This window comes from Roseospira navarrensis (assembly GCF_009601025.1).
GTDB lineage: Bacteria > Pseudomonadota > Alphaproteobacteria > Rhodospirillales > Rhodospirillaceae > Rhodospira > Rhodospira navarrensis.
This window is the reverse complement of the sequence record NZ_WIVE01000004.1, coordinates 1-109,996: the sequence shown is the minus strand read 5'-3', so window position 1 is coordinate 109,996 and position 109,996 is coordinate 1. Positions and strand designations below refer to the sequence as shown.

General features: G+C 70.2%; 96 protein-coding genes, 1 tRNA gene and 1 pseudogene. 64 read left to right on the top strand and 34 right to left on the bottom strand.

From position 1 onward, the window contains the following. Positions 1-153 (top strand): annotated as a pseudogene (locus GHC57_RS03085) (IS1595 family transposase); the annotation flags it as partial. Positions 154-295: 142 nt separating this feature from the next. Then, on the top strand, positions 296-1,345 hold the full coding sequence (locus GHC57_RS03080) for a diguanylate cyclase domain-containing protein (protein WP_153341035.1): 1,050 nt from the start codon (positions 296-298) through the stop codon (positions 1,343-1,345). 105 nt (positions 1,346-1,450) lie between these two features. On the opposite strand, the gene GHC57_RS03075 is transcribed toward GHC57_RS03080, so the two are convergent. Then, a tRNA-Leu gene (locus tag GHC57_RS03075) sits at positions 1,451-1,537 on the bottom strand. A 108-nt stretch (positions 1,538-1,645) separates the two neighbouring features. Next, positions 1,646-2,290 (bottom strand): DUF938 domain-containing protein, encoded by a 645-nt coding sequence (locus GHC57_RS03070; protein ID WP_170294650.1) that lies wholly within the window; start codon positions 2,288-2,290, stop codon positions 1,646-1,648. Between the two features lie 158 nt (positions 2,291-2,448). On the opposite strand from GHC57_RS03070, the gene GHC57_RS03065 reads away from it, so the two are divergent. From GHC57_RS03065 to GHC57_RS03050, 4 genes are all read left to right on the top strand, one after another. Then, the gene (locus GHC57_RS03065) at positions 2,449-2,907 is read left to right on the top strand and encodes a tellurite resistance TerB family protein (protein WP_153341033.1); all 459 of its coding nucleotides are present in this window, start codon (positions 2,449-2,451) and stop codon (positions 2,905-2,907) included. Positions 2,908-3,005: 98 nt separating this feature from the next. Then, a complete protein-coding gene (gene fdxA / locus GHC57_RS03060; protein ID WP_153341031.1) occupies positions 3,006-3,344 on the top strand; it encodes a ferredoxin FdxA in 339 nt (112 codons plus the stop codon). Positions 3,345-3,977: 633 nt separating this feature from the next. Next, positions 3,978-4,475, top strand: coding sequence for a CarD family transcriptional regulator (locus GHC57_RS03055; protein ID WP_153341029.1), 498 nt, complete (start codon positions 3,978-3,980; stop codon positions 4,473-4,475). Positions 4,476-4,629: 154 nt separating this feature from the next. After that, positions 4,630-6,291: a lysine--tRNA ligase gene (locus GHC57_RS03050; protein WP_153341027.1), complete on the top strand. Its 1,662-nt coding sequence runs from the start codon at positions 4,630-4,632 to the stop codon at positions 6,289-6,291. A 46-nt stretch (positions 6,292-6,337) separates the two neighbouring features. Here the strand turns inward: GHC57_RS03050 and rpoH are convergent, their stop codons facing one another. Continuing rightward, on the bottom strand, positions 6,338-7,276 hold the full coding sequence (gene rpoH, locus GHC57_RS03045) for an RNA polymerase sigma factor RpoH (RefSeq protein WP_153341025.1): 939 nt from the start codon (positions 7,274-7,276) through the stop codon (positions 6,338-6,340). A gap of 665 nt (positions 7,277-7,941) precedes the next feature. Between rpoH and GHC57_RS03040 the strand changes: the two genes are divergently transcribed. Continuing rightward, complete coding sequence (locus GHC57_RS03040; protein WP_170294649.1) at positions 7,942-8,520, top strand: YqaA family protein; 579 nt, start codon at positions 7,942-7,944, stop codon at positions 8,518-8,520. Between the two features lie 49 nt (positions 8,521-8,569). On the opposite strand, the gene GHC57_RS03035 is transcribed toward GHC57_RS03040, so the two are convergent. Together GHC57_RS03035 and GHC57_RS03030 are read right to left on the bottom strand one after the other, a co-directional pair. After that, the gene (locus tag GHC57_RS03035) at positions 8,570-9,445 is read right to left on the bottom strand and encodes a pirin family protein (RefSeq protein WP_153341023.1); all 876 of its coding nucleotides are present in this window, start codon (positions 9,443-9,445) and stop codon (positions 8,570-8,572) included. A 26-nt stretch (positions 9,446-9,471) separates the two neighbouring features. Next, positions 9,472-10,101 carry an FMN-dependent NADH-azoreductase gene (locus GHC57_RS03030; protein WP_153341020.1) on the bottom strand — a complete coding sequence of 210 codons (630 nt, stop codon included), beginning with the start codon at positions 10,099-10,101 and terminating at the stop codon, positions 9,472-9,474. A gap of 128 nt (positions 10,102-10,229) precedes the next feature. Here GHC57_RS03030 and GHC57_RS03025 point away from each other — a divergent pair, with 128 nt between their 5' ends. The 24 genes from GHC57_RS03025 (at position 10,230) to GHC57_RS02910 (ending at position 34,595) form a co-directional block, all read left to right on the top strand. Further along, entirely contained in the window at positions 10,230-11,162 is a 933-nt protein-coding gene (locus GHC57_RS03025) for a LysR family transcriptional regulator (protein ID WP_153341018.1), read from the top strand. Between the two features lie 49 nt (positions 11,163-11,211). Further along, the gene (locus tag GHC57_RS03020; RefSeq protein ID WP_153341016.1) at positions 11,212-11,766 is read left to right on the top strand and encodes a peptide deformylase; all 555 of its coding nucleotides are present in this window, start codon (positions 11,212-11,214) and stop codon (positions 11,764-11,766) included. Positions 11,767-11,830: 64 nt separating this feature from the next. Next, a complete protein-coding gene (locus tag GHC57_RS03015) occupies positions 11,831-12,601 on the top strand; it encodes a COQ9 family protein (protein ID WP_246152097.1) in 771 nt (256 codons plus the stop codon). A 404-nt stretch (positions 12,602-13,005) separates the two neighbouring features. Continuing rightward, positions 13,006-13,614 (top strand): 50S ribosomal protein L25/general stress protein Ctc, encoded by a 609-nt coding sequence (locus GHC57_RS03010; RefSeq protein WP_153341014.1) that lies wholly within the window; start codon positions 13,006-13,008, stop codon positions 13,612-13,614. A gap of 85 nt (positions 13,615-13,699) precedes the next feature. Then, positions 13,700-14,443, top strand: coding sequence for an aminoacyl-tRNA hydrolase (gene pth, locus GHC57_RS03005; RefSeq protein WP_153341012.1), 744 nt, complete (start codon positions 13,700-13,702; stop codon positions 14,441-14,443). Between the two features lie 468 nt (positions 14,444-14,911). Continuing rightward, positions 14,912-16,090, top strand: coding sequence for a methionine adenosyltransferase (metK, locus tag GHC57_RS03000; protein ID WP_170294648.1), 1,179 nt, complete (start codon positions 14,912-14,914; stop codon positions 16,088-16,090). 520 nt (positions 16,091-16,610) lie between these two features. Then, entirely contained in the window at positions 16,611-16,904 is a 294-nt protein-coding gene (locus GHC57_RS02995; protein ID WP_170294638.1) for a hypothetical protein, read from the top strand. A 4-nt stretch (positions 16,905-16,908) separates the two neighbouring features. After that, positions 16,909-18,609, top strand: coding sequence for a portal protein (locus tag GHC57_RS02990; protein ID WP_153341008.1), 1,701 nt, complete (start codon positions 16,909-16,911; stop codon positions 18,607-18,609). Next, positions 18,599-18,877, top strand: coding sequence for a Bbp19 family protein (locus GHC57_RS02985; protein ID WP_153341006.1), 279 nt, complete (start codon positions 18,599-18,601; stop codon positions 18,875-18,877). Before GHC57_RS02990 ends, GHC57_RS02985 begins: the two co-directional genes overlap by 11 nt. Before the next feature lie 100 nt (positions 18,878-18,977). Continuing rightward, on the top strand, positions 18,978-19,763 hold the full coding sequence (locus GHC57_RS02980) for a capsid assembly protein (protein WP_246152096.1): 786 nt from the start codon (positions 18,978-18,980) through the stop codon (positions 19,761-19,763). 152 nt (positions 19,764-19,915) lie between these two features. Beyond that, positions 19,916-20,734 (top strand): phage capsid protein, encoded by an 819-nt coding sequence (locus GHC57_RS02975; RefSeq protein WP_153341004.1) that lies wholly within the window; start codon positions 19,916-19,918, stop codon positions 20,732-20,734. 180 nt (positions 20,735-20,914) lie between these two features. Beyond that, positions 20,915-21,157 carry a hypothetical protein gene (locus tag GHC57_RS02970; RefSeq protein WP_153341002.1) on the top strand — a complete coding sequence of 81 codons (243 nt, stop codon included), beginning with the start codon at positions 20,915-20,917 and terminating at the stop codon, positions 21,155-21,157. Positions 21,158-21,242: 85 nt separating this feature from the next. Next, positions 21,243-21,815, top strand: a complete 573-nt coding sequence (locus GHC57_RS02965) for a phage connector family protein (protein ID WP_153341000.1) — start codon at positions 21,243-21,245, stop codon at positions 21,813-21,815. Then, positions 21,812-23,716 carry a phage tail protein gene (locus tag GHC57_RS02960; RefSeq protein WP_153340998.1) on the top strand — a complete coding sequence of 635 codons (1,905 nt, stop codon included), beginning with the start codon at positions 21,812-21,814 and terminating at the stop codon, positions 23,714-23,716. Before GHC57_RS02965 ends, GHC57_RS02960 begins: the two co-directional genes overlap by 4 nt. Further along, positions 23,716-24,450: a hypothetical protein gene (locus GHC57_RS02955; protein WP_153340996.1), complete on the top strand. Its 735-nt coding sequence runs from the start codon at positions 23,716-23,718 to the stop codon at positions 24,448-24,450. The genes GHC57_RS02960 and GHC57_RS02955 overlap by 1 nt, the downstream gene beginning before the upstream one ends. A 78-nt stretch (positions 24,451-24,528) precedes the next feature. After that, complete coding sequence (locus GHC57_RS02950; protein WP_153340994.1) at positions 24,529-26,991, top strand: hypothetical protein; 2,463 nt, start codon at positions 24,529-24,531, stop codon at positions 26,989-26,991. Continuing rightward, the gene (locus GHC57_RS02945; RefSeq protein ID WP_153340992.1) at positions 26,991-27,662 is read left to right on the top strand and encodes a hypothetical protein; all 672 of its coding nucleotides are present in this window, start codon (positions 26,991-26,993) and stop codon (positions 27,660-27,662) included. The genes GHC57_RS02950 and GHC57_RS02945 overlap by 1 nt, the downstream gene beginning before the upstream one ends. A gap of 121 nt (positions 27,663-27,783) precedes the next feature. Next, positions 27,784-29,001 carry a phage head spike fiber domain-containing protein gene (locus GHC57_RS02940; RefSeq protein ID WP_153340990.1) on the top strand — a complete coding sequence of 406 codons (1,218 nt, stop codon included), beginning with the start codon at positions 27,784-27,786 and terminating at the stop codon, positions 28,999-29,001. Between the two features lie 23 nt (positions 29,002-29,024). Further along, on the top strand, positions 29,025-29,363 hold the full coding sequence (locus GHC57_RS02935; protein WP_153340988.1) for a hypothetical protein: 339 nt from the start codon (positions 29,025-29,027) through the stop codon (positions 29,361-29,363). Next, positions 29,356-30,846 (top strand): phage terminase large subunit, encoded by a 1,491-nt coding sequence (terL, locus tag GHC57_RS02930; RefSeq protein WP_153340986.1) that lies wholly within the window; start codon positions 29,356-29,358, stop codon positions 30,844-30,846. Before GHC57_RS02935 ends, terL begins: the two co-directional genes overlap by 8 nt. 650 nt (positions 30,847-31,496) lie before the next feature. Beyond that, positions 31,497-31,898 carry a hypothetical protein gene (locus GHC57_RS02925; RefSeq protein WP_153340983.1) on the top strand — a complete coding sequence of 134 codons (402 nt, stop codon included), beginning with the start codon at positions 31,497-31,499 and terminating at the stop codon, positions 31,896-31,898. A gap of 1,166 nt (positions 31,899-33,064) precedes the next feature. After that, entirely contained in the window at positions 33,065-33,397 is a 333-nt protein-coding gene (locus GHC57_RS02920) for a hypothetical protein (protein WP_153340980.1), read from the top strand. Between the two features lie 24 nt (positions 33,398-33,421). Further along, a complete protein-coding gene (locus GHC57_RS02915; RefSeq protein ID WP_153340978.1) occupies positions 33,422-33,730 on the top strand; it encodes a hypothetical protein in 309 nt (102 codons plus the stop codon). A gap of 100 nt (positions 33,731-33,830) precedes the next feature. Next, positions 33,831-34,595 carry an N-acetylmuramoyl-L-alanine amidase gene (locus tag GHC57_RS02910; RefSeq protein ID WP_170294647.1) on the top strand — a complete coding sequence of 255 codons (765 nt, stop codon included), beginning with the start codon at positions 33,831-33,833 and terminating at the stop codon, positions 34,593-34,595. Positions 34,596-34,606: 11 nt separating this feature from the next. Here GHC57_RS02910 and GHC57_RS02905 read toward each other — a convergent pair whose 3' ends face one another. The 3 genes from GHC57_RS02905 to GHC57_RS02895 form a co-directional block, all read right to left on the bottom strand. After that, positions 34,607-35,845: a Coenzyme F420 hydrogenase/dehydrogenase, beta subunit C-terminal domain gene (locus tag GHC57_RS02905; protein ID WP_153340974.1), complete on the bottom strand. Its 1,239-nt coding sequence runs from the start codon at positions 35,843-35,845 to the stop codon at positions 34,607-34,609. Beyond that, positions 35,842-37,020: a polysaccharide pyruvyl transferase family protein gene (locus GHC57_RS02900; RefSeq protein ID WP_153340972.1), complete on the bottom strand. Its 1,179-nt coding sequence runs from the start codon at positions 37,018-37,020 to the stop codon at positions 35,842-35,844. The genes GHC57_RS02905 and GHC57_RS02900 overlap by 4 nt, the downstream gene beginning before the upstream one ends. Before the next feature lie 106 nt (positions 37,021-37,126). Beyond that, entirely contained in the window at positions 37,127-37,738 is a 612-nt protein-coding gene (locus GHC57_RS02895) for a CDP-alcohol phosphatidyltransferase family protein (protein ID WP_153340970.1), read from the bottom strand. Positions 37,739-38,046: 308 nt separating this feature from the next. On the opposite strand from GHC57_RS02895, the gene GHC57_RS19790 reads away from it, so the two are divergent. The 5 genes from GHC57_RS19790 (at position 38,047) to GHC57_RS02870 (ending at position 43,646) form a co-directional block, all read left to right on the top strand. After that, entirely contained in the window at positions 38,047-38,382 is a 336-nt protein-coding gene (locus GHC57_RS19790; RefSeq protein WP_153340967.1) for an exodeoxyribonuclease VII small subunit, read from the top strand. 102 nt (positions 38,383-38,484) lie between these two features. After that, positions 38,485-39,426, top strand: coding sequence for a polyprenyl synthetase family protein (locus GHC57_RS02885; protein ID WP_425500634.1), 942 nt, complete (start codon positions 38,485-38,487; stop codon positions 39,424-39,426). A gap of 90 nt (positions 39,427-39,516) precedes the next feature. Beyond that, a complete protein-coding gene (gene dxs, locus GHC57_RS02880) occupies positions 39,517-41,448 on the top strand; it encodes a 1-deoxy-D-xylulose-5-phosphate synthase (RefSeq protein WP_153340965.1) in 1,932 nt (643 codons plus the stop codon). A gap of 346 nt (positions 41,449-41,794) precedes the next feature. Continuing rightward, the gene (locus GHC57_RS02875) at positions 41,795-42,670 is read left to right on the top strand and encodes a substrate-binding periplasmic protein (RefSeq protein ID WP_246152103.1); all 876 of its coding nucleotides are present in this window, start codon (positions 41,795-41,797) and stop codon (positions 42,668-42,670) included. 130 nt (positions 42,671-42,800) lie between these two features. Further along, positions 42,801-43,646, top strand: coding sequence for an AAA family ATPase (locus GHC57_RS02870; protein WP_153340961.1), 846 nt, complete (start codon positions 42,801-42,803; stop codon positions 43,644-43,646). 189 nt (positions 43,647-43,835) lie between these two features. On the opposite strand, the gene zapE is transcribed toward GHC57_RS02870, so the two are convergent. The 3 genes from zapE to GHC57_RS02855 all read right to left on the bottom strand — a co-directional run bounded on the left by zapE (position 43,836) and on the right by GHC57_RS02855 (position 46,491). Further along, complete coding sequence (gene zapE / locus GHC57_RS02865; protein WP_343031086.1) at positions 43,836-45,026, bottom strand: cell division protein ZapE; 1,191 nt, start codon at positions 45,024-45,026, stop codon at positions 43,836-43,838. Beyond that, positions 45,023-45,754 (bottom strand): LuxR C-terminal-related transcriptional regulator, encoded by a 732-nt coding sequence (locus tag GHC57_RS02860; protein ID WP_170294646.1) that lies wholly within the window; start codon positions 45,752-45,754, stop codon positions 45,023-45,025. Before GHC57_RS02860 ends, zapE begins: the two co-directional genes overlap by 4 nt. Positions 45,755-46,017: 263 nt before the next feature. Continuing rightward, complete coding sequence (locus GHC57_RS02855) at positions 46,018-46,491, bottom strand: hypothetical protein (protein ID WP_153340959.1); 474 nt, start codon at positions 46,489-46,491, stop codon at positions 46,018-46,020. Between the two features lie 233 nt (positions 46,492-46,724). Here GHC57_RS02855 and GHC57_RS02850 point away from each other — a divergent pair, with 233 nt between their 5' ends. From GHC57_RS02850 to GHC57_RS02820, 7 genes are all read left to right on the top strand, one after another. Further along, positions 46,725-47,654, top strand: a complete 930-nt coding sequence (locus GHC57_RS02850; protein WP_153340957.1) for an exopolyphosphatase — start codon at positions 46,725-46,727, stop codon at positions 47,652-47,654. 680 nt (positions 47,655-48,334) lie between these two features. Continuing rightward, complete coding sequence (locus tag GHC57_RS02845; RefSeq protein ID WP_246152095.1) at positions 48,335-49,165, top strand: transketolase; 831 nt, start codon at positions 48,335-48,337, stop codon at positions 49,163-49,165. Then, entirely contained in the window at positions 49,162-50,160 is a 999-nt protein-coding gene (locus tag GHC57_RS02840; protein ID WP_153340955.1) for a transketolase family protein, read from the top strand. The genes GHC57_RS02845 and GHC57_RS02840 overlap by 4 nt, the downstream gene beginning before the upstream one ends. 62 nt (positions 50,161-50,222) lie before the next feature. Beyond that, positions 50,223-50,975: an SDR family NAD(P)-dependent oxidoreductase gene (locus GHC57_RS02835; RefSeq protein ID WP_153340953.1), complete on the top strand. Its 753-nt coding sequence runs from the start codon at positions 50,223-50,225 to the stop codon at positions 50,973-50,975. A 110-nt stretch (positions 50,976-51,085) separates the two neighbouring features. Next, positions 51,086-52,069 carry a TRAP transporter substrate-binding protein gene (locus tag GHC57_RS02830; RefSeq protein WP_153340951.1) on the top strand — a complete coding sequence of 328 codons (984 nt, stop codon included), beginning with the start codon at positions 51,086-51,088 and terminating at the stop codon, positions 52,067-52,069. Positions 52,070-52,235: 166 nt separating this feature from the next. Continuing rightward, on the top strand, positions 52,236-52,802 hold the full coding sequence (locus GHC57_RS02825; RefSeq protein WP_153340949.1) for a TRAP transporter small permease: 567 nt from the start codon (positions 52,236-52,238) through the stop codon (positions 52,800-52,802). 16 nt (positions 52,803-52,818) lie between these two features. Beyond that, complete coding sequence (locus GHC57_RS02820) at positions 52,819-54,075, top strand: TRAP transporter large permease (RefSeq protein WP_153340946.1); 1,257 nt, start codon at positions 52,819-52,821, stop codon at positions 54,073-54,075. On the opposite strand, the gene GHC57_RS02815 is transcribed toward GHC57_RS02820, so the two are convergent. Beyond that, positions 54,062-55,069 carry a LysR family transcriptional regulator gene (locus GHC57_RS02815; RefSeq protein WP_153340944.1) on the bottom strand — a complete coding sequence of 336 codons (1,008 nt, stop codon included), beginning with the start codon at positions 55,067-55,069 and terminating at the stop codon, positions 54,062-54,064. The genes GHC57_RS02820 and GHC57_RS02815 overlap by 14 nt on opposite strands. A gap of 122 nt (positions 55,070-55,191) precedes the next feature. Here GHC57_RS02815 and otnK point away from each other — a divergent pair, with 122 nt between their 5' ends. Genes otnK through tkt form a run of 4 tightly spaced genes read left to right on the top strand, consistent with a single transcriptional unit; the run spans position 55,192 to position 60,187 of the window. Beyond that, a complete protein-coding gene (otnK, locus tag GHC57_RS02810; protein WP_170294645.1) occupies positions 55,192-56,496 on the top strand; it encodes a 3-oxo-tetronate kinase in 1,305 nt (434 codons plus the stop codon). Further along, positions 56,493-57,137, top strand: coding sequence for a 3-oxo-tetronate 4-phosphate decarboxylase (otnC, locus tag GHC57_RS02805; RefSeq protein ID WP_153340940.1), 645 nt, complete (start codon positions 56,493-56,495; stop codon positions 57,135-57,137). The genes otnK and otnC overlap by 4 nt, the downstream gene beginning before the upstream one ends. A 45-nt stretch (positions 57,138-57,182) precedes the next feature. Continuing rightward, positions 57,183-58,199: a D-erythronate dehydrogenase gene (denD, locus tag GHC57_RS02800; protein ID WP_153340938.1), complete on the top strand. Its 1,017-nt coding sequence runs from the start codon at positions 57,183-57,185 to the stop codon at positions 58,197-58,199. Further along, positions 58,196-60,187, top strand: coding sequence for a transketolase (tkt, locus tag GHC57_RS02795; protein ID WP_153340936.1), 1,992 nt, complete (start codon positions 58,196-58,198; stop codon positions 60,185-60,187). Before denD ends, tkt begins: the two co-directional genes overlap by 4 nt. Positions 60,188-60,208: 21 nt before the next feature. Here tkt and GHC57_RS02790 read toward each other — a convergent pair whose 3' ends face one another. Both GHC57_RS02790 and ald read right to left on the bottom strand, forming a co-directional pair. Then, positions 60,209-60,907 (bottom strand): hypothetical protein, encoded by a 699-nt coding sequence (locus GHC57_RS02790; protein WP_153340934.1) that lies wholly within the window; start codon positions 60,905-60,907, stop codon positions 60,209-60,211. A 393-nt stretch (positions 60,908-61,300) separates the two neighbouring features. Continuing rightward, complete coding sequence (gene ald, locus GHC57_RS02785) at positions 61,301-62,419, bottom strand: alanine dehydrogenase (protein WP_153340932.1); 1,119 nt, start codon at positions 62,417-62,419, stop codon at positions 61,301-61,303. 210 nt (positions 62,420-62,629) lie between these two features. On the opposite strand from ald, the gene GHC57_RS02780 reads away from it, so the two are divergent. The 3 genes from GHC57_RS02780 to GHC57_RS02770 all read left to right on the top strand — a co-directional run bounded on the left by GHC57_RS02780 (position 62,630) and on the right by GHC57_RS02770 (position 65,934). Then, positions 62,630-63,121, top strand: coding sequence for an Lrp/AsnC family transcriptional regulator (locus GHC57_RS02780; protein ID WP_153340930.1), 492 nt, complete (start codon positions 62,630-62,632; stop codon positions 63,119-63,121). A 387-nt stretch (positions 63,122-63,508) separates the two neighbouring features. Beyond that, the gene (locus GHC57_RS02775; protein ID WP_153340927.1) at positions 63,509-63,799 is read left to right on the top strand and encodes a hypothetical protein; all 291 of its coding nucleotides are present in this window, start codon (positions 63,509-63,511) and stop codon (positions 63,797-63,799) included. 566 nt (positions 63,800-64,365) lie between these two features. After that, on the top strand, positions 64,366-65,934 hold the full coding sequence (locus GHC57_RS02770; protein ID WP_246152094.1) for a bifunctional aminoglycoside phosphotransferase/ATP-binding protein: 1,569 nt from the start codon (positions 64,366-64,368) through the stop codon (positions 65,932-65,934). 13 nt (positions 65,935-65,947) lie between these two features. On the opposite strand, the gene GHC57_RS02765 is transcribed toward GHC57_RS02770, so the two are convergent. The 4 genes from GHC57_RS02765 to GHC57_RS19275 form a co-directional block, all read right to left on the bottom strand. Further along, positions 65,948-66,307 carry a carboxymuconolactone decarboxylase family protein gene (locus tag GHC57_RS02765; RefSeq protein WP_153340925.1) on the bottom strand — a complete coding sequence of 120 codons (360 nt, stop codon included), beginning with the start codon at positions 66,305-66,307 and terminating at the stop codon, positions 65,948-65,950. A gap of 176 nt (positions 66,308-66,483) precedes the next feature. Further along, positions 66,484-67,218, bottom strand: a complete 735-nt coding sequence (gene mtgA / locus GHC57_RS19785; protein WP_343031085.1) for a monofunctional biosynthetic peptidoglycan transglycosylase — start codon at positions 67,216-67,218, stop codon at positions 66,484-66,486. A 1-nt stretch (position 67,219) separates the two neighbouring features. Continuing rightward, the gene (locus GHC57_RS19780; protein ID WP_246152093.1) at positions 67,220-68,617 is read right to left on the bottom strand and encodes a hypothetical protein; all 1,398 of its coding nucleotides are present in this window, start codon (positions 68,615-68,617) and stop codon (positions 67,220-67,222) included. An 82-nt stretch (positions 68,618-68,699) separates the two neighbouring features. Next, positions 68,700-69,209, bottom strand: coding sequence for a hypothetical protein (locus tag GHC57_RS19275; RefSeq protein WP_170294644.1), 510 nt, complete (start codon positions 69,207-69,209; stop codon positions 68,700-68,702). Positions 69,210-69,602: 393 nt separating this feature from the next. Between GHC57_RS19275 and GHC57_RS02755 the strand changes: the two genes are divergently transcribed. The 5 genes from GHC57_RS02755 to GHC57_RS02735 all read left to right on the top strand — a co-directional run bounded on the left by GHC57_RS02755 (position 69,603) and on the right by GHC57_RS02735 (position 78,613). After that, positions 69,603-73,532 (top strand): chemotaxis protein CheB, encoded by a 3,930-nt coding sequence (locus GHC57_RS02755; RefSeq protein WP_170294643.1) that lies wholly within the window; start codon positions 69,603-69,605, stop codon positions 73,530-73,532. 199 nt (positions 73,533-73,731) lie between these two features. Next, positions 73,732-74,181 (top strand): PAS domain-containing protein, encoded by a 450-nt coding sequence (locus GHC57_RS02750; RefSeq protein ID WP_153340919.1) that lies wholly within the window; start codon positions 73,732-73,734, stop codon positions 74,179-74,181. 298 nt (positions 74,182-74,479) lie between these two features. Continuing rightward, on the top strand, positions 74,480-76,918 hold the full coding sequence (locus GHC57_RS02745) for a DNA translocase FtsK (protein WP_153340916.1): 2,439 nt from the start codon (positions 74,480-74,482) through the stop codon (positions 76,916-76,918). Continuing rightward, on the top strand, positions 76,905-78,020 hold the full coding sequence (locus GHC57_RS02740; RefSeq protein WP_153340914.1) for a DUF1835 domain-containing protein: 1,116 nt from the start codon (positions 76,905-76,907) through the stop codon (positions 78,018-78,020). Before GHC57_RS02745 ends, GHC57_RS02740 begins: the two co-directional genes overlap by 14 nt. Before the next feature lie 113 nt (positions 78,021-78,133). After that, positions 78,134-78,613 (top strand): MmcB family DNA repair protein, encoded by a 480-nt coding sequence (locus GHC57_RS02735; RefSeq protein ID WP_343031084.1) that lies wholly within the window; start codon positions 78,134-78,136, stop codon positions 78,611-78,613. A gap of 539 nt (positions 78,614-79,152) precedes the next feature. On the opposite strand, the gene GHC57_RS02730 is transcribed toward GHC57_RS02735, so the two are convergent. From GHC57_RS02730 to GHC57_RS02700, 7 genes are all read right to left on the bottom strand, one after another. After that, positions 79,153-79,845 carry a glutathione binding-like protein gene (locus GHC57_RS02730; protein ID WP_153340912.1) on the bottom strand — a complete coding sequence of 231 codons (693 nt, stop codon included), beginning with the start codon at positions 79,843-79,845 and terminating at the stop codon, positions 79,153-79,155. A gap of 82 nt (positions 79,846-79,927) precedes the next feature. Further along, entirely contained in the window at positions 79,928-83,470 is a 3,543-nt protein-coding gene (locus tag GHC57_RS02725; RefSeq protein WP_153340910.1) for an AAA family ATPase, read from the bottom strand. Continuing rightward, positions 83,467-84,762, bottom strand: a complete 1,296-nt coding sequence (locus GHC57_RS02720; protein WP_153340908.1) for a metallophosphoesterase family protein — start codon at positions 84,760-84,762, stop codon at positions 83,467-83,469. The genes GHC57_RS02725 and GHC57_RS02720 overlap by 4 nt, the downstream gene beginning before the upstream one ends. 46 nt (positions 84,763-84,808) lie before the next feature. Beyond that, a complete protein-coding gene (locus tag GHC57_RS02715; RefSeq protein WP_153340906.1) occupies positions 84,809-85,537 on the bottom strand; it encodes a protein phosphatase CheZ in 729 nt (242 codons plus the stop codon). 126 nt (positions 85,538-85,663) lie between these two features. Continuing rightward, a complete protein-coding gene (locus GHC57_RS02710; RefSeq protein WP_153340904.1) occupies positions 85,664-86,110 on the bottom strand; it encodes a hypothetical protein in 447 nt (148 codons plus the stop codon). Continuing rightward, the gene (locus tag GHC57_RS02705; RefSeq protein ID WP_153340902.1) at positions 86,103-87,122 is read right to left on the bottom strand and encodes a hypothetical protein; all 1,020 of its coding nucleotides are present in this window, start codon (positions 87,120-87,122) and stop codon (positions 86,103-86,105) included. The genes GHC57_RS02710 and GHC57_RS02705 overlap by 8 nt, the downstream gene beginning before the upstream one ends. Before the next feature lie 112 nt (positions 87,123-87,234). Further along, entirely contained in the window at positions 87,235-88,002 is a 768-nt protein-coding gene (locus tag GHC57_RS02700; RefSeq protein ID WP_153340900.1) for a hypothetical protein, read from the bottom strand. 164 nt (positions 88,003-88,166) lie between these two features. Here GHC57_RS02700 and GHC57_RS02695 point away from each other — a divergent pair, with 164 nt between their 5' ends. Further along, on the top strand, positions 88,167-89,051 hold the full coding sequence (locus GHC57_RS02695; protein ID WP_153340898.1) for an NUDIX hydrolase: 885 nt from the start codon (positions 88,167-88,169) through the stop codon (positions 89,049-89,051). Here the strand turns inward: GHC57_RS02695 and GHC57_RS02690 are convergent. The 6 genes from GHC57_RS02690 to GHC57_RS02665 form a co-directional block, all read right to left on the bottom strand. Further along, positions 88,999-90,198, bottom strand: a complete 1,200-nt coding sequence (locus tag GHC57_RS02690) for an O-antigen ligase family protein (RefSeq protein ID WP_170294642.1) — start codon at positions 90,196-90,198, stop codon at positions 88,999-89,001. The genes GHC57_RS02695 and GHC57_RS02690 overlap by 53 nt on opposite strands. A 67-nt stretch (positions 90,199-90,265) precedes the next feature. Then, positions 90,266-92,830: an SDR family NAD(P)-dependent oxidoreductase gene (locus tag GHC57_RS02685; protein ID WP_153340894.1), complete on the bottom strand. Its 2,565-nt coding sequence runs from the start codon at positions 92,828-92,830 to the stop codon at positions 90,266-90,268. Between the two features lie 353 nt (positions 92,831-93,183). Next, positions 93,184-94,164 (bottom strand): 2-dehydropantoate 2-reductase, encoded by a 981-nt coding sequence (locus tag GHC57_RS02680; RefSeq protein WP_170294641.1) that lies wholly within the window; start codon positions 94,162-94,164, stop codon positions 93,184-93,186. After that, a complete protein-coding gene (locus GHC57_RS02675) occupies positions 94,161-95,702 on the bottom strand; it encodes an acyl--CoA ligase (RefSeq protein WP_153340892.1) in 1,542 nt (513 codons plus the stop codon). Before GHC57_RS02675 ends, GHC57_RS02680 begins: the two co-directional genes overlap by 4 nt. Before the next feature lie 102 nt (positions 95,703-95,804). Further along, positions 95,805-97,250, bottom strand: a complete 1,446-nt coding sequence (locus GHC57_RS02670; RefSeq protein ID WP_153340890.1) for a dihydrolipoyl dehydrogenase family protein — start codon at positions 97,248-97,250, stop codon at positions 95,805-95,807. After that, the gene (locus GHC57_RS02665; protein ID WP_170294640.1) at positions 97,247-97,981 is read right to left on the bottom strand and encodes a VTT domain-containing protein; all 735 of its coding nucleotides are present in this window, start codon (positions 97,979-97,981) and stop codon (positions 97,247-97,249) included. Before GHC57_RS02665 ends, GHC57_RS02670 begins: the two co-directional genes overlap by 4 nt. Before the next feature lie 274 nt (positions 97,982-98,255). Here GHC57_RS02665 and rpmH point away from each other — a divergent pair, with 274 nt between their 5' ends. From rpmH to GHC57_RS02630, 7 genes are all read left to right on the top strand, one after another. Next, the gene (gene rpmH, locus GHC57_RS02660) at positions 98,256-98,390 is read left to right on the top strand and encodes a 50S ribosomal protein L34 (protein ID WP_170294639.1); all 135 of its coding nucleotides are present in this window, start codon (positions 98,256-98,258) and stop codon (positions 98,388-98,390) included. 71 nt (positions 98,391-98,461) lie between these two features. Continuing rightward, positions 98,462-98,980, top strand: coding sequence for a ribonuclease P protein component (rnpA, locus tag GHC57_RS02655; RefSeq protein WP_153340888.1), 519 nt, complete (start codon positions 98,462-98,464; stop codon positions 98,978-98,980). A gap of 32 nt (positions 98,981-99,012) precedes the next feature. Beyond that, a complete protein-coding gene (yidD, locus tag GHC57_RS02650) occupies positions 99,013-99,345 on the top strand; it encodes a membrane protein insertion efficiency factor YidD (RefSeq protein ID WP_153341038.1) in 333 nt (110 codons plus the stop codon). 98 nt (positions 99,346-99,443) lie between these two features. Further along, positions 99,444-101,240, top strand: a complete 1,797-nt coding sequence (yidC, locus tag GHC57_RS02645; protein WP_153340886.1) for a membrane protein insertase YidC — start codon at positions 99,444-99,446, stop codon at positions 101,238-101,240. After that, a complete protein-coding gene (gene yihA / locus GHC57_RS02640; RefSeq protein ID WP_153340884.1) occupies positions 101,233-101,913 on the top strand; it encodes a ribosome biogenesis GTP-binding protein YihA/YsxC in 681 nt (226 codons plus the stop codon). The genes yidC and yihA overlap by 8 nt, the downstream gene beginning before the upstream one ends. Positions 101,914-101,974: 61 nt before the next feature. Further along, positions 101,975-102,925, top strand: coding sequence for an acetylglutamate kinase (gene argB, locus GHC57_RS02635; RefSeq protein ID WP_153340882.1), 951 nt, complete (start codon positions 101,975-101,977; stop codon positions 102,923-102,925). Between the two features lie 237 nt (positions 102,926-103,162). Then, positions 103,163-104,266, top strand: coding sequence for an ABC transporter ATP-binding protein (locus GHC57_RS02630; protein WP_153340880.1), 1,104 nt, complete (start codon positions 103,163-103,165; stop codon positions 104,264-104,266). Here GHC57_RS02630 and trhA read toward each other — a convergent pair. Beyond that, positions 104,263-104,907 carry a PAQR family membrane homeostasis protein TrhA gene (trhA, locus tag GHC57_RS02625; protein WP_153340878.1) on the bottom strand — a complete coding sequence of 215 codons (645 nt, stop codon included), beginning with the start codon at positions 104,905-104,907 and terminating at the stop codon, positions 104,263-104,265. The genes GHC57_RS02630 and trhA overlap by 4 nt on opposite strands. Positions 104,908-105,359: 452 nt before the next feature. On the opposite strand from trhA, the gene GHC57_RS02620 reads away from it, so the two are divergent. Then, a complete protein-coding gene (locus tag GHC57_RS02620) occupies positions 105,360-106,019 on the top strand; it encodes an NUDIX domain-containing protein (protein WP_153340876.1) in 660 nt (219 codons plus the stop codon). A 13-nt stretch (positions 106,020-106,032) separates the two neighbouring features. Here GHC57_RS02620 and GHC57_RS02615 read toward each other — a convergent pair whose 3' ends face one another. Both GHC57_RS02615 and GHC57_RS02610 read right to left on the bottom strand, forming a co-directional pair. Next, positions 106,033-109,173, bottom strand: a complete 3,141-nt coding sequence (locus tag GHC57_RS02615; RefSeq protein ID WP_153340874.1) for a methyl-accepting chemotaxis protein — start codon at positions 109,171-109,173, stop codon at positions 106,033-106,035. Positions 109,174-109,273: 100 nt separating this feature from the next. After that, positions 109,274-109,858, bottom strand: a complete 585-nt coding sequence (locus GHC57_RS02610) for a hypothetical protein (RefSeq protein ID WP_153340872.1) — start codon at positions 109,856-109,858, stop codon at positions 109,274-109,276. Positions 109,859-109,996: the final 138 nt, after the last annotated feature.

The following is a 109,996-nucleotide window of genomic DNA, read 5'->3' as shown; positions in this document are numbered from 1 at the left end:
CGCAAGCATCTGCAAGCCTACCTCGATGAGTTCGTCTTCCGCTTCAACCGCCGCCGCACCCGGCACGCAGCCTTTCGGTCCCTACTGGGCATCGTCACCACCAAAGGGCCCATCACCTACGATATGTTGATCGCGCCGGAAGCAAAGGGATAAGCCTTTTTGTTGTTACAATATTTTCAACGTTAGTGTCCGCATTATTTTTTTGCATTGTTTTTTTTATTATAATACGATTTCCAGAGAAGAGTTTCTATTCATTTTGTTGTCATTTTGGGCCGGAGATGCGGCGGGCGTCATAATGACCCTTCCCTTAATGTATCGGTTGCTTGAATACATTCGGAAATATGATTCCTTCGCGTTATTATTAATAATAAAAAGAAAGCCGCTTTCGTTCTATGGTTTTACCGCATTGGCGCCAGTCATTGGAGCAGCGTTGGGGTTTGGTGCAGCCCTTCTGGGTGGAACTGGTGGGAGCTACGGCTATGTCATCATCCTGCCAGTTATCTGGCTTGCCGCCCAGGAGGGCGTTTATGGGGGCCTCTTCGCGGCCATCGTCGCCAATGTCAGCTCTGTCCTGATCTACAGCCTCATCGGCAGTGGGTCCTATCCCGCCCTGGACCTTCAAGTCTTGTTTGCCGTCACGACGTTCATCGGCCTGACTGTCGGAGCCGCGTTCGACGAACTCCGCAGAACCGGAGAGGAGCGCAGAAAGGCCGAAATCGAACTGGTCAAACGGCGGATGCAGGAAGAAGAACTGCGTCACATGGCTTTCTTCGACTACGTGACTGGCCTGCCGAGCCGCCGACTGGTGATGGATCGGCTCGGGACGGCCGTGTCGGCGGCGCGGCGCAACGACACAATGATCGCCATCCTGTTCATTGACCTGGATGGTTTCAAGGCGGTCAACGATCACCTCGGCCATGACGCTGGCGACCACCTTTTGTGGCGCACAGGCACTCGGCTTCTCAGTTGCGTCCGGGAAACGGATACGGTTGGCAGGCTCGGTGGGGATGAGTTCATTGTGATCCTGACAGATCTTCACCACCGAGACGATGCCCTTCCTATGGCGCATAAGATCGTTGACGTGCTGGCCGACCAGATTGATGCCGATGGGACCATGCTGTCTGTCGGCGCCAGTGTCGGCATTTCTTTCTATCCGGAGTGCGGCCAGGACCCGGAATGCCTCGTCAAACGAGCAGACGCAGCAATGTACCGTGCCAAACATGGCGGCAAAGGCCGGTTCGCGCTCTGCGATGCCACCGATGGGGAGGCAGGCTGTTCTTCCCTTGGAGACCACCAACCGACCACCAGTCCGGTCGGGGACAGTGAGGCGAACCCCTGCCGCTGATCCGACGGCCCCTTTTGGAACCGCGCCGTTGCAAACTCCGAGGGACGGCGCCTGCCCGGCCCCCCGGACCTGCAAATCAATGAACACAGAACGAGATTTGGAAAATGGTGCCCGGGGCGAGACTCGAACTCGCATGGTGTTGCCACCGCCGGATTTTGAGTCCGGTGCGTCTACCAATTCCGCCACCCGGGCACGGGCGCGGGTGGGACGCCCTGCGCGTCCCAGACTGGTTATTGCAGGGGCGCGCGCGGGCGTCAATGCCGGGCGCGGGACTTGAACGGTTTCCTGCGGCGGGCGGCCTCACCCTTTGCGGAACACGACCGACAGGTTGTTGGCCGGCATGTCCACGGTCTCGGCCAGGGCGAGGCCATGGCGGGCGGCTTCGGCCGTCACCGCCTCCAGGTCGCGCACGCCCCAGGACGGGTCGCGGGCGCGCAGATCGGCGTCAAAGGCCGCGTTGCTGGGGGCGGTGTGGCGTCCCTCCCGCCGATACGGACCGTACAGATAGAGCACGCCGCCCGGCGGCAGCGCCGCGCCGGCGCCCGCCATCAGGGCCTCCGTCACCGCCCAGGGCGAAATGTGGATCAGGTTGACGGCCAGGATCGCCGAGACCCCGTCCGTCAGGGCCTCGGGCCAGGGGCGGGTGCGCACATCGAACAGCCGCACCGGCTCGACCGTGTCCGGTCCTTCGGCGGTCAGCAGGGCGGCGGCGTGACCGGCCATGGTGCGGTCGGCCTCGGTCGGGAGCCAGCGCCAGCCGGGCAGGGCGCCCGCCAGGAAGGCGGCGTGCTCGCCCGTGCCGCAGGCCACTTCCAGCATCGTGCCCGAGGGCGGCAGCGCGCGCGTCAGCACGTCCCGGATGGGGGCACGGTTGCGGGCCACGGCGGGCGAGCGGGGCGGCGGATCCTCAAGGCTGACGGCGACTTCGGGCGAGGCGGACGACACGACGGCGGCTCCTGGCTGAAACACGGGTGACACCCCGGTGACAAACGGCGGCGAGCGCCCGACCGGGGCGAACGGGACTTGCGGGGCCCGCACATGGATGCTTAAGTGACGCCGCGGGCGGACCCGGACAACCCTGCCGATGGAAAGCGTTTTTGCTCATGCTGGAAAATCTCCGCAAACTCCTGTTCGGCGATGACACGGCGGACCAGGCGAAACTCAAGCACGACGAAGTCCAGTACGCGGCGGCTCTGCTGTTGCTGGAGGCCGCCTCGATGGACGGTTCCGTCGATGCCCAGGAACACACCCGGATCCGCGAGCTGCTGGGCAAGCGGTTCGCGCTGTCGCGGGTGGATGCAGAACTGTTGATGGCCGATGCGTCCGCCGATCTGGACCGCCGGGTCGAGATCTACGGGCCGTCGCGCGTGCTCAAGGACGCCTTCGACTACGATCAGCGGATCGAGCTGCTTGAAATGCTCTGGGATGTCGTCTACGCCGACGGGGTCATGCATGACTACGAGGCCAACGTCATGCGCCGCCTGAGCGGTCTGCTGTATGTGGACGACCAGGACAGCGGCGCCGCGCGCAAACGCGTGATGCAGCGGCTGGGCCTGGACTAGCATGACCGGGCCCCGTCCGGCGGGGTCAGAGGGTCAGACAGGGCGGCCGGCGGACGGTTGGAGCCGCGGCCGCCGGATGGAAGTGGAGTTGGGGTCGCATGACATACGTCGTTACCGAAAATTGTATCAAGTGCAAATACCAGGACTGCGTGGAAGTGTGTCCGGTGGACTGCTTCTACGAGGGCGAGAACTTCCTCGTCATCAATCCTGACGAATGCATCGACTGCGGCGTTTGCGAGCCCGAATGCCCCGCCGAGGCCATCGTGCCGGACTCGGATGATCGGGCCGATGAGTGGCTTGAGGTCAACCGGGCCTTCTCGGAAAAGTGGCCGAACATCACCCGCAAGGGCGATCAACTGCCGGACTCCGACGAGTGGAAGGACAAGCCCGGCAAGAAGGAACTGCTGAGCGACAAGCCCGGCGTCGGCAATACCTGACGGGGCGGCTGCGGGACCCGGCGCGAGTCCACCCCGAGTCGGGGCTCGGCATCGGCGACGCGCGGGATCCCGCACCTGGACCCCGGATCCAGGTTATAAAGTTGACAGCCATGGCGAGTGTCAACGGGCCTGCTATTGCAAAGGCGGCGCGTGCCTGCCGATTTTTCGGGCAGACACGCGCCTCTGTCATTTATTGAACTTTTGTGTTATCCCATCTGCAACGTAAACCTCGGATGTTGTCAGAGGGTGCCATCGGGCATCCATGGGCAGTCCGGATCGGGGTCGTGTGAGGCGACGTCCGGCCTGCCGGACTCTCTTATTGTCCCGGGCCAGGCCGGCTTCGGGCAGGCGGGCTCCGGACGGGCGGTCATCGGCCGCACGCGGCCGGAACCGGACGGGAGGCCAACCGACCGGAGAGGCGACAGCACAGGCAGAAGCTTCGTGACAGGGAGTGGAACGGGGAGTTCGGTCGCGACCGTGGCCGGGCGGCGCAACGGATCGCGCCAGACAACGGGCCGTCGCCCACGCGGGGTCGGGACGGCGTGTTGTGCGCCAGGGCTGCCGGGGGGGCGGTTTTCCGCGGGCCGGGGTCCCTCACAGGGTATGATTTTCAAAAAGCGAGACAGTGAGACCATGACGAAAAAGGCGGCATTCTCCGTTGGCGATCATGTTGTGTATCCGACGCACGGGGTCGGACTGATCGAGGCCACCGAAACCCAGACGATCGGCGGCATGGAACTGGACCTTTATGTGATTTCGTTCGAGCGGGACCGCATGACCCTGCGGGTTCCGGTGGCCAAGGCGACCAAGTCGGGCCTGCGCAAGCTGTCGAGCAAGCAGGAAATGCAGACCGCGCTGAGCACCCTGAAGGGTCGGGCGCGCGTCAAGCGGACCATGTGGAGCCGGCGCGCGCAGGAATACGAACAGAAGATCAACTCCGGCGACCCGGTGTCCATCGCCGAAGTGGTGCGCGACCTGTTCCGGGGCGCGACCCAGCCGGAGCAGTCGTACTCCGAGCGTCAGATCTACGAACAGGCGCTGGAGCGTCTGGTCGGGGAGCTGGCGGCGATCGAGTCCATCGACGCCGACGCCGCGACCCAGAAGGTCGAGAAACTGCTGTCCGCGGCCTGATCCGGCGGCGCCCCGCGCCGTCCGTCAGAGCCGTGTCCCTCGCATCGCCGCGCCGTCTTCCCACGGCGCGGCGTGCCTGTCTGTGGAAGGGGCCCCGCGCGCCGGGCCGCGCCGCGCCTCCGTTTGCTCCTCGCCCGATCCGGAAGACCGACCGATGACCGCACCGTCCGTATCCCTCCCGCACCCGGGTCCCGGCGCCGATGCCGGCGACGATGCCGCTGCCGAAGCCCTGCGCGCCGCCGCCCGGGACAGCACGGCCTGGCCGTTCCAGGAAGCCCGCGCGCTGCTGGATGACCGCCTGAAAGGGGCCGTGCCGGACAAGGGATACGTGCTGTTCGAAACCGGCTACGGGCCGTCCGGCTTGCCGCACATCGGCACCTTCGGCGAGGTGGTCCGCACCACCATGGTGCGCCGCGCGTTTCAACTGCTGGCGCCGCACATCCCCACACGGCTGTTCGCGTTCTCCGACGACATGGACGGCCTGCGCAAGGTGCCGGACAACATCCCGAACCGGGAGATGGTGGCCGAGCACCTGGGCAAGCCGCTGACCCGCATCCCCGATCCTTTCGGCACGCACGAGAGCTTCGGGCACCACAACAACGCCCGCCTGCGGTCGTTCCTGGACTCGTTCGGCTTCGAGTATGAGTTCCAGTCGGCGACCGAGTGCTACACCTCGGGCCGGTTCGACACGGCCCTGCTGGCCGTGCTGCGGCACTACGACGCCGTCCGGAATGTGGTTCTGCCCACGCTGGGTGACGAGCGCCGCGCGACCTATTCCCCCTTCCTGCCGGTCTGCCGGAAGACGGGGCAGGTGCTGCAGGTGCCGGTCCTGGAAACCGATCCGGACGCCGGCACCCTGGTTTACGAAGACGCGGACGGCACCAAGGTGGAAACGCCGGTCACCGGCGGCCGCTGCAAGCTGCAATGGAAGGCCGACTGGGGCACGCGCTGGTACGCCCTCGGTGTGGACTACGAGATGTCGGGCAAGGACCTGATCGACAGCGTGCGGCTGTCCAGCCGGATCTGCACGGTGCTGGGCGGCACGCCGCCGGTCAACCTGACGTACGAACTGTTCCTGGACGACAAGGGGCAGAAGATCTCCAAGTCCAAGGGCAATGGCCTCGCTGTCGAGGACTGGTTGAAGTACGCCAACGCGGAAAGCCTAGCCCTGTTCATGTTCCAGAAGCCCCGGGCGGCCAAGAAGCTGCACTTCGACGTCATTCCGCGCAACGTGGATGACTACCTGACGTTCCTGGGCAAGTTTCCGGAGCAGCAGGGCAAGGATCGCCTCAACAACCCGGTCTGGCACATCCACGACGGCCAGCCCCCGCAGGAGGTGGCCCACCTGTCCTTCGGCATCCTGCTGAACCTGGCGAGCGTGTGCCACTCCGAGGACCCGGCGGTGCTGTGGCACTACATCGGCCGCTATGCGCCCGGGGCGACACCGGAGACGGCGCCGATCCTGGACGGGCTGGTTCGCCACGCCATCGCGTACTATCGGGATTTCGTGCTGCCGGCCAAGCAGTACCGGCCGGCGACCGCGGCCGAGGCGCGGGCGCTGGAAGCCCTGCGCGCCGCGTTGGCGGAGGCGCCGCCGGATGCGGAGCCGGAGGCGCTGCAGGCCATCGTCTATGAGGTCGGCAAGGCCCACGGCGAAACGTTCGGGGACCTGAAGGCGTGGTTCAAGGCGCTCTATCAGATCCTGCTGGGTCAGGATCAGGGGCCGCGCATGGGCTCGTTCATCGCCCTGTTCGGCCGCGCGGAGACCCTGGCGCTGCTGGACCGCGCCATCGCCGGCGAGGACTTGTCGGCTTGAGACTGGGGCTGTTCGGCGGGTGAGTTCGACTCACCCGCCGTTCGTGTCACGCCAGGGCGCCGACGGCGGCGTGCTGGTCGCGGGCGTCCATGGCGCGGCGGTTGTTGTCGGCGGCGTTGCGCAGCACGGCCTTGCGCACCTTCTCGAAGGCGCGGTTCTCGATCTGGCGCACCCGCTCGCGCGAGACGCCGTACTCGCGGCCCAGGTCTTCCAGAGTCTCCGGCTCGGCGGCCAGACGGCGGCGGCGGAACACGTCGCGCTCGCGGTCGTTCAGACCGTCCATCGCACCGTCCAGCAGGGCCATGCGGTAGCCGGACTCGGACTGCTCCATGATGATGGCTTCCTGGTTGGGGCGCTCATCCTCCAGCAGGTCCATCATCTCGATGTCGCCGTCTTCGCCCACGACGCGGTTCAGCGAGCCGTCCCGCGCCGCCATGCGCCGGCTCATGTTGGTGAGGTCCTTTTCGGACACGCCCAGTTCACCGGCGATCAGGGTGGTTTCTTCGGGCGACAGATCCTTGTTGTCCAGCAGGCCCAGCCGCGCCTTGATCTTGCGGAGGTTGTAGAACACCTTTTTGTGGGCCGAGAGGGTGCCGATCTTGACCAGCGACCAGCTATTCAGGATGTATTCGTGGATCGAGGCCTTGATCCACCACATGGCGTAGGTGGCCAGCCGGAAGCCCCTCTCCGGATCGAACTTCTTGACCGCCTGCATCATGCCCAGCGTGCCTTCCGACACGAGGTCGGCGACCGGCAGGCCGTAATGGCGGTAGCCCAGGGCGATCTTGGCCACAAGGCGCAGGTGGCTGGTCACCAGGGCGTGGGCGGCCTCCACGTCGTCATGGTCGTGGAACCGGCGGGCCAGCATGTATTCCTCTTCCGGGGACAGGATCGGAAACTGGCGGATCGTGCGCAGGTAGCGGTCCAGGCCACCGTCTTCGGAGACGGCGGGCAGGGACGGCATGGTGGCAAGGGCGTTGGACATTGGGGGTCCTCCTGGCATCTGGGCATCGTGTCGCCCGACTCGGCGCGCGGCCCGCTGGGGCGGCGGCGTGGCGGGGGACGGGGATGCCATGGGCTGTCTGGCAGAGTGTCCGGACCGGCCCCAGTGCGGGTGGTTGCGGGCGGTCCTGCATCGCACCGGCTGTGGCCCGTTACCGGAACGGGATGCACGCCCACGGGGTCCGTGGAGCGCGGCGCACGTCAGCGATGGTGCGGCAACGATGCCGGGGGACAGGGGGTGCGGCGGTCTTTCGCTCGGCACCCGGGCGGACTCCAGGGTCCGCGACACGGGACTTCATCAGCATCGGTCATCCTCCCACGAAGCGATGACGAGGCCACGGCTCCGGTCGGCCGCCGTGGCATCAGAAACGGTCGGACCCGCGAGTCGGCATCCGTCCAAATCAGAGTATAAGACTCCGGTGCTCCCCGTTCAAGGTGATCTCGCGGGTGCGGGATCGCGGTCCCGAACCGGACCCGTTCCCTGTATGCACGCGGCCTGTGGCGATCGCGGGGCAATCCCGAGGTGATGCGGGGGCGGCCCGCAGCGGCCCGAGGCGGGCGGCGTTGCCGGTGCCCGGACCGCCTGCTAGAACCCCGACACGATGGGATGCGCCCGCGGGTGGGCGCGGGCGGGGGAGGACACCAGCGGTGTTGCGCAAACTGTATGACTGGTCGATGGAGTTGGCGGAGACCCGGCACGCCTTGTGGGCGTTGGCGCTGATCTCCTTCCTGGAAAGCTCCATATTCCCGATTCCGCCGGACCTGCTGCTGATCCCGATGGTGCTGGCGCGGCCTGATCGGGCCTGGCTGATCGCCGGGGTGTGCACGGTGTCGAGCGTGCTGGGTGGATTCGCCGGCTACGCGGTCGGGTCCTTCCTCTATGAAGGCATCGGCGAACCCGTTCTGGCGTTTTACGGCTACCTGGACCGCTTCAACGACTTCCAGGGCATGTACAACGAATGGGGGGCCTGGATCGTGGCCGGCGCCGGCGTCACGCCCTTCCCCTACAAGGTCATCACCATCGCCAGCGGGGTCACGCAACTGGATCTGGGCGTGTTCGGCATCGCCTCGGTGCTGTCGCGCGGGCTGCGCTTCTTCGTCGTGGCGGCGCTGCTGTGGAAGTGGGGCACGCCCATGCGCGGCTTCATCGAACGCCGGCTGGGCCTGCTGGCCACGCTGGCCTTCGCCCTGCTGCTGGGCGGGTTCCTGCTGCTGAAGGTGCTGTAAACCCCGCCGCGGACAGGGCGCTGTCATCCGCGGCGGGGCTGTCTTCGGCTCAGAACCGTCCGGCCTGATAGTCCCGGATGGCCTGGTGGATCTCCGCCTCCGTGGTCATGACGAAGGGACCGCCCCGCGCCACGGGCTCGTCCAGGCGGCGGGCGTGCACCACCAGCGCCCGTGCGCCGTCCGGGCCGGCGTGCAGTGCCAGGTCCGTGCCGTTCGGCCCCAGCACACCCAGCCGGCCTGCCGCCAGAGAATCGCCGCCGATGGTGGCGGTCCCCTCCAGCATCAGCACGAAGGCCGCATGACCATCCGGGATCGGCTCGCGCAGCACGCCGCCCGCCGGCACCGTCACATCCAGGAACAGCGGGTCGGTCACCACGCCCTGCACGGGGCCGGCCGTCCCCTCGGATGTGGTCCCCGCCACCACCCGCAGGCGGGTGCCGTCGGCCCGGGTCTCCTCCGGGATGCTGGCGGCCGGAAACTCCCGATAGCCCGGGTCCTGCATCTTCAGATGGGCCGGCAGGTTCACCCAGAGCTGGATGCCCCACAGCAGCCCGTTTTCCTGCACCGGCATTTCGGAATGCACGATGCCCCGGCCGGCGGTCATCCACTGCACGCCGCCGGTCTCGATCACGCCGGCGTTGCCCAGGGTGTCGCGGTGCTCCACCCGGCCGGCCATCAGGTAGGTGACGGTCTCGAAGCCCCGGTGCGGGTGCGGCGGGAAGCCGGCGATGTAGTCGTGCGGGTTGTCCGAATGCAGCACGTCCAGCATCAGGAACGGGTCCAGCATGTCGAGCGCGCGGGTCCCGATCATGCGGGTCAGCTTGACGCCGGCGCCGTCCGAGGCGGCGACGCCGGGGACCACCCGCGCGAGGCGGCGCTCTGCGGGGGGCGCGGTCGGGGCGCGGGCGAGGGGATCCAGGGTCATCGATCTGTCCTCCGGGGGTGGGGCGATCAGGCGGCGTCGTCCAGGCGCAGCGAGGCCAGCGCGTCGCCCACGGTGGCGCGGGCGGCGGCGATGCGGTCGTCCTGCGCCGTCATGTGGCGATCGGCGGCGACCACCGAGACGTCGGTGATGCCCATGAAGCCCAGGATGTGCCGCAGATAGGGACTGGCGAAGTCGATGGCCGAGCCGGTCTCGGTGCCGCCGCTGGCCATGGCCAGAATGGCGCGCTTGCCCGTGAGCAGACCCTCCGGCCCCTCCGCCGTGTAGCGGAAGGTCTCGCGGGCGCGGGCCACCATGTCCACCCAGGCCTTCAGCACGGCCGGGGGCGCGAAGTTGTAGACCGGCAGACCGATCACGATCACGTCGGCGGCCTTCAGTTCCGCCACCAGCGTATCGGACACAGCCAGCGCGGCCCGCGCCTCCGCCGAGCGCTCGGCCGGGTCGGTGAAGTTGGCATGGATCCAGGCCTCGTCGAGCAGCGGCGGCGGGGTCGCGGCCAGATCGCGAACCGTGATGTCCAGGGGACCCGTCTCGCCGAGCGCCTGCATCACATGATCGGTCAGGTCCCGGGTGACGGAGCCGGTGGTGCGGGCGCTGGCGTCGATGCGCAGAACGGACAGGGGCGTGGCGCGGGTCATGGCGGCTCTCCTTGACGGTAGGGGGTGCGGCGGCGCCGCGTCTGCCCTCAATATGGCCGTTGCCGTCCTGAGGAAAAACCATCAGCCTGGAAACAGACTGTTCGCCCTGGCGCAACAAAGGAGGGGGCATGAGCCGCTTCGAAGAGATGGCGACGTTCGTCCGCGTCGTCGAGGCCGGGGGCATCACCGGGGCGGCCGCGCGCCTGAACATCGCCAAGTCCGCCGTCAGCCGCCGGTTGAGCGACCTGGAAGCGCGGCTGGGTGTCCAGCTTGTCGTGCGGACCACCCGCCGCCTGTCCCTGACGGAGACCGGCCGGGCCTTCCACGAGCGCTGCGTGCGGCTGCTGGCCGATCTGGAGGAGGCGGAGCAGGCGGTCTCGGCGGCCGAGGCGACCCTGGCGGGGACGCTGCGCATCGCGGCCCCGTTGACGTTCGGACTGCGCCACCTCAGTCCCGCCCTGTCCGCGTTCATGGCGGCGCATCCGGACATTGCCGTGGACCTGGACCTGAACGACCGCCCGGTCCATCTGGTGGAAGAGGGTTTCGATCTGGCGGTGCGGATCGGGCGCCTGTCGGATTCCAGCCTGATCGCGCGCCGGCTGGCCTCGGTCCGGCGGGTGGTGGTGGCCAGTCCGGCCTACTGGGATGCGCAGGGGCGCCCGGCGCGGCCGGCCAACCTGGCCGGGTACCGTCTGATGAGCTACGCAAACGTCCAGGACACCGAGACCTGGGGGTTCGTGCGGGCGGACGGGGGCGGCCTGGGGCGGCCCGAGACGCGGTTCCGGGTGAACAACGGCGACATGCTGGCGGATATGGCGGCGGCCGGGCTGGGCGTGGCGGTGCTGCCCACGTTCATCGTCAACGATGCCATTCTGTCGGGGGCGTTGGAGGTCGTGCTGCCCGAGGCGGTGCCCCAGCACCTCGACGCCTGGGTGGTCTATCCGCCGACCCGGCACCTGTCGCGGCGGGTGCGGGCCTTCATCGACTTCATCGCGGCCCGCTTCGGCGATCCGCCGTACTGGGACGACTGCCTGCGTGGTCTTCCGGTGCCGGCATCGTGACGCGCGGGCGGCCTTTACCGGCCGGGGCCGTCGCCCCATATCCCCCATTATGTCCATCCTGAAGATCGCCCGCATGGGGCACCCCGTCCTGGCCGCGCCGGCCGCGCCCGTCGCCGACCCCACCGCGCCGGCGGTGCGTCGGCTGCTGGCCGACATGGTGGAGACCCTGCGCGACATCGGCGGTGTCGGCCTCGCCGCGCCTCAGGTTCACGAGCCCTGGCGGGTGGTGATCTACGAGGTCCCGGCGGCCCGCAATGACGGCGAGGGTCTGCCGTTGCGCGCGCTCATCAACCCGGTGCTGGAGCCGCTGGACCCGGACGGCGCGGCCCTGGTGGAGGATTGGGAGGCCTGCCTCTCCCTGCCGGGCCTGACCGGGCGCGTGCCGCGTCACGCCGCCGTGCGCTTCCGGGGGCTGGACGCCGCGGGCCGCGCGGTGGACGGCGAGGCGCGCGGCTTCCATGCCCGCGTGCTCCAGCACGAGTGCGATCACCTGGACGGCGTTCTGTATCCGATGCGGATGCGGGACCTGTCCGCCTTCGGGTTCGTCGAGGCGATGCGCGCCCGTCCGGCATCCACCGGCGACGCCGCCGCGCGGGCCGGTTGACTCATCCGCCTCCGCCGGGGATTCGTAGCCTCACCAGTTTCCTGCCGCGATGCGAGGACCCACTATGACTGACCATGCCGAGCCTCATCCCGAAGACCATCCCGAAACGCCGGACGCGGCGGCGGGGGGCTTCGACACCATGACGGCGATCCGCGATGCCATCGTGGAACACGCCCTGATCCATGTGGCCTTCGACGGCTGGAGCCCCAAGACCCTGCGGGCCGCCGCCGTGGATGCGGGCTTCGAGGCGTCCCAGGGCGATCGAGCCTTCCTGGGCGGATCCATCGAGGCGGTGGCGCACTGGTGCGATCTGGCCGACCGGCGCATGGAACAGGCGCTGCACGAGGCCGATACCACCGGCCTGCGGCTGCACGAGCGCGTCGGGCTGGCCATCAAGCTGCGCCTGCAGATGTGGGACATGGACCGCGAGGCCGTGCGCCGCGCCGTCGCGCTGATGTCGCTGCCGGGCAACGCGCGCACGTCGCTGCGCTGCACCTACCGGACGGTGGACACCATCTGGTGGGCCGTGGGCGATACCTCCACGGACTTCAACTTCTACACCAAGCGCCTGCAACTGTCCGGGGTCTATTCGGCGACCCTGCTCTATTGGCTGGACGACTCTTCGGAGGAGTCCGAGGAGACCTGGTCCTTCCTGGGGCGCCGACTGAACGACATCGTGCGCCTGCACAAGGCGCGGGGCCGGGTGAAAAAGGGCCTGTCCAAGCTGCCCAACCCGCTGCGCGCGGCCCGCTCGGCGAGTGAGAAGGCGCAGCGTCTGGCCCGCAAGGCGCCCATGCCCCGCATGCGCACGCAGCGGCGGCCCCACCGCGCCTGATCCCGGGGGCTACGTCCGGCAGGGCAACGGGTTCATGTTGACATGACGGCATGGTCCGCGCTGTCGGAGCGGGCCTCTCGAGATCCCTCGTCTCGCTTCGCTCACTCGGGATGACACATAAAAATTATAGGGTGTCATCCTGAAGCCGCGAAGCGGCTGAAGGACCTTGAGCGCAGGTCTCCAACCCGCTGCAAGGACCTGGAAGAGCGATCCCGTTAACCTGAGCCTGTCGCCCTGCTACGTCCGGCGATGCCCTTGCCAGACGCGGCCGCCCCGCCTATAAGGCTCCCTCGCGCGCCGCCCGGCCGGGCTGGCGCGCGTTGGTCGTTGGCACCCCTGGAGGCCGGCGGCCGTCCGTGTATCAATCGGGGCGCCCAAGGGGCGCCGATCTGGAGTGATGAACAATGTCCGATATCAGCACGCTGCCGGTGCAGGGGCGCGAGCGGGCCGGTAAGGGCGCTGCCCGCGCGGTTCGCCGCGAGGGTCTGGTGCCCGGCGTCATTTATGGCGACAAGAAAGAGCCGGTCCTGGTCAAGATGGATCCGCGCCCGCTGTGGGCCGAACTGTACAAGGGCGGCTTCTACGCCCGTCAGTACAACCTGGAGATGGACGGCGAGACCCATCGCGTCATGGCCCAGGATGTCCAGTTCCACCCGGTGTCCGACGCCATCGTGCACGTGGATTTCCTGCGCATCAGCGCCACCTCGCGCGTGACCGCCGAAGTGCCCGTGCGCTTCCTGAACGACGAGCGCTGCCCGGGCCTGAAGAAGGGCGGCGTGCTGAACGTCGTGCGCCATGATATCGAGCTGGTCGGCACCCCGGACGCCATGCCGAACGTCCTGGAAATCGATCTGTCCGGCTTCGATGTGGGCGATTCGATCCACTTCAGCGCCATCCGGCTGCCCGCGGGCGTCTCGCCCACCATCACGGACCGCGACTTCACCATCGCGACCGTGACCGCGCCGTCCGGCATGCGGTCCGAGGCGGCCGAGAGCGAAACCGAGGAGGAGTGATCCTCCGGCCCGGCGGCGGGGCGCACCCCGCACCGTCGCCGGGGCCCGATCTTCCGCACCCCACCGCCGCCGGGAGAGCCGCGCCATGCTGCTGCTTGTCGGCCTGGGCAATCCGGGCGCCGAGTACGCGGGCCACCGCCACAACATCGGCTTCATGGCCGTGGACGCCATCGCGGCGCGCCACGGCTTCAGCCCGTTCCGCTCCAAGTTCCAGGGCCTGCTGTCCGACGGGCGTCTGGGCGGCGAGAAGGCCCTGATCCTTAAGCCCCAGACCTTCATGAACCTGTCCGGCCAGGCGGCCGGGCAGGCGGCGCGCTTCCACAAGCTGGAGCCGACCAACGTGGTCGTGTTCCACGACGAACTGGACCTGGCGCCCGGCAAGGTGAAGGTGAAGACCGGCGGCGGCGCGGCCGGTCACAACGGGTTGCGCTCGCTCGACAGCCACCTGGGCAACGCCTACCGCCGGGTGCGCCTGGGCATCGGCCATCCCGGCGACAAGGCCCGGGTGCACGGCTGGGTGCTCTCCAACTTCGCCAAGGCCGACCGCGACTGGCTGGATCCGCTGCTGGATGCCATCGCGGCCCGCGCCGACCTGCTCGCCGACGGGCGGGACTCCGATTTCATGAGCAAGGTCGCCCAGGACACCCGCCCGCCGAAGCCGGAGAAACCGGCAAAGCCGGAGCCGGCCAAAGGCGCGCCGGAGGCCAAGGACGACCCGCCGCCGAATGCGGATGGGGGCACGCCACCGGCGGGCAAACCGGACGCCCCGGCCGACCGTCGCCTCTCTCTGGCCGACGCCCTGCGGCACGCCATGGGCCGCGACCGCTGAGCGGCGCGCGCCGGGGCGCCGACCCGTGCCGCGGCAACGCGGTCATGTTTACACGACGGCGCCTTCCGCGCCGTCAGAGCGTGCCGCTCGAGATCCCGCGTCTCGCTTTGCTCGCTCGGGATGACAAAATAAAATTAATGGATGTCATCCTGAAGCCGCGAAGCGGCTGAAGGATCTCGGGCATGGGTCTCCAATCTGTTGCAAAGACCTGCAGGAACGGTCCCGTTACCCTGACCCCGTTGTCCTCCACCCGTACCGTAACACCTTGCCAGCCAGGGCCATTTCGTGCCAAGAACCGCCGCTTGATGGCGGACCCGGGGGGCGGGCCGCGGGACCAGGACGGGGTTCCGGGGTCGTCCATGCCGACGCGGACGCCGTCGTCGGATGCCGCGCAGGGTCGGGCGCGCCGGTCTCGCCGCGCCCCGTCATTCTGCCAAACCCCGCCGCTCGCCGAGAAGGAGCCCGGCCGTGTCATTGAAAGATTACCTGTTCACCTCCGAGTCCGTGTCCGAAGGTCACCCCGACAAGGTGTGCGACCGCATCTCCGACGCCGTCGTTGATGCGTTTCTCGCCGCCGATCCCCTGGCCCGCGTGGCCTGTGAGACGCTGACCACGACCAACCTGATCGTCCTCGCCGGCGAGGTGCGCGGGCCGGCCGAAGTGGCCGAGAACCGGGACCTGCTGGAGAAGGTGGCGCGGGAGGCCGTGCGGGACATCGGCTACGAGCAGGACGGCTTCCACTGGCAGACGGCCGACGTCAAGATCCACCTGCACAGCCAGTCCGTGGACATCGCCCAGGGTGTGGACGCCGCCGGCAACAAGGACGAGGGGGCGGGCGACCAGGGCATCATGTTCGGCTACGCCTGCGACGAGACCGACGAGCTGATGCCCGCTCCCATCGCGTTCTCGCACCGGATTCTGCGTTCGCTCGCGGCGGCCCGCAAGTCCGGCACCACCGGCATTCTGGGTCCGGACTCCAAGAGCCAGGTGACGCTGAAGTACGTGAACGGCAAGCCGGTCGGCGCCACCAGCGTGGTGGTCTCCACCCAGCACACCGACGCCGCGACCTCCGAGGAGGTCCGTGAACTGGTCCGCCAGCATGTGACGGGGGTTCTGCCCGAGGGCTGGATGTGCCCCGAGGACGAATTCTACGTGAACCCGACCGGGCGCTTCGTGATCGGGGGCCCGGACGGCGACTGCGGCCTGACCGGGCGCAAGATCATCGTGGACACCTACGGCGGTGCGGCCCCGCACGGCGGCGGCGCGTTCTCGGGCAAGGATCCGACCAAGGTGGACCGCTCGGCGGCTTATGCCGCGCGCTATCTGGCGAAGAACGTGGTCGGCGCCGGTCTGGCCACCAAGTGCACCATCCAGCTCTCCTACGCCATCGGCGTGTCCAAGCCGCTGTCGGTCTACGTGGACACCCACGGCACCGGGCAGGTGGACGAGAACAAGCTGGGCCTGGCCCTGCGCGAGGTCATGGACCTGTCGCCGCGCGGCATCCGCGAGCATCTGGGCCTGAGCCGTCCGATCTACGCGCGCACGGCCGCCTATGGCCACTTCGGCCGCACCCCGGAGGCCGACGGCGGCTTCTCGTGGGAGCGCGTCGATCTGGGGGACCGCCTGAAGACCGCGCTGGGGATGTAGTCCCGGTTCGCCGACCTTCAGGATCGACTGCCGAAAGGGCGGGAGGGGCAACTCTCCCGCCTTTTTTTGCGCGTCATCCCGAGCCGCCGGAGGCGGTGAGGGATCTCGGGAGGAGAAGGAACACGGCCCGGACCGTGCGCCTCTGCGCGAGATCCTTCGGTTGCTTCGCGCCCTCAGGATGACGGTGCTGTGGTCTTTGGATCCTGCGCAGCCCTGCGTTTCCGGGATGAGTTCCTCATCCTGCTCAACGAAAAGCCTGGCTCGGACGCTTCCGGAGTCCCGCCGATCCGGATGAAAAAAGTCCTTGGCGGCGCACGCCGTGACTGGCATCGGAACAAACATCGAACGGGGACACGTGTGTCCAGACCCCGCCGGCCCAACGGTCGGCGGGGTTTTTTCATGGGCACACGGGCCCGGCCGATCCCGGCCCGACCGGGCCGGCGCCGCGCAGCGGCGGAGGCCCCAAAACGGACACGTCCGTTTTGGGGCCGATCAATCCAGCAGTTCAAGGAGCACTGCCATGGGAGGCCTGTTCTCGCCGCCGTCCGTTCCGTCGCCCGCGCCCCCTCCGCCGCCGCCGCCACCGCCGCCGCCGCCGACGCCCGAACCGCCCCCGGCCCCGGAGCCGCCGCCGCCCGCGCCCGAACCGGACCCGGAGGCCGATGCGGCCGCCGCCGCCAAGGAAGAGGCCCGCGCCCGCCGGGAGCGCAGCGCGCGCGGCTGGCGGTCCACCGTGAACACCTCGTATCGGGGGGTGCTGGCCCCGGCCCGCTTCGCCGGCACGACCGGCACCAAGACCCTGCTGGGAGACTGACGGCATGACCGATCCGACCCATCCCGACCCCGGCGCGGGGCCGGAGGCGGACGGCGCGGGCGTCGCGGTGCTGCTGCGGCGCTATCGCCGGGCGCGGGCGCGCCGCCAGCGCTGGGAGGGCGCGTGGCGCGACTGCTACGACTTCGCCTTGCCCAGCCGGGAGTCCGCACTCGGCGGCGCGACCCCGGGCGGGGCCCGGGGTGACCGCCTGTTCGACGGCACCGCGCCGGATGCCGTGGACCAGCTCGCCGCCAGCATGCTGGCCCAGCTCACGCCGCCCTGGTCGCGCTGGTTCGACCTGTCGGCCGGCCCGGACCTGAGCCCCGAGGAGCGCGACCGCATGGCCCCGACCCTGGACCGGGCGTCGGAGGTGCTGCGGGCCCACTTCGCGGCCTCAAACTTCGCGGTCGAGATTCACCAGTGCTATCTGGATCTCGTGACCCTGGGCACGGCCTGTCTGGCGTTCGAGGAGGCCCCGCCCGGTGAGCCGGGCGCGTTCCGGTTCGCCGCCGTACCCATGGGCGACGTGGCCCTGGACGAAGGGCCGACCGGGCGGCTGGACACGGTGTTCCGCACCATCCGGCTGCCGGTCTCGGCGGTGCGGGCGCGCTGGCCGGCGGCCATCCTGCCGCCGGACCTGGAGACCCGGGCCGCGCGCGAGCCGGACCTTGAGGTGGCGGTTCTGGAATGCGTCGTCCCAGACGCGCGGGGGTACGGCTACACCGCCCTTCTCGCCGGCACGGGCGAGGCCGCCACCGCCTTGGGGGAGGGCACCGCGCCGGTCGGCGGCGATCCGCTGGTGCTGGCGACCGGGCATTTCGCCGTCTCGCCGTTCATCTGTTTCCGCTGGCTGAAGGCGCCCGGCGAGGCCTATGGCCGCTCGCCGGTCATGAAGGCGCTGCCGGACATCAAGACCGCCAACAAGGTGGTGGAACTGGTGCTCAAGAACGCCTCCATCGCCGTCACCGGCATCTGGCAGGCGGACGACGACGGTGTGCTGAACCCGGCCACCGTGCGGCTGGTGCCCGGCACCATCATCCCGAAGGCGGTGGGCTCGGCGGGTCTGACGCCGCTGCGCGCGGCCGGGGACTTCGATGTGTCGCAACTGGTGCTGGACGGCCTGCGCCAGCGCATTCGCGCGGCCCTGCTGGCGGACAAGCTGGGACAGCCGGACAGCCCGGCCATGACCGCGACCGAGGTGGTCCACCGCGCCGCCGACATGGCGCGGGTGCTGGGCGCCTCTTACGGTCGGTTGCAGTCGGAGCTGCTGGCGCCGCTGGTCCGGCGCGGGCTGGCGATCCTGCGCCGGCGGGGCGAGGTGCCGCCGATCCGCCTGGATGGGCGGCTGGTGGATCTGACCCATGCGTCGCCGCTGGCCCAGCAGCAGCGCATGAGCGATGCCCAGACGACGCTGACCTGGATCAACGCCGTCCGGGGGCTGGGCGAGGGCGGGGCGCGGGTGATCGACGACGAGGGTGCTGCGCGCTGGCTGGCCCGGACTCTCGGCGTGCCCGAGGCGGCCGTCCGGCCCGAGGGGGCGGCGGGGCCGCCGGGGCCTGCCGCGCCGATGCCCGGGCGGCCGCCCGCGCCCTCCGTCCCGGCCCCGGGGTCCGGGGCCCCCGACTGGGCGTCTCTCGCCCGCGCGCTGGGCGGGGTGCTGAGCGGGCCGCCTGCCGGCGGGGGAGGGACGCGCCATGACCCCTGATGCCGACCGCTGGCCGTTCGCCGGGGGTGGGGAGGCGGAGGCGGACCCGTCCCGCGAGGACCGGGCCGTGCTGGCCCGCGCCTGTGCCCGGCTGTTCGCGCATGACGACGGCCGACGCCTGCTTGCGCATCTGCACGCCCTGACCCTGGGGCGTCACCTGGGGCCGGAGTCCTCGGATGCGGCCCTGCGCCACCTGGAGGGACAACGGGCGCTGGTGGCCCACCTGACCCGCCTGATCGCCGAAGGCGGAGGCACGCCGGGTCCTTAGGCTGCATCTCCCCGGCCCGACCGGGCCGGCGCCGCGCAGCGGCGGAGCCTGACGGTCCGTCAGGACCGACAGGCGATCTTCCCAACAAGGAGACATCATCATGACCTTTGCTTTTCCGCCCGGCGTCGCCGGGCCGGCACCCGTTGGCCTGTCCGCGCCGATGCCCGCGCGCGCGCCCGCGACCGACCCCGGCGCCGCCAGTCCGGTGGCCCGCTTCGTCGATCCCGCCACCGGGGCGCTGGACGTGGCGGGGCTGATCGCCGCCTACGAGGACCTGTCCCGCCGGGTCTCCGGCATGGTCCCGCTGCCGGACCGCGATGCCGACGACGAGACCCGGGTGCGCTTCCGCCGCGCCATCGGCGTGCCGGACAGTCCCGACGCCTACCGCATCACGGTCAACCATCCGCGCCTCGCCGTCGATCCCGAGGTCAACCAGCGCCTGCACGAGGCCGCCTTCACCCCCGCGCAGGCGCAGCTTGTCTATGACCTCGCGGTCGAGCGGGTCATGCCGGTGATCGAGGCCATGGACGCCAGCCAACGCGCCGAAAGCGATCTGGCCGAACTGGTGCGCCATTTCGGCGGCGAGGAGCGCTGGGCCGAGATCAGCCGCCAGCTTTCCGCCTGGGGCAAGGCCCACCTGCCGGACGACATCTATCGCGCCCTCGCCTCGACCCGCGAAGGGGTGCTGGCGCTGTTCCGCATGATGGCCGAGGGCGAGCCGGGTCTGGTGCCGGGGGCCGAGGCCGGCGGGGCCGGCGGCGGCGCGCCCGGCGAGGAGGACGTGAAGGCCCTGATGCGCGACCCGCGCTACTGGAAGCACCGCGACCCCGCCGTGGTCCGGCGCGTCGCCGAGGGCTTCCGCCGCCTGTACCCGACCGGCGGGTAGGGCGCGGGACTCTCCCTTTTCCCGTCATCCTGAACCGCCGGAGGCGGCGAAGGATCTCGTGAGGGCGCGTGACCGGAGCCCGAGATTCTTCGGTCGCGTCGCTCCCTCAGAATGACGGTCCGATTTCTCCCTCAGCATAAGGACTTCCGCCGATGTCGATCACCATCGACCAGTCGTTCATCAAGCATTTCCAGGCCGATGTGCATCTGGCCTATCAGCAGATGGGCTCCAAGCTGCGCAATACCGTGCGCGTCAAGGACAACATCCAGGGGGCCACGACCGTCTTCCAGAAGGTGGGCAAGGGCACGGCCTCGACCAAGGCGCGCCACGGCATGGTGCCGGTCATGAACCTGGACCACACCCCGGTCGAATGCGACCTGCAGGACTTCTACGCCGGTGACTGGGTGGACCGCCTGGACGAGCTGAAGACCAACATCGACGAGCGCCAGGTTCTGGTGAACGCCGGCGCCTATGCCCTCGGCCGCAAGACCGACGGGCTCATCATCACCCAGCTCGACACCTCCACGAACCACGCGCTCGACGGCACCACGGCGCTGACCCTGACCAAGATCATGGAGGCGTTCGAGATGCTGGGCGCGGCCGACGTGCCCGACGACGGCGACCGCTACGCCGTGGTCGGCTGGAAGCAGTGGTCCGAGCTGATGCAGATCGACGAGTTCTCCAACGCCGACTACGTGGGCGCCGAGGACCTGCCGTGGCGCGGCACCCAGGCCAAGACGTGGCTGGGGACGCTGTGGTTTCCGCACTCCGGCCTGACCCTCGATGGCGGGGTGCGCCGCTGCTTCTGGTACCACAAGACCGCCATCGGCCATGCCATCGGCGCCGAGGTGCAGTCCGACATCACCTGGCACGGCGACCGGGCGGCGCACTTCGTGAACAACATGATGAGCCAGGGCGCCAAGCTGATCGACGGCTCCGGCGTGGTTTCGCTGCGCTGCCTGGAGAGCTAGAGGGCGCGCGGTCGCTGGTTTCCTAGGGGGCGTTCGCGCCGAAGGCGCAACGCACCCTACGGCCTACGACAAGCCCCAACAGACCCCATCCGGCGCGACCGCGCCGACGCCGCGAGGCGACGAAGCCGTCCGGCCCGCGCGCGGGTCGGCTGGCGATCATTTCCGAGAGGAGCCCAGATCATGGCCTTCGTTCCCCAGGACCTGTCGGTCCTCTGCTACGCCAACGGCTTCACGCTGTGGCACTACACCACCGTGGACACCGGCACGGCGATGGCCGCCGCCAACTACTTCGACCCCGCCGGGCCCTATGTGCGCGTGGGCGACGTAATGGTCTGCAACACCGACACCGACGGCACCCCGGCGGCCGCGTTCTACCGCGTCTCCGCCAACACCGGCGGCGCGGTCAGCGTGGCCGCGATGTAGGGCGCACCGGTCCCCGTCCTGAACCCCCGCCCCTCACCGGGCGGGGGTTTTTCGTTTTCGAGCCCCATCCGGAGGATGCCCGACCATGCCTCTCTCCGCCGTCGCGCTGTGTTCGCGCGCGCTCATCAAGCTGGGCGCCAGCCCCATCGCCAGCCTGGACGAAGGCACGGCGGAGGCCGAGGTCGCCCGCACCCTCTATGCGCCGGTGCGCGATGCCCTGCTGTCCGGCCACCCGTGGACCTTCGCCACCGCCCAGGCGACCCTGGCCCGGCTGTCCGGGCCGCCGGTGGCCGATTTCAGCTTCGCCTATCAGCTTCCCGCCGACCACCTGCGCACCCTTTCGGCGGGCGGGCCGGACGGGCGCGGCCACGGCGTCGCCTACCGTCAGGCCGAGGACCGCCTGTGGACCGACGCCGGCGCGGTCACCCTGACCTACATCTTCCGCCCGGACGAAAGCGCCTTCCCCCCGCACTTCGTGGAGGCGCTGTCGGCCCGCCTGGCCGCGGATTTCTGCCTGCCGCTGACGGAGAGCACCAGCCGGGGCCAGCTTCTGCACGGGCTGGCCGAGGAGGCGTTCCGCGCCGCGCGGCGGATCGACAGCCAGCAGGACACCCCGCCGGCCTTCACCGACTTCCCGCTGGTGGAGGTGCGCGGATGACCCGGGTTTCCGTCACCCAGACCAACTTCACGGCCGGGGAGCTGTCGCCGGACCTGTACGGCCGCTCGGACCTGCGGGCCTATGTCAACGGCGCGGCCCGGCTGCGCAACGTGTTCCTGCAACCCACCGGCGGCGTGTCGCGGCGCGACGGGCTGCGGCACCTGGACACCCTGACCGGGCGGGCCCGCCTCATCGCGTTCGAGTTCAACACGGACCAGAGCTATCTGATCGTGCTGACCGATCAGCGGATGGACGTCTATCTGGACGGTGCGGCCGCCTTCTCGACCGCCGCGCCCTGGACCGAGGCCCAACTGGCTGATCTGGCCTGGACCCAGATGGCCGACACCCTTTTGGTGGTGCATCCGGACGTGGCGCCCCGGCGCATCACCCGGGCCTCGCACACCAGTTGGACGATCGGCCTGTGGGAGCACCCCAGCGATGGCGACCGCTCCTACGAGCCCACGTATCGGTTCGCCCATCCGCTCATCAGCCTCACGCCGTCCGGGACCGTCGGGGCGGTCACCCTGACGGCCTCGTCGGCCGTGTTCGTGCCGGAGCACGTGGACACCCGCCTGCTTCTGCGGGGCAAGCCGGTCACCATCACCGGCTACACGGCCGCCGACTCGGTCTCGGCCACGATCCACGAGGCGATCGAGAACGCCTTCGCGACGCGCGACTGGACCGAACAGGCGCTCTCCCCGGCGCACGGCTACGCCCGCAGTGTCACGTTCCACAACAACCGGCTGGTCATCGGCGGATCGCGGGAGGTGCCGCATCACATCTGGATGTCGAAGGTCGGCGACCTGTTCAACTTCGACACCGGCGAGGGCCTGGACGACGAGGCGATCTCGTTCGATCTGCTGTCGGACCAGCTCAACGCGATCCGCGCCGTGTTCTCGGCCAACGACCTGCAGGTGTTCACGTCGGGCGCCGAATGGACGGTCAGCGGCGATCCGCTGACCCCCGCCACGGTGACGGCGCGCCGTCAGACCCGCATCGGCACCCTGGGGCCGCACAGCGTGCCGCCCCGGCGCGTGGACGGGGCGACGCTGTTCGTGGGCGCCACGGGCCGAGACCTGCGCGAGTACCTGTTCACGGACCTGGAGCAGGCCTATCAGGCCGCGGACCTGGCCCTGCTCGCCCGGCACCTGATCCACGATCCGGTGGACATGGACTACGACCCCACGCGCCGCCTGCTGCACCTGGTGCTGGCGGACGGCACTCTTGCGACCATGACCAACTACCGGGCGGAGAAGGTCACCGCCTGGACCCTGCACGAGACGGACGGAACCATTCATGCCGTGGCCGAGGCCGGCGGTCAGGTCTACGTCGCCGTGGACCGGGCGGGCGTGGTCAGCCTGGAGCGGTTCGACCCGGACCTGTCGCTGGACGCGGCCCTGACCGGGACGGCGGAGACGCCGAAGACCACCTGGAGCGGTCTCGACCACCTGGACGGGCGCACCGTGCGCGTGCTGGCGGACGGCACCGACGCCGGTGCGGCCCAGGTCTCCGGCGGCGCGGTCACGCTGGCCCATGCCGCCACCGCCGTCGTCGTTGGGCTGCCGTTCACACATGAGATTGCGCCGCTGCCGCCCGCCGTCTCGGGCGGGCGGGGCGGTGGTCCCGGCACCATGATCCGGCTGATCCGGGCCACCCTGCGTCTGCGGGACACCGCCGCGCTGTGGGTGGACACGGGCCGAGGCCCCTCGGCGCAGCCGTTCCAGACCTTCGGCGGCGGCGCCGTCCTCGACCAGCCGCCGACCCCGCGCACCGGCGATCTGTCGGTGCGCGCCCTGGGCTGGCAGCGCGACCCGATGGTGCCCCTGTGGCGGGTCGTCCAGGACGCGCCGCTGCCCTGCACCGTTCTCAGCGCCACCATGGAAGTAAAGGTCACCGACTGATGGCCCAGCTCGCCCCCGTTCTCATCCCCCTGGCCCTTCAGGCCGCCACCACCGCCTTGCAGCAGTACCAGCAGCAGGAGGCCGCCCAGCGCCAGCAGGCCGCGCAGGCCCAGGCGAACCGCGCCCAGGCGGAGGCCGCCCGCCAGCAGGCCGAGGCCCAGGCCCGGCAGGTGGCGGACGGCGCCACGCTCGCCAATCAGGCGGCGTGGCAGGATTACGACATCTGGGCGGCGCGGCGGCGCGCCGACAGCGACGCCGCGATCAGCGCGCTCAACACCGGCTTCGCCCGCACCGAGATGGAACGCGCCGAGGCCCTGCGCCGCGACAACGCCGCCCGCCGGGCCCGGTTCGCGAGCCAGGGGCTTGACGGCGCGGCGGGCTCGGCGGCCGCCCTGCTGATGGGCCTGAACCAGGCGGCGGCGGATCAGACCCGGCGGGACCACGACGACCTCGGCCGTCGCACGGCGGAGCTGTACGACACCGCCAACGCCGACATCGCCGGCCAATGGGAGGTCACCGCCTCGGAGACGGCCGCCCGCAGCCACCAGACCGACCTGGATCTGTGGCAACGGCAGGTGGCGCTGGACTCCCGGCTGCATCAGCTCGGGGTCCAGCAGGCGGCCCGGCGGCAGCAGGACCTGCTCGACCTGACCGTCAGTCACCAACGCGCGGCCCTCGGCCTCGCCGGGTCCGGCGGGCGCGCCGTCGGTCAGGCCCTGTCCGGCGGGCGGTAGACCGGCCGGCCCGATCCGGTCCCATCCGGTCCCTTCACCCAGACGGCCCCACCCCTCCACGACGGGGAGCCCTTTCGCATGACCGCGCATATCCAGATCGGCGACACGCGCCCCCGCGTCGAGTACGTGGGGAATGGTGTCCAGACGCAGTTTCCCTATCCCTTTCCCGTGTTCACCGCCGACGACCTTCAGGTCTATCGGGACGGCGCACAGGTCACCGCCGGCTTTGCCGTGTCGGGGGCCGGGCTGTCCGAGGGCGGCACCGTCACCTTCACGACCGCGCCGGCGGAGGGCGCGCGGATCGTCCTGATCCGGCACCTGGACATCCGCCGCGTGACGGACTTCCAGGCCGGCGGTCCGCTGCGGGCGGAGACCCTGAACGACGAGCTGGACCACCTGACCGCCGTGGATCAGCAGCTTGACGATGCCCTGCGGCGCGCCGTCCGCCTGGATCCGGGCGCGGCCGAAGCGGTCTCGTTGATCCTGCCGCCGCCGCAGGGCGGGGCGGTGCTCGGCTGGAGCCAGGACGGCACCGCGTTGGTCAACGATCCGCTGAACGCGGCCGATCTGGTGGTGGCGGAGGCGAACGCGGCCGTTCTGCGCGCCGAGCGCTGGGCCGACGACGCCGCCCTGTCGGCGTGGCGCGCCACCCTCGGCGGTGCGTCGGGAGGCGGGGGCGGCGAGATCGGGCCGGGCGACAGCCTTGTGGTGGCGAGCGTGACCACCTCGGGCAATGTCAGCGTGGGCGGAGGCCTGACCGTGGCCGGGCAGACGATGACGGCCTGGGGCCGCGCCGTGGCAGCGGCGGTCGATGCGGCGGCGGGGCGGAGCCTGCTCGGGCTGGGCTCTGTGGCCACCACGGCCGCGACCGAGTATGCGACGGCGGCCCAGGGCGTCCGCGCGGACAGCGCGCTGCAGCCGGGCGATGTGGGCTCGCTGGCGGCGCAGGATGCGGGCAGTGTCGCCATCTCCGGCGGCACCATCGCCGGGACCACGGTCAACGGCCTGTCGCTGCCGTCCACCCCGGGCAGCGACGGCGACGTGCTCACCGCCGACGGCCTGGGCGGCGTGGCCTGGGAAGCGCCGCCCGCTGGTGGCGGCACCGTCCAGGCCGCCGACATCACCGACAGCACCGCCACGGGCCGGTCCGTCCTGACCGGAGACGCGGCGGCCGGGCGGACCGCGCTCGGTTTGGGCACAGCCGCGACCACCGACGCCACGGCCTATGAGGCGGCCGGCGCGGTCACGTCGCACGAGACCACCTACGACCACGGCCATCTGCCATCGGCCGCCGAGATCGCGGCCATCCAGGGGGCCAATGCGCCCGACGCCGGCAACGTGTTCGCCACCATGGCGGACGTGGGCGCGGCCGGTGGCGGCACGGTCACCAGCGTGAGTGTGAGCGGCTCCGACGGGCTCCAGGTGGACAGCGGTTCGCCCGTCACCACGTCCGGCACCATCGCGCTTGGCATCGATGCGGCGGCGTTGCGGGCGCACCTGGGCATCGAGGCCGGGGCCACGGCCGATCAGACCGCGCAGGAGATCGCCGCCGCCATCGACGCCGATGCCACGGCCGAGGCCACCCTGAAGACCGCGCTGGGCCTGGGCAGCGCGGCCTACACCCTGTCCACGGCCTATGCGACCGCCGCCCAGGGCGCGCTGGCGGACAGCGCGGTGCAGGCGGCGGACCTGGCCATTGTGGCGACCTCCGGCGCGTACCCGGATCTGACCGGCCGACCCACGCTGGGTACGGCGGCGGCGGCCGACACGGGGGACTTCGCCACGGCGGCGCAAGGGGTGCTGGCCGAGAGCGCCCTGCAACCCGGCGAGGTGGGCTCGCTGGCGGCGCAGGACGCGGGCAGTGTGGCCATCACCGGCGGCACCATCGCCGGGACGACGGTCAACGGGCTGACCCTGCCGTCCACCGCCGGCACCGGCGGGGACGTGCTGACGGCCGACGGACTGGGCGGGGTGACGTGGGCGGCGCCGGTTTCGGGCGGGGCCATCGTTTCGACCGACATCACCGACAGCACCGCCACCGGCCGGTCGATCCTGACCGGGGACGCGGCGGCGGGTCTGACGGCGCTGGGCCTGGGCGCGGCGGCGCTCTCCGATCCCGGGGACTTCGCCACCGCGCTGCAGGGCCAGACGGCCGAGACCGCGATCCAGCCCGGCGACAATGCCGCTCTGGCGCTGATCGATTACACCCTGGCCCGGTTCGCGGTGACGGCCGCAAATGTGGACGCCGCACACACGGTCGCCCTGTCGGACGGCGAATGGCAGGCCCTGACCCTGACCGCCGACCCCGCCCTGACCCTGCCCGACCCGCCGGCCGGACGGGGATACTCGATCACCCTGCGCCTGATCCAGGACGCCACGGGCGGCCGCGCCCCGACCCTGCAACAGGCCGACGCCACTCCGGTGAAATGGGTGGGCGGCACCGTCCCCACCTGGCAGACGGCCGCCGGCGCGGGCGATCTGGTTGCGGTCACGCATGACGGCGTGGACCTGATCGCCACCCATATCGGGAGTGTGTCGTAATGCTCGGCAACGCGACCCTGAGAGCCGCCCCGGTGGCCGCCGCGCCGCCCGTCGGCGGGACGGCGCCCGCCTACCATCCGGCCGACATCGCCGCCGGGTACACCTACAACCCGAACCCGGCGCCGATCCCCCTGCCGGGCAACATCCAGGTCGGCGACCGCCTCTTCATCTGGCTCCAGAGCGACCAGAGCGGCGGGGCCGTTTCCACCCTCCCGGCCGGCTGGTCCTCCCTGGTGAGCGGCACCATCGACGGACACGGTTGCGCCCTGCTGACCCGCGTGGCCGACGGCACCGAGGGGCCGACCGTCATGGTCGATCTGTTCGCGGCGAAAGGCACCGCGTATGTGGTCTGGCGCACCTCTGGGGGCGGCACCCCGACCGTGGCCGTGGTGGAGAGCGAGACGCGGGTGACGTCCATCACCGCGCCGGGGGTCACCGGCCCCACGGGCCCCGCGCTGGCCATCGCGCTGGCCGCCATCGGGCAGTATTCGCCCGATGTGCTGACCGCGCCGTCCGGATATGGCGACCTGCACCAGGGCGTGCAGTCCTTCACCGGCTTGGCCGCCGCGTGTTTCCGCGAAGTGTCGGACGGCGCCGCCGGCGGCGGGTCCTGGACCTGGACGACCGAGAACCCGGTCTATGCCGTCACCCTCCTGGTGCCGGGGGTGTGACCTCGGTCCCTCGCGTTCGTTCAGCGGACAACACCCCGCCGCTCCTCATCACGATCCCGGCGTTGCGCTGTGCGGCCGGGGCCGTCCGCCTGCATGTTCACGTTTCCGATGGAGATCATCCATGCCCCTCATCCATCCCACCGTCCACCTGCTGGCCTGGCCCGATCTTGTGCCGTCGGCCCTGTCCGTGACGCGGGCCGCCGCGGCGACCCGTGTGACTGCGTTCGGTCGCATCGAGACCGTGGCGGCCGGAACGTTGCGCCACGACTTCGATCCCGCCACCGGCGTCTATCGGGGCTGGCTGCTGGAGGCCGCGCGGACCAACCACGTGCTGTTTTCCAGCGCCATGACGGATGCCCTGTGGCAGACCGCCGCCGCGACCGTGGCCGCCGGGTCCGCCACCGCGCCCGACGGGGCCGGCGCGGCGGACCGTGTGACCGAGGACTCCGCGACGGCCATCCATACCCTGTACCAGGAGGACCTCGCCTTCTCGGCGGGGCAGTCCTATACGCTGTCGATCTTCGCCCGGTCCGCCGGGCGGGAGCGGCTGCAACTGGTCCTGCCCTCGACCGCCTTCGGCGCGGTGCAGTCGGCGGTGTTCGACCTGACGACGGGGACCGTCGGCTTTGTCGAGGGGACGGCGAGTCCGGCCATCGAGGCTCTGCCCGATGGTTGGTACCGCTGCGCCATCACCGCCACCGCCACCACGACCGTCGCGCTGGCGCCGATCCACTTTCGTCTGCGCGACACGGGCGGCAGTTCCACCTACGCCGGTGATGGGACCAGCGGGGTGCATGTCTGGGGCGCACAGGTGGAGGACGGGGCCGGCGCGACCAGTTTCATCGCCACCGGGGCGACGGCGGTGACGCGCCCGGCCGATCAGGTGAGCCTCGCCCTGGGGGCGGACGCCGTCAATCCGCGGGAGGGTTCGCTGCTGGTCTGCGGCACCGTTCCGGACGGGCAGAGCGCCGTCCTGGCCGAGGTGAGCGACGGCAGCACGGCCAACCGGATCGCCGTGGCGTTCGACACCTCCGGCGGCGGCGGCGCGGATGCCTCGGTCGTGACGGTCGGGGCGACCGTGGCGGCGCTCACCCAGGCCGGGGTGAGCGGTGGCCTGGAAAGCCGATGCGCCGTGGCCTATGCCGCGGATGACTTCGCCCAGTCGGTCAACGGGCTCGCCCCGGCCACCGATACGGCCGGCGCGGTCCCGTCCGGGCTGTCCACGCTCACCCTGGGCGGGGGCGTCGGGGGCGCCGTCGGGCCCCGCTGCTGGGTGCGGCAGGTGGGCCTGTTCCCGCGCCGCCTGCCGGATGCCGACCTGCAGACCGTGACGCTTTGAGTCCCAATACCCGGAGACCTCCCATGATCGCCGCCGACTCACACGGGGCCGACCTGTCGGCCGCGCGCGACCGCCTGCGCGCTTCCCTGCCCGAGACCCTGCACCGGGCGCTGGACGCCTACGACACCTTCGCCGCCCGTCCGGTGCCGGAGGATGCGAAAGAGTTCGCCGCCTGGCAGGGCGGCTGCAAGGCGGCGCTGGCCCATGTGGAACTGCTGCTCAAGCTGGCCGGGCGGGTCGGGCTGGACCTGTCCGATCCCGGTGCGGGGGAGGGGGATGCCCTGGCCGGCCTGCTGGCCCAGGCCCGCGCCGCCGTGGGCGAGGGGGGCGACGACGACCGGGAGGACGACGCGGATGACTGAGCCCCGGCTGTCGTTCCCGGAGTTCCTGTGGATCTGGAACCATGTGCAGGGGCGCGGCACGCCGGAGCACCATCTCGTCATGGCGCGCTGGCTGGCCGCCCGCTGGGCCGACCGGGAGCGCGGCTGCCTGCTGATGGCGTTCCGGGGCTCGGGCAAGTCCACCGTGGTCGGGCTGTTCTGCGCCTGGCTGCTGGCCAACTGGCCGGACACGCGGATCATGGTATTGGCCGCCGAGCACGGCCTTGCCACCCGCATGGCACGCAACGTCAAGCGCATCCTGGAGCGTCACCCGGCGACCCCGGGCCTGAAGCCGCCGCGCCCGGACCAGTGGGCGGCGGACCAGTTCACCGTCGTCCGGCCGACCGAGAGCCGGGATCCCTCCATGGTCGCGCGCGGCGTGACCGGCAACATCACCGGCACGCGCGCCGACGTCATCATCTGCGACGATGTCGAGGTGCCCAACACCAGCGACACGGTGGTCAAGCGTGCCCATCTGCGCGCCCGGCTGTCGGAACTGGACTACGTGCTGACCCCGGGCGGGGTGCAGGTCTACGTGGGCACCCCGCACGCCTACCAGTCCATCTACGCCGGGACGGCGCGACCGGAGGCGGGCGAGACCACCCCGTTCCTGGACGGCTTCCCGCGCCTGGAAATCCCGTTGCTGGACCCGGCCGGCCGCAGCGCCTGGCCGGACCGCTTTCCGCTGGCCACCGTCGAGACCATCCGGCGCCGCCAGGGCCCGAACAAGTTCGCCAGCCAGATGCAGTTGCGGCCGATGAACATCGCCGACAGCCGCCTGGATCCGGACCGGATGCGCGTCTACGACGACGATCTGGCTTACGGCGAGGCGCGGGGTCGGCCCGTGCTGCGCCTGGGCGCGCGGCGGCTGGTCTCGGCGTCGTGCTGGTGGGACCCGGCGCTTGGCGATCCCGCGCGCGGCGGGGATGGGTCGGTGCTGGCCGCCCTGTTCACCGCCGAGGACGGGACGTACTGGCTGCACCGGGTCGCCTATCTGACCGCGAACGCGGGCGACGACGCGGCCTCTGACCTGTGCCGCCAGGTGGCGGCGATCCTGGAGGCACTGCACCTGCCGGCCGTGACGGTGGAGACCAACGGCATCGGGCGCTTCCTGCCCGGGTTGCTGCGCAAGGCCCTGCGCGAGGCCGGGGTGGCGGCGGCGGTGGTCGAGCATGTCTCCACCCGCGCCAAGGCCCAGCGCATCGTGGATGCCTTCGATCCCGTGCTGGCCGAACGGGCTTTGTACGCGCACCGCTCGGTCTGGGAGAGCCCCTTTGTCGCGGAAATGCGGGAGTGGCGCCCCAACGGCGGCGGCCACGACGACGGTCTGGACGCGGTGGCGGGCTGCCTCGCCAGCGAGCCCGTGCGGCTGGGGCGCGGGGCCGCCGCCCGGTCTGCGCCGTCGGACGACTGGCGCCCCGGGGCCGGGTCCATCGACGCCGCCGAGACGGACTGGAGCCCGTGAAAGCGGGCGACCGTGCGCCGTTCCCCTTCAGCCTTCAGGAGACGAACCCATGGACTGCCGGCGCGTCGGACGCGTCCTGGCCGAAGACATCCATCGTCACCGACGCGGGGGCCGGAAACTCGGCGAGGCGGCTGAAGCCGTGGTCGAAACGTTTCCGAAAACCGCAGGCGAGGCGCCGCAACCCACGCGGGGCCTTGGCAACATTGGCCCTGAAAACTTGTTGGACTCGTTCCCGCGTGTTAGGAAGCGGGGATCGGCGGATCAGTGACCGCCCCGTCCGTCCCATCGAGGCGGATTATCCGAAGGGAGTGCCGGTGGATGACACAGGACGACTCATCGAAACCATCGACGGGGATCCCCTCGTCGCGCCCCATGTCGCCGGAAGACGAAGAGGCGGAGGAGGCGACGAAGCATTGCGACTCAAAGACGTGTTCGCGGTCGGAGAAGGCGTTACGGAGAGACCGCTTGAAGCAGTTAGCAGAAGCCGCCTCCCGGGGGGAAGTGTTGGTGCGTACTACCCGCGTGGGTATGATGCGGATGCCCAAGCGCCGACCCTAGGATCCGGGATCCAATATGATCGCCGGCTCAGAGGTACTCAGCGCGGGACTGTTGTTGCGCACGAAGTTGGGCACGCCATCGACGATGCCGCCATGGGACTGGACGGCATTCCGCTGACTGGGGCCGAGGCGGAGTTCGGTTTGCTGTTCCACATGCAGAACAGTCGTGTCAGGCCCCGACGGTCTGACCCGCCTGAGTTGTGGACGACCCCGGAAGACTTGGGATACAGCCCGGATGAGGCTGGCTTCGAAAAGATGGCGGAGGGTCTTCGGCTCTACATGCAGAACCCGGCTTACATGAAGGAGCACTTCCCGAACGCCGCGCGCCGCATCCGGCATGCCGTCAACAGGGATCCCGGACTGAACCGGATCATCCAGTTCAACGAACTTGGCGCCCCCCTCGGCGTGGCCGGCGGACTCGGGGCGTCCGGCCTTGCCCTGCGCGACCGCAACCGCGAGGACGCCAAAGGACCTCGACGCAAGGACCGGCGATAGGGAACGCAAGGGCCGCAGAGCGATCAGGCCATGCACGACGGCTGACCCCCAAGTCTCAATGAACGGGACGCCGCCCCGGCCGCCCCGGCCGGGGCGCGTGGCCATTATTGGGCCTCGGAGCCACAGGCTTGCGGGACAAAGATGACACCCGTTAATGTCGGCGCCTCAGTGGTTGGGCCGTAACGGTCATCGCGTCAGGAGTCCGCCTGCACGATGCAGTCAGGACGAGTCGTTTCCCGTGTCATCGGAGCGTCGAGAACGGTCAGGGAGCCCTTCCTTCAGTGCACGATCATACTCGTCAAGAGTTAGCGGCTCAATTGGAAGCGGTTTTCCCGGCGAAAAATGCGGGCTTGTTTTTCCGGATCTAGGGAACAGTGTCAGGGGTTCCGGTTTTCGTTTCGGTGTTTCGTCGGTCATCTTTCTCGCTCCGGACAAAGAGAGATGGGGGCGGACCAAAAGACCCCCGACACCGGGCCGGATGTTGAGGGGTGCGGCGGGTATCAGATGCGATCCGCATCCTATCCGGTTTCTTGATCCGCATCGATAGAATACGCCGAAATCCCAGGGCTCCGAACCCGGATTACCGTTCTGTGACGCCGTTGGGGTCGAACCTACCTCCCGAGATCCTTCGGTCGCTTCGCTCTCTCAGGATGACACACTTTTAATAGATATTGTCATCCCGAGCGCCCTAAAGGCGCGAAGGATCTCGTGATGGGACACGGACCATGACACCCCTGTCATCTGGGTTCGGAGCCCTGGCCGAAATCCGGCGCCTGTCCGCGTCCGTCCAAGGCCGTGTCGCGCTTTTTTTGGGTGTTCGTGTTGGTTGATGTATCCCTTTGCGGGTTTTAAATTGGGCGGGTCAAGTCTCGCCTGATCGAAGCGGGCGACTCGAAGGGAGGGCCGGTGGATGACACAGGACGACTCATCGAAACCATCGACGGGGATCCCCTCGTCGCGCCCCCTGTCGCCGGAAGACGAAGAGATCGAGGCGGCGACGAAGCATTGCGATCCAAGGACGTGGTCGCAGGCGGAGAGGGAAGAATTGGCCGACCTCTTGCGGCGGCACGAGCAAGCCGCCTCCCGCGGGGACGTGTTGGTGCGGACGACCCGCGTGGGTATGATGCGGATGCCCAAGCGCCGACCCTAGGATCAAGGATCCAAATATGATCGCCGGCTCGGATGACGGTGGCGGGCTCCGCGACGATCGGGCCGCGCCCCTCTACAAGAACCCCAGCCGATGCGACCTGAAGGCCATCCTGCGCGACCCCGCCGGGGGTGGGGCCATTGCGCTGCTGGAGGATGGCGACGGCAACTGGTGGGCCTGGCGTCGCGAAAATTCGGACACCCATTTCGGGACGTCGATTGACCTGGAGGAGTCCGGTCGCGCCGCATTCCCTTATGGCAAGCCGTTGAACCGTCGGGTCGCCCGCAGCATCGACGACGCCATCCGGATCATGCGCGACCTGCGCGTGTACGGGCCGCGCGGGTCAGCCTGACCCATTCTCACATGGAGACCCAACATGTTCGAAGCCGAGTCCCACCTGCTGTGGGTCACGGCGGTCGAGGTGCCCGTGCTGGGCGCCCTGTTCTGGCTGGTCTGGCGCAACCGCCGGGACACCGACTGCCGCCTGGACGAGACCCAGCGCCGCGCCGACATCGCCGTGACCCAGACCAAGGAGGCGCTGTCCGCCTTCAAGCTGGAGGTGGCGCGCTCCTATGCCTCCATCAGCACGCTGAAGGACGTGGAAGCACGCCTGACCGCCCACCTGCTGCGCATCGAAACCAAGCTGGACGAGACCCGCCGCCGCGCCCTTGAGGTGAATGAGTAACGGTGACTCCATCGCAGCAGAGCGACTATGCCCGAGCAGATTGTTCGGGTATCCTGTGTCTTTATCGGGGGTCTTGGAGACGACGGCAGGGGGGACAAACATGAAGAAGCTGGCCATTGTCGTGGGGCACACCGGCGCGCGCCCCGGCGCCTTCGCCGTCGATCCCATCGCCCAGAGCGAGAACGCCTGGAATGCGGATCTGGCCGGTCGCATGAAGGCCTTCGCCGACTCTCACCTGACGGACAGTCTGTCGGTGGAGATCTTCACCCGCGATGACGGCGGCGTGAGCGGCGCCTATCGGCGGGTCCGGGAGTGGGGGGCGGATGCGGCCATCGAACTGCATTTCAACGCCGCCACGCCCGCGGCGACGGGCACGGAGACGCTCTACCACACGGCGGCATCCCGGGGGCTCGCCGAGGTGGTGCAGGCCGCCACCCTGGAAACCCTCGGCCTGCGCGATCGGGGCGTGAAGACGCCGCACGAGGCCAGCGGTGGGCGCGGCACGGCCAACCTGTCGCAGATGGGCGTCCGCCCGTCGATCCTGACCGAGCCGTTCTTCGGCTCCAACCCCGGCGACTGCGCCATTGCGCAGAGCCGCAAGCAGCACCTCGCCGAGGCCCAGGTTGGCGCGGCGGCGCGGTACCTGAGCGCCCTCTATGATGACGACCCCGACGCGGTCATGGTGATCCCGGAGGCGCTGAACGTGCGCGGCGGCCCCGGCACGGATTTCGGCACGCTGTCCTGGGGGCCGCTGACGGCTGGGACCGTGCTCACGGTGCTCGACCGGGGGCGGGTCTGGTGGAAGGTCTGCCTGCCCGAGACACCCAGCCGCATCGGCTTCGTCCACAGCGATTATGTGGCGTGACAGGCGCCGGATCAGCCCGCCGTCCGGGGTCGCAGGGCCCGCCGCACCATCCCCAGGAAGTTGCGCGCCAGCGCGGCGGACCGGGCCCGGCGGGCCGCCCGCAGGATGTGGAAGCCACGCATCCGGGGCACCGGCCGCCCGCACAGGCGCAGCGCGGCCAGCCGGGCGGCCAGCACGGTCTTGCGCCCGGACTGCCCGGGCTGGATCGGCGCCAGGGTTTCCAGGTCGAACGGGCCGGTGACCAGATGCCCGGACTGCTCGGCCGCCCGCATGAGGTCCGCGCCCGTTTCGGTGCGGGCCATCACCAGCGACACGCCCGGCTTTTCCTCGAACAGCGGATACCCCTTGGCGTCGGTTTCCCAGGCATCGGCGCACACCAGATCCGCGGCCCCGCCGGTCCCATCCGGGCAGATCTTGCAGCGGTGCTGCACGTGGCGCGACAGGATGCCGCCCCAGCTCTCGGCGTAGGTCATGGATCGGTCCGATCCGTCGGCCAGGGTGGCGGTGGCCCGGCCCGGCCAGCCGTTGCCCCGGTAGCGGAAGGCCGTCACCGCCCCCCTGTCGGCGCCCAGGGCGGCCAGCACCGCTTCGCCGCCGCGCAGACTGGGCACCCCGGCGCAGAAGAACGAGATCACGACGGGGAACCGGGCGCCGACGCGGGTATCCTCGCGCGCCAGCGCCCGCAGTGCGGCGCAGTCGCAGGGTTTGCCGACGAAGGCGAACCGCTCGGCCGAGTCCAGCAGCGCCGGCAGGTTCGCCAGCGGCGCCGAGGGCGCGTAGCGCGACCCGGCGGCGGCCAGCACCTCGGCCGCCGTGCGCGAGATCACCGCGCGGGTGCCCACCGGGTTGGTGTCGGACGCGGTTGTCTGCACCACGGCATCCACCGCCCCCGTCTCCAGCAGATGCACCAGCACCGCCGAAAGCGCCCCGCCGGACGAGGCGGCATGGCGTAGGGCCGGGTCCGTGGCGTGCCCCAGGCGCGCATCCAGGACCGGACCCCAGAGCACATGGTTCGGCCGGTCGCCGGCGCGCTGGTCCAGGGTCAGGCCCGGGCAGACCCGGGCGATGCGGGCGTCGGTGGCGGCGTCCAGGGGGCCGGTCTGGTCGGGCCGCAGGTATCCGTCCTGTTCCACCATCCGGACCGCCGTCGGGGCCAGCGCCGCACACGCCCCGCACCCGGCGCACAGGTGACCCTGATCGACCCGCCGAAGCGCGGGCGACGGGCGGGGGCGGGTCCCGGACGCGGTCATCGCTGCGCGGCCTCCTCCAGGATGGGGGTCAGTGCATCCTCGTAGGCGCGCAGGCGCGCGAGGCCCCGCTCGGCCCCGGCGCGCACCTGCGCGGCCAGCGCCGCGCGGTCGGCGAAGGCATCGAACAGCGCGGCCTCGATGGTCTCGGCGCTGTCGGCGCGGCAGTCCACCACCCGGTCATAGCCCAGCGAGCCGAACAGCCCCTTGAACTTGCGGCTGTAGGCCATGGGCACCACCGGCACGCCGGCCGAGAAGGCGGCGATGCAGGCGTGCATCCGCGCGCCGGCGAAGAAATCCAGGCCCGCGATGTACGACTTGGCGGCCACCGGGTCGGGGAAGGGGGGCACGCAGACCGTTCCCGGGACCTCGGACGCCAGCGCCCGGCAGGCGGTGTGATCGTCCTCGACCCCGATGTGGTCGCCGGCGACATGGGAGACGAGGTGGACCTCCACCCCCTCCATGGCGGCGAAGCGGGCCACGATCCGGCGCATCATGGCGGCGTAGTCCGCGGCCAGCCCGAACTGGTTCTTGCCCGTGTAGCCGCCGCCGAACAGCAATCCCGAGACGTTCAGGCCGACCTTGACCGGATCGCCCGGCGTGCGCTCGGGCGCGGTGAAGGGCAGGCGCAGGGCCACGTCCGTCGCCTCCACGGCCGGCGCGCGCACCCCCAGCGTCCGGAGGTAGGCGGTGGAAAGATCGTCGCGCGTGGTGACCAGCCGGCAGCGGTTCATGACCGCCACCGCGATGCGGCGCGACCAGCCCGCCTCGAACGGCCCGATGGTCTGGGGGGACAGGACGAGCGGCCGCCCGAGCAGAAGGGCCATGACCTTGGTCCAGGTCATGCGGCGGAAGCGCACGGCGCCGTAGATGTCGGTGAAGCTGTCGCCGCCGCCGATGTCCAGGAGCACGTCGCAGGCCCGCACCGCCCCGGCGAGTCCGCCGACGGGGTTCACCAGGTCCTTGGTCCGCAGGCCCTTGGTGGTCAGGTCCGCGCGGTTGATGTAGGTCGGCGAGCGGTCCCCGACCCCGATGACCCGATACCGGGGCTGCAGGCCCAGGCGCGCGGTCAGGTCGTCCAGGATCGCCAGGTGGCCGACCGTCAGGGCGCCCAGGCCCAGGTTCGGTGACTGTGTCGAGTGCCACACAAGCCCGATGGTCAGGCTTCGACGGGTCATGAGCCCCCTTTCCGGCCGGCATTGCCCTGGCGCTTGGCGGGATATCGCAGTCGATTGATGCGCGGCTGTTGGTTTGGCCCCTCGCGCGGGGGAAGTCAAGGTGGGCTCAGGGCGTGCCAAAGGTGCGCAGGGTCAGCAGCACCCGCCCCAGGGCCGAGACCGCGCACAGCCCGGCCATGGTCCAGGCCAGCACCGGAAACCACGCCGGCCACAGGCAGAACGCGACGAAGAACGCCACGGTCTCGCTGCCCTCCATCAGGCCGCTCATGTAGAACAGGCTCTTGCGGCCCTGGGCGGCGGAACTCAGGCCGTGGCGCTCGGCCAGGATGGCATGGGCCAGGAAGGTGGAGCCCGTGCCGACGAAGCTGGCGATCAGCACGGCCGCGGGCAGGGCGTTGGCGCTCGGGTCGGCGAGAGCGAAGCCCACCGGCACGACCGCGTAGAACACGAAGTCGCAGACGATATCCAGATAGCCGCCCGCATCCGTCGGCCGCGTCGCCCGCGCCACGGCCCCGTCGAGCCCATCCAGCAGGCGGTTGGCCGCGATCAGGGCCAGGGCGGTCCCCCACCACTGCAGCGCCAGCGCGGGCACCGCCAGCACACCCAGTGCGAAGGCGGCCAGAGTCAACCCGTTGGCCGTCACGCCCGCCCGGGCCAGGGCGCGGCCCAGACCGTTCAGGGGCGGATCGATCAACGGGCGCAGACGGGAATCCAGCATGGCGCGCGACTCCGAGGGGTCGGGGCGTTGACAACGGGCGGGGCGACCCCGCCGGATCGGCGGCCCATCATAGATCAACTCATAGATCAGCGGCATTTGACGAGAACCGTTGAAGGCCGTGGCCGGCCCACGCCCCCTGTTGCGATTCGGTGACGGGCGGGGAAGATCGGCGCCCGCGACGGTTCCCGCCGTTGCCGTTTGCTGGTAGATGAGAAAGCCGAGGCGCCGCCCGTCGTGGGGCGGGCGCGCCGCGCCGTCCCGTCCGGGGTGATCCCGGACGTCCCGATTCCCAGGACACACCGGATTCCATGGCGTCCAAAAAAGACTCGTCCGCATCCGCCAGCCCCGCGCAGGCCCAGGCCGGGACCGCCCCCGGTTCCGAGGGCGCGGGCGCCGGTTCCATCCCGCCCGACATCGCGGCGCTCTCGTTCGAGGACGCCCTGAAGGCCCTGGAGGAGATCGTCCGGCACCTGGAGGCCGGCCGCGTGGATCTGGATGCCGCCGTGTCCGCCTACGAACGCGGCGTCTGGCTGCGCCAGCACTGCGAAGCCCGCCTCGCCGAGGCCCGCACCCGGGTCGAGCGCATCGGCGCCGGGGCGGACGGCACCGTCTCCGCGACCCCCCTGGACGTGGAGGCGTCCTGACGGCGGCCATGCCGGCCCGGCCGATGCCTGTTGCATCCGCCGCGTTCAGCCCTTACAGCACCTGTCAAACCACGACACCGACACCACCCGAGGACCTTTCCGATGCCCGACTCCGGGACCGCCTCCGAGCCCCAGACCACGCCGGCGACCGATCTGGTCGCCGCCATGGCCGAAACCAGCGCGGCCGTCGGTGAGCGCCTGTCCGAGCTGCTGCCCGCCCCGGACACCGCCGAGCGGCGCGTCATCGAGGCCATGCGATATTCCGCCCTGGCCGGCGGCAAGCGGCTGCGCCCGTTCCTGCTGACGCGCTCGGCGGCCCTGTTCCATGTCTCGCCCCGGGCCGCGCTGACCGTGGCCGCGGCGCTGGAGATGATCCACACCTACTCGCTGGTTCATGACGACCTGCCGGCCATGGACGACGACGATTTGCGCCGAGGCCGGCCCACCTGCCACCGCCAGTTCGACGAGGCGACCGCGATCCTGGCCGGCGACGGCCTGCTGACCCGCGCCTTCGAGGTCGTGGCCGACCCGGCCAGCCATACTGATCCCTCGGTGCGCTGCGAACTCGTGCGCGAACTGGCCGAGGCCGCCGGCGCGCGCGGCATGGTCGGCGGCCAGATGATCGACCTGATGGTGGAGCGGGGCATTGGCGCGCAGCCCCAGGACGTGGCCGCCATCACCCGCATGCACCAGCTCAAGACCGGCCGCCTGATCCTGTTCGCCTGCATCGCCGGGCCGATCATGGGCAAGGCGTCGCCCAAGATGCGCGCCTCTCTGCATGCCTACGGCCGCGACCTGGGCCTTGCCTTCCAGATCGCCGACGATGTGCTGGACGAGACCGGCAGCGCCCAGGACCTGGGCAAGACCCCGGGCAAGGACGCCGCGCACGGCAAGACGACCTTCGTGACCCTGCTCGGCCTGGACGGCGCGCGCGACCGCGCCCGCCTGCTGTCCGATCAGGCCGTGGGACACCTGGAGGTGTTCGGCCCCGAGGCCGACATGCTGCGCGCGGTGGCGCGCTACGTGGTGGAACGAGACCGCTGACGCCGGACCATGCGCGCCGCCGCCCGCCGGTCAAAGGATGCGGCGGCGGTGCGGGTCCTGCCGCCATGCCGCAGAAGAAGGATGATCGCGTTGCCCGGACGCCCTGAAACCCCGGTACTTGACACCGTCACCGTTCCCGAGGACATCCGCCATCTGTCCCTGGATGACCTGAACCGTCTCGCCGAGGACGTGCGCAAGGAGGTGATCGACGCCGTCTCCTGCACCGGCGGTCATCTGGGCGCGGGCCTGGGTGTGGTCGAACTGACCGTGGCCCTGCATCACGTGTTCGAGACCCCGCGTGATCGGCTGATCTGGGACGTGGGCCACCAGTGCTACCCGCACAAGATCCTGACCGGGCGGCGGGATCGCATCCGCACCCTGCGCCAGCCGGGCGGCCTGTCGGGCTTCACCCGCCGGGCGGAAAGCGAATACGATCCTTTCGGGGCCGGGCACAGCTCCACCTCGATCTCGGCCGGGCTGGGCATGGCGGTGGCCCGTGATCTGGCCGGGGCCGACAACTGCGTGGTCTCGATCATCGGCGACGGCTCGATGAGCGCCGGCATGGCCTTCGAGGCCATGAACAACGCCGGCGACACCAACAGCCGCCTGATCGTCATCCTGAACGACAACGACATGTCGATCGCGCCGCCCGTGGGGGCCATGAGCGGCTATTTCTCGCGTCTGCTGTCGTCCAAGCCGTGGTTGTCGGTGCGCAACATGGCGAAGGATCTGGTCTCGCACCTGCCCGGGCCCATGAACCGGGCGGCCGCCCAGATCGACGAGTTCGCGCGCGGCTTCGTGACCGGCGGCACGCTGTTCGAGGAGCTGGGATTCTATTACGTCGGCCCCATCGACGGGCACCGGCTGGACCATCTGGTGCCGGTGCTGCGCAACGTGCGCGAGACCAAGCAGGACGGCCCGGTGCTGATCCACGTGGTCACCAAGAAGGGCCACGGCTACGAGCCGGCCGAGACCGCGCCCGACAAGTATCACGGCGTCGGCCGCTTCAACGTGGTCACCGGGGCGCTGGACAAGCCGCCCGCCCAGGCGCCGAGCTACACGGGCGTGTTCGCCAAGGGCCTGATCGCCGAGGCGGAGCACGATGACCGCATCGTCGGCATCACCGCCGCCATGCCGGGCGGCACCGGCATCGACAAGTTCGGCGTGAAGTTCCCCGAACGCACCTTCGATGTGGGCATCGCCGAACAGCACGCCGTGACCTTCGCCGCCGGTCTGGCCTGCGAGGGCTACAAGCCGTTCGTGGCGATCTATTCCACCTTCATGCAGCGCGCCTACGATCAGGTGGTGCACGACGTCGCCCTTCAGGGCCTGCCGGTGCGCCTGTGCCTGGACCGCGCCGGCTATGTGGGGGCCGACGGCGGCACCCACCACGGGGCGTTCGACCTCGCCTATCTGCTCTGCCTGCCGGACATCGTGGTCATGTCCCCGTCCGACGAGGGCGAGATGATGCACATGATCGCCACCATGGCCGCCTATGACGACGGGCCGAGCGTGCTGCGCTACCCGCGCGGCGAGGGCGAGGGTGTCGAACTGCCCGAGCGCGGCACCCCGATCCCCATCGGCAAGGGCCGCATCGTGCGCGAGGGCAAGGGCATCGCGCTGCTGTCCATCGGCACGCGGCTGTATCCCTGCCTGCAGGCGGCCGAGGACCTGGCCCAGCGCGGCCTGTCGCCGACCGTGGCCGACGCCCGCTTCGCCAAGCCGCTGGACATGGACCTGCTGCGTCGGCTGGCGCTCGACCACGAGGTGCTCGTGGTTGTCGAGGAAGGCTCGCGCGGCGGCTTCGGGGCTCACGTGCTGCAGACCCTGGCCATCGAGGGGCTGCTGGATCACGGTCTGAAGGTCCGGACCCTGTGCATGCCGGATCGCTTCGTCGAGCAGGGCAAGCCGGAACAGCAGGCCATTGACGCGGGCTTCGACACCGGCGGCATCGCGGCCACGGTGCTGGCGCTGCTGGAGGGCACCGCATCGGCGGAGGCCGAGGCGCCCGCCCGCGCCTGAGTCCGAGGAGAACGACTCGGGCTCCCGGCTGGCCGGGCGTACTGGGTGCGCCCCGAGTCGTGCTCCAGGCGCCCACAGGTCTGGCGAACACGGGGTGACCGATCACATTCCATCCGGGTGATCGGGACGCGGTGTTTGCGTGTGGCGGGTGATCCTCACCGGCGGACATTGCGAGTCCGGTGCGACGGCCGCGACTCGGGTCGCCGTCTGTATCATTTTTTTTTTGGCAGCGATCAGGGGGATGGGGGCAAACTAGGCACGATGTCGTGGCGTGGGCCGCGACGTGCCAGCGCATCCGTTCGGACAAGGAGGTCCCCCGTTGCCGCGAGTCCGTCTCTTGCTGGCCATGGCGCTGACTCTCACCCTGCTGGCCCCGGGGGCCATCCGGGCGGATCACGTGTCGTTGCGGCTGGGCACCGACGTGTGGGCGCCGTACGAGTTCGTGGACGGGGATCAGGTGTCCGGTCTCGCGACCGAGATCGTGACCCAGGTGCTCAACGACATGGACACGGGGGTGACGAGCATTTTCGTCTACCCGTGGGCGCGCGCGGTGCGGCTGGCCGAAGCGGGCGACATCGATGTCCTGTACAGCGGTCAGTTCATCGCCGACCGGCAACGGTTCCTGTGGTATCCCGACACGCCGCTGGTGGAGTCGCGCTGGGTCGTGGCGGTGCGCGCGGCGGATCGTGAGCGTTTTCCGTTTCGGACCTGGGAAGACCTCAAGCGGGGTCGGGTCGGGGTGGTGCGCGGCTACCGATACGGCGACGGCTTCGATCGGTTCCTGAAAAACAATATCGCGCCGCAGGTCGCCAACGAGAATCAGCAGAATCTGGTGATGCTGAAGAACCATCGGGTGGATTATGTGGTCTGTGATCTGCTGAACTGTCGGTATTTACTGGACGCTCTGGGTCTGTCGGACAAGATCCACATTTATGCTGAAACTCCCATCGCCCTCACCCAATATTACGCCATGTTTTCCCGCAAGACGGTGAGCGAGGACTTCGTTCGACGATTTGACGACCACCTGGGGGCGTTTCGCGAAACACCGGCCTATGACGATCTCATCGCGCGCTTCGTGGATGCGCAGGTGGCGTCACTGGGGGGTTCCGGTGGCGGGGCGCTGGAGCCGGAGATGAACGCCCGCGGACGGCTCGCCGCCCCGGCTTATGGCCGTTTGCGCTCTCCCAACCCGTCGCCCTATCCGCCGGGGCATGGCCCCTGACCGTCGTTCGTTGCCCACGGCGGGGGCGCCCGTGGGCCGCCGGAGCCCGGCTGTCGCCCGTTGAACCCGGACGCATCGGTGGCTACGTTCTGCTCACGTCATCTGGTCATGCACGGAGCCCGTTCGCCCCATGAAATTCACCGGCACGCAAAGCTACATCGCCACGGAGGATCTGGCGGTCGCCGTCAACGCCGCCGTCACCCTGCAACGCCCGTTGCTGGTGAAGGGCGAGCCCGGCACCGGCAAGACCGTGCTGGCGCAGGAGGTGGCGGGCGCGCTTGGCCTGCCGCTGATCCCCTGGCACATCAAGTCCACCACCAAGGCCCAGCACGGGCTGTACGAATACGACGCGGTCTCGCGGCTGCGGGATTCCCAGCTCGGCGACGACCGGGTGCACGACATCGGGAATTACATCAAGCGCGGTCGCATGTGGGATGCCTTCACGACCGAGGGCGGCGCCGTCCTGCTGATCGACGAGATCGACAAGGCGGATATCGAGTTCCCCAACGACCTGCTGCTGGAACTGGACCGCATGGAGTTCCACGTTCACGAGACGGGGGAGACCGTGCGCGCGGTCACCCGTCCCGTGGTCATCATCACATCCAACAACGAGAAGGAACTGCCGGACGCCTTCCTGCGCCGCTGCTTCTTCCACTACATCAAGTTTCCCGACCCGGAAACGATGCAGGACATCATTGCCGTCCACTTCCCGGACATCAAGGCGAACCTCGTCCGCGAGGCGCTGGCCATGTTCTACGAGGTGCGCGAGGTGCCGGGGCTGAAGAAGAAGCCCTCCACCAGCGAGCTGCTGGACTGGATCAAGCTTCTGATGGCCGATGATATCCCGCCGGAGGCGCTGCGCTCGGGCGACGTCAAGCATGTGCTGCCGCCGCTGCACGGGGCGCTGCTGAAGAACGAGCAGGACGTGCACATGCTCCAGCGCCTGGCCTTCCTGTCCAAGCGCGAGCGGCGCTGAGGGGGGGGGTGAACTTGATCGGCGATGAAGCGTCATGCCGGGCGGGAGTTGCACGCCCGCCCGGAGCGTTTTCATCCCCAGGCATCGGCCAAAACGGTCCGGACGGGGCTTCAAGCCCCGTCCGGCATGAGGACGAAAAGGATGACCCTTTCCGTCGGGCGGTCTCACGCGCCAGGATCGTCCCGGGCCTTACCGATCCGGCGTCACCCCCGCCCGGTCCAGCACGTGGGGGCGACCGAGGTAGTCCTCCGCCTGCATCTCGATCAGGCGCGAGACGGTGCGGTCGAACTCGAACCGGCCTTCGCCTTCCGGATAGAGATCGGTCGGCGGCGCGGCGGCCGAGCAGATCAGGGCCGTGCGGTGCTCGTACAGGGCATCGACCAACAGCACGAGCCGCCGCGCGCGGTCGCGGTCGGCCGGCCCCAATTGCGGGATGCCCGACAGAATCACCGTGTCGAACAGGCTGGCGATCTCCAGGTAGTCGTTGGCCCCCAGCGCCCGGCCGCACAGGTCGTCGAACGCGAACCAGGCCACGCCGTTGCCGGCGCGCGGGACCGGCACCGCGCGGCCCTGCACCGTCACCGTGTCGGCGGTTTCCGGCGCGCCGTCCAGCAGCAGGCGGAAGGTCTCCTCCAGCGCCGCATCGGCGGCGGGTCCCAGCGGGGTGTGATAGACGGTGCGGCCCGCCAGCCGGCCCAGGCGATAGTCCTGGTCCGCGTCCAGCTCCAGGATCTCCAGCCGCTCTTCCAGAAGATCGATGAAGGGCAGGAACTTCTCGCGCTGCAGGCCGTCCTTGTACAGATCGGATGGATGCCGGTTGGAGGTGGTGACCACCACCACGCCCCGGTCGAGCAGGCGGCCGAACAGCCGTGCGACGATCATGGCGTCGGCAATGTCCCGCACCTCCATTTCGTCCAGGCAGAGCAGGGTGACGCGGTCGGCGATCCCGTCCGCAAGGTGAACCAGCGGGTCCCGGCCCTCGCGGCCCTCGCGGCGCCACGCGTGCAGGGTTTCGTGGATTTCGCGCATCAGGGCGTGGAAGTGGACGCGGCGCTTGCGATCCACGGGCGCGCTGCCGTGCAGCAGGTCCATCAGCATGGACTTGCCGCGCCCCACCGCGCCGTGGATGTACAGACCGCGCGGCGCGACGGGGCCGCCTCCGTCCGCGGCCCGACGACTCGCCCCCCGGCGGAGGCGCGACAGCAGACCACCCGGTCCGCCGGCCGAAGCCCCCGCCGGCCGTGCGCGGTCGTGCGCGGGCAGGGCGGCCGCCAGGACATCCAGGCAACGCACCACATGTTCCTGGGCGCTGTCGGGATGCAACGCGCCGGCCTCAAGTTGGGCCCGGTAGCGGGCCAGCGGACCGTCGGGCAGGCTCACGAGTGATGACTGTCTTCGTTGGGGACCCGGACGCCGCCGGTCGGGAAGCCGAGACGGGCGGCGGCCACGACCGCGCCGGTGCGGTTGTGCACCTTCAGCGCCTTCAGGATGGCGGTCACGTGCAGCTTCACCGTGCCTTCGGACAGATCGAGGGCGCGGGCGATTTCCTTGTTGGACTTGCCCTGGCCCAGCAGGCCCAGAACCTCCCGCTGACGCGGTGTCAGGCTGGCGGTGGTCTGGGAGTTCATCGCGGCCGCGCCCGGGTCGGCCATCGCCTCCACGGTGTTGCTGCCCAGCGGCAGGGCGGCCTTCAGGCTGGCGACCTCGCCGTCCTCCAGCAGGGCGGGCGGCAGATACACGCCGCCGGAGAGCACGAGCCGCAGGGCCCCGATCATGACCTTGCTGCTGGAGGTCTTGGGGATGAAGCCGGCGGCGCCCAGACGCACGGCGTCGGCCACCAGCCGCCGGTCCTCGGCCGCCGTCAGCACCACCAGCGGGGTCTCGCCGATGCGCTGCTTGAGGGCCGTCAGGCCCTCGTTCCAGGACATGCCGGGCATCACCAGATCGAGCAGCACGAGATCCACGCGGCTCGCATCGTCCGTGGCGCGCGCGATCGCCTCGTCGAACGTGCTGGCTTCGATAATCTCAAGGGCGGGGTCCAGTTCAGACAGCACAAGGCGCAAACCGTCCCGAAACAGTTCGTGATCGTCTGCGATCAGAATTCTCACGGGACCCTCGTGTCTCTCGGCAATGCGTCAGAACGAACCGACGGCCAACCATGCCCGGCGCGCCGCCCGGAGCGTACCCGATCCGAGCCTTCCGCGTCAGACACCCGCACCAAACCCATGCTTGTCCAGGTAAAACGTCTGGTCAGGGCGCTACGATCTGGCCATTGGTCATAGGCCGAAGTGTAGGCACATTTGGTGCGTGTGGCAAAGTTTTCCTGAAAACCCGGGGCCGCGCGCTTCCGTTCTGCACCAGAATGTTTCGGCTATTGCAGGCGCGGCGGCGCCGGCAAGGCGCCCCCCGGATAAACGGCGCCCGTGGTGTCCAAAGGCGGTCCGGACCCCCGGCGCCCGCCGGCCGGCTCGCCCGGGCCGGGCGGCAGCGTGCCGGCCCCTGGGTCATCCGGGGCAACGCAGGCGAAGAAGGCCCGCGCGGGCTGCATCAGCCGGCACTTCATCAGGTCTTCGCGTTCGAACTTGGCGACCATGTCGATCCGCGCGCAAACCGCATTGGCCATGGCGGCCACCTCCTCCGGCGAGGTCCGGCCCTTGGCGTAGCAGATCACCGGCTTGCTGGGGCGTGAGGACCCCACCGTGGCCGGATCGCCGGCCTCGCGCCGGCTGTCCACAAAGGGACGGCCGCAGGCCGCCGGCAGGGCCACGGCCAGCACAAGGACGCCGGCGCGAAGCACACGGCGCGGGTGGCGGGCGCGGGCGGAGGATGGGGTTCGACTCGTCATCGGGCGGATCCCGGGCTATGGAGACTGGCGCACCGTAGCGGGCTCGCCTGTCCGCAACAAGCGGCCCCGGCGTCGGGCCGGGTCCGCGCAGGGCGTGGCGGGCCGGGCCGACCTGCGCCAAATGGTCGCAAACGTGGCGGGCGTGTCCAACCTCGCTTGCCTCCCGGTGGATGCCTAAAGTATATGGGGGTTTGGGAAAACAGAGGGCGGCGACATCAATGGAGAATGGCGGGATGTCCGGTGCAAAGCATCGCCTGGTGACGCGCAGCGACTTCGACGGGCTGGTGTGCGCCGCCCTGCTGCGCGAACTCGACATGATCGACGACATCAAGTTCGTGCATCCGAAGGACATGCAGGACGGCAAGGTCGAGATCTCGAAACGGGATATCACCACCAACCTGCCGTATTCGCCGCACGCCCACCTTGCGTTCGACCATCACCTGTCGGAGACGATCCGCGTCGGCCGGCGGGAGAATCACATCATCGATCCGCTGGCCCCATCGGCGGCCCGCGTGGTGTATGAGTATTACGGCGGCACCGAGACCTTTTCCCGCGTCTCGACGGAGATGATGGAGGCGGTGGACAAAGCCGATTCGGCCCAATACGAAAAGGACGATGTATTCAATCCCAAGGGGTGGGAGCTGCTCAACTTCATCATGGATGCGCGAACCGGCCTCGGACGGTTCCGGACCTTCCGCATCTCCAACTATGACCTGATGATGCAGCTCATCGACTTCTGCGTCGGCCATCCCATCGAGGAGATCCTGGATCTGCCGGACGTGCGCGAGCGCGTGGATGTCTACATGGAGCATCAGGACCGCTTCAAGGAGCAACTGCAGCGCTGCGCCACGGTCCATGGCAATCTGGTGGTCCTGGACCTGCGCCAGGAAGAGACCATCTGGGCCGGCAATCGGTTCATGGTCTATGCGCTGCATCCGCAGTGCAACATCTCCATGCATGTGCTGTGGGGCCTGAAGCAGCAGAACACCGTGTTCGCCGTGGGCAAGTCGATCTTCGATCGATCCTCGCGCACGAACGTCGGCGAGCTGATGCTGGAATACGGCGGCGGCGGGCACCATGCCGCCGGCACCTGCCAGATCTCCAATGACAAGGCCCGCCAGGTCATGGGCGAACTGATCGCGCGCATCACCGCCGACGGCTGACGCCGGGCGTTCGTCTGCCCCCCTTTTTTTCGGCTCATCCCGGGAGTCCGGGGTCGCGTGGTTTCCGGACCGCAGCGGCCACCCGAGAGTCCGGCTGGCGTCTGGTGGACCGGAACGCCTCCCCCATTCATGGGGGAGGTCGGGAGGGGGGCTTACGGGAGCAGCGAGACCCGAGGCCGGGCGGGAGTTGCACTCCCGCCCGGACCGTTCATCCCTATCGCAATGAAAAACGGTCCGGACGGGGCTGCAAGCCCCGTCCGGCACATTCGTCGGTCCGTGGCACGCGTCGATGTGTGACTCAAATCGCCTTGCCAGTGGAGGGCGTTCGGTCTGCACCCGACGCGGAGGCCAAGGAAGGCCGATCTCCCCGATTTTCCGTGATGACCCCCTTTTTCCGGCGCCGGGACTCCGGTGCCCCGTCGGCCGGCCTGCCTCTGAACGAGGCGGGACGCGACCGTGTGCTCGCGCGGTGCCGCCCTTGCGCGTGCGCACCTGGTTTCCCAACCGTGCCGGTCGGACTTTAGCTCAGCTTAAAAACACCGCAACAAATTGGGCTTGTTTGCGATAGCGCAACGCGGTCTCATTACACCCACAAATCAAGATGCCGGATCGCGAAAGGGTGATCCGTGACATGAAAAACCAAGGGTGGAAACGTGCCGAACGGACGTCTCAGTACCCGTTTGTCCAACATTGATCTGGCCAAGCGGGCCTATAATATTCGACGCCACGCCATTCGCATGGGCGCCGTCCAGGGCCAGGGTTATATTGGTCAGGCGCTGGGCGTGGCCGATGTCCTCGCCGTCTCTTACTTCCATGCGATGCGGTACGAGGCGAACGATCCCCGGTGGGAGGATCGTGACCGCTTTTTGCTGTCCATCGGTCACTACGCCATTGCGCTGTATGCCGCACTCATAGAGGCCGGCATTCTGCCCGAGGACGAGCTGGAGACCTACGGCACGGATGGCAGCCGTCTGCCCATGTCCGGGATGGCGGCCTACACCCCCGGCATGGAGATCACCGGCGGCTCGCTCGGTCACGGGCTGGGCATCGGCGTCGGCATGGCGCTGGGCCTGAAGCGCAAGGCGTCGGACGCGCGCGTGTTCACGCTGCTGTCCGACGGCGAGCTGGGCGAGGGCGCCACGTGGGAAGCCGCCCTGTCCGCCGCCCATCACCGGCTGGACAACCTGATCGGCGTCGTGGATTTCAACAACCAGCAGGCCGATGGTCCCTCGACGGAGATGTTGAGCGCCGAGCCGGTGGCCGACAAGTGGGCGGCCTTCGGCTGGCATGTCCAGCGCGTGGACGGCAACGACATCGCCGCGCTGGTCAACGCCTTCGATGCCGCGCGCCAGCATCCGGGGGAGCGCCCCCGCGTCATCGTCTGCGACACCCGCATGTGCAAGGGCGTGCCCTTCCTGGAGACGCGCGAGGTCACCCACTTCGTGCGCGTGGCCCCCGAGGAATGGGACAAGGCCCTGGAGGCGTTGGACGCCGGGAGGCCCCAATCATGAGCGCGCCCGGCAAGAAACGACTGACCACCTCGGCCATGATCGCCTCCATCGCGGAGGACGGCCAGGAAACCACCGCCGCGCCCTTCGGCCACGCCCTGGTCGCGCTGGCGCGGGAGCGGCCGGAAATCGTCGGCCTGAGCGCCGATCTGAGCAAATACACCGATCTGCACGTCTTCGCGCAGGCCATGCCGGACCGCTTCTACCAGATGGGCATGGCCGAACAGGTGCTGATCGGCGCCGCCGCCGGACTGGCGCGCGAGGGCTTCCAGCCGTTCGCCACCACCTACGCCGTGTTCGCCTCGCGGCGGGCCTATGACTTCATGGCCATGGACATCGCCGAGGAGTCGCTGAACGTCAAGATCGTCTGCGCCCTGCCGGGTCTGACGACCGGGTACGGTCCCAGCCATCAGGCGACCGACGATCTTGCCATTTTCCGCGCCATGCCGAACCTGACCATCGTCGATCCCTGCGACGCGGTGGATATCGAACAGGCGGTGCCCGCGATCGCCGATCACAAGGGTCCGGTGTACATGCGGCTTCTGCGCGGGCAGGTGCCGCGCGTGCTGCACCGCTACGACTATCGGTTCGAACTGGGCAAGGCCGCGCTGCTGCGGGACGGGGCGGACGTGCTGTTCGTCTCCACCGGCCTGATGACCATGCGCGTGCTGGCCGCCGCCGAGCGCATGGCGGCCGAGGGCATCGCCGACGCCGGCGTGCTGCACGTGCCCACGATCAAACCGCTCGATACCGACACCATCCTCGCCGCGCTGGCCAAGTCCGGTCGGCTGGTGGTGACGGCCGAGAACCACAGCATCGTCGGCGGACTGGGCGAGGCCGTGGCGGGGGCGGCGCTGCGCGGCGGCGTCGGTCCCGCCGGGTTCCGCATGATCGGCCTGCCCGACGCCTTCCTGGATGCCGGCGCGCTGCCCACGCTGCACGACCGCTACGGCCTGTCGGTGGATGCGGTCGTTGCGCAGGTCAAGGGCTGGCTCTGAATGGGTCGGACCGTCCGGCCCGCCGATACGACGATGAGAACGACGTGATGGAGGGGTATTCGATGGGTCTTCTTGAGGGGCGATACGCCGTCGTGACCGGGGCCGCCTCGGCGCGCGGCCTGGGCAAGGCCACCGCCCGCCTGTTCGCCGAGCACGGCGCCACGGTCGCGATCCTGGACCTGGACGCGGCCGCCGCCGAAGCCGCCGCCGCCGATCTGGGTCCGACCCACGTGGGGCTGGCCTGCAACGTGGTGGACAAGGCGGCCTGTGCGGCTGCCGTGGACTCCCTCATGAGCCGCTGGGGCCGCATCGACATCCTGGTTGCCAACGCCGGCATCACCCAGCCGCTGAAGGTCATGGACATCACGCCGCAGGACTACGACGCGGTGACGGACGTCAGCCTGCGCGGCACCCTGTACATGAGCCAGGCGGTCATCCCGCACATGCGCCAGAACAAGGCCGGATCGATCATCACCATGTCGTCCGTCTCCGCCCAGCGCGGCGGCGGCATCTTCGGCGGCCCGCACTACTCCGCCGCCAAAGCGGGCGTGCTGGGCCTGACCAAGGCGATGGCGCGCGAACTGGCGCCGGACGGCGTGCGCGTCAACGCGGTCTGCCCCGGCTTCATCGACACCGACATCACCGGCGGCAAGCTGACCGAAGACATGCTGAACACGGTGCTGTCCGGCATCCCCATGGGCCGCGCCGGCGCCGCCATCGATGTGGCCGGCTGCTGCCTGTTCCTGGCCTCCGACCTGTCCGCCTACTGCACCGGCACCGAGGTGGACGTGAACGGAGGCTCTCTCATCCACTGACCCCCCCGATACGCCCAGGTGCTCGGCGACGAAGCGGCCACAGAGCCGCGCCGCCGGGATGACACGGCCGAAACACCAACCAGAACAGTGTTGCAACAGGAGGAACTCCAATGCGTATCCTGCCCCGCACGATCGCCCTGACCGCGATCGCGACCCTCGGCTTCTCCGCGTCGGCCCAGGCCGAGGAAATCATTTTGGCCCACGGCTCCAACGCCGGAAACCCGCGCTTCGATGCCGCCAACCTGTTCGCCGAGCTGGTGCCCGGCTGCTCCAACGGCGAACTGACGGTCAATGTGGCGCCCTCGGCGACCATGGGCGACGATGCCGAGATGCTGACCTCGACCACGGCCGGCGTCATCCAGATGACCGCGAATTCCCAGGGGGCCATGTCGCAGGTGGTGCCGGAATTCGGCATGCTGGGCCTGCCGTTCCTGTTCCAGGACCTGCCCACCGTCTGGCGCGTGCTGGACGGCGACATCGGCGATCAGCTCGATGAGCTGACCCAGGCCCGGGGCATGAAGATCATCGGCTTCTGGGACAACGGCATCCGCCACGTCACCCATGTCAGTGAGTTCATGGAAACGCCCGCCGACCTGGATGGCATGAAGATCCGCACCCCGCCCGGCCGTGTGACCATCGACATCTTCGAGGCGCTGGGCGCCAACCCGGCGCCGCTCGCCTGGAGCGAACTGCCGACCGCGCTCCGCTCCGGTGCGTTCGAGGGTCAGGAAAACCCGCTCACCAACATCTACACCGCCAAGCTGCACGAGATCACGCCGTACATCACCATGACCGGCCACAAGTACGAGACCACGCCGGTGCTGGCGGGCCTCGGCTGGTGGAACGGCCTGTCCGACGAGCACAAGGCGTGCATCCAGCAGTCCGTGGATCAGGCCGGCTGGTACCAGCGCGGGCGCAGCCTGATCGACAACGTGCAGTTGCGCGACGTGATGACCGAGGAAGGGGCGAAGTTCATGGACGTGGACCGCGCCGCGTTCCAGGAGGCGACCGCGTCCGTCTATGACAAGTACGCCGATGAATACGGCGACTTCGTCACCGACCTGCGCGCGGCCGCCGCCGCCGCCGCCCGGTAGGGCTGGTCCGCGATCCATCCTCCTCCGCGCTCGGGTCCCGCCTCGGTTTCCCGTCCAGGAAACCGGGGCGGGAGTCGCCTTCAGGTCTCCACACGGCATGCCGCCGTGCCGGCATCGCGACGTTCCGGATCGACGGCCGTGATCCGGAAAAAGGGGGTCGTCCGTCATGTCCACGCATCCCGGGGATGCCGAAGCGGGCCCGGCCCGGTTTCGATCCATCCGCGCCGTCCTCGCGGCGATCACCAAAGGTCTCGATTACCTTGCCGCGACGCTGGTGGTCGTCACGCTCAGCTTCATGTTCCTGGCCCTGCTGGTGAACGTGCTGCTGCGCTACCTGTTTTCCATGGGGATTCCCTGGGCCTACGAAATCCACTCCATCCTGTTCCCCTGGCTGGTCGCCGGCGGAGCGGTGATGGCGGCGGTCCGGGGGCGCAACATCGCGGTCACGGCGGCCATCCGGCTGCTGCCCCAGACCGGCCGATGGGTCGTCGCCCTGGTGGTTCACATCATCATCGTCGTCATGGCGATCACGGTCATCGACACGTCGTTTCCCATCGTCATGGCCTCGCGCTTCAGCGTGCTGGCCGAGACCCGCATCCCGCAGATCTACGGGTACGTCAGCCTGCTGTTCGGGTTCGCGATGATCGGCCTCATCGCGGCCATGGACGCGGCCCGGCTGGTGCTGGGCGAGCCCGCCCGGGATATCGAGCCCGAAAAAACGGCCGTCGGCTGACAGGAGGAACCTCGCCATGGTCATGATGCTGGTCTGGGTCTTCCCGCTGCTGCTGTTCCTCTCCGTGCCGGTGGCGCACGCGCTGATCGGGGCCGCGGCCCTGATCCTGGCCATCGACGGCCGGCCCATGGCCGTGGTCGCGCAGCGCCTCTATACCCCGACGCAGAGCTTCCCCATGCTCGCCATTCCGTTCTTCATCCTGGCGGGCAGCCTGATGATGTCGGGCCGGTTCGGCGAGCATCTGGTCAACTTCGCCAAGCTGCTGGTGGGCCGCTTCAAGGGCGGCATGGGCCACGTGAGCATCGTGGGCTCGGTGATGTTCGGCGGTGTGTCGGGCTCCGCCGTGGCCGACGCCTCGGCGCTCGGCAACGCCCTGATCCCGGTGCAGAAGCGCGAGGGCTTCCCGGCCGCCTTCGCCGCCGCGATCAACTCGTGCTCGTCCACCATTTCGGTGCTGATCCCGCCGTCGATCCCGCTCATCATCTACGGCTTGGTCTCCAACACCTCGATCATCGCGCTGTTCATCGCCGGCATCCTGCCGGGCGTGATGCTGGGCGTGGGCATGCTCACGGCCTGCTGGCTGTCGGCGAAGATCCGGGGCTTCCCGGCCACGCATGTCGAGGGCGGCTGGGCCCACTTCCGCACCCAGGCGTGGCAGGCGTTCCCGGCGCTGTTCATGCCGGTGTTCGTGGTGCTGTCGCTGCGCTTCGGCATCGCCACGCCGACCGAGGTTTCGGTGCTCGCGGTGGCCTATGCGCTGCTGGTTGGCGCCTTTGTTTACCGGGACCTGACTCTCCGGACCATCCTGAAGGCGATGATGGAAACCGGCGTCATGACGGGCGCGGTCATGCTCATCATCATGGCCTCGTCGGTCATCCAGTGGATGCTGACGCTGGAACAGGCGCCGCAGACCCTGGCGGCCTGGATGATGGCGTCCCTCAGCGAGGAGTGGATGGTCATCCTGGCGATGAACATCATCATGCTGATGGTGGGCACGTTCCTGGATCTTCCGGCGGCCATCCTGCTGCTGGGACCGCTGTTCGTGGGCATCGCCACGGCGATCGGGCTGGATCACGTGCAGCTCGGCCTGATGATGGTCGTGAACCTGGCCATCGGCCTGTACACGCCGCCGGTGGGCACCACGCTGTTCATCTCGTCCACCATCGCGCGCGTCGGCATCGGCGCGGTCGTCAAGGAGCTGCTGCCGTTCTATCTGGTGGCGCTCACCGTTCTGGGACTCATCAGCTATGTGCCCGCGTTCACGATCCACTGAGGGCGGGCACCGCCACCGCGCCCCCGGCGATCGGGGTCGGGGTGGCGATCTGCCGCACGTGACAGCCCAGCCGGGCGATTACGGCCTGGGAGGCGGCCTCCTGCTGGGCGCACTCCTCCCGCAGCCAGGTGCAGAAGATCTGGACGATCCGACGGCTCTGGTTGCGGCTGGGTCCCATGATCCAGTAGGCCGGGAAGCGTTCCACGTCGAAGGTCGTGGACACCGGGACAAGGGTGCCCGCGGCGATCTCGTCGTAGGCCAGGGTGACCGATTCCAGCACCACGCCCACCCCGCGCGCGGCCAGTTGCAGCGCCATCGACGAGCGGTCGAACCGCAGCCGGGCGCTGTCGGCCACGGGCGAGATGCCGACGTGTTCCAGCCAGGCGTCCCATCGGTACAGGGCCTTCACGCTGTCGATCAGGCGGGCGTGCCGGATCCGGTCGGTGGGATCGCCGGCGGCCGCCTTGAGCGTCTCCAGATAGGCCGGGCTGCACAACGGAAGAACATAGTCGTCCAGCACGTGCTCGACGTACAGCCCCGACCAGTCGCCGGCCCCGTAGCGGACGTCCAGGTCCACCACCTCGCGGTCGAAGTCGCTGGGGTCGGGGGTGGCGTCCACGTGCAGATCCCACGACGGGTGCTGCTGCACGAACCGCGCCAGCCGGGGGCCCAGCCAGCGCACCGCGAAACTGGGGCTGACGCGCAGGATCAGTTGCCGCCGCTCGCGCTGTCGGGCCACGAGTTGGCGGGCGTCGCGGATCATGCGGAACGCGGCCGAGGTGCTGTGGAACAGCCGCTCGCCGTCCGCCGTCAGACGAAACTGCCGCTTCTCGCGGAAGAACAGCCGCACGCCGAGTTGCTGTTCCAGCAGCTTGATCTGCTGGCTGACGGCGGAGGCGGAGACGCCCAGTTCCTCCGCCGCCTTGCTCACGCCGCCGTGCCGGGCGACGGCCTCGAAGTAGAGCATGCCGTTGAGGGTGGGATCACGCGACATCGCAACGGGTCCTTTGCAGCGCCCGACCGGACCGGGCGGCCGCGCAGTATGGCACGGAACCCGGCCCGGTGTGACTCCCGAACCCGCCCGTCTCCACCGCCCGCACCTTGACGAGGACCACCATGCCGCTTCTGGGATGCATCGCCGACGACTTCACGGGCGCCACCGATCTGGCCAGCATGCTGGTGCGCGAAGGCATGCGCTCCATCCAGGTGATCGGGGTGCCGGAGCCGGGCGCCGCCGCGCCGGATCTGTCGGACATCGATGCCGTGGTGGTGGCGCTGAAGTCCCGCACCATCCCCGTGGCCGACGCCATCGACCAGAGCCGCCGGGCGCTGGCCTGGCTGCGACAGGCGGGCTGCGAACGGGTCTTCTTCAAGTACTGTTCCACCTTCGACAGCACGCCCGAGGGCAACATCGGTCCGGTCACGGAGGCGCTGCAACAGGACGTGAGCGCGGGGCTTTCCATCGCCTGTCCGGCGTTCCCCGAGAACAACCGCACCATCGTCTTCGGGCATCTGTTCGTCGGGCACCGGCTGCTGAACGACAGCGGCATGGAGCATCATCCGCTGACCCCGATGACCGACGCCGATCTGGTGCGCTGGCTGGGGCGGCAGACGACGCGGCCCGTGGGCCTCGTGCCCTGGGATACGGTGGCCCAAGGGCCGGACGCCATCCGGGCGGCGCTGGATGCGCTGGCGGAGTCCGGTCATGGCCACGCCGTGGTTGATGCGCTGGACAACGCCCACCTGCGCGCCATTGGGGCGGCGGTGGCCTCTGATGCGCTGGTTACGGGCGGGTCGGGTGTGGCCATCGGCCTGCCGGACGCGTGGCGCGCGGCCGGCCTGCTGGGCAAGCGGCCCGATGCGGCCGCCCTGCCTCGGGTCGAGGGGCCGGCGGTGGTGCTCTCCGGCAGTTGCTCGCGGGCGACCCTGGGGCAGGTGGCCTGGATGAAGGCCCGCCGCCCCGCGCTGGCGCTGGACCCGCTGGCGCTGTTCGATGATCCGGACGGCGTGGTGGGCCATGCGGTCGCCTTCCTGACCGAACACATGGCCGAGGGGCCGGTGCTGGTCCATGCCACCGCCGCGCCGGAGAGCGTGCGCACCGTCCAGGACCGTCTGGGCCGCGACGAGGCCGGCGCCCTGGTCGAGCGCGCCTTCGCCGCCATTGCGCGACAGGTCGTCGAGGCCGGCGCCCGGCGGCTGGTGGTCGCGGGCGGCGAGACCTCCGGCGCGGTGGTCTCCGGCCTGGGTGTCTCGGCCCTGCGCATCGGTCCCATGATCTGCCCGGGCGTGCCCTGGACGGTGGCGGAGCGCGCCGGCGACGGCCCGCCGCTGGCGCTGGCGCTGAAATCCGGCAACTTCGGTGCGGAAGACTTCTTCCTCGGCGCGTTCGACACCCTTGATGCGATGGAGGTCCGGCCATGAGCCATGCCGAACCCCTCCTGCGCGAGCAGATCTGTGTTCTGGGCCAGTCGCTGTTCGATCGCGGCCTGACCATGGGGTCGAGCGGCAACATCTCCGTCCGCCTGGACTCCGGGGACTGGCTGGTGACGCCCACCAACGCCTGCCTGGGGCGGCTGGACCCGGCGCGGCTGTCCCGCATGGCCGCCGACGGCCGCCATCTGGACGGCGATCCGCCCACCAAGGAAGTCCCGCTGCACACCGCCATGTTCGAGGCGCGACCGGGGGACGGGGCCATCGTGCATCTGCACTCCACCCATTCCGTGGCGGTCTCCATGCTGCCGGACGTGGATCCGGCCAACGTGCTGCCGCCGCTGACCGCCTATTCGATCATGCGGGTCGGGCGGCTTGCCCTGGTGCCGTACCACCTGCCCGGCGATCCCGCCGTCGCCGACGCGGTGCGCGGGCTCGCCGGCAAGCATGCGGCCGTGCTGCTCGCCAACCACGGGCCGGTGGTGGCCGGCAAGTCCCTGGAGGCGGCGGTCTACGCCACCGAGGAACTGGAAGAGACCGCGAAGCTGCACCTGCTGACACGCGGTCTCAATCCCCGCCTGCTGACCCCGGACCAGGTGGCCGAGGTCGAGGCCCGCTATCCCCGGACCTGACGGCGCCGCCGCGCGTCCGGTCCCCGAACACCAGGAGAGGCTTCCATGCGTATCGTCGTCACCGGCGCCAACGGCTTCATCGGGCGCAAGCTGGTCCGCGCGCTGCTGGACCGCCGGGCGCTGCCCGGCGCGGATGGCGCGCCGGTGACCATCACGGAGTTGCGCCTGTTCGACATGGTGGACCCCGTTCCGCCGGCAGGGGCCGACACCAGCCCGGTCCATGTCCGGGCGATCGCGGGCGATCTGTCCGATCCCGCCGCCCTGGGTCGTCTGATGGACGGGGGCGTGGACCTGGTGTTCCATCTCGCGGCCGTCGTCAGCGCCCAGGCGGAGGAGGACTTCGCCCTGGGCATGCGGGTGAATTTCGACGCCACCCGGGCGTTGCTTGAGGCGCTGCGGCAGGTATCGCCCCACGGCGCGTCGCGGCTGGTGTTCACCAGCTCCGTGGCCGTGTTCGGCGGCGACCTGCCGGATGTGGTGAAGGACGACACCGCGCCCGTGCCCCAGAGCAGCTACGGCGTGCAGAAGGTCATGGGCGAACTGCTGGTGCAGGACTACGCCCGGCGCGGCTTCGTGGACGGCCGCACGGTGCGCCTGCCCACCATCGTGGTGCGGCCGGGTCCACCCAACAAGGCGGCGAGCACGTTCGCCAGTTCCATCATCCGCGAGCCCCTGAACGGCGAAGACGCGGTCTGTCCCGTGCCCGTGGAGACCGGGCTGTTCGTGTCCTCGCCCCGGCGCATCGTCGCCAACCTGATCCACGCCGCCGCCCTGCCGCCGGCCCGGTTCGGCCGCAACCGCACGGTCATGCTGCCGGGCCTGACATTGACCGTCGCGGACATGATCGAGGCCCTGCGGGCCCAGGCCGGCGACGACGCCGTGGCGCGCATCCGCTTCGAGGATGATCCGCGCATCCGCGCCATCGTCGCGGGCTGGCCCGCGCGTTTCGAGACCGCGCGCGCCGACGCCCTTGGATTCCAGGCCGACGCCTCCTTCGCGGCGGTGATCCAGGCCTTCATCGAGGACGAGATGGGCGCCCCCCAGAAGGACACCGCGTCATGACGACCCTCAGAGACATGGCCAACGCCATCCGGTTCCTGTCCATGGATGCCATCGTTCGGGCCGAGGACGGCCACCCCGGCACGCCCATGGGCGGCGCCGACATCGCCACCGGGCTTTATGGGCTGGCGATGAAATACGACGCCTCCGCCCCGCTGTGGCCCGACCGGGACCGCTTCGTGCATTCCGCCGGGCACGGCTCCATGCTGCTGTATGCGGCGTTGCATCTGGCCGGATACGAGGAAATCGACCTGGAGCAGATCCGCAACTTCCGGGTGCTGGGCTCGCACACGCCGGGGCATCCCGAGTACCACCCGGAAGCGGGCATCGAGACCACCACCGGGCCGCTCGGGCAGGGCATCGGCAACGCCGTCGGCATGGCCATCGCCGAACAGGTGCTGAACCACCGCTTCGGCGATGACATCGTGAACCACCGCACGTTCGCCTACACCGGCGACGGCTGCCTGATGGAGGGCATCGCCGCCGAGGTCATCGCGCTGGCCGGGCACCTGCGGCTGGGGCGGCTGACGTTCCTGTGGGACGACAACCGCATGACGGACGACGGCAGCACCGATCAGGCGGTCTCCGAGGACAACGCCGTGCGCTTCGAAACGGCGGGCTGGCATGTGATCCGGGGCGTGGACGGACAGGACGCCCAGGCGGTGGCCGACGCCATCGCCCAGGCCGGGCAAGACCCGCGCCCGTCCCTGATCGTCTGCCGCACGCTGATCGGCTTCGGCATCCCGCGCATTCAGGACACGCGCGCGGCGCACGGCGGCAAGATCACCAAGGACGACACCGACGCCGCCCGGGAGGCCCTGGCCTGGCCGCATCCGCCCTTCGTGATCCCGGAAGACATCCTGGCCCGCTGGCGCGAGGCCGGGGTGCGCGGGTCCGCCGCGCGCAAGGCGTGGGAGGGCCGGTTCGCTGCCCTGTCCAACGACGACCGCACGGAATTCCAGCGCCGCATCGCCGGGGCGTTGCCCGAGGCGTGGAAGCGCACCGTTCTGGACATCAAGACGGCCTGGGCGGAACAGCCCGAGCCCAAGGCGGGCATCAAGGCGTCGGGCGAGATGCTGTCCGCCGTCGCCGACGCCATCCCCGAGCTTGTGAGCGGCGCGCCGGATCTGGAGGCCGCGACCCAGCACAAGCGCCAGCTTGGGCCGTTCACGGCGACGGACCGGGGCGGGCGCTACATCCACTACGGGGTCCGCGAACATGCCATGGGTGCCATCATGAACGGCATGACCGTGCATGGCGGCGTGCTGGCGGTGGGCACCACGTTCCTGGTGTTCTCCGACTACATGCGCCACACCCTGCGCATGGCGGCGCTGATGGGCATTCCGAGCCTGTTCGTGTTCAGTCACGACTCCATCGGCATCGGCAAGAACGGTCCGACCCACCAGCCGGTGGAGTACCTCGCCTCGCTGCGCGCCTATCCCAACATGCGGGTCATGCGCCCGGCCGATCCGGTGGAGATGGCCGAGTGCTGGGCGCTGGCGCTGGAAACCCGCGACCGGCCGAGCGCGATCATCTGTTCGCGGCAGCCGCTGCAGCCGGTGCGGTGCGGGGTCTCCGAGGAGAACCAGTGCGCCCGGGGCGGCTACATCCTGGCCGAGGCCGACGGCGGGCCGCGTCGCGCCACCCTGTTCGCGACCGGCGCCGAGGTGGCGGTGGCCATGACGGCGCGCGCGACCCTGCAAGGGCAGGGCGTGCCGACGGCGGTGGTCTCCATGCCAAGCTGGGATCTGTTCGAAGAGCAATCCGAAGCCTACCGCGCGGCCGTGATCGGGCGCGGCACGGTGCGGGTGGCGGTCGAGGCCGCCGTGCGGCTGGGCTGGGACCGCTACATCGGCGAGGACGGGGCCTTTATCGGCATGAGCAGCTTCGGGGCGTCCGGCGATGTCCCGGATCTGTTCGAGCACTTCGGCATCACGCCGGAAGCGGTGGTGGCCGCCGTCGAGGCCGCCATGCCGGCCGTCCCGGCGTAGGCCGGCGCCAAGCCTGCCGGATCACCCTTCCAGCGCCGCACGCATCTCGCGGATATGGGTCTCAAGCGCGGTCCGGGTGGTCTCGGCCTCGGCGCGGTCGCCGGGGCTGACCGCCGTCGTCGAGGTCACAGCCGTCGCGCTGGCGGCGGCCCGCTCGGCATGGGCCGCGATCCGGTCCACCCGGGCGCGCAGGCTGGTCAGGCGGCGCGTGACCTCCATGGGGTCGTCGCCCCCCTCGATCTGGGCGATGGCGCGGCGGGCCGAGGCCACGGCGGCGCCGGTCTGGCGCATCAGGCCCTCGGCGCGCCCGGCGAGGCCGTTCATGCCCTCCACCGAGTGCAGGGCCAGCGGCAGGACCTGCGTCAGGGCGGTCATGCTGCTCTCGATGATGTCCAGGATGGTCTCGCCGAGCTTTCCGGCATTCTCCGCCCACGCCTCGGCGATCCGGTCGGCTTCGGCGCGCGCGGCCTCCAGCGCCTCCGTGAGGGTGGCCATCTCCTCGTCCGTGAGGACCGGGGCCGGGGGAGCCCTCGGGTCGGTCGTGGGGTCGTCCGCCGTCTGCGGTTCGGGCAGCAGGACGGCCGGGCCGTGACGATCCGTCGGCGCCGACGGGACATCGGACCCGGAGGGGCGCGGCTCATGACGCCCCACACCCTCGGCCCGGGCCTGTGCGGGCCGGACCGGGTGGGGCGAGCCGGAGAGGGGCGGGATCTGGCTCATGCCCAGATCATGGCACCGTTGCGGCGTCCGAACAATATGCGCCGTGCGTCAGGCAGAGCAACGGTCTCAGGGTCCCATGACCGCACGGTCCGCGCCGTCTGAGCATGCCTCATGAGATCCCCCGTCTCGCTGCGCTCACGCGGGATGACGATCTGAAATTATAGGATGTCATCCTGAAGCCGCGAAGCGGCTGAAGGATCTCGAGCGTGGGTCTCCGACCCGTTGCAAAGTCAAGGCAGGGCGACCCGCGAAGCGGGGCAATCCGCCGCGTGGTGGCGATGCGGCGGGTTGCGCCTTCGGCGCAACCCGCCCTACGACGTCTCGCGTTTCGCCGAAGGTGCGTTCACCCGATTGCCCTGGTGCGCCAGGGCCGCCCCCTTTCGACCGTGTGCGTCAGGACGCCAGCACGTCCTCCACGGTGGCGAGCGGCAGGCCCTGGGCGTCCGCCACCGGCTTGCAGGTGATCCGCCCGCCGGCCACGTTCAGCCCGGCCCGAAGGTGCGGGTCCGCGCCCAGGGCCGCCTTCCACCCCTGGTCCGCCAGTCGCACCACATAGGGCAGGGTGGCGTTGGTCAGGGCATAGGTGGAGGTGTTGGGCACGCAGCCCGGCATGTTGGCCACACAATAATGCACGGTGCCGTCCACCACGAAGGTGGGGTCCTGGTGCGTGGTCGGGTGGCTGGTCTCGAAACAGCCGCCCTGGTCGATGGCCACATCCACCAGAACCGCGCCCTGCTTCATGCGCGAGACCATGTCGCGGGTCACCAGCTTGGGCGCGCCGGCCCCGGGGACCAGAACCGCGCCGATGACCACATCGGCATCGAGCACCGACTGTTCCAGCACGGCCTTGGTCGAGTAGAGCGTGGTCAGCGCGGACCCGAAGCGGTGCGCCAGGCGCTCCAGCACCATCGGGCTGCGGTCCAGCACGGCCACGTCCGCGCCCAGGCCCAGCGCCATCTCGATGGCGTTCTCGCCGACGACGCCGCCGCCGATCACGACCACGCGCGCCGGGGCCACCCCGGGGACGCCGCCCATCAGCAGGCCCCGGCCGCCGTGCGCGCGCTCCAGCGCCTGCGCTCCGGCCTGGACGGACAACCGCCCGGCCACCTGGGACATGGGCTTGAGCAACGGCAGGCCGCCGTGGGCGTCGGTGATGGTCTCGTAGGCGATGCAGATCGCGCCCGATGCGATCAGGTCGGTGGTCTGCGGCACATCCGGGGCCAGGTGCAGATAGGTGAACAGGATGTGGTCCGGGCGCAGCCGGGCGCGTTCCTCGGCCTGGGGCTCCTTGACCTTGACGATCATCTCGGCGCTGTCGAACACCTGCGCCGCATCCGGCAGGATGCGCGCGCCCGCCGCCGCATAGGCCTCGTCGCTGGCGTCGATGCCCGCGCCCGCACCCGTCTCCACGACCACCTCGTGGCCGTGCGCGACCAGCTCGGTCACGCCGTCCGGCGTCATGCCGACGCGGAATTCCTGGGCCTTGATCTCCTTGGGAACACCGATCCGCATGGCTGCAACCCTCCCATGTTCAATTGGTAATAAGACGGAGTCGCGGTGAAGGGGCGCACGACCCCCACGCCCTGATCGTCCCCGGAGTCTCCTGCTCCGCCGACGGACCCGGTCCCTGATGGAAGACTACGCCCGGCCGGGCCGAAGGTGCTTGCAAAGTTCCGCGCCGTTTGCGTTGATCGTGCAATCTTCCGTCGTTCAGGGGCCGCTATGCCGAAGCTTCTTCGACTCTCCGACCTGGATGCCACCGATCATCGCATCCTGGAGCAGTTGCAGGCGGACGGGCGCGTCAGCAACCAGGACCTGGCCGAGCGGGTCCACCTGTCGCCCTCGGCCTGTCACCGCCGCGTCGCCCGGCTGGAGGCGGCGGGCGCGATCGCGGGCTATGCCGCGCTGGTGGATCCGGAGGCCGTGGGCCGGGGGACCACCGTGTTCGTTCATGTGACGCTGGAGCGCCAGACGGAGGAGGTCATGGCCGCCTTCGAAACCGCCGTGGCGGCCTGTCCGGATATCATCGAATGCCACCTGATGTCGGGGGAGGCGGACTATCTGGTGAAGGTGGCGGCGGCCGACCTGCCCGATTTCGAGCGCATCCATCGCCGGGATTTGACGCGGTTGCCGGGCGTGGCGCGCCTGCAGTCCAGTTTCACGCTGCGGACCGTGAAGAAAAGCATCGGCCTGACGCCGACGCGGGCACCGTGACCGGGATGTGGCAATTTCGTGGCTGCTCTTGTGGTGCCGGAACGCGCGGTGATAGGGTCCGCCTTATCACTTGATTAACGGAAAGCGTGGCAGGATAAGTCGTTCCGGGCGGTCACCCTGTGCAGACGGCGGGGGTGGCCATGGGGATCATTCCGGGGGAGTTCCTCGGGACCCTGATCCCGGGGCGGACTGCCCGGTCGGTCCTGAAACGGGACCAGAACCGGGACCGCCAGACACTGTCCCTCTCTGTCTCCAAACGTGCCGAGGTCGCTCTTGAACGCCAAAGCCATCAAGCCTGGAGACCGCTTCAAGAAAGCCGACTCCGTGTTTCCGTCGGTCTGGATCGTGACGCGAGTCATACGGGCGCCTGGGGTGCCGACCCATTTCATGCTGACCGACACGGAGGGGCGCAACGAGGTGCGCACCATTTCCGAGCCGACGCTGACGGACCCCAGCTTCTACAGCGCGTTGCCGCCGGTGCGGGCGTCGCATGACGACGGCCCCTCGAACGGCGGGGCGGAGCATCACGCCGTCCAGGCCGCCCAGCCGGGCGTCGCGCCGGAGCGCAGCGAGGCCCGCGCCGTCCCCGCGGAACGCACGGCCGAGGCCCGGCCGACCTGGCTGGAGGACCTGGGCCTGCGCGGCCTGCGCGCGTCCGGACCGTCGCGCGCCCGTTAGTGCATTGATCCAGACAAAAGATGCACCGAGCATCATTTGTCTGGATCGAAAATGCACGAAGTTAAAAAGTTGTGCAGCGACACTTGTCGACAAGGGTGTAACCCTTGTCGGCGTTGCGGCACTGGGCGTCGGCGCTGACGCGCCAGGGCTCCGAATCCAGATGACAGGGGTGTCATGGTTCGTGCCTCATCACGAGATCCTTCGCGCCCTAGGGGCGCTCAGGATGACAATATCCATTAAAAGTGTGTCATCCTGAGGGAGCCCCCGCGACCATCGTTCCGTTGGTCGCGCTGCTTTGCGGCGACGCGAAGCATCGCCGGGGGCGACCGAAGGACCTCGTGAGGCGGGTTCGACCCCTGCAGAGTCACGGAACGGTCATCCGGGTTCGGAGCCCTGGCCGACGCACGGAAGGCGTTGGACCGAGCGCCCCGGTCGGCTACCCTGTCCGCCCAACCCGCCGGACGCTGTCGAGAGAGGGACGGGCCACCGTGCCGCCTCGCCGCTCGACAGGGTTTCGGCTTCACTGCGGTGTGCGGCGGCGTGGCATTCGGGCAGGGCTTGCCTGAATGCCCGCGCGGCCGCCCTGGGCGGACGCCATGATACCCGAGGATCAACGCGACACCTTTGCCTTTCTGGCCCGACCGGAGTCACACGGGCCGTCCGTGGAGCGGGTCGATCAGGTTCACACCCACATTTCCGCGATCTTCCTGGCGGCCGGCCGGGCGCTGAAACTGAAGCGCGCGGTGCGCCTGCCGTTCGTGGATTTCACGACGCTGGACAGCCGCCGGATCGCCTGTGAGGCCGAGGTGCGGCTGAACCGGCGCGGCGCGCCGGATCTCTATGAGGGCGTGGCCGCCGTCACCCGCGACGCGGACGGGCGCCTCGCCCTCGACGGCGACGGCGACGTGGTGGACTGGCTGGTCGTCATGCGCCGGTTCGACGAGCAGGACCTGTTCAGCCGGCTGCTGGTCCGGGGCGAACTGACCCGCGACCGCGCCACGGCGCTGGCCCGCGTCATCACGGACTATCACGCCGGCGCCGAGGTGGTGCCCTGCGCCGACAACGCCGCGCGCATGGTCGCGGTGGCCCGGGGCAACCGCGACAGCATGATGGCGTCCGCGCCCGTGGTGCTGCCGCGCGAGACGGTGGAAACCCTGACCGCGCGGACCGTCGCGGCGCTCAACGATCACGCCGACGTTCTCATCCGGCGCGGGCGGGCGGGGCGCGTGCGGCGCTGCCACGGGGACCTTCACCTGCGCAACATCTGCCTGTGGAACGACGAGCCCACGCTGTTCGACGCCATCGAGTTCAGCGACGCCTTTCAGGTCATCGACACCCTGTACGATCTGGCGTTCCTGCTGATGGACCTGGACCAGCGCGGGTTCCGCCGGCTGGCGTCCATCGTGATGAACCATGCGATGGAGCATGACCCGGATATCGAAGGATTGGCGCTGCTGCCCGTGTTCCTGTCCATGCGGGCGGGCATCCGCGCCCACATCAGCGCCACCATGTCGCTGAACACGAGTGACCCGGCCCACGCACAGGAGATGGGGCGGCGAGCCCTCGCCTATCTGGATCGGGCGCAGGGCTATCTGGCGCCGCCGGCGCCCCGCCTGATCGCGGTGGGCGGACTGTCGGGCAGCGGCAAGTCCCGGCTGGCCCGGGAACTGGCGCCGCACGTGGGCGCGGCCCCGGGCGCGCTGGTCAGCCGCACCGACGTGCTGCGCAAGCGCCTGATGGGGGTGGGACCCTACGAGCATCTGGGCCCGGATGGGTACACGGAAGACATGACCCGCCGGACCTATGCCGCGCTGGACGCCGAATGCCGGGCGGCGCTGGCCCGGGGGCATGCCGTGATCGCCGACGGCGTGTTCGCCACGCCCGGGGAACGCGCCGACATCGAGCAGGTGGCCCGCGAGATGGGGGTTCCGTTCGACGGGCTGTGGCTGGAAGCGCCGGAGGACGTGGCCCGCAAGCGCATTGGCGCGCGTCAGGCCAACGCCTCGGATGCGACGGCCGAGGTGCTGGCCTTCCAGCGCACCCTGGACACCGGACCCATGGCCTGGCCGCGCATCGACAGTTCCGGGCCGCGCCGCGAGACGCTGGCCCGGGCACGCGAGATCGTGGGGCTCTGACGAGGGCGGTGGGTTACTTGGCGGCCGCCGCCGCTTCCGAGAATTGGTCGAAGGCCTCCAGCGCCATGGCGCCGTAGACCGAGCTGGGGCCGCCGCCCATGTAGACAGTCATGCCGATCATCTCCAGCACCTCCTCGCGGGTGGCGCCGTGACGCACGGCGGCCCGGGCGTGGAAGGCCACGCAGCCGTCGCAGCGCATGGCGATGCCGATGGCGATGGCGATCAGTTCCTTGGTCTTGGTGTCCAGCGCGCCCGACTTGGTGGAACTCGCGGCGAGCTTGGAGAACGCGCCCCAGGTCTCGGGAATGCCGTCCCGGCACCCCTGCATCGCGGTCGAGAGGTCCTTGGCGTACTGGGGCCAGTCCTTGTACATGACGTCGTCTCCTGTTGTAACGGGATGAACCGGCCGGTGCGACCGCACCGGCGCCGCGAAGCGGCGGAGGCGATGAAGCGGACGAGTCCGGTTCATCGCCGATCAGTCCTATATATTCGCATCCCCTTATATATGTCGGAGACGGGCCGGGTCCACCCCGCGCGGCCGGACGGGCGTCACGATCCGGGGCAGGGGGTGTTGGCCTCGCCCAGGGGAACCGACCGGGCGCGGGCCTGGATGGTGCCGGCCCGCTGGCGGACATGGGAGCCGGGCGCCGCCGCCGACCAGGACCGGGGCGCGGGCAGGATGGCGGTCAGACGCGCCGCCTCGGCCGGTCCCAGCGATGCCACCGGACGGCCGAAATGGTGGCGGGCGGCCGCGCCGGCGCCATACACCCCGGGGCCCCACTCGGCCACGTTCAGGTAGACCTCCAGAATCCGCCGTTTCGGCCACAGGGCCTCAAGGGGGACGGTCAACAGCACCTCCAGCCCCTTCCGGACCGGGTCGCGCCCGGGCCAGAGGAACACCGACCGCGCCGTCTGCATGCTGATGGTGCTGGCGCCGCGCAGCCGGCCCTCGGTGCGCCAGTTGTCCCAGGCGTTGCGGATCTCGCGCCAGTCGAACCCGGCGTGCTGGCAGAAGCGGGCGTCCTCGCTGGCGATGACGGACCGAAGCAGCGCGGGCGGCATGTCGTCCAGCGGGATCCAGTCGCGGTCCAGGCCCTCGCCCTGCGCAAGCCGGACCAGCATCAGCGGGGTGATCGGCACCGGCAGCCAGCGGAAGGCCACGAGCCCGACCGCCGGCACGAGGACGGCAACCAGCACCGCCCCCAGGACCAGCCGCCGCAGCCGTCCGCGCCACCCGGAGCCCTTCGGGGCGGATGTCCGGCGCCGTCCCGGGTCGCGGGGCACGTCAGAACGTCTCCGCGGTGCCCAGGCGCAGGGACTGGAAGATGGCGGTGCTGACCAAGCGAAGGCTTTCGCTGTTGTGCAGCGACGACCCTTTCGCGGGAGCGTCGCGCTGGTAGCGGTAGGCGTTGTTGAACTTGGCCGGCAGCGCGTTCCACACCGGCTTGCGGGCGGGATCGGCGAGGTAGCGCACCAGCTCGTCGTCGCTGAATTCCTCGCGGGCGAAGGCGAGCAGGTCGTGGGCCAGATCCCGGTCGCGGATATGCCCCAGGATGGTGGAGATGTCCGCCGGCACCCGATACCCGAGGGTGCCCAGAACCTTGAGAAGGTGGTCGGGCACGGCCTGGGCGTTGTCCACCCACTGCGGCGATTCGAGCACCGTCCAGATGGTGTTGCCATAGACCGGCGTCAGGCGGCGGATCACCGGCCGCACGTCCAGGCCCAGGGTGCGGATGGCATCCAGCGCCCCCCGGTGATGCAGCAAGATGGTGTCGAAGGTGATGCTTTCCTGCGTGGAGATGCGGGTCTCGGCCTCGTCGCGGGCGCGCGCGGCCTCGGCCGAGAGTTCCCAGCGCATACGCTTGTCCTGCTGCAGGTTCAGATAGCTTTCCGCGAACGCGCGGCAGGCCGCCCGGACCACGGCGAGGTCCTCCACGTCCAGGCCGACGACCATTTCCAGCATCTCGCGGTCGCGCACGTGCGCGATCAGGTGGCCCAGAATGCGCGCCTGCGCGGTGCTGAGGCGGCCGTAGATCTCGACCAGCGGGAACTGCCACGCCTCGCGCAGGTGTGGTTTCAGGACCGGATACAGGCCGTGGCCCGGATAGAGCGTGCGCAGTTCCTCCAGGTCGGTGTCCCCGTCCCACATGGTCTTGAGGGGCGTGATGAGCCGCGAGGACAGGCCGCCGCGGGACTCGCTGCCCTTGCGCTTCTGGCGCCTGGTCTGCTCCTTGCGGGCGCGGCGGCGAACCCAGTCCCGTTCGCGTCGATCGAACGACAACCGGGCGGCGGCCTGCAGATGGGCGCGGACAATCTGGTCAAAGGTCAGATCGCACGGGGCGATCGGCGTATTCCGGTCGGACACCGGCCGATCGCTGCCGCTGGCGCGGAAGAAGCCGGCGAAATCCGGTTCCGCGCGCAACTGCCACGCCAGTTCCATGAAGGTGGGGACCTGGGCCGGGCGCTCCCGCAGCACGTCGTCCACCCGCTCCAGGCCGGCGATGGGCTCCAGGATCTCGGTCCGGCCCGCCTTGCGGAGCAACGCGAGCAGGCGCTCGAACGCGGTCTGGACCGTCGGGCGCAGGCTGGGGTTGGCGCGCCGGTCGACCCCGCCGCCCTCCGCCGGAGGGGCCATGATCTGTCGCACCATTTCGCCCTTGGGCCGACCTGCAACGCGGCTCATCCGGCCTGTGTCCCTCTCCTCAACACTCGCTCAAGCGGTGCTCCGCCCCGGGCGGAACTCCCCCACCAGTTTCAAGCCTAACTCAGCCCAGATCAAGAAGGCGCGGCGCCCTGTCGATGATCTCGTTGAGAATCTTGTGGGCCTGTCGGTGCCGGCTCATCAGATCGCCGGGCATCAGGTCGGCGAACCGATCCTGGGCCAGCGTGCCGTGGGCGTCGTGCAGGGTCTTGATCTCGCGCAGGAACACCTCGCGGGAGCCGAGCGGCAGGTTCGGCTCCTGGGCCATCGCGTTCAGGAAGGTGAGCGAGCAATCCAGCAGGGTGCCCCACATCCGGATCGTCAGGCGGTCGAAGGTGGCCTGACGGCGCGCCCGGTCGGGATCCGGCAGCCCCTCGATCCGGCGCGCGATGACGATCGAGAACGCCATGCACTCCGAGGTCAGGTTGCGGGTGCGGGCGTAGTCCATGAAGCGGGGCGGACCGCCGTTCTCGTCGTGCAGGATGCGGCCCGAGTCTCCCAGGCGTGCGATCCGTCGGTCCAGAGAGGCAAGGAACTGGTCAAGCTCGTCCAGCGAGCTGGTCGGGGAATCCATGAGGGGCGATTACCTGCGCGTGGTCGGGGGGTCATGCCGCGGTGCCGGTGCGAGGGCGCCCGGCGGGCGCGGGGCCGGGCCTGGCTCTGCCCCCCATTGATGCGCATCCTAGCGGGTGTCCCGGCCCGGCGATACCCGCCTTCGACCCAGCCGGGCCGAGGTGCGGGGGAAACGCGGCGCGATGTTGCGGATCGGCCCTCCGGAAACGGCCTTTGCACCGCTTCCCGAAGCGGGTATGAATGGATCCACGGGCCCCGGGAACTTGCGTATTCGGCTTGGTCCGGCTCCATGACTGTGGGAATGGCGGGGGCCGGACAAGCGGCGCGGCGCAGGGGCGTGTGTGGACCACCGGACGGTGCGGACTGGCAGGGTCAAGGAACGCATGAGGATGGCATGGTGAAGCCGGGGCACGCCGGGTCGGACGCCGGAGCGGGGTCCGAGTGGGAGGACATGGCCTCACCGGCCGAGTCCCGGGCGACCCCCGTGGCCGACGAAAAACCGGGCCCGGACACCGGCGGCGGGCCGGAGAGCGGCGCCGCCGATCCGGATGCGGAGTCCGACACCGAGCCGGATGCGGTCAAGCCCGAGGAGGGCGGTCTGGTCGTGGTCGGCGTGGGCGCGTCGGCCGGCGGGCTGGAGGCGCTGCGGCCGTTCGTCGCCAATCTGCCGGCCCAGTCCAACATGGCCTATGTCATCGTCCAGCACATGGCGCCCCAGTACCGTTCCATGCTGGTGCAGTTGTTGAGCCGCGAGACCAGCCTGCCGATCAAGGAGATCGAGCACGGCTCGCCGCTGGAGCCCAATACCGTCCACATTTGTCCGCCCAACAAGGACGTGCGGCTGGCCAACGGCAACCTCATGCTGAAGGAGCCTTCGGCGCCGCACGGGCCGAAGCCGTCGGTGGACGTGTTCTTCGCCACCCTGGCCGACGGCAAGGGGCCCAACGCGATCGGCGTGATCCTGTCCGGCACCGGCAGCGATGGCTCGCAGGGGGTGCGCGCCATCAAGGCCCACGGCGGCCTGACCGTGGCGCAGGTGCCGACGACGGCGAAGTACGACGGCATGCCCTCCGCCGCCATCGAGACGGGCTGCATCGATTTGCGTCTGGCGCCGCACGAAATCGGGCCGGAACTGTCCTCCATCGTGCGGTTCCCCCGCGCGGTCATGCTGACCGACGCGGACGCCGACCACACCGACGACACCATGGGGTCGATCTTCCAGCTCGTGCGCGAGCGGACGGACATCGACTTTTCCAAGTACAAGCCCAGCACCATCCGCCGCCGGCTGGAGCGCCGCCTCGCCGCCAACCGGATCGAGAACCTGGACGCCTACCTGGACTTCGTGAAGCGCAACCGTGACGAACTGAACCTGCTGACCAAGGATATCCTGATCTCGGTCACGTCGTTCTTTCGCGACGAAAAGGCGTTCGCCGAGGTTGACGAGGTCCTGGGCGAGATCATCGCCGCCAAGCAGACGGGCGAAAGCCTGCGGCTGTGGATCCCGGGTTGCGCGACGGGCGAGGAAGCCTACTCCTTCGCCATGCTGCTGGCGGACCGCATGAGCGGCAATCCGCGCGGCCTGAAGGTGCAGATCTTCGCCACGGACGTGGACCTGGACGCGATGGCCCACGCGCGGCGCGGCATCTACTCCGAGACCACGACGGAGAACCTGGACCGGCGCTTCATCAAGCGGCATTTCGAGCCCATCGGCCAGGCCTTCCAGGTGCGCAAGGAAATCCGCGACATGGTGGTGTTCGCGCGCCAGGATCTGGCCAAGGACCCGCCGTTCGTCCGCGTGGACCTCATCAGCTGCCGCAACCTGCTGATCTATTTCGACGCCGCCCTTCAGGATCAGGTCCTGCGCACGTTCCATTATGCGCTCAACCCCGGCGCTTACCTGTTCCTGGGCAAGTCGGAATCGCTGGGCCAGAACACCGAGTTCTTCCGCCCGGTCAAGGCGCCGTCGTCCAAGATCTTCCGCAAGCGCGCCGCCCAGGGCATGGCGCACGCCCTGCCGCCGTTCGGCTCGCTGCGCTCGCGCGTGCCGGAGCAGCCGGGGCGGCGCCCGCAGCAGCGCAGCCAGGACACGGTCGAGGCGCTGGCCATCCGCACCTACATCAACAGCGCCATGCCGCCCAGCGTGGTGGTGGACGAGAACCTGGACATTCTGTTCCTGCACGGTGACCTGACGGCGTTCGTCCGCATGCCTCAGGGCAAGCCGGACATGAACCTGGCGCGCATGATCATCAGCGACCTGCGCACCGAAAGCCGGGCGCTGGTCCACAAGGCCCGCAACGAAGGCGGCCTGATCCAGGGCACGCGGCGCACGTTGCGGGCCGACGGCCAGCCGCCGGTGTCGGTGCGCCTGTTGGTGCGGCCCATGGGGGCCTCGGTCGATCATGACTCCCTGTTCCTGGTCTCCTTCGATGTCGCCGAGCCGTCCACCGATCTGCCGACCACCACGGAGGAGGGCGGCGAAAGCGGGACCGCGGCCGTGGGGCGCGAGGCGGACCTGCGCGCCGTCGAACTGGAACAGGAACTGGTGGCCACGCGCGAGCACCTGCAGACCGTGGTGGAGGAACTGGAGACCTCCAACGAGGAACTGCAGGCGCTGAACGAGGAGCTTCAGGCGGCGAACGAGGAGCTTCAGTCCTCCAACGAGGAACTGGAGACCTCGAACGAGGAACTGCAGTCCACCAACGAGGAACTGACCACGGTCAACGAGGAACTGCAGATCCGCACGACCGAGCTGGCCGACGCCAACTCCGACCTCATCAACATCCAGGACAACATCGGCTTCGCCATGGTTGTCGTGGACAGCTATTTCCGCATCACGCGCTTTACACCGCCGGCGGTGCGTCTGTTCGGGCTGCTGCCCTCGGACGTGGGCCAGGTCATCACGACCATCCCGACCCACCTGGGCCTGAAGAACCTGCGCGAGCAGCTCGCCACCGTGGTCGGCGAGGACGAGGGCGTGGAAGAGATCCTGGAGACGGACGACCGCGTCTACCGCATGCGGATCATGCCGCACCACAACGGGCAGGGCGAGACGGACGGGGCGATCCTGGCCTTCATCGACGAGACGGAAAGCCGGGAGCAGCAGCACAAGATCTATCAAAGCGAACAGTGGCTGCGGCTCATCACCGACACGGTTCCGGTCTCGATCATCTACGTCAACGAGGACCAGAAGGTCACCTTCTGCAACAAGCACTTCGCCGGGACGTTCGCGCTGAATGCGGACAGCGCCGTGGGCGCCCAGGTGGAAACCCTGCTGGGCCGCGCCAACCATCGCCGCCTTCGCGATGCGCTGCGCGGCGCGCTGGAAAACCGCGTGCAGTCCGGCGAGGCCCAACTGCACCTGGCGCGCGGCGAGCACCGCTTCATGGCCTATCACATGGTCCCGCACTGCGACGAGATGGGCCGCGTGCTGGGCGTGTTCATGATGCTGTCCGACATCGACGAGATCAAACGCGCAGAGACGTCGCTGCGCAGCGCCAAGGAGATCGCTGAGGAGGCCAACCGCGCCAAGTCCGACTTCCTGGCCAACATGAGCCACGAACTGCGCACGCCCCTGAACGCCATCCTGGGCTTCTCGGAGATCCTGTCGCATGAGCTTTTCGGCGAAATCCTGAACAAGGATTACCGGGAATACAGCCGCATCATCCACGAGAGCGGCCAGCACCTTCTCAGCCTCATCAACGACATTCTGGACCTGTCCAAGATCGAATCCGGGCGGATCGAGCTGCACGAGGAAGCGCTCAACATCTACGACATCGTGGAGACCGTCCTTCGGCTGGTGGGGGAGCGCGCCCGCAACGCCCAGGTGGACATTCGCGTCGATCTGCCGGGCGACATGCCGCGCCTGAATGCGGACGCGACGGCGGTCAAGCGGGTGCTCATCAATCTGCTGACCAACAGCATCAAGTTCACCGAACCCGGCGGGTCCGTGACCGTCACCGCGGCCCTGACCAAGCGGTGGCTGACCCTGGGCGTGGCCGATACCGGCGTCGGCATCGCGCAGGGGGACATCCAGCGGGTGTTCGCGCCGTTCGAGCAGGTGGACGGCTCGCTCGTGCGGCGGTCCGACGGGGTCGGCCTCGGCCTACCCATCACCCGATCGCTGATGCGCCTGCATGGGGGCGATATCAGCCTGTCGAGCAAGGAAGGGCAGGGCACGACCGTCACGGTGCGGTTCCCGCGCGACCGCGTCATTGAGGCGGCGGCGGAGCCGACCGAGGCGAGCGAAGCGGACCCGACCCCGGTCCCCGACCCGGACCCCGACCCGGACCCCGACCCGGGTCCGATGACGCGGCCGGAGGAGTGACCGCGCCGCCGGCGGGACGGGCGACCCCCTTGCCAGAGTCCCGCGCCCGCTGATACCAGAGAGACGGGCAGCGCGCCGCGCGGCGGCCGTCACAACGGATGGCGGGGCAGGGGCGGAGCGGTCCGGTCCAACGCGTCCGACGGGCGGCCGACAGGCGGTCCAGGTTCATCAAGCAGGCAGGAGGCTGCGGTCCATCGTCATGAGTCGTCTTGTTCTCGTCCTTCGCCACCCCAGGCTCAAGGGGCTCTATGACTACTGGCTCAGTCTGTGCGCCAACGAGACGCCGCCGATGGCCGACGATATCGAGCCGGCGGACCTGCGGCCGTGGATGGGGAACCTGGTGGTGATCCGTGTGGACGGCGACGGCGCCGATACGGGCTACACCTACTCGTTCTACAGCCAGTTCTTCGCCGACCGTTTCGGCGCCGACAAGGCCGGGCAGTCCGTCGATGCCCTGCCGGACGGGCCGCGCGACATCATCCGGGCCGAATATGAACGGGTGGTGGCGGAGCATATCCCGGTCTCGCGGGTCTACACCGCCGATTTCGACGGCCTGACCCAGACGTGGGAACGCCTTGTCCTGCCTCTGTTCAACCTGGATGGTCAGGTGGACAAGCTGCTGGTGGCCGCCTACGAACTGGAACGCTGAGAGCCTGCAATCCGACCGCGGCAGAGGCCGGGCGCCGCGCTGCCCCCACAAAGGGTGGTGGACAATTCCCGGCGATTCATACAGCATATCGCAATTCGGGAGAGGTCGGCGCGACCCCTGACCGGCCTCCGGGGCGTGGCCGGGCGGTGGAGTCTTACGGCCGAACCGCGCCACGCGGACCCGGCCTCGCGATGCCCGGTCCTCCTCGCGCCGCAGGATCCCGCCGGACGATCCCGCCGGACGATCTCACCGGACGGTCCCGGGCGACGAGAGCCGTGACCCTGAAGGAAAAAGGTGGATGACCCTGACTCCCCCCTCGCCATCCAACGACATGCTCGATTCAGAGGTCCTGACGGCCGACGAGTTCAATCTGTGGTGTGCCCTCAACAACATGCCGTTCCGCATGACGGAACATGCGTGGCCGGACGGCGCGACCGAATGGGACGTGGAGGTTCATCCGGGCCGCGCCGGCCAGACGGTGGCCTACGGCACCGGGCAGACCGACGAGGCCATCGCGGCGGCCATGGCGTTCGCGTTCGTGGCCGGCGTGGAGTGGGCCGACAATGCCCATCGGGCGGCGGCCGAGGCGGCCGGGGCCATAGACCCGTCGGGGGAGGGTGACGATCGGATGATGCCGCCCCGGGCCATGGCGCCCGTGTTCACGGCGCCGCTGGCGGCCCTCGCCAACGCCGGCGAGAGCGAACGGGGCGGCGCGGCGGACGGTGCGCCGCAGGAGACGGCGGACGACCCGGACCCGACGGCGCAGACCGACGCGGGGGCGGCCGATCCGGCCCCGGATGACGCCGACACGGCCGACGCCGACACGGCCGACGGTGAACCGGACGCGGCCCCTGACGATGACGACGAGGAGACCGCGTGGCAGGGCGACTCCTGGGGGGGCGATGCGGCTGACGAGGCCGCCGGCGGTGACGGGGTCACGGGCGACGGGTTCGCCGACGACCTGGGCGAGCCCGAGCACCCGGACGAGGCCGCCGCCCGCTCGGCCAGCCCCGAGGCGGCGGCGGAAGAGCGCGGCGCGGACCGGATCGGCGCCGCGACCCTGGGGGACATGCTCTCCGGCCGGGATGCGGACGACGCGGACGAGGCTGACGACGCGGACGAGGCGGACGACGGCGCCCCCGCCGATCCCGAGGCGGCCGCCGGGGCCTATCGCCGGCCGTCCCTGCACGTGCTCCAGGATCGCAGCGGCGAGGCCGAAACGGTGCTGGACGAACACGCCCTGGCCGAGAAGGCGCGCGCGCTGGAAACCGTCCTGCGCAATTTCAAGGTGCGCGGCGAGATCATGCAGGTCCACCAGGGCCCCGTCATCACGCTGTACGAACTGGAGCCGATCCCGGGCACCAAGTCCTCGACCGTCATCAATCTGGCCGACGACATCGCCCGGTCCATGAGCGCCGTCACCGCCCGCATCGCGGTGGTGCCGGGGCGCAGCGTCATCGGCATCGAACTGCCCAACGACAGCCGCGAGACGGTCTACCTCAAGGAGATCCTGGAGTCCGAGGCGTATACCTCCACCCATGCCAAGCTGCCCCTGGCGCTCGGCAAGGGCATCGACGGCGCCCCCTTCACGGTCGATCTGGCGCGCATGCCGCACCTGCTGATCGCCGGCACCACCGGGTCCGGCAAGTCGGTCGGCATCAACGGCATGATCCTGTCCCTGCTGTGCCGGATGTCGCCGGACCAGTGCCGCCTCATCATGGTCGATCCCAAGATGCTGGAACTGTCTGTCTACGACGGCATTCCGCACCTGCTGACTCCCGTGGTCACCGATCCCAACAAGGCCGTGATGGCGCTGAAGTGGGCGGTGCGCGAGATGGAGAGCCGCTACCGCGCCATGTCGGCGTTGGGGGTGCGCAACATCGAGGGCTTCAATCACAGGATGCGCGAGGCCCGCGCCAACGGCGAGGTCATCACGCGGCAGGTCCAGGTGGGCTACGACCGGCAGGCGCGCGAGCCGATCCACGAGGACCGGCCGATGGATCTGCGGACGTTGCCCTATATCGTCGTGGTCGTGGACGAGATGGCCGACCTGATGCTGGTCGCCGGCAAGGAGATCGAGGCCGTCATCCAGCGCCTGGCCCAGATGGCGCGGGCGGCGGGCATCCACCTCATCATGGCGACCCAGCGGCCCTCGGTGGACGTCATCACGGGCACCATAAAGGCCAACTTCCCGTCCCGGATCAGCTTCCAGGTCACCAGCAAGATCGACAGCCGCACCATCCTCAGCGAGGCGGGGGCGGAGCAGTTGGTGGGCCAGGGCGACATGCTCTACATGGCGGCCGGCGGGCGCATCACCCGCGTCCACGGCGCCTTCGTGTCCGACCGCGAGGTGGAAGCCATGGTCGCCCAGCTCAAGGCCCAGGGCGAGCCCGAGTACGTGCATTCCATCATCGAAGAGGACGGGGACGGCGCGCCCGTCTCCGACGACGACGGGCCGGGACCCGGCGGCGGAGAGTCGCCGGTGGGACTGGGCGAGGGGTCGGGGGACGCCCTGTACGATCAGGCGGTGGCCCTGGTGCTGCGCGAGAACAAGGTCTCGGTGAGTTTCATCCAACGCCATCTCCAGATCGGGTACAATCGCTCGGCGCGCATCGTGGACCGCATGGAGACGGAAGGGCTGGTTTCAGCCGCCAACCATGTGGGCAAGCGCGAGATTCTGGCGCGGAGCCGAACACGGGGGGCGTCCGGTGGCGGTGCGTCCGATGAGGATCTCTGAGGCGGTCCTGGACCGGGTGACCGCGACGCGGGGGCCGGTGGTCCCGCTGGCCCGGGTGGCCGGCGAGGGCCGGCAGGGCGCGCGCGGATCGGCCCCGGATGGGGATCGGGCCACGCTGCACATCCGGTGCGGGTCCCACATCCAGAGCAGTCTTGCCCGGGCGGGCTTCGTCGGGGATTTCCTGGAGATCTCCGATCCGCTCATACAGGGCCCCGTGCCCGCCGTGCGGGCGCTGGAGGCGTATCACGACACGCGGGCGGCGTTCATCAGCGGGGCCTACGGTGTGCCGCTCGACGCGGCGCGGGCGAAGCTGGCGGGCGCGTGGGACGTGCTGACCCGCGCCGACCGCTACGGCCGGATCGTCCTGTGGTTCGAGCACGACGCCTATGACCAGTTGATCCTCGCGCGGGTGCTGGATGCCATCCACGGCCGCCGGGTGCTGGAAAGTCGGGCGGCCCTGGTGCTGTACGATCCCCGCCAGGACGGCATGCTCGTGGGCAAGGTCCGTGGCCTGGGCGAACTGTCGCCGGAGGCGCTGCGCCGCCTGTGGACCCGGCGCCGGGCGGTCACGCACACCCTGACGGCGCAGGGGGCCAGGGTGTGGGAGGCGCTGCGGCGGCCCGATCCCGGCGCGCTGGCCCGGCTGTCCCAGGGCACCGTGCCGGGGCTGGCCACCATGGCCCCGGCGCTGCGCCGGTGGCTGCAGGACCTGCCGTGGACGACGGACGGTCTCGGCCTGACCGAACGGGGCATTCTGCGCACGCTGCACGCATCCGGCGGCACGGCCTCCACCGGGACCGTGTTCCACGCCTATCTGGCCGAGGACCCGCAGCCCACCCTGGGCGACGCCATGCTGACGCACGTCATGCACGGCCTGTGCGCGGGGCCGGCCCCGGCGGTCTCGCGGGACGATCCGGCGGTTCACGACCGGCAGGCCACCTGGACGCTGACGGACACCGGGCGGCGACTGCTGGACGGGGCGGCGGACTGGGCCGTGCTGGGCGGGCTCGACCGCTGGATGGGGGGCATGCACCTGGTCTCCCCCGCGCCGGCGTGGCGGTGGGATCCGGACGCAATGGCGCCGGTGGCCGGGCCGAGCTGACCGTTCCGGCGCGGGACGACTTGCCGCCGGTGGGGATTCGGCCTAGCTTTGGGAGAGAACGAACCGGAAACGGCCGGGTGGTCCCCGTGGCCCGGCTGGTCGGAGCATGCCCCGTGGCCTCGTCCCTGCTGATCCCCATGACCGGGCGCCGCAGCCTGGCCGACAGCGACACCGCCGCCATGACGCGCGGGGTCACGCGCGGGGTGTGCCGCCACCTCGCGAACACGGGTCATGCGGTGCTGACGGAGTTCAAGCTGCCGAACCGTCGCCGCGCCGACGTGGTGGCGCTGGACGCCGACGGCCGCGTCATCGTGATCGAGGTCAAGAGCGCGCTGGCGGACTATCGGGCCGACGGCAAGTGGCGGGAATACCTGCCCTATTGCGATGCGTTCGCGTTTGCGGTGGCCGAGACGTTCCCGCTCGATGTGTTGCCGGAGGACTGCGGCCTGCTGGTGGCCGATCCCTTCGGGGCCGAAGTGGTGCGCTGGCAGACGCTGGCGCCGCTGCATCCGTCGCGGCGCCGCGCCATGACTTTGCGGTTCGCCCGGCTGGCCGGGGAGCGGCTGCACCGCCTCCTCGACCCGCCGGTTTAGGGAAAAACCGGGGTCATCACGGATGTCCGGGGTCGCGTGGTTTCTGGACCGCAGCGGCCACCAGAGACAACCCCTCCCCACACCTCCCCATTCCATGGCGATCACGTTCACACATTTTCGAACGAGAGCGGCCTTCTTCGGCAAGAGGATGGACCACCAAGACACCAAGACACAAAGGGGTCGGCGCCTTGACGGACCCGCAGTTCCCCTCCAGCACGATGATGGAGGGCGAGCCCTATGATCATTTCGCTGCGCTCTTGGTGTTCTTCGTGTCTTTGTGGTGATTTTTCCGGCGCTGTAGGATCGTCCAGCGCCCTCCCGCCAAAGAGAAGTGTGAATCAGATAGATTCCATGGGGAGGGAGTCGGGTCGGCTCGGCGTGGACCGGGACGCCGCCCCCATTCATGGGGGAGGTCGGGAGGGGGGTCAGGCGAGAAGCACCACACTCGAGAGCCCTTGGACCCAGCCGCCCGGATTGAGCCCTGTTGTCCCGCCCCGTCTGGTCCCCGATTGTCCGTGACGAACCAGAAAACGCGCTCCCTACCGCGCGTCCTGGCCGAACAGCACCTTGCGGGCCTCGTCGCTGGTAACGCTGTTGTCCTTGCGCCACGCCTCGCCGACGCGGCGACCCTTGTCCACCGCCGGGCGGGCGGCGATGGCGTCGAACCAGCGCTTCAGGTGCGGGACGTCGTTCAGGTCCTGGCCCTGGCGCTCGTGCGGCGCCACCCACGGCCAGGCTGCCATGTCCGCGATGGTGTAGGCCTCGCCGGCCAGATAGGGCGCCCGCTCCAGCCGCGTGTTCATCACGCCGTACAGGCGGGCGACTTCCTTGGTGTAGCGGTCGATGGCGTAGGGCACCTCCTCCGGCGCGTACTGGCGAAAGTGGTGCGCCTGCCCGGCCATGGGGCCGAGCCCGCCCATCTGCCAGAACAGCCATTCGTTGACCGAGATGCGCTCGCGCGGCGTCTCGCCGGCGAAGCGGCCGTGTTTGTCGGCCAGATAGGACAGGATCGCGCCGGACTCGAACACGCTGATCGGGTCGCCGCCGTCGGCGGGCGCGGTGTCGATGATGGCCGGCATCCGGTTGTTGGGCGAGATGGCCAGAAACTCCGGCTTGAACTGGTCGCCCTTGGTGATGTTCACCGGATGGACGGTGTAGGGAACGCCCAGTTCCTCCAGCAGAAGGGTGACCTTCAGCCCGTTGGGCGTCGGCCAGAAGTACAGGTCGATCATGGAAGACCTCTCCACGGCGGTGCGATGATTTTGGACCGATCGGTCCGCTTGCCAGGGATATGGCGCGGACCGGGGCCGGACTTCAAGAGGCGGCGGCCGGGGCTGGGCCGTCGAGGGCATGGATCCGAACGGTCGGACAGACCGCGCGGGCGATCTCGCACAGGTGCCGGTGGTGCGTCAGGTAGATGACCTGGCCCACCTCGGCCATGCCGGCGAACAGACGGACGGCTTCCTCGGCGCGGAAGTCGTCGAAGGTTTCCATGATGTCGTCGGCGACGAAGGGCACGGGGGTCGCGCGCTCGGCGAACGCGTGATAGCCGGCCACGCGCAGGGCGAGATAGAGCTGGAAGCGCGTGCCCTTGGACAGGGCGGTGACGGCCTTGGAGCCGCCGCCGGCGTCCACCGCCACCAGGTCCTCGCCGTCCGCGCGGGGCTGGGTGGTGAGGCCCGTATAGGCGCCCCGGCTGATGGTCGCGAACGCGCGGGCGGCATGCCTCAGCATGGCCGAGCGGTGGCGGTCCCGGTAGGCGGACAGGGCTCGCGTCGCGGCGGCGATGCCCAGGCGCAGCCTCAGGTGCCGCAGGGTCTTGTCCTCGATCTCCAGCAGCAGGGTGCGGCGGCGCGCCTCCAGTCGCGCCACCCGGTCGTCGCCGCCCACGTCGGCCACCGCCTTTTCCGCGAACCGCAGGGCCGCGAACTGCTCCTTGCTGTCCGGGTCGAGCACGGCGAGACGAGCCTCCAGGGTGCTGGCCTCCTCGGCCAGGGCCTGGGCGTCCACATCCGCGAGGGCGGTTTCGGCCGCCGCCGTGTCGGGCACGCGCAGGGCCTCGACCAGCGCTGCGGCGGTCTCCCGCAGGCGCTGGCGCAGGGCATCGCGCTCCGCCACCCGACGCAGGGCGGCGCCGACCTCTGACAGGGTCTCGACGCTGAACAGCCCCGTCATCTCGTCGATCCGGCGGGCGAGGGTCTGCAGCGGCGCGTCCAGCGCCGCCCGTTCAATGTGCGCCGCCTCCAGGTCTTCCCGGCAGCGCCGACGCCGGCTGTCCCCCTCGCGCGCGGTGGCGAGGCGGCGGCGCAGCGCGTCGGCGGCCGGCAGCGGATCGGCTGCCGGGTCGCGCATCTCGCTTCCGTTGGCCAAATCGGCCAGGATCGCGCCCAGGTCCGCGACGAAGGCCCCTTGATCGTGGTCCATCTGCGCGATGCGGTGGTCCTTGTCGTCGCGATCCCGCAGCAGGGCCTTCAGTGCCTCCAGATCCTCCAGCATGGCCGCGACGGCGCCCGGCGCCGGAGGCGGGTCCTGTGCGCCCAGCCAGCAGCCAGCGAGGGCGGTCGTCCAGGTCGTGCGCCAGTCCGTTTCGGCGGCGCGGGCCGCGTTGAGCGCGCGGGTTCGGTGCGCCACCTCCTGTTCGGCCTTCCCCAGGGCGGTTCGGGCCGCCTCGCGGCGTCCGGCCGCGTCCATGTGGCGATTGAGGGCCGCTTCGGCGGCGTCGAGCAGGGCGGCCAGGTCGGCGCCGCCGGTGGCGGCATCGTCCGGCGCGGCCACGCCGGCGCCCCCCATCGCCCCGGCCAGTCGGTCGCGCGCGCGCCCGACGGTCGCCTCCAGGGCGGCGATGTCGGCCTCGGTTTCCGACAGGGCGGTCCGCGCCTGCCCCGCCGTGTGTCGCCGCGCCAGCCAGTCCGCCAGCGAGGCGGGCGACCAGTCCTCGGGCAGACCCAACGCCGCCAGCGCCGCCGCGAGGTCGCCGGCCAGCATCGCCCGATCCTCGGTCGCGGCATCCCGACGGGCCCGGGCGTGGGCCAGATCGCTCTTGGTCTGGGCCAGCGAGACGGCGGCCTGCCGCACCTGGGCCACCTCCGTCGAGTGGGCGAAGCGCCCGTCGATGACATCGTCATGGGCGGCCATGGCGGCCGCGAAGGCATCGGCGGTGGCGTCGTCCAGAGCCGCGCGGTGCGCGGTCCAGGCCGCATCGCGGGCGGCGCGGCGCGCCTGCGCGGTCTCGTCGTCCACCACCCCGGTGGTGCGCTGGATGGCGTCGAGGGTGGAGACCAGTCGGTCGCGCTCCGCCTCCAGACGCGTCACCTCGCGTGTGTCGTCCCGCACGGCCTCGTCCGCCGCCGCCAGACCCGCGCGCCAGGCCTCCAGGCGGGGGGAGTCCGGGACGGGCAGCGCGGCCAGGGCGGCGGCATCGCCGGTCCAGGGGGCGAGGGCGGCGAGGGCATCGGACAGGGCCTGCGCCTGCGCCGCACGTGTGCGGCGCGCGTGCGGAAGGCGCGACAGGGGTTCGTCGGCCCGGACGGCGCGGATGGCGGCCGCCAGCGCATCCCAGGGACCGGAGTCCGGCGCGGCGTCCGTCGCCATGGGCGCCGCCGCGCCCGCCACCCGATGCCAGTCCTGCTGCGCCTCCGCCAGGCGGTCGGTGGCGGCTTCGTGCTCCGCCTGGGCGGTGTCGAGGGTCGCCCGGATCCGCCCGTGATCGGCGATCAGCCCGCGCAACGTGCCCACGGTTCCGGCCGGCGGCACCAGGGCGCGCGGGTCCGTGTCGGCCGGGCGCTCCAGGCGGGCGAGCACGGCGGCGATCTGCGTGTCCAGGGCCTGCCGTTCCTCGCGGCGGTGGGGCAGGCTCTCCATGGTCTTGGCGATGTGGCCCTTGGCGTCCTGCAGCCGGTCGATCCGTTCCGCCAGCGCCAGCACCGCATCGTCCACGCTCAGGTCCGCCAGTTCTTTCTCAAGCGCCCTGATGCGGTGGTCCAGCCCGTCCCGTTTGGTGGTCAGGCGGGCGTCCTCCTCGGCCAGGGCGGCAATCTCGTCGGCCCAGTGGGCCGGTGGCTCCGGCAGGGCGTCGTAAGCCTCGGCTTCAGCCCGGAGGCGCGAGAGCGTTGCGGCGTGGCCCAGCCCCTGCCGCAGGCGGGCGATCTCGCCGGTGCGCGCCTTCACGCGCCCCAACGCCTCCTCGGTGGCCTCGTAGGCGGCGCGGGCCGCATCGCGCGCCTTCACCCGCCGGGCGAAGTCCGAGGCCTGCACGTCGATGTCGCGGCGCTCGGCGTCCAGGGCGTCCAGCGCGCGTTTCAGCTCGGCCAACTCGGTCTTGCGGCCGCCCTTGCGGGCGAAGGCGTCGGCCTGCTCCGTCAGCGCCTCCAGCCGCGCCGACAGGTCCGACAGGCCGGCGCTGGCGGCGAACAGAAGCTGCCCCAGGTCGCCCCGGCTTTTCAGGATGGTCTCGCCGCCCTGTTCCAGGGTGTCGTCGTCCAGCGAGAACATGCTGCCATAGGCGTCGCGGTCCAGGCCCGCCAGCATCCCCGCCAGGGCATGCTCGCCCACGGGCTGGCCGGCGCCGTCGCGCAGGCTGTTCTTGTTGGCCTTGACCCGGACCCATTCGGAGACCGCGTCCTTGTGCTCCAGCACAGCGCCGATCTGCATCACCTTGTAATCATGCAGGAAATTGTAGGGCGTCTGGCCGTGGATGCCGTACAGCAGGTCCAGGAAGGCGGACAGCGCGGTGGACTTGCCGGCCTCGTTGGGCCCGTAGATCAGATGCAGGTCCGGGGCGTCGCTTTTCTCTCCGAAATCAAGTACATGGTCGGTGAACTTGCCGTACCGTGTCAGGTCGAGCCGGCGCAGCCTCATGCGTCGGCCTCCGTCCCCGGCCGCCCGGTGGCGCTGCCCAGAAGGTGGGCGATCACGTCTTCAGTCCCCTCGGCGATCAGGGCGGCCAGGATATCGTCGAACGCGGCTTCGGTCTGGCCGAGCAGAGCGGCGCTGTCCCGGGGCAACTGAGCGCGCAGGGTCTCGGCGATCTCGCGCGCCTGAGCGCGAAAGGCGTCGGAGGGCGCCACCGTGCCGACGATCAGGTCCCGCAGCTCGGCAACCGGGTCGCCGGAGGGGATGTCGGGCGCCGCCGGGGCCGGGCGGAGGTCGGTCCGGACCGAGTCCACCCAGGTGTCGCCCAGCCGATCCGCCAGGGCCTGGGCCTCGGCCAGCAGCAGGTCGGCGTCCACCCGCACCCGCCAATCCAGCGCGGAGACCCCGGAGACCTCGACCCGCGCCACCAGTTGGGCGCACCGGGCGGCGGCGCGCGCGGCGGCGAGGGCGGATCCGATGGCGTCGATGAGATCGCGCCACGCGTCCAGGCCCGTGGCATCCACCGGCACGCGCTCGAACTGGGCGACGGCGGTGATGTGCTCGCTCAGGGTCACGGCGCGGTCGCCGGTGATGGACGCCAGGGTGACGGACTTCGGCCCGGCCTCGTTGATGTCGCGGCCCTGGGGCTGGCCCGGCATGACCACGGCAGGGTCGGCGGAGCGGTGGACGGCGCGGGCGTGGATGTGGCCCAGGCCCCAGTACTCGAAGCCTGTCGCCGCCAGATCGGCCAGCGAGCACGGCGCATAGGTGTCGTGGCCCGGCGCGCCGCCCAGGCTGGTGTGCAGCAGACCGATATTGATGGCGTCCGGCAGCGGCGGCTTGAACTTGGGCAGCAGGCTGTCCGGCGCCCGGGGATCGCGGAAGCTGATGCCGTGGACGGCCACGTCCCGGCCGTCGGCGGCCTTGGGGAGCACATGGCACTCGGCCCGGCCCGAGAACACATGCGCGCTCGCGGGCAGCACCAGTTCCCGGGTGATCTTCGACTCGGCGTCGTGGTTGCCGCGCACGATGAAGGCGGGGATGCCTTCCGCCTCCAGCCGGTGCAACTGGCCCGACAGGAACGCCGCCGTCTTCATGGAGGTTTGCCCGCCGTCGTAGAGGTCGCCCGCGATCATCAGGGCGTCCACGCGCTCGTCCAGGCAGAGGGTGACGGTGGTTTCGAATGCGGTCCGGGTCGCGCCCCCGATCAGATCCGCCAACGCCGGGTCGCGCAGCGCCAGCGAGCGCAGCGGCGAGTCCAGGTGGATGTCGGCGGTGTGGACGAAACGAAAGGGCATGACCTGCGAAAGAGTGAAGACCGCGTGGTTGGGCGGACGCTGCGGGTCAGTCGAACATGCTGTCGATGTCGGTCTGGTCCATTTTGGGCGGAGCCTCGTCGCCGCCCTTGCTGTCGCGGTCGGGGTCCGCCTTCCGTTTGGCGTCCGTGTCCGCGCCGGACGCGGCCGCCCTGCGCTCAGCGACCGCCCGCCGCTTCTGCGCCTTCTCCTGGTCGGTGCCCGCCGGCTCGGCGCCGTTCAGGATGGCGTCCACGTCGGACTGGCTGACACCCTCGCCGGCGAGCTGGGGGCCGTTGAGCAGGCGGCGCTCGTCGTCCGCCGGCAGCTCGTCCAGTTCGGAGCGGCCCGGCTCGCCGGACAGTTCCGCCTCGCCCCACACATGGATGAGGGCGTTCACCCGCTGTTCGATGTACTGCAGCGTCTTGACCACCTTGGTGATGCGCTGGCCCGTGATGTCCTGGAAGCTGCACGCCTCGAAGATGGCGCCGATGTGGTCCGGCACCCGATCCAGGGCCTTGACGGCCTCCTCATCCGCGACGGCCGGCCGGGCGGTGCGCATCAGGTCGTCGATGGTCTCGGCGTTCTCCATGATCGTGTTGGTCGCCGTCTCGGTCGCATCCACGATGGCGTCCAGTTCGTCCGACATGCTGGCGAACCGATCATGATCGTCGCCGGGCTTGCGGATGGACGCGATCTCGTGGCGGATCTTCTGGATGCGGTCGAACAGCCCCCGAAGCTCCTGGCGGAGGATGCGAACGTCTTCCGAGTCACTCATCACCAAGTACCGCCCATGGTCAGGATAGAACTGCGCGGCCCTGCCTTGAATGTCGGCTGCGGTATGCCGTGTGCTGCGGCATCCTCGCACTGTGTTCGGGACCCGGTTCGGCCGGGGCCGTTCCGGTCAGCGACGTCTGGGCTGCGATCCGGTACCTTGTGGGCGACGGGGGGTGCCGTCAATAGAGGATTGATCCTCGGCGCCCTTCGCGTCCCCGTCCGGCCGGGTTTCGCCGGCGTCCGGTGGGGAACTGCCCGGATCGGGGTTGCCCTGCGGGGTCTCCACGAGCAGGTGATGGGCGAGCACCTCCAGCAGAATGCGGTCCTCGTCGCCCAGGTCCTCCAGCATGGCCCGCTTGGCGCGGTGGATGCGCATGGCCTCGGCGATCAGGGCCTCCCGGTCCGGGGACGCCGCGGGGGCCTTTGGGGAGGGCCTTGGGGCGCGGGACGGCGACCGTTTCGGCTTGGCCTTGCGGGGCCTTTGCCCCGCAGGCGGGCTGTCGGTCAGCGATCGCCAGGCGTTCGCCAGCGGCGACAGGATCGAGCGCGGCCGGGGCTTGCGGGCGTCAGCCATAGGGCGAGACCGGGGCCGGGCGGTGGGCCGGGTCCGTCCAGCGCCCGGCCCAGACCCCGGGCAGAATTCGGCTCGCGGGGCTGATGGCGGGACCGGCGTGCCCGGCGGAGTCGTTTGCCTGCGCCGCTGCTTGTGTGCCCGGCGTGCGGGGCGGCGCGGTGGGGACGGCGGCGGCGGTCGGCCAGGGATCGGAGTCCATGGGGCCGGGCGGGTCCCAGGGGTCCGCCGGCGGAACGGTCCCGTCGGCCCCGTCCGGAGCGGGTGTCATCAGGGCCTGAACGCGGGCGGAGACGGCGTCGAACAGCATGAATAGGCGGTCGAGCGGCCCGTCCTCCAGCACCTCGCGCACCAGCTTGTCGGCGTCATGGTCGCGGGCCAGGGCCAGCAAACGCTCGTAACGGCGCAGGAAGCGGTGCAGGCTCGCGGCCGCGACCTCGTCGGCGGCCACGCGCTCGGCCATCCGGTCGGCGAAATCCGGCTGCTCGCCGGCCCGCGCGAGCAGGGCATGACTGAACGCCCAGGGGTCGCCCGCCGCGTTCATGGCCCACAGGTACTCGGACTCCTCGGGGCTGAGAATGCCCAGGCGGCCGGTCACAAGGCCCGCGTGACTGTTCAGATCCTTCAGCGCCAGATCGACCCCGCTCAGGAACGACTGGCGGCGGGACTGCTCCTGCATCTCGATGGTGGTGCGCACCAGGGCTTCGATCTCGCCCGTGGTCCGCATGGCCTGATACCGCGCGGCGCGCATCTCGGCCTGGGTCTGGGCGAGACCGATCGCGATCAGCACGAACGCGGCGACCAGCCACAGCGCCGCCAAAGGGGCCGCCGCCGCCGCGCCGAACAGGGCGAGGTCGGCCGGGGTGCCGGCGGTCAGCGCATCCCAGCCGGGACCATCGGAGACATAGCCCCGCACGATGCCGATCCAGGCGACGGACAGGATCAGCGCCGTGCCCAGCGTGGCGAGGCCCAGAAGCCCACGGGGCGCGCGTCTGGGGGTGTCGAAGCGTCTCATCGCCGGACCATCCCTGTGCGTGGGTGGGCGACGGTCGCGCGGTCCGCCGCCCGGTTCTGCCGTCCGGCCGACCCTAGTGCAGATCGCGTCCGGAGGGAATCGCAGTGTGCGCCTAGCGTCGGCCTTGAGTTTCCGCTGGCCCCCGGTCCAGGTCGAGGGTGCGCAGCCGCTGCCGCACGCGGCCGATGATGCGGTCCATCATTGCCAGCGCCTGCCCGTGCGGGTCCACGGCGGCGTTGCCGACCAAGTCCTCCCGCGCCTCCGCCAGACCGGCCAGCACCCGCTGGCGGAAGGTCTCGGGCGGGCCCTCGGCCGAGGCCTGCCAGATGGCGGCCAGGGTCATCCGCTCCACCAGATCACCGATGCGGCTGTCCCCGTCCGCCTCCCGCGCCAGCGTGCCCAGCGCCGAGCCCCGAACCGCGCCCAGTTCCTCGCGCACCAGACCCGCCAGCGCATCGGCATGGGCGCGCATGGCCCGCATGCGGCGCCGCTGGCGCTGCCAGGCCCAGGCGCCGATCAGGACCACCGCCGCCAGGGCCAGCCAGGCGAGGCTCAGGCCCAGGGTGACGTCGCCCCGCTCCAGCACGCCGGTGATGAACGAGACCGCCAGCGCCAGCATGAGCAGCCCCACCACCATCGCCAGCTTCATGCCCAGGGTGCGGGACAGCGCGATGGCGATCGGGGTCGAGAACACATAGACCATCAGGCCCGACACCGGCCCGAGCCCCGTGGGCCGCAGGCGGTCGCGGGGGGTCAGCAGGCCTTCCCGGACGAGGCGCTGGCCTTCCTCGATGTTGTCCAGTACGGGCAGGATCATCGGGATCACGAACGCGATCGCAACGGCATAGGCAATCAGGGTGTCTCGCGACGGGGTGGGCACCTAGAAGAGTTCCGGTTTCAGTGAAGGGGCCGCTCGGAAACGAGACTCCCCCGCCCACCTGCCTTCGTCCAGAGGTTTTTCGGGCCGGTCCACCCTGGACGCACGGGCGATGGCGCGGGCATGGTAGCCTCGATCAGGCACGCTCGGCAGGAACGGACCCGACCATGCGCTACATGCACCATATCCACGCCCTGAACACCCACGACATGGGGGCCTTCCGCCCGTTTTTCGTGGAAGGCCGCGAGGTGGGCTGGGTTGCCCACGCGGTCGCGGATCGTCTGGCCCGGGACGGGCAGGCGGGCGCGTTCGAGGTGGGGCCGTTCGGGGTCTCGCTGCGCCCGTCGCTGACCACGCCCGAGGATCGCAGTGCCGCCGTCGCCGAGACCCTGGCCCCGCTGGTGGCGGAGGGGCTGGCGCCGCCGCCGCGCGGCGAGGGCTATGCCGTCGTCGAGCATTGGGGCGATGCGCCCCTGTTCACGCTCGACCGGGGCCATGTGCCGGTGCTGGGCCTGCGCTCGTTCGGCGTGCATCTCAACGGGGTCGTCCGCCGGCCGGACGGGCTGCACATGTGGATCGGCCGCCGGGCGGAGGACCGGCAGGTGGAGCCCGGCAAGCTCGACAACATGGTGGCGGGCGGCCAGCCGGCGGGCCTCGGCCTGATGGAGAACCTCGTCAAGGAGTGCGACGAGGAAGCCGGCCTGCCCGAAACGATGGCCCGCCGGGCGCGGCCGGCGGGGCTGGTGTCGTACTGCCTGCAGACGCCGGCCGGGCTGAAGCCGGACACGCTGTTCGTCTACGACCTGGAACTCCCCGAGGACGTGATCCCCGAGAACCGGGACGGCGAGATCAGCGGCTTCATGCTCTGGCCCATGGCGCGGGTCCTGGAGACCCTGCGCGAACCGGGCGTGTTCAAGTTCAACGTGCCCCACGTCATCCTGGACTTCGCGCTTCGTCATGGGGTGCTGACACCGGATGACACGCCCGATTATGTGGCGCTCACCCAGGGCTTGCGGCGGGAGCCGGTGCGGTTCCACCCCGACCAGGGCTGAGCGCGTCGGGCCGCGCCGGCACGAACAGGGCAAACGCGAGCAACGGGTACATCACCAGCATGGTGGTGAAGTCCGACCACAGGTTCAGGCCGATGGCCGGCGGGGTCACCGCCGCCGCCAGCGTGCCCAGGCGGGCGGCCTCCCGCAAGCGGTCCGCGCGCGGGCGGCCCGGCGGGAACGCCAGCAGGGCCAACAGCCCGAACAGCGCGAGCAGGGCCGGCGCGCCGCCTTCGGCCAGAAGCTGCATGGCCGCCGAGTGCGCATGGTTGCGTCCCACATGCTCGAACGTAAGGGTGCCCATGTCCACCGCGCCCTGGATGTGCGCATAGGTGTCGAAGCCGTGCCCGGTCCAGGGCGCCTGCTGGAACAGGATCAGGGCGCGCTGCCACAGGTCCAGGCGGTGGATCCAACTGCCGCGCAGCCAGACCTGCGACCAGTCCGTGACCCCCGCGATCTGAACGGCCAGCGAGAGCGCCAGCGGCAGCAGCAGGACGCCCGCGGCCACGCCGAACCCGGCCCAGGGGCGCCTGTACGCCGCCAGCACCGCAGCCGCGCCCAGGGCGAAGCCCAGGGTCGCGGTGGACGAGGCGCTGCCGACCGCCATGATCGCCATGAACGAGGTGAAGGCCGCCGCCAGCGGCGTACAGAAGCGCCAGCGGACCAGCAGCAGCACCGCCGCCGGCACCAGCGGCATGGCGAGGAAGGTGGGCTTGGCCAGCATGTCGGGGGCCAGCGAGAACGGCGGAATGATCTCGGCATGGAGATACAGGGCCCGGACGAGCAGCAGCACGGGCAGCAGCACGGCGGACGCCACGAACACGACGCGCGCCCCCGTGAGCGTCCGGGCTGACAGGTGGTCCAGCAGACGGGGCCAGGCCAGCGCGCACAGCGCCGTGGCGGCGAACAGCACGCCCTCGGTGGGCTTGCCCGGATACGTCAACGCCATCACGCCCGTCGCGGCCAGCAGCGCAAGCTGCCCGGCCAGCATCAGGCGGGCGCGGTCCACCCAGGCGAGCCAGAGCCCGCCCAGGATGACCACGGCGATGGAAGCGGAGGCGAACGCGCCGGCGACGATGACCGCCGGCAGCGGCATCAGGGCGAGGGCGAACGGCAGCAGAGAGGTGATGTGAGACGAACGAACGGGCATGCCTTGGACAATCGGACTGGGGCCGCGCGGGGCGGCCATGGCAGGGACGTGGTGTCGGCGCGACCCCTCAGGGCGCGTTCGCGGACGGCCTCGGGCGGGCGGCGTCGCCCGTGGGGATCGCCGGCAGTGTATCCGCCCAGTCCGGCAGGTCCATGGGGTCGGTGCGGCCGGACGGGATTCGGCAGGTCACCTGGGTGCCGCCGCCCTTGGCGGGCTCCACCAGGATGGTGCCGCCATGCATTTCGGTGAAGCGGCGCGCCAGCAGCATGGTCAGGCCGCCGCCGAGGATCAGGCCGCTGTTGGCGGAACTGCGCCGGCCGCCCGTGTCGCCGCCTTCATCCTCCACCGTCAGGCTGACCCACTCCACCTCGTCCTCGTCGGCGGCGCGGTGGGCGGCGACCAGGACGCGGCTGCCGGCCGGGCTGTCCTTGATGGCCGCGCCGATCAAGTGCATGAGAATCTGGCGGATGCGGGCCTGGTCGCCGATCATCCAGCCGAAGTCCGCGGGGCAGCGGTTTTCCACCACCACGGCGCGGCGCCGGGTGATGGCCCGCGACCCCTCGACCACGGCCGCGACGGTGTCGCCAAGATTGAACGCGTCCACATCCAGGGCGGCCTGACCGGCCTCGATGCTCACCAGATCGGCGATGTTGTCCAGGATGGCGACCAGATCGTGGGCGGTCTCGGCGATGGACTGCGAATAGTCGATCTGCTGCGCGTTCAGGCTGCCATGATACTCGCCGTAGAGCATTTCCGAGAAGCCGGCGATGGTGGTCAGCGGCGTGCGCAGCTCATAGGAGAGGCTGGCGATGAAATCCGCGCGCAGCATGCTGGCGGCGCTCAGCGATTCGGCGCGCTCGCGCAGCGCCTGCTCGATCCGGGCGGTGTCGGAGACGTCGTTGTAGCTGAGCAGGACGCCGCCGTCGGGCAGCGGCACGCAGGCATAGTCCAGCGCCTTGCCGCCGATGACCGCCACGCGGCCCCGGTGCGGGGTGCGCATGTTGGGTGGGCTGAGCACGGCGAAGCGGTGGTGGCGCCAACTGTTCTCGTCGGTGAAGTGATCCCGCAGCATATCCAGGAATGCCGACAGGTGGGGCGAACTGTCGCCCTGGCCGACCGAGGTCTTCCACAGTGTCTCGAAAGCGGGATTCGCCAGCTTCAGGCGGCCGTCGGCGCCGAACACCGCGACGGCCTCGTGAAGGTGGTCCAGGGTCTCGCGCTGCACGGCCGCCAGGGTGTTGAACGAGCGCTCCAGCGACAGCGTGTCGGTGACGTCCTCGTAGGTCAGCAGCAGTCCGCCGGCCGGTTGCGGGCCGAGGACCCGGCGCAGGGTCTTGCCGTCCGGCAGGTGCACCAGATCCTCGACCGGGTCGATGAGGGAGGTGAACCGCTCCACCTCGGCGGCGCGGAACGCCGGGTAGTCCGGCACTTCCGGCAACGCGCGCTGGTCGCGCAACACATCCAGCAGGTCGCCGTAGGTGGGCTGCGCTTCGCGCAGCCAGTCCGGATCCAGTCGCCACAGGCGGGCAAAGGCCGGATTGTGATAGATCAGGTTGGTGCGGGTCCCGAAAATCGCGATGGCCGTGGACAGGTGCTCCAGCACGCCCGAGCGGGTGGCCTGCTCCCGGGCGAGCTTGCCTTCCAGTTCCTCCTCGGCCGAAATGTCGTGGGCCAGCCCCACGGTGAAGCGCTGCGGGGCCGCATCCGTGGTGTCGCCGAACGGGGCCTCGGTGACCTCCATCAGCTTGCGGGTGCCGTCGATCACCAGATGGAAGCGATCCGACATGGGCACGCCGGCGGCCCGGCTGCGGGCGGCCAGGGCGCGCAGTTCCCGGGCGGTCTCGCCGGAGGACAGGTCCCGGTTCTCGGCCACGGCGATGTCCGGGTCCGGGGCCTCGACCGCCCGGGCATAGGCTTCGTTGCACAGGGTCAACGCCAGATCGGCGTCGCGCACCCAGACAGGGTAGGGCACGGCGGCCAGCGTGGCGCGCAGGTGGGCGTGGGCCTTGCCCAGGTGCGCGGCCTCCCGGCTCAGGCGTCCCACGGCGCGGCCGTCGTCCGTGACGTCGCGCACCATTTCGGTGTCGGTGTAGCCCGGCGAGACGTTGTTGACCGTGATGTTCTTGGCCGCGCCTTCCAGGGCGACGGACTTGGTGAAGCCCTTCATGCCGGACTTGGCGGCGGCGTAGTTGGCCTGACCGATCTGGCCGCACTGACCGTTCATCGAGGTCACGTTGATGATCCGGCCGAACCCGCGCTCGCGCATGCTTTCGATGACGTTGCGGGTGGTGTTGAAGGCCGAGGTCAGGTTGGTCTCGATCACGGCGTGCCACTGCTCGGAGGACATCCGGTGCAGGGTGCTGTCCCGGGTGATGCCGGCGTTGTTGACCAGCACGTCGACGGGGCCGTGCTCGGCGGTGATCTGCTCGACGGCGGCCTTGACGCTGTCGAAGTCGGAGACATCGAACTTCATGACCGGGATGCCGGTCTCGGCCTTGAACTTCTCGGCGGCGGCGTCGTTGCCGCCATAGTTGGCCACCACGCGGTAGCCGGCCTCTTTCAACTCAATGCTGATCTGCGCCCCGATCCCTCGGGTGCCGCCGGTGACGAGTGCAACGCGACCTTCAGACATGGATGGTTTCCCCGTTCAGTGGTGTGGTTGTGACGGTGTTTCTTTGGTCCGGCCTCTGCAGCGTCCGGCTTCTTCCGGTGAGACCTGACGCGCGAGCGTCGTCGGCGTGCGACTCCAATCGTCCGACCGATTGCGTAAGGCTTAACCGAAGTCGGAGCCACGTCGCAACGCCGCAGTGGTGGCGGGGTCCGATCGGAGACGACCGGGACGTCCCTGGAACAAACCGCAGGGACTCTACCGGGCAAATGCGTCGCATGCAAAGGAAGACCCGGACGAGCGAGAAACGCGGCATCGGCCGGCGACGCGATAGGCCAACGGACCCGGTCGGATACCCGCAGCGAGAGGGGGGCGTCTCAGTCCGCGAGGCACCCGGCTGTGCGAGCCCGCAGGCGCACCAGGGACACCACGGTGTCGATGGTGGGCGTCGAAACATCCACCAGGCGACCCATCTCCTGCACCGCCGTCACCAGGGCGTCGATCTCCATCGGCCGGCCGCGCTCCAGGTCCTGCAGCATCGACGTCCGGTGGGCGCCCACGGCGGCTCCGGCGCGGATGCGGCGGTCCACATCGATGGGAAAGCGCACGCCCAGCGTCTCCGCGATGGCCTGCGCCTCCACCATCATGCTCCGGGCGACGGCGCGGGTGCCGGGATCGGTGCAGAGCACATCGAGCGTGGCCCCCGTCAGGGCGCTGAGGGGATTGAAGGACAGGTTGCCCCACAGCTTCACCCAGATCTCGGTGCGGATGTCGGGGCGCACGGGCGCTTTCAGGCCGGCGTCGCGCAGCGCCCGGGACAGTCGGTCGGCGCGCTCCGATTTTGAACCATCGGGCTCGCCCAGGGTGAAGCGGTGGCCCTCGATGTGGCGAATCACCCCCGGCTCGATCACCTCGGCGGCGGGGTAGACCACGCAGCCCAGCATCCGCTCGGGTCCGAGGCCGGTCCACTGGACGTCGCCCGGATCCAGGCAGGCGAGACGATGGCCCTCCCACGGTCCGGGCAGCCGATGAAAATACCACCACGGCACGCCGTTCACGGCCCAGACCACCGCAGTGGTCGGCCCCAGCAGAGGCTGCATCCGCTCCACCATGGCGGGCACGGACTGGGCCTTCAGGGTCACGAAGACATAGTCCTGCACACCGAGGTCGGCCGGGGTCTCGACCGCGCGCACGGGCAGGGTCTCGCGGGCGTCGCCCTCGATCAGCGTCAGGCCGTGCGTACGCATGGCCTCCAGGTGCGGACCGCGCGCCACAAGGCTGACGTCGGCCCCCGCCCGGGCCAGCCGCGCCCCCAGGACACCGCCGATGGCCCCCGCCCCGACGATGCAGATCCTCACGCGCCCACTCCCAGCTTCGCGGCCAGTCCGATGCGCTGCAGCTTGCCCGTGGCCCCCTTCGGGATCTCGTCGAGCACCAGGATGCGGCGCGGCACCTTGAAGTCCGCCAGCCGCTCGGCGGCAAACGCGCGCAACTCGGCCTCGGTGACGGTCTGGCCGTCGCGGGCCACGACGGCGGCGGCGACATCCTCGCCCAGCTTGGGGTGAGGCATGCCGAAGGTCACCACCTGCTGCACCGCCGGGTGATCCATCAGGGCGTCATCGACCTCCAGCGGGCTGATCTTCTCGCCGCCCCGGTTGATGATCTCCTTCAGGCGGCCGGTGATGCGCAGATACCCCTCGGCGTCGAATCGCCCCTGATCGCCGGTGCGGAACCAGCGCTGCCCGTCCAGCACGAAGAACGCGGCGTCGTTGGCGGCCGCGTTGGCCTCGTAGCCCGGGGTCACGTTCGGCCCGCTGATGACCACCTCGCCGGTGGCGTCGGGACCGAGCAGCCGGTCCGCGCTCTCGTCGGCGATGCGCACGGCCGGCCCCGCCGGAATCCCCACCGAGCCCGCCTTGCGCGCGGCCGGCGGCAGCGGGTTCGAGGTCATTTGATGGGCCGCTTCGGTCATGCCGTAGCTCTCGATCACCGGGCAGCCGAAGGTCTCTTCCAGCGCGGCCATCACCTGCGGCGGCAGCGAGGCCGAGGACGAGCGGATCAGCCGCAGGCGGCGGCGCGCAAGGATGTCGGCGTTGCGCGGGGCGCGGGTCAGGATCGCCTGATGCATGGTTGGGACGGCCGTGTACCAGGTGGGGGCGGCCGCTTCCATCCAGTGGAACACCTGGAGCGCGTTGAAGCCGGGACTGCACCAGACCGAAGCGCCGTGCGCCAGCGAGGCCGTGACGGCGGCGATCAGGCCGTGGATATGGAACAGCGGCATGATGTTCAGACAGCGGTCGTCCGGCGTCAGGCGCAGGACCCGACCGATGTGGTCGGCCGATGCCGCCACGTTGCGATTAAGCAGCGGCACGATCTTGGGTCGCGAGGTGGTGCCGGAGGTATGCAGCACCAGCGCGGCGTCATCGGGGCCCGATGGGCCCGGCCGGTCGGTGGGGGCGGTGGTCCCGGCGTCCTCGGGGCTCAGCGTGAACTGCCCGGCCGGGGCGTCCGGCGGGATCGCCAGCCGTGCGATCCGGAGGCCGAGCCGCCGCGCAGCGGCCACGGCCGGCCCCTCGTCCCCCTCGGCCACCACCAGCAGGCGGGCGCGCAGGTCCTCCAGATAGAAGGCGTGTTCGTCCACCTTGTAGGCTGGATTGAGCGGCGCCGTGTCGCAGCAGCCCGCGAGGGTGACGAAGGCCGCCGCCATTTCCGGCCCGTTCGGCAGCACGATGGCCACCAGGTCCCGCCGCCCGATGCCGAGCGTGTTCAGGCGCGCCATGGTGTCGTCGGCGAGCGCGTTCAGGGCGCCATAGGTCAGCCACGGCCGGTCCGGGGCGCCGATGGCCGGGGCGTCGGGGGCGTGGGGTCGCAACAGATCGCGAACGGTCTCCGGCATGGTCTTGGGTCCCTGTCGATCGGCGCGGGGCGCGCGGCCCCTCGTTCCTCGCTGATAGCAGACAGGCCCGACAAAACGCCAGACCGACCGCGTCGCCTGCCCTTACCCCAACCGGGCCAGCAGGCGGACCAGTCGCTGCGTGCGGCCCGAGAACAGGCCGGGCGTGAAATAGCTGCCGGCGGTGCGCTTGGTGGTCTCCGAAAGGGTGGGGTAGGGCGCCACCATGGTCGCCAGGGCTCCCGCCTTCATCCGCTTGTGCAGCGCCAGAATCCAGGGCGCCAGGACCTCGCCCGCGTGCCGGCCGACGATGCCCACCCCGAGCAGGCGGCCCCGTCGGTCGGTGACCAGCTTGACGAAGCCCTCGGTGGCCCGCTCGCAGCGGGCGCGGTCGTTGTCCTCGAAGGTCCAGCGCAGCACGCGGATGCCGTCGCCGTGCCGCTCCCGCGCCTGGGCTTCGCTCAGGCCCACGGCGGCCAGTTCCGGATCGGTATAGGTGACGTGCGGGATCGGGGTGGCCGAGGCTTTGATGGGCAACCGGAACAGCGCCGATTTCAGCACCAGCGCGCCATGATACCCGGCCACGTGGGTGAACTGCGGGCCCCCGGCCACGTCCCCGATGGCGTAGACGCGGCGGTTGCTGGTGCGCAGGCCCTCGTCCACCGTGATCCCTTTTTCCGTGTGGCCGATGTGCCCGCCGTTGAGGTCGAGCGTGTCCGTCACCGGCTGGCGGCCCAGCGCGACGAGCAGGTGCGAGCCGTCCACCGCCGTTTCGCGGCCCGCGCGGTCGGACAGGTGCACGCGCACCCCGGCGTCCGTCGGCGCCACAGGCCCGGCCCGCCAGCCCTCGCGCAGGTCCACGCCCTCGCCGGTCAGCCGGTCGCGCACCACCGCCGTCAGGTCCGGGTCGTCGCGGCCCAGAATGCGGCCTCCTTCCACCAGAGTCACACGGGTGCCCAGGCGCCGGAACGCCTGCGCCAGCTCACAGCCGATGGGGCCGCCACCCAGGATCAGCAGGTGCGCCGGGCGCTCCGTCAGGCCGAAGACGGTCTCGTTGGTGAGATACGGCACGGTCTCCAGCCCGGGGATCGGCGGCACGGCCGGGCGCGAGCCGGTGGCGACCACGAACCGGCGCGCCCGGATGCGGGTGCCGTCGTCGGTTTCCACCGTGCGCGCATCCACGAACCGGGCGCGATCGTGCAGGACGGTGACCCCCAGGCCCTCGAACCGCTCCACCGAGTCCATGGGCGCGATGCCGGCGATCACGTCGCGCATGTGGGCCATGACGGCGGGGAAGTCGATCTCCGGCTCCGGAAGTCGGACACCGAACCGTCCGGCGTCCCGGGCCGCCTGTGCCGCCGCCCCGGCGGCCAGCAGGGCCTTGGACGGCACGCAGCCCACGTTGAGGCAGTCGCCGCCCATCTCGCCCTTCTCGATCAGCACGACCGAAGCGCCCATCTGCGCCCCGCCTGCGGCCACGGTCAGGCCCGCCGCCCCGGCGCCGATGACGCACAGGTCGGGTCGGAGCGGACCCCGGCTGTTGCCGGTCATCGCGCGCGCCCCTTCCAGCGTTTGTACAGGGTCGGCACCAGGGCCAGGGCCGCGAGGCCGAGCAGGGGCGCGAAAATCTCCGGGTCATAAATGAGGCCCAGGTCGGGTCGGCCCCCGGCGGCCAATACCGCCTCCAGGCCGTTGCCGACGCTGGCGTAGACGGCCGCGCCGGGGATGATCCCCAGCGCGGTGGCGAGCACATAGGTCCGGGTCGGCACCCCCACAAACGCGGGCACGAGGTTCACCAGCCAGAACGGGAACAGGGGCACCAGCCGCAGCACCAGCAGCGACGAGAAGGCGTTCTCGCGGAACCCGGTCTCAAGCCGGGCGATGCTGCCCTTGACGCGGGCGCGCCACGCCTCGCCGAACACGAACCGGGCCGCGAGAAAGATCCCCGTGGCCCCGGCGGTGGCGCCGGTCACGATCAACAGGGTCGCCAGCGCCGTGCCGAACAGATAGCCGCCGGCGATGCTCATCCACACGGCCCCGGGCACGCTGAAGGCGACGATCCCCACATAGGCCGCGACGAAGGCCACCATGGCAAGCCCCTGATGGTTCGTGACCCAGGCGCGGATGGTCTCGTGGTGGGTGCTCAGGGTCTCGAACGACAGCGCCTGATGCCCGCCGAGCGCGAAGAACAGGCCGAGACCGGCGGCGAACACCGCCAGCACGCCCACCCGCAGGGGCCAGCGGCGACCCGGCGGTGTCGGCGGGGCGTCGGCGCCGTCCACGTCGCCTCCCTCCGCGTCGCCCCCCTCCGCGTCGCCCCCCTGCGCGTCGCCATCGGGCGGGGCGGCGGCGGGCGGCCAGGACGACGGTGCGGCCGATGAGGATGTCTGATGCCTGCTCATACCGGACCATTTGATACAGAAACGGGCCGGGTTCAATCCCGACGGGGCGAGACCGCGAAGTTTCCGGACCGCGCGACGGCGTTGACTCGCCCGGTTCCGCCCCCTATAAAGCGCGCTTTCCCAACCACCTGTTCGCCTTGACGGAGTCGACGCCGTGAAACGCCCCTATCAGCCTTCCAAGCTCGTCCGCAAGCGGCGCCATGGGTTCCGCAGCCGCAGCGCCACTGTCGGCGGTCGCCGCGTGTTGGCGAACCGTCGCGCCCGTGGCCGCAAGCGTCTGTCGGCCTGACGCCCCGGCTCCGGGGTTTCGCCCCCGCGGCCCGTCCGTCGGGGCGACCCGGCGCTGAGAGCCTCTGAGCCATGGATGCGCCCCAGGATGCGCCTCAGTCCCGCACCACGGACCCGGCGCCCGAAGCGGCGGCCGGGACCCGTCCCGCCCGTCTCAAGCGGCGGGGGGACTTCCTGCGTGTGGCGGCGGCCCGGCGCAAGGTCGTGACGGCCGGGTTCATCCTGCAGGCCGCACCCAATCCCGCCGTGCGCCGATTGCCGGCGGGGGCGACCCCGCCTGGGCCGCGCCTGGGCTTCACCTGCAGCCGCAAGGTCGGCAACGCGGTGGTGCGCAATCGCGCCCGCCGCCGCTTGCGCGCGGCCGCCGATACCGTGTTCCCCACCGACGCTAGGCCCGGTCTTGACTATGTCCTGATCGGCCGCCAGGAGACCAACGACCAGACCTTCGCCCGCCTGCTGGAGGACCTGCGCAAGGCCCTGAAGCGGGTGGCCGAGGCCCGGCCGACGCCCGGCGGCGGTGGCGGCGGCCGAAAGGGGCGCCCGGGCGGTCGTTCCGGCGGCCGCCCTTCGCGTGCGGAGGGCGGCGCGTGAACGACGGCCTCCGCACGGTCCTGCGGGGCCTGATGGCCCTGCCGCGCCAGGTGCTGCGCGGCCTCATCCGCCTCTACCAGCTCTTCATATCGCCGCTGATCGGGCCGAGCTGCCGGTTCTCGCCGACCTGCTCCAACTACGCCATGGAAGCCTTGGCGCGCCATGGCGTTTTCGCGGGCGGATGGCTGGCGGCGCGGCGGATTCTTCGTTGCCATCCGTGGGGCGGCATGGGATACGATCCCGTCCCCGAGACGTGGCCCCGTTCGACGCCGTCGCACGGCTTGCCGCCGCGTCCGGAGTCTGACGATACGGCACCCCCCGGCTCCGAGGGGCCCCGGGTGAAGGGCCCGGGACCCGAGGCCTGACGGCCCCCGGGCGTTTCGGGGGGCGCTCCGGGGCCGCAGGCGCCCTCCGACCCCGGCCCGCGTGACGGCGGCCGGGACCTCTGACGGACAAAGGACTCATGGTCGAACAGCGCAATCTGATCCTCGCGGTCGTTCTCTCCATCGCGGTTTTGTTCGGGTTCGAGATGGTGTGGCGGATGATCTCTCCGCCGCCGCCGACCCCTGTCGAGCAGACCGTGGGCGAGGGCCTCACTCCCTCTGGCGAGACCGGCGACACCGGCGGGGTGGGGGCGCCCGGCGCGCCGGGGACGGCGGATGCCGGCGGCGCGGTGCCTCCGGCGCCGGGCATGCCGACCGTGGACGGCGCGGGCGCGGCCGGGGCCATGACCCGCGAGGAGGCCATCGCCGCGACCGAGGGCGATCGCGTGGTCATCGACACGCCGCTTGTCCATGGCTCGTTGCGCTTGAAAGGCGCCCGTCTGGACGACATCACGCTGACCGAATACCGCGAGGATCTGGACCCGGACAGCCCGCCCATTCACCTGTTCTCGCCCTCCGGCGCGGTCGATCCGTACTACGCCGAGTTCGGCTGGGTCGCGGGTCCGGGCGGCGAGTCCCTCGCCATGCCGGGACCGGACACCCAATGGGAGGCCTCGTCGGACACCCTGCGCCGGGGTGAGCCGGTCACGCTGACCTGGGACAACGGCCAGGGCCTGCGGTTCGTCCGCACCCTGGAGATCGACGACGCCTACATGTTCACCGTCACCCAGCGGGTGGAGAACACGGGGGCCGAGGCCGTCACGCTCTATCCCTACGGCCTCGTCTCGCGCACCGACCGGCCGCAGACCACGGGCATCTGGATCCTGCACGAAGGGCCGCTTGGGGTCTTCGATGGCACCCTGACCGAGGTCAACTACGACGATTTCGAGGACGAGCCCACACAGGCGCAGACGACCACCGGCGGCTGGATCGGCATCACCGACAAGTACTGGCTGGCCGCGCTGGCCTTCGATCAGGACGCCGAGGCCACCACCCGCTTCTCGCGCCGCATGGTGGATGGGCGCGAGAAATTCCAGGTGGACTACCGTCTGCCGGGCCGAACCCTGGAGCCGGGATCCAGCGTGCAGGCGACCAATCACCTGTTCGCCGGCGCGAAGAAGCTGCAGATCCTCGACAAGTACGAAGATAAACTGGGCATTACCAACTTCGACCTGGCCATTGATTTCGGCTGGTTCTACTTCATGACCAAGCCGTTCTTCTATGCCCTGCTGTGGCTTGAGGACTTCTTCGGCAACTTCGGGCTGGCCATCCTGGGTCTGACGGTGCTGATCAAGCTGGCCTTCTATCCGCTGGCCAACAAGTCCTACACGTCCATGACCAAGATGAAGAAACTGCAGCCGGAAATGAAGAAGCTGCAGGAGCGGTTCAAGGACGACCGCCAGCGCATGAGCCAGGAACTCATGATGCTGTACAAGCGGGAGAAGGCGAGCCCCGTCTCAGGCTGCCTGCCCATCCTGGTGCAGATCCCCGTGTTCTTCGCGCTGTACAAGGTGCTGTTCGTATCCATCGAGATGCGCCATGCGCCGTTCTACGGCTGGATCGAGGACCTGTCCGCGCCCGACCCGACCAACGTGTTCACGCTGTTCGGGCTGATCCCCTGGGATGCGCCGGCGTTCCTGGCGGTGGGGATCTGGCCGCTCATCATGGGCGGAACCATGTTCCTGCAGCAGAAGCTGAACCCGGCCCCGCCGGACCCGACGCAGGCCAAGATCATGACGTTCCTGCCCATCATGTTCACCTTCCTGCTGGCGCAGTTCCCGGCCGGTCTGGTGATCTACTGGACCTGGAACAACCTGCTCTCGATGGCCCAGCAGTGGTTCATCATGAAGCGCATGGGCGTGTCGGTGAATGGCTGACGACGACCCCGGTGCGGGCGGCGCCGACCCGGAGGCCGCCGCCCGGGTCGAGACCGGCCGGGTGCTGTTCGCGCAGCCCTGCGCCTTTCTCAAGGGCGTGGCGGACCTGTCGGGTCTGCCCGCCTCCGACCTTCCCGAGATCGCATTCTGCGGCCGCTCCAACGTGGGCAAGTCCAGCCTGGTCAACGCTTTGACCGGCCGCAAGACGCTGGCGCGCACCTCCAACACGCCGGGGCGCACGCAGGAGATCAACCTGTTCTACCTGGGACCGGAGGGAACCCCGCGCCTGATGCTGGCCGACCTGCCGGGGCATGGCTTCGCGCGCGCGCCCAAGGCCAAGGTGGACGCCTGGACGCGGCTGGTGAACGCCTATCTCAAGGGCCGCCCGCCGCTGCGCCGCGTGCTGCTGCTGGTGGATTCGCGCCACGGCCTGAAGGCGGTGGACCGCACTGTCATGGGCATGCTGGACGGCGCGGCGGTGAACTATCAGGTGGTGCTGACCAAAGCGGACAAACCGGCCTCGGCCGCCGTCCAGCGGGTGCATGAGGCGACCCGGGCGGCGCTGGCCGAACACGTGGCCGCGCATCCGGACGTGCTGGTGACGTCGTCCGAGACGGGGGCGGGCCTTCCGGACCTGCGCGCCGCGCTGGGCGAGATCGCGCTGCCGGCCTGACCATCGGGGGCGCCGGCGGGCGCAGGAGAATCGACATGGGGAAACGACGGGGAAGGCGGAGATGAGCGGTTACGACACCACGGCCCAGGACCGGGAGGCGCTGCGCGAGGTCTGGCTGGAGAAGGCCAAGACGCTGTCGGAGGCGCTGCCCTACATGCGCCGGTTTTCCGGGCGGACGGTGGTCATCAAGTACGGCGGCCATGCCATGGGCGACGCGGAACTGTCGGCCTGTTTCGCCCGGGACGTGGTGCTGCTCAAGCAGGTCGGCATCAATCCCGTGGTGGTCCACGGCGGTGGTCCGCAGATCCAGAAAATGCTGGAGCGCCTGAAGATCCAGTCGGAGTTCGTGGACGGCCTGCGGGTGACCGACCGGGCGACCGTGGACATCGTCGAGATGGTGCTGTCCGGCTCGATCAACAAGGAGATCGTCTCGGCCATCACGCAGGCCGGCGGTTTCGCCATCGGTCTGTCCGGCAAGGACGGCCACCTGATCCGCGCCACGAAGCTGCGCCGCAAGAAGCGCGATCCGGACAGCAACATCGAACGGCTGCTGGACCTGGGTTTCGTCGGCGAGCCCACCGAGGTGACGCCGCACGTGCTCAACTTCTTCCAGGGCTCGGACGTGATCCCGGTGATCGCCCCCATCGGCCAGGGACCGGAGGGCGAGACCTACAACATCAACGCCGATACCGCCGCTGGCGCGGTGGCGGCGGCGGTCGGGGCCACCCGCCTGCTCATGCTGACCGACGTCAAGGGCGTCCTGGGCCGGGACGGCGCGCTGATCGAGGAAATGTCCGCCAGCGAGGCCCATGCCGGCATCGCCGATGGCACCATTTCGGGCGGCATGATCCCCAAGGTGGAAACCTGCCTAAAGGCGGTGGAGGAGGGTGTCGGCGGCGCCGTCATCCTGGACGGCCGGGTGCCTCACGCCGTGCTGCTGGAACTGTTCACCCCGCACGGGGCCGGCACCCTCATTCGGGGGCCGCATCGCGGCGCGCCGGCAGCGGAATGACGAAAGTGTCATGATCGGGTAAGGCCCCGGTGAGGTGGCCGACGCCATAATCATTCTTGAAGAAAGCGTCCCCTTCGCATTCTTCCAATCCCCAGGTCGGCGGCCCGTTCCCCCACGGGTCGCCGATTCTGTTTTGGGGTCTCCGGGCACCGCTTCGGTGGCCCGCCGGTTTCGCACCGCGCCCATCGGGGATACCCTCCGGGTGGCGGATGTCGGATCACGGTATGGGCGAGGGGCATGGCAGCGGTCGAGATCGAGGGACTGGTCAAGCGGTTCGGCCGGGTGGCCGCGCTGGACGGGGTGACGGCGCACCTGCCCGACGGCGCCTATGCCGTCATCGTGGGCCGCTCGGGCTGCGGCAAGTCCACGCTGCTGCGCCTGCTGGCCGGCCTGGAGGATGCCGACGCCGGGGCCGTCCGCATCGGCGGGCGGGACGTCACTGCGCTGCCGCCCAAGGCCCGCGACGTGGCCATGGTGTTCCAGTCCTACGCGCTCTATCCCCACATGACGGTGTTCGAGAACATGGCCTTCGGCCTGCGCCGGCGCGACGGGCGGCGGGACAAGGCCGCCATCGCCGCCCGCGTGGCGGAGGCCGCGCGCATGCTCCACCTGGACGACCTGATGGACCGCCGGCCGGCCGCGCTCTCCGGTGGGCAGCGCCAGCGCGTCGCCATCGGGCGGGCCGTCGTGCGCGATCCGGCCGTGCTGCTGCTGGACGAGCCGCTGTCCAACCTGGATGCCGGGCTGCGTCTGTCGGTGCGGCGGGAGCTGGCCACGCTGCATCGCCGGCTCGGGACCACCATGGTGCACGTCACCCACGATCAGACCGAGGCGATGACCCTGGCCACCGTCATGGTGCTGATGAACGCCGGGCAGGTGGAGCAGGTGGGGCCGCCGCTGGACCTCTACGGTCGGCCGGAAACGCCGTTCGCGGCGCGATTCCTGGGCACGCCGCCCATGAACCTGATGCCGGCGACGGTGACCGAGGAGCCGGGAACGGTGGCGCTGCCCGGCGGCGGTCGACTCAGCCTGGACGCGGCGCGGGGCCTGCCCCCGGGCGCGGCGGTCCAAGTGGGTGTGCGCCCGGAAGCGCTCGCGCTGTGTTCGCCGGCCGCGGGCGCGCTGGCCGGCGCGGTGGTGCTGGCCGAGCACCTGGGGGAGTCGGTGCTGGTCCATGTGGCGGCGGACGAGATGGCGGCGGGCGAGGCTGACCCGCTGGTGGCCCGGCTGGGTCCGGACGCGGGCGTGCGGGCGGGAGAGACCGTGGGCCTCTCCTGGCCGGCGGCCGCCACGCACCTGTTCCATGACGGCCGCCGCCGTGATCCGTCGGTGGGGGGTTAACCCGAACCGGGCAGGATGGCCGCGCTGATCGCCACATAGTGACAGCCCGCCGCCGCCAGGACGAGCGTATGCCAGATGGCGTTGTGGAAGCGCAGGCGCTTCGCCAGATGGAACAGCACGCCCGTGGTGTACAGCACGCCGCCGATCAGCAGCAGCACCAGGGACTCCGCCGGCAGCGCCGTGACCAGCGCACTGCCGGCCAGCAGCCCGACCCAGCCGAGCGCCAGATAGAGCAGCAGCGACAGCCGCTCGAAACGATGCGGCCACATCAGTTTCAGACCGACACCCACCAGGGCCACGGGCCAGACCGCCGCCAGCAGCGCGGTGCCGATCCATCCCCCCAGTCCGACCAGGGCGAAGGGCGTATAGGTCCCGGCGATCATCAGATAGATGGCGGCATGGTCCAGGCGGCGCAGGCGCGCCTTCCAGCGCGGCGCCCAGGTGATGTTGTAGGCCGCCGACATGCCGAAGCTGGCCAGCATGCCAAGGCAATAGACGGTGACAGCGCTGATGGTGACGGGATCGCCGATCAGGATCGACCGGGTCAGCAGGACGGAGACCGCGACGATGGCGAGGATTACGCCGATCACGTGCACCACCCCATCCAGCCAGCGCTCGGCGCGTGTATACTTATCGCTCATGGCGCTCCAGTTTCGGTTGTTTCGCCCGCGTCCGGTCGGGCTGGCGGCTCCGATCGGACAGGATCGCCCCAGAGCATGGCGGGACCATGGCCGCGTTGCAACGGTCGTCGATGCGAGTCCAGGGCGACGGGCTCAGGTTAACGGGATCGCTCTTCCAGGTCTTTGCAGCGGGTTGGAGACTTGCGCTCGAGGTCCTTCAGCCGCTTCGCGGCTTCAGGATGACATCCTATAATTTTAATGTGTCATCCCGAGTGAGCGAAGCGAGACGAGGGATCTCGAGAGACCCGCTCCGACAGCGAGGAACATGCCGCCATGTTAACCTGAACCCGTTGCCCTGGATGCGCGTCCGTTCCGGGCAGGCCGCCGGAAATGCGCGGGGCACCGAACCCCGGGTTGCGTCGGGGCGGCGCCCGGGCTAAGCCTCGCGGGTGCCCACGCAGGAGACTGCCGCCATGCCTTCATCCGATCGTCCGGTCCGGACCCGCAGCGATCTGAATGCCCTGTCCGAAGCCGTGACCGTCGAGGCGTGCGAGCCCGCCTTCAAGGGCTATCTCCGCATCGACCGCTATGTGCTGCGGCATGCCCTGTTCGGCGGGGGAATGGGCCGCCCGATCACGCGCGAGCTGCTGGAGCGCGGCCATGCGGTCGCGGTGCTGCCCTATGATCCGGTCCGGGACGCCGTGGTGCTGCTGGAACAGTTCCGGATCGGGGCCCTGGGCGCGGGCATGGGGCCGTGGCTGCTGGAGGTGGTCGCCGGCATCATCGACCCGGACGAGACCGCCGAGGCCGTGGCCGCGCGCGAGACGCAGGAGGAATGCGGCCTGACCGTCACGGCCCTGGAGCCCATGGCGCGCTGGCTGTCCTCGCCGGGTTGCACCACGGAGACGGTGCAGCTTTTCGCCGGCTGTGTGGAGTCCGGCGCGGTTGGCGGGATCCATGGCCTGGATGACGAGGGCGAGGACATTCGCCCCGTGGTCATGCCGGCCGACGACCTGTTTGCGCTGATGCGCGACGGCGGCCTGGACAACGCCACTATCCTGATCGCCGCCCAGTGGCTGGCGCTGAACCGCGACGACCTGCGCGCCCGCTGGCGGGGCGCGGCCGGGGTTTGATCATCGCGCTCGATCAAGAGCGCGCCGGAGACGCGCGACCCGCGCGCGACCGGATGATCTCCGCCAGGGCGGGCAGGCGCTCCTCGGGCAGGTCCAGCCGCACGTGGACGGCGTGTTCGGTGCGCGCCACCAGATGCGCCGGCGTGGCGCCCAACCCCGGAACGTCCAGGGTGAGGGTGTCGCCCCGCTTGGCCTCGACCGCCGGATCCAGGGTGGCGATGCCGCTGGCGGACAGCCCGGTGATGCCGACCGGGCGGGCCGCCGCTCCCTCCCGGACCAGGCTGGCGGTCAGGGACACGGCCTGCAGCCGGTGCGCGCCCTGGTCCTGATCGCCGCTGCCCCGCACGATGCGGTCGAGGGCGGCGAGCATCTGCTGCACGCGGCCGCGCACCTCGTCGGCGGCGGTCTCCACCTCGCCGGTGCGGGATCCCGTCAGTTCGGCGGCCGACGAGACCTCGCCGATGTTGTCCGAGGCCTCCTGGGTGCTGTGGGCGGCCTGCACGGCGCCCTGACTGATCTCGCCGGTCGAGGCCGTCTGCTGTTCCACGGCGGCCGAGACGGCGGTGGTGATCTCGTTGATCTCGCCGATGACCGCGACGATGGCCTGGATGGCGTCCACGGCCTCCCGGGTCGCCGCCTGCATGCCGCCGACGTGGGCGCCGATCTGCTGGGTCGCCTGGGCCGTCTGGCCGGCCAGCGTCTTGACCTCGCCCGCGACCACGGCGAAGCCCTTGCCGGCCTCGCCCGCCCGTGCGGCCTCGATGGTGGCGTTCAGCGCCAGCAGGTTGGTCTGGTTGGCGATGTCGCTGATGAGCCGGACCACGGTGCCGATCTCGTCGGCCGCCTGGGCCAGCCCCTGAATGCGGTCGTTGGTCGCCTCGGCCTGGGAGGCGGCCCGGTGCGCGATGTCGGAGGCGCCGGAGACCTGCCGGCTGATCTCGCGGATCGAGGCGGCCATCTGCTCGGCGGCGGCGGCGACCCCGTCCACGTTGCCGGCCGCGCTGCGCGACGCATCGGCGGCGGCGCTGGCCCGGCCCTCGGTCTGGCGCACCGCGTCGGTCATGTCCACGGCGGCGTCGTGCATGCGGTGGGCCTGAGTCTCGACGATCGAGACGGCGGCGCGGATCTCCTCGTCCAGGGCGTTGGTGAGGGCCATCATCTCGGTGGTCAGCTTGCGCGCATCGCGTCGCGTGTTGGCGGCCTGTTCGGCCTGCATCGCCTCGATGCGCCGGCCGTTGTCCTTGAACACCTCGACAGCGGCGGCCATGGCGCCGATCTCGTCCTTGCGGTCGCGGCCGGGCACGTCCACATCGCGGTCGTTGTTCGCCACCCGCTGCATGACCTGGGTGATGGCCACGATGGGGCGGGCGATGGACCGTCCGATGAGCACGGCGGCGATCACGCCCAGCACGAGGGCGAGCGCGCCGCCGCCGAGCAACAGTCCGGAGGCCAACGCGCTGTCCTGCGCCGCGCTGTCCTGGGCGGCGGCGCGGGCCCGGCTCAGGGCGGCGACCATGTCGGCGCGCGCGCCTTCCATGGCGCGGTCGGCTGCCCGGATCGCCTGCGCCTCGCCCACGAGGGCCTCGAAGACGGTTCCCAAGGCCGCGATGGGTCCGCCGAAGGCGGTCCGCAGCGCCTCGGCGGCGGCGGGATCGGCGGCCGTCGCCCGCTGGATCAGGGTGGTTCGGGCCTGGGCGAGATCGGACAACAGGGCGCTGACCGTCTGCCGGTGTGCCTCGTCGGGGTCCGCGATGTAGCCCTGGATGGCGTCCCGGGTGCGGGCGGCCAGCGCCCGCAGTTCGGTGGCGGCCAGGATCGTGCTTTGCGCAACGTCCAGGGTGGCGAAGGACTCGGCGGCGGCCGTCTCGGCGCCGGAGGCCAGTCGGTCCGCAGCCTGTCCGGCGTCCTCGGCCAGCACCGTCATGATGTCGAGGGCGGCGCGCGCCAGGTGGTTCGCCTCCAGCTTGGCCCGCAGCACCGCGTCCCGATCGTCCAGCAGGTCGAACTCGTGCTCCAGGGCGCGGCGGTAGATCTGGGCGGCCTCTGATAGGCGCGCCACCAGCGCCGCCGTGGCCCCGGTGTCGAGCGACCGGCGCAGGCCCAGCACCCCCAGGAACAGGTCCCGGGTGGCGTCCGCCACCGCCGCCCGGTCCTCGGGCGTCTGCGTCCTCAGAAACTGTTGTTCCAGGGCGCGGGTGCGCTGCACCTGCACCGCCAGATCGGACAGCGCGGTCAGGGACTGTTGCAGCGCGTCCTGACCGGACGCCGGCGCCCCGTTCGCCCGTGCGGCCGTGATGCGGGCGGTCAGGAAGGATTTCAGCCGCCCGGCCGCGTCCGCGAGGGCCTGCGAGGCCTCGGCCAGCGTCTGTTCGGTGCGCAGACGATCATTGGCCAGCGCGCGGTCCTGCTGCACGGCGACGACCAGCCGCCGGACGCCCCGGGTCAGGTCGGTTCTCGCCCGGCCCAGGGTTTCGGCATCCACGTCGCCGATGTCGTCCGCAAGCGCGCTCAGGGCCTCGATGGAGCGGCCGAGGTCGTCCAGCGAGCGCTTCAGGGCCTGCAGGGCATCCACCGATCCGGTGGTCCCAAAGTCGGAGAGGCGCGGACCGACGATGGCGAGGTCCCGCAGCAGCGCCTCCATGACGGCCAGCAGACGGGCCGCGCGGTCGTCCCGCTCTCCCGCTTCGGTCGCGCGGGCGCGCGCCGCGTCCAGGCGGGCGGTGCGGGTGGCGATGACGTCGTTGATGGCGTCGCGCAGGTCCGTCGTGATGGTGGCCGCGCGGGCCGCCGCGGCCTGCACGGCCGCCGCCGCCTCGGCGTAGACCTGGACGTTGGCGCTATAGTCCCGGACGGCCTCGCGGGCCTCGCTGACGGGGCCGCGCAGGTCGGCGCGGTCGTCCAGGCGGTCAAGATGGCCTTCGATTCGGTCCAGGCCGGCCGCCACGTCCGCCGCCGCCCGGTCGTCGCCGTCCGTGCGCGCGCGCCGTTCGGCGTCGGCCACGGCGGACAGGGCGGCGACGGCCTCAAGCGCCTCGCGCTCGGCGGCGAACCCGGACTCCGCTTGCTCCAGCGCCCACCACCCGGCGGCGCCCACCAGCAGGGTGAGCAAGAGGACGACGACGAAACCGGACAGGATGCGGACGGAAATGTTCATCGGCCTGTCCCCTGACAGGCACCACGGACCCCCCCGCGACCGGCCGAGGGGCAGGCCCGATCAGGCAGCCGGACCGGAGCCTCGTCCGTGGCGCGCCTTTCTAGAACAACTTCTCGACGTTGAGGCCGATGGTGATGGCGCCGATGGGCGCGCCGGTCTCGGGATCGACGATGGTGATGCTTGCCTGGGACAGAAAGGCCTCGGCGCTGTCGTCGAATTCCACGTCATCGATGAACGTGGCGTCGGGGCCGGCCTGATAGGTCTGTTGCCACTTGGCCTCGTCGCCCTGCCAGTAGTCGGACGTGATGTCGGACTGGCCGACGTTCAGGCCCACATCGTCCATGACGAAGATCTCGGAGGCGGTGCCGTCCAGGCCCTGCTTCTTTTCCACCAGGAAGGCGGACAGGTCGTTGTCCATCACACTGTCCAGCAAGGGGCCGGATCCGGCATCGGCTTCCGCCCGCCATTGCTGGTCCAGGGCGTCGATTTCCGACTGGGTGATGTCCGCGTGGTCCGCGTTCTGGGCCTTGATGGCGTCGATCAGGACCGGATCGGAGAGCCAGGGGCGCACGCCGCTGTCCAGCAGGGCCTCGATCTGGGGCTTGAACTCGTTGGCTTGGCTCAGGCCGGGCAGCAGGCCGACCCCCAGGGCGATGGCCATGGCCACCGAGCGGCTTCGAGACATGGCGCGAACCTCCCGTTGTGGGGCGCTCCGATCGTCTGTCGTGCGCCCTCCGGTTTCGGAAGGCTCAGTTTGCGTTAGATATGCATGCTGGTTGTTTGGGCGAGATAAGTCCGGCGATGCATGCCAGGATTGCACGGG

Coding starts and splice junctions, on each gene's coding strand:
- GHC57_RS02675 (WP_153340892.1), bottom strand. CDS start 95,702: ATGCCGGAGACCGTTCGCGATCTGTTGCGACCCCACGCCCCCGACGCC.
- GHC57_RS03030 (WP_153341020.1), bottom strand. CDS start 10,101: ATGACCCGCGCCACGCCCCTGTCCGTTCTGCGCATCGACGCCAGCGCC.
- trhA (WP_153340878.1), bottom strand. CDS start 104,907: ATGAGCGATAAGTATACACGCGCCGAGCGCTGGCTGGATGGGGTGGTG.
- GHC57_RS02995 (WP_170294638.1), top strand. CDS start 16,611: ATGGGAGGCCTGTTCTCGCCGCCGTCCGTTCCGTCGCCCGCGCCCCCT.
- GHC57_RS02710 (WP_153340904.1), bottom strand. CDS start 86,110: ATGGCTGACGCCCGCAAGCCCCGGCCGCGCTCGATCCTGTCGCCGCTG.
- GHC57_RS02965 (WP_153341000.1), top strand. CDS start 21,243: ATGCCTCTCTCCGCCGTCGCGCTGTGTTCGCGCGCGCTCATCAAGCTG.
- GHC57_RS03010 (WP_153341014.1), top strand. CDS start 13,006: ATGTCCGATATCAGCACGCTGCCGGTGCAGGGGCGCGAGCGGGCCGGT.
- GHC57_RS02775 (WP_153340927.1), top strand. CDS start 63,509: ATGCTGACCGACACGGAGGGGCGCAACGAGGTGCGCACCATTTCCGAG.
- yidC (WP_153340886.1), top strand. CDS start 99,444: ATGGTCGAACAGCGCAATCTGATCCTCGCGGTCGTTCTCTCCATCGCG.
- GHC57_RS03080 (WP_153341035.1), top strand. CDS start 296: ATGACCCTTCCCTTAATGTATCGGTTGCTTGAATACATTCGGAAATAT.
- GHC57_RS02910 (WP_170294647.1), top strand. CDS start 33,831: ATGAAGAAGCTGGCCATTGTCGTGGGGCACACCGGCGCGCGCCCCGGC.
- GHC57_RS02855 (WP_153340959.1), bottom strand. CDS start 46,491: ATGACGAGTCGAACCCCATCCTCCGCCCGCGCCCGCCACCCGCGCCGT.
- GHC57_RS02885 (WP_425500634.1), top strand. CDS start 38,485: ATGCCCGACTCCGGGACCGCCTCCGAGCCCCAGACCACGCCGGCGACC.
- yidD (WP_153341038.1), top strand. CDS start 99,013: ATGGCCCTGCCGCGCCAGGTGCTGCGCGGCCTCATCCGCCTCTACCAG.
- GHC57_RS03050 (WP_153341027.1), top strand. CDS start 4,630: ATGACCGCACCGTCCGTATCCCTCCCGCACCCGGGTCCCGGCGCCGAT.
- GHC57_RS02920 (WP_153340980.1), top strand. CDS start 33,065: ATGATCGCCGGCTCGGATGACGGTGGCGGGCTCCGCGACGATCGGGCC.
- GHC57_RS02895 (WP_153340970.1), bottom strand. CDS start 37,738: ATGCTGGATTCCCGTCTGCGCCCGTTGATCGATCCGCCCCTGAACGGT.
- otnC (WP_153340940.1), top strand. CDS start 56,493: ATGAGCCATGCCGAACCCCTCCTGCGCGAGCAGATCTGTGTTCTGGGC.
- GHC57_RS03025 (WP_153341018.1), top strand. CDS start 10,230: ATGAGCCGCTTCGAAGAGATGGCGACGTTCGTCCGCGTCGTCGAGGCC.
- GHC57_RS02715 (WP_153340906.1), bottom strand. CDS start 85,537: ATGAGTGACTCGGAAGACGTTCGCATCCTCCGCCAGGAGCTTCGGGGG.
- rpoH (WP_153341025.1), bottom strand. CDS start 7,276: ATGTCCAACGCCCTTGCCACCATGCCGTCCCTGCCCGCCGTCTCCGAA.
- GHC57_RS02935 (WP_153340988.1), top strand. CDS start 29,025: ATGATCGCCGCCGACTCACACGGGGCCGACCTGTCGGCCGCGCGCGAC.
- GHC57_RS02960 (WP_153340998.1), top strand. CDS start 21,812: ATGACCCGGGTTTCCGTCACCCAGACCAACTTCACGGCCGGGGAGCTG.
- GHC57_RS02905 (WP_153340974.1), bottom strand. CDS start 35,845: ATGACCGCGTCCGGGACCCGCCCCCGCCCGTCGCCCGCGCTTCGGCGG.
- GHC57_RS02790 (WP_153340934.1), bottom strand. CDS start 60,907: ATGAGCCAGATCCCGCCCCTCTCCGGCTCGCCCCACCCGGTCCGGCCC.
- argB (WP_153340882.1), top strand. CDS start 101,975: ATGAGCGGTTACGACACCACGGCCCAGGACCGGGAGGCGCTGCGCGAG.
- tkt (WP_153340936.1), top strand. CDS start 58,196: ATGACGACCCTCAGAGACATGGCCAACGCCATCCGGTTCCTGTCCATG.
- fdxA (WP_153341031.1), top strand. CDS start 3,006: ATGACATACGTCGTTACCGAAAATTGTATCAAGTGCAAATACCAGGAC.
- GHC57_RS02980 (WP_246152096.1), top strand. CDS start 18,978: ATGACCTTTGCTTTTCCGCCCGGCGTCGCCGGGCCGGCACCCGTTGGC.
- GHC57_RS02900 (WP_153340972.1), bottom strand. CDS start 37,020: ATGACCCGTCGAAGCCTGACCATCGGGCTTGTGTGGCACTCGACACAG.
- GHC57_RS02745 (WP_153340916.1), top strand. CDS start 74,480: ATGACCCTGACTCCCCCCTCGCCATCCAACGACATGCTCGATTCAGAG.
- GHC57_RS02940 (WP_153340990.1), top strand. CDS start 27,784: ATGCCCCTCATCCATCCCACCGTCCACCTGCTGGCCTGGCCCGATCTT.
- GHC57_RS02985 (WP_153341006.1), top strand. CDS start 18,599: ATGACCCCTGATGCCGACCGCTGGCCGTTCGCCGGGGGTGGGGAGGCG.
- rnpA (WP_153340888.1), top strand. CDS start 98,462: ATGGATGCGCCCCAGGATGCGCCTCAGTCCCGCACCACGGACCCGGCG.
- GHC57_RS02615 (WP_153340874.1), bottom strand. CDS start 109,173: ATGAACATTTCCGTCCGCATCCTGTCCGGTTTCGTCGTCGTCCTCTTG.
- GHC57_RS03055 (WP_153341029.1), top strand. CDS start 3,978: ATGACGAAAAAGGCGGCATTCTCCGTTGGCGATCATGTTGTGTATCCG.
- GHC57_RS03020 (WP_153341016.1), top strand. CDS start 11,212: ATGTCCATCCTGAAGATCGCCCGCATGGGGCACCCCGTCCTGGCCGCG.
- GHC57_RS02685 (WP_153340894.1), bottom strand. CDS start 92,830: ATGTCTGAAGGTCGCGTTGCACTCGTCACCGGCGGCACCCGAGGGATC.
- otnK (WP_170294645.1), top strand. CDS start 55,192: ATGCCGCTTCTGGGATGCATCGCCGACGACTTCACGGGCGCCACCGAT.
- GHC57_RS02740 (WP_153340914.1), top strand. CDS start 76,905: ATGAGGATCTCTGAGGCGGTCCTGGACCGGGTGACCGCGACGCGGGGG.
- GHC57_RS02765 (WP_153340925.1), bottom strand. CDS start 66,307: ATGTACAAGGACTGGCCCCAGTACGCCAAGGACCTCTCGACCGCGATG.
- GHC57_RS02825 (WP_153340949.1), top strand. CDS start 52,236: ATGTCCACGCATCCCGGGGATGCCGAAGCGGGCCCGGCCCGGTTTCGA.
- GHC57_RS02915 (WP_153340978.1), top strand. CDS start 33,422: ATGTTCGAAGCCGAGTCCCACCTGCTGTGGGTCACGGCGGTCGAGGTG.
- GHC57_RS02670 (WP_153340890.1), bottom strand. CDS start 97,250: ATGACCGGCAACAGCCGGGGTCCGCTCCGACCCGACCTGTGCGTCATC.
- GHC57_RS02925 (WP_153340983.1), top strand. CDS start 31,497: ATGGGACTGGACGGCATTCCGCTGACTGGGGCCGAGGCGGAGTTCGGT.
- GHC57_RS02850 (WP_153340957.1), top strand. CDS start 46,725: ATGTCCGGTGCAAAGCATCGCCTGGTGACGCGCAGCGACTTCGACGGG.
- GHC57_RS02835 (WP_153340953.1), top strand. CDS start 50,223: ATGGGTCTTCTTGAGGGGCGATACGCCGTCGTGACCGGGGCCGCCTCG.
- GHC57_RS03065 (WP_153341033.1), top strand. CDS start 2,449: ATGCTGGAAAATCTCCGCAAACTCCTGTTCGGCGATGACACGGCGGAC.
- GHC57_RS02770 (WP_246152094.1), top strand. CDS start 64,366: ATGCCCGCGCGGCCGCCCTGGGCGGACGCCATGATACCCGAGGATCAA.
- GHC57_RS02950 (WP_153340994.1), top strand. CDS start 24,529: ATGACCGCGCATATCCAGATCGGCGACACGCGCCCCCGCGTCGAGTAC.
- GHC57_RS02830 (WP_153340951.1), top strand. CDS start 51,086: ATGCGTATCCTGCCCCGCACGATCGCCCTGACCGCGATCGCGACCCTC.
- GHC57_RS02690 (WP_170294642.1), bottom strand. CDS start 90,198: ATGCCCGTTCGTTCGTCTCACATCACCTCTCTGCTGCCGTTCGCCCTC.
- GHC57_RS02990 (WP_153341008.1), top strand. CDS start 16,909: ATGACCGATCCGACCCATCCCGACCCCGGCGCGGGGCCGGAGGCGGAC.
- GHC57_RS02945 (WP_153340992.1), top strand. CDS start 26,991: ATGCTCGGCAACGCGACCCTGAGAGCCGCCCCGGTGGCCGCCGCGCCG.
- GHC57_RS02755 (WP_170294643.1), top strand. CDS start 69,603: ATGGTGAAGCCGGGGCACGCCGGGTCGGACGCCGGAGCGGGGTCCGAG.
- pth (WP_153341012.1), top strand. CDS start 13,700: ATGCTGCTGCTTGTCGGCCTGGGCAATCCGGGCGCCGAGTACGCGGGC.
- GHC57_RS19275 (WP_170294644.1), bottom strand. CDS start 69,209: ATGGATTCCCCGACCAGCTCGCTGGACGAGCTTGACCAGTTCCTTGCC.
- GHC57_RS02730 (WP_153340912.1), bottom strand. CDS start 79,845: ATGATCGACCTGTACTTCTGGCCGACGCCCAACGGGCTGAAGGTCACC.
- GHC57_RS02620 (WP_153340876.1), top strand. CDS start 105,360: ATGCCTTCATCCGATCGTCCGGTCCGGACCCGCAGCGATCTGAATGCC.
- GHC57_RS02815 (WP_153340944.1), bottom strand. CDS start 55,069: ATGTCGCGTGATCCCACCCTCAACGGCATGCTCTACTTCGAGGCCGTC.
- GHC57_RS02975 (WP_153341004.1), top strand. CDS start 19,916: ATGTCGATCACCATCGACCAGTCGTTCATCAAGCATTTCCAGGCCGAT.
- GHC57_RS02780 (WP_153340930.1), top strand. CDS start 62,630: ATGCCGAAGCTTCTTCGACTCTCCGACCTGGATGCCACCGATCATCGC.
- GHC57_RS02970 (WP_153341002.1), top strand. CDS start 20,915: ATGGCCTTCGTTCCCCAGGACCTGTCGGTCCTCTGCTACGCCAACGGC.
- GHC57_RS02870 (WP_153340961.1), top strand. CDS start 42,801: ATGAAATTCACCGGCACGCAAAGCTACATCGCCACGGAGGATCTGGCG.
- ald (WP_153340932.1), bottom strand. CDS start 62,419: ATGCGGATCGGTGTTCCCAAGGAGATCAAGGCCCAGGAATTCCGCGTC.
- GHC57_RS19790 (WP_153340967.1), top strand. CDS start 38,047: ATGGCGTCCAAAAAAGACTCGTCCGCATCCGCCAGCCCCGCGCAGGCC.
- GHC57_RS02630 (WP_153340880.1), top strand. CDS start 103,163: ATGGCAGCGGTCGAGATCGAGGGACTGGTCAAGCGGTTCGGCCGGGTG.
- GHC57_RS02955 (WP_153340996.1), top strand. CDS start 23,716: ATGGCCCAGCTCGCCCCCGTTCTCATCCCCCTGGCCCTTCAGGCCGCC.
- yihA (WP_153340884.1), top strand. CDS start 101,233: ATGGCTGACGACGACCCCGGTGCGGGCGGCGCCGACCCGGAGGCCGCC.
- GHC57_RS02705 (WP_153340902.1), bottom strand. CDS start 87,122: ATGAGACGCTTCGACACCCCCAGACGCGCGCCCCGTGGGCTTCTGGGC.
- GHC57_RS02840 (WP_153340955.1), top strand. CDS start 49,162: ATGAGCGCGCCCGGCAAGAAACGACTGACCACCTCGGCCATGATCGCC.
- GHC57_RS19780 (WP_246152093.1), bottom strand. CDS start 68,617: ATGAGCCGCGTTGCAGGTCGGCCCAAGGGCGAAATGGTGCGACAGATC.
- denD (WP_153340938.1), top strand. CDS start 57,183: ATGCGTATCGTCGTCACCGGCGCCAACGGCTTCATCGGGCGCAAGCTG.
- terL (WP_153340986.1), top strand. CDS start 29,356: ATGACTGAGCCCCGGCTGTCGTTCCCGGAGTTCCTGTGGATCTGGAAC.
- GHC57_RS02875 (WP_246152103.1), top strand. CDS start 41,795: ATGGCGCTGACTCTCACCCTGCTGGCCCCGGGGGCCATCCGGGCGGAT.
- GHC57_RS02610 (WP_153340872.1), bottom strand. CDS start 109,858: ATGTCTCGAAGCCGCTCGGTGGCCATGGCCATCGCCCTGGGGGTCGGC.
- GHC57_RS03015 (WP_246152097.1), top strand. CDS start 11,831: ATGACTGACCATGCCGAGCCTCATCCCGAAGACCATCCCGAAACGCCG.
- GHC57_RS02725 (WP_153340910.1), bottom strand. CDS start 83,470: ATGAGGCTGCGCCGGCTCGACCTGACACGGTACGGCAAGTTCACCGAC.
- GHC57_RS02750 (WP_153340919.1), top strand. CDS start 73,732: ATGAGTCGTCTTGTTCTCGTCCTTCGCCACCCCAGGCTCAAGGGGCTC.
- GHC57_RS02720 (WP_153340908.1), bottom strand. CDS start 84,762: ATGCCCTTTCGTTTCGTCCACACCGCCGACATCCACCTGGACTCGCCG.
- GHC57_RS03035 (WP_153341023.1), bottom strand. CDS start 9,445: ATGACCCTGGATCCCCTCGCCCGCGCCCCGACCGCGCCCCCCGCAGAG.
- GHC57_RS02820 (WP_153340946.1), top strand. CDS start 52,819: ATGGTCATGATGCTGGTCTGGGTCTTCCCGCTGCTGCTGTTCCTCTCC.
- GHC57_RS02695 (WP_153340898.1), top strand. CDS start 88,167: ATGCGCTACATGCACCATATCCACGCCCTGAACACCCACGACATGGGG.